At 41.0% G+C, this 115,343-nt stretch carries 114 protein-coding genes, 1 rRNA gene and 2 riboswitches (1 of these 117 running past the window's edge); of the genes, 28 read left to right on the top strand and 87 right to left on the bottom strand.

The features are described from left to right. From H9648_RS14265 to H9648_RS14255, 3 genes are all read right to left on the bottom strand, one after another. Nucleotides 1-1,084: the 5' portion of a toxic anion resistance protein gene (locus H9648_RS14265; protein ID WP_191754469.1), read on the bottom strand. 89 nt of this gene lie to the left of the window's left edge; only the first 1,084 of its 1,173 coding nucleotides appear in the window; it begins with the start codon at nt 1,082-1,084; its stop codon lies beyond the left edge, outside the window. Beyond that, nucleotides 1,071-1,736 carry a 5-bromo-4-chloroindolyl phosphate hydrolysis family protein gene (locus H9648_RS14260; RefSeq protein ID WP_144704219.1) on the bottom strand — a complete coding sequence of 222 codons (666 nt, stop codon included), beginning with the start codon at nt 1,734-1,736 and terminating at the stop codon, nt 1,071-1,073. Before H9648_RS14260 ends, H9648_RS14265 begins: the two co-directional genes overlap by 14 nt. Before the next feature lie 434 nt (nt 1,737-2,170). Further along, entirely contained in the window at nt 2,171-3,790 is a 1,620-nt protein-coding gene (locus tag H9648_RS14255; RefSeq protein WP_191754468.1) for an SWIM zinc finger family protein, read from the bottom strand. 758 nt (nt 3,791-4,548) lie between these two features. Here H9648_RS14255 and H9648_RS14250 point away from each other — a divergent pair. Beyond that, nucleotides 4,549-5,652, top strand: coding sequence for a PRK06851 family protein (locus H9648_RS14250; RefSeq protein ID WP_191754467.1), 1,104 nt, complete (start codon nt 4,549-4,551; stop codon nt 5,650-5,652). A gap of 88 nt (nt 5,653-5,740) precedes the next feature. Next, entirely contained in the window at nt 5,741-6,193 is a 453-nt protein-coding gene (locus H9648_RS14245) for an SgcJ/EcaC family oxidoreductase (RefSeq protein ID WP_191754609.1), read from the top strand. Nucleotides 6,194-6,238: 45 nt separating this feature from the next. Here the strand turns inward: H9648_RS14245 and H9648_RS14240 are convergent, their stop codons facing one another. The 5 genes from H9648_RS14240 to recQ form a co-directional block, all read right to left on the bottom strand. After that, nucleotides 6,239-6,427, bottom strand: coding sequence for a hypothetical protein (locus tag H9648_RS14240; protein WP_191754466.1), 189 nt, complete (start codon nt 6,425-6,427; stop codon nt 6,239-6,241). A 199-nt stretch (nt 6,428-6,626) separates the two neighbouring features. Beyond that, on the bottom strand, nt 6,627-7,466 hold the full coding sequence (locus H9648_RS14235) for a 1,4-dihydroxy-6-naphtoate synthase (protein WP_191754608.1): 840 nt from the start codon (nt 7,464-7,466) through the stop codon (nt 6,627-6,629). Nucleotides 7,467-7,471: 5 nt separating this feature from the next. Continuing rightward, a complete protein-coding gene (locus tag H9648_RS14230) occupies nt 7,472-8,134 on the bottom strand; it encodes a futalosine hydrolase (protein ID WP_191754465.1) in 663 nt (220 codons plus the stop codon). Nucleotides 8,135-8,153: 19 nt separating this feature from the next. Further along, the gene (locus H9648_RS14225; protein WP_191754464.1) at nt 8,154-9,350 is read right to left on the bottom strand and encodes a class I SAM-dependent rRNA methyltransferase; all 1,197 of its coding nucleotides are present in this window, start codon (nt 9,348-9,350) and stop codon (nt 8,154-8,156) included. Then, nucleotides 9,347-11,488 carry a DNA helicase RecQ gene (gene recQ, locus H9648_RS14220; RefSeq protein WP_191754463.1) on the bottom strand — a complete coding sequence of 714 codons (2,142 nt, stop codon included), beginning with the start codon at nt 11,486-11,488 and terminating at the stop codon, nt 9,347-9,349. Before recQ ends, H9648_RS14225 begins: the two co-directional genes overlap by 4 nt. A gap of 165 nt (nt 11,489-11,653) precedes the next feature. Between recQ and H9648_RS14215 the strand changes: the two genes are divergently transcribed. The 3 genes from H9648_RS14215 to H9648_RS14205 all read left to right on the top strand — a co-directional run bounded on the left by H9648_RS14215 (nt 11,654) and on the right by H9648_RS14205 (nt 13,194). Continuing rightward, on the top strand, nt 11,654-12,001 hold the full coding sequence (locus tag H9648_RS14215; protein ID WP_191754462.1) for an ASCH domain-containing protein: 348 nt from the start codon (nt 11,654-11,656) through the stop codon (nt 11,999-12,001). 11 nt (nt 12,002-12,012) lie between these two features. Further along, nucleotides 12,013-12,456 (top strand): hypothetical protein, encoded by a 444-nt coding sequence (locus tag H9648_RS14210; RefSeq protein WP_191754607.1) that lies wholly within the window; start codon nt 12,013-12,015, stop codon nt 12,454-12,456. Nucleotides 12,457-12,765: 309 nt separating this feature from the next. Further along, entirely contained in the window at nt 12,766-13,194 is a 429-nt protein-coding gene (locus H9648_RS14205; protein ID WP_191754461.1) for a hypothetical protein, read from the top strand. A 38-nt stretch (nt 13,195-13,232) separates the two neighbouring features. On the opposite strand, the gene H9648_RS14200 is transcribed toward H9648_RS14205, so the two are convergent. Next, nucleotides 13,233-13,940, bottom strand: a complete 708-nt coding sequence (locus H9648_RS14200; protein WP_191754460.1) for a proprotein convertase P-domain-containing protein — start codon at nt 13,938-13,940, stop codon at nt 13,233-13,235. A 225-nt stretch (nt 13,941-14,165) separates the two neighbouring features. On the opposite strand from H9648_RS14200, the gene H9648_RS14195 reads away from it, so the two are divergent. Both H9648_RS14195 and H9648_RS14190 read left to right on the top strand, forming a co-directional pair. Next, nucleotides 14,166-14,366 carry a DUF3311 domain-containing protein gene (locus tag H9648_RS14195; protein WP_137791444.1) on the top strand — a complete coding sequence of 67 codons (201 nt, stop codon included), beginning with the start codon at nt 14,166-14,168 and terminating at the stop codon, nt 14,364-14,366. Then, entirely contained in the window at nt 14,367-15,869 is a 1,503-nt protein-coding gene (locus H9648_RS14190; RefSeq protein WP_191754459.1) for a sodium:solute symporter family protein, read from the top strand. A 68-nt stretch (nt 15,870-15,937) separates the two neighbouring features. On the opposite strand, the gene H9648_RS14185 is transcribed toward H9648_RS14190, so the two are convergent. From H9648_RS14185 to H9648_RS14155, 7 genes are all read right to left on the bottom strand, one after another. After that, entirely contained in the window at nt 15,938-16,279 is a 342-nt protein-coding gene (locus H9648_RS14185; protein WP_191754458.1) for a DUF1801 domain-containing protein, read from the bottom strand. 254 nt (nt 16,280-16,533) lie between these two features. Continuing rightward, the gene (locus H9648_RS14180; RefSeq protein ID WP_225218917.1) at nt 16,534-17,742 is read right to left on the bottom strand and encodes an RNA polymerase sigma factor; all 1,209 of its coding nucleotides are present in this window, start codon (nt 17,740-17,742) and stop codon (nt 16,534-16,536) included. Nucleotides 17,743-17,783: 41 nt separating this feature from the next. Continuing rightward, the gene (locus H9648_RS14175) at nt 17,784-18,218 is read right to left on the bottom strand and encodes a YciI family protein (protein WP_191754456.1); all 435 of its coding nucleotides are present in this window, start codon (nt 18,216-18,218) and stop codon (nt 17,784-17,786) included. Between the two features lie 108 nt (nt 18,219-18,326). Further along, the gene (locus tag H9648_RS14170; protein ID WP_191754455.1) at nt 18,327-19,136 is read right to left on the bottom strand and encodes an alpha/beta fold hydrolase; all 810 of its coding nucleotides are present in this window, start codon (nt 19,134-19,136) and stop codon (nt 18,327-18,329) included. A 194-nt stretch (nt 19,137-19,330) separates the two neighbouring features. Continuing rightward, nucleotides 19,331-19,774, bottom strand: coding sequence for a hypothetical protein (locus tag H9648_RS14165; protein WP_191754454.1), 444 nt, complete (start codon nt 19,772-19,774; stop codon nt 19,331-19,333). 18 nt (nt 19,775-19,792) lie between these two features. Continuing rightward, entirely contained in the window at nt 19,793-20,230 is a 438-nt protein-coding gene (locus tag H9648_RS14160; protein ID WP_191754453.1) for a LytTR family DNA-binding domain-containing protein, read from the bottom strand. A 230-nt stretch (nt 20,231-20,460) separates the two neighbouring features. After that, nucleotides 20,461-21,441 carry a spermidine synthase gene (locus H9648_RS14155; protein WP_191754452.1) on the bottom strand — a complete coding sequence of 327 codons (981 nt, stop codon included), beginning with the start codon at nt 21,439-21,441 and terminating at the stop codon, nt 20,461-20,463. A gap of 141 nt (nt 21,442-21,582) precedes the next feature. On the opposite strand from H9648_RS14155, the gene H9648_RS14150 reads away from it, so the two are divergent. Both H9648_RS14150 and H9648_RS14145 read left to right on the top strand, forming a co-directional pair. Continuing rightward, nucleotides 21,583-22,344 carry a ferritin-like domain-containing protein gene (locus H9648_RS14150; protein WP_225218907.1) on the top strand — a complete coding sequence of 254 codons (762 nt, stop codon included), beginning with the start codon at nt 21,583-21,585 and terminating at the stop codon, nt 22,342-22,344. Nucleotides 22,345-22,356: 12 nt separating this feature from the next. Next, nucleotides 22,357-23,034 (top strand): peroxiredoxin, encoded by a 678-nt coding sequence (locus H9648_RS14145; RefSeq protein ID WP_191754451.1) that lies wholly within the window; start codon nt 22,357-22,359, stop codon nt 23,032-23,034. 44 nt (nt 23,035-23,078) lie between these two features. Here H9648_RS14145 and H9648_RS14140 read toward each other — a convergent pair whose 3' ends face one another. From H9648_RS14140 to H9648_RS14125, 4 genes are all read right to left on the bottom strand, one after another. Beyond that, nucleotides 23,079-23,444: a YbaN family protein gene (locus tag H9648_RS14140; RefSeq protein ID WP_191754450.1), complete on the bottom strand. Its 366-nt coding sequence runs from the start codon at nt 23,442-23,444 to the stop codon at nt 23,079-23,081. Between the two features lie 30 nt (nt 23,445-23,474). Continuing rightward, entirely contained in the window at nt 23,475-23,957 is a 483-nt protein-coding gene (locus H9648_RS14135; RefSeq protein WP_191754449.1) for an acyl-CoA thioesterase, read from the bottom strand. A gap of 159 nt (nt 23,958-24,116) precedes the next feature. After that, nucleotides 24,117-24,296, bottom strand: a riboswitch (cobalamin riboswitch). Nucleotides 24,297-24,338: 42 nt separating this feature from the next. Beyond that, nucleotides 24,339-25,142, bottom strand: coding sequence for a cytochrome c oxidase assembly protein (locus H9648_RS14130; RefSeq protein ID WP_318243537.1), 804 nt, complete (start codon nt 25,140-25,142; stop codon nt 24,339-24,341). Further along, nucleotides 25,135-25,632: a DUF2243 domain-containing protein gene (locus tag H9648_RS14125; RefSeq protein WP_191754447.1), complete on the bottom strand. Its 498-nt coding sequence runs from the start codon at nt 25,630-25,632 to the stop codon at nt 25,135-25,137. The genes H9648_RS14130 and H9648_RS14125 overlap by 8 nt, the downstream gene beginning before the upstream one ends. Nucleotides 25,633-25,801: 169 nt before the next feature. Between H9648_RS14125 and H9648_RS14120 the strand changes: the two genes are divergently transcribed. Continuing rightward, nucleotides 25,802-26,929 (top strand): MGDG synthase family glycosyltransferase, encoded by a 1,128-nt coding sequence (locus H9648_RS14120; protein ID WP_191754446.1) that lies wholly within the window; start codon nt 25,802-25,804, stop codon nt 26,927-26,929. Nucleotides 26,930-27,236: 307 nt separating this feature from the next. Here the strand turns inward: H9648_RS14120 and H9648_RS14115 are convergent, their stop codons facing one another. From H9648_RS14115 to H9648_RS14080, 8 genes are all read right to left on the bottom strand, one after another. After that, complete coding sequence (locus H9648_RS14115; protein WP_191754445.1) at nt 27,237-27,449, bottom strand: hypothetical protein; 213 nt, start codon at nt 27,447-27,449, stop codon at nt 27,237-27,239. A 113-nt stretch (nt 27,450-27,562) separates the two neighbouring features. Continuing rightward, nucleotides 27,563-28,930, bottom strand: coding sequence for a GH1 family beta-glucosidase (locus H9648_RS14110; RefSeq protein ID WP_191754444.1), 1,368 nt, complete (start codon nt 28,928-28,930; stop codon nt 27,563-27,565). Between the two features lie 15 nt (nt 28,931-28,945). Continuing rightward, a complete protein-coding gene (locus tag H9648_RS14105; RefSeq protein ID WP_225218915.1) occupies nt 28,946-29,722 on the bottom strand; it encodes a carbohydrate ABC transporter permease in 777 nt (258 codons plus the stop codon). Between the two features lie 129 nt (nt 29,723-29,851). Next, nucleotides 29,852-30,751, bottom strand: a complete 900-nt coding sequence (locus H9648_RS14100; protein WP_191754442.1) for a carbohydrate ABC transporter permease — start codon at nt 30,749-30,751, stop codon at nt 29,852-29,854. A gap of 66 nt (nt 30,752-30,817) precedes the next feature. Continuing rightward, nucleotides 30,818-32,128, bottom strand: a complete 1,311-nt coding sequence (locus H9648_RS14095; RefSeq protein ID WP_191754441.1) for an ABC transporter substrate-binding protein — start codon at nt 32,126-32,128, stop codon at nt 30,818-30,820. 103 nt (nt 32,129-32,231) lie between these two features. Continuing rightward, nucleotides 32,232-33,242, bottom strand: coding sequence for a LacI family DNA-binding transcriptional regulator (locus tag H9648_RS14090; protein ID WP_191754440.1), 1,011 nt, complete (start codon nt 33,240-33,242; stop codon nt 32,232-32,234). A gap of 142 nt (nt 33,243-33,384) precedes the next feature. Further along, nucleotides 33,385-34,626 carry a helix-turn-helix domain-containing protein gene (locus H9648_RS14085; RefSeq protein ID WP_191754439.1) on the bottom strand — a complete coding sequence of 414 codons (1,242 nt, stop codon included), beginning with the start codon at nt 34,624-34,626 and terminating at the stop codon, nt 33,385-33,387. 149 nt (nt 34,627-34,775) lie between these two features. After that, nucleotides 34,776-36,590, bottom strand: coding sequence for a M4 family metallopeptidase (locus H9648_RS14080; RefSeq protein WP_318243536.1), 1,815 nt, complete (start codon nt 36,588-36,590; stop codon nt 34,776-34,778). A 154-nt stretch (nt 36,591-36,744) separates the two neighbouring features. On the opposite strand from H9648_RS14080, the gene H9648_RS14075 reads away from it, so the two are divergent. The 3 genes from H9648_RS14075 (at nt 36,745) to H9648_RS14065 (ending at nt 38,618) form a co-directional block, all read left to right on the top strand. Beyond that, a complete protein-coding gene (locus tag H9648_RS14075) occupies nt 36,745-37,407 on the top strand; it encodes a DUF4047 domain-containing protein (protein ID WP_191754438.1) in 663 nt (220 codons plus the stop codon). Further along, nucleotides 37,376-37,921 (top strand): signal peptidase I SipW, encoded by a 546-nt coding sequence (gene sipW / locus H9648_RS14070; RefSeq protein ID WP_191754437.1) that lies wholly within the window; start codon nt 37,376-37,378, stop codon nt 37,919-37,921. Before H9648_RS14075 ends, sipW begins: the two co-directional genes overlap by 32 nt. 82 nt (nt 37,922-38,003) lie before the next feature. Further along, complete coding sequence (locus H9648_RS14065; RefSeq protein WP_191754436.1) at nt 38,004-38,618, top strand: TasA family protein; 615 nt, start codon at nt 38,004-38,006, stop codon at nt 38,616-38,618. A gap of 72 nt (nt 38,619-38,690) precedes the next feature. Here H9648_RS14065 and H9648_RS14060 read toward each other — a convergent pair whose 3' ends face one another. From H9648_RS14060 to H9648_RS14035, 6 genes are all read right to left on the bottom strand, one after another. Next, nucleotides 38,691-39,791 carry a threonine aldolase family protein gene (locus H9648_RS14060; protein WP_191754604.1) on the bottom strand — a complete coding sequence of 367 codons (1,101 nt, stop codon included), beginning with the start codon at nt 39,789-39,791 and terminating at the stop codon, nt 38,691-38,693. A gap of 16 nt (nt 39,792-39,807) precedes the next feature. Further along, nucleotides 39,808-40,515, bottom strand: coding sequence for a hypothetical protein (locus H9648_RS14055; protein ID WP_191754435.1), 708 nt, complete (start codon nt 40,513-40,515; stop codon nt 39,808-39,810). Beyond that, nucleotides 40,512-41,258 (bottom strand): hypothetical protein, encoded by a 747-nt coding sequence (locus H9648_RS14050; protein ID WP_191754434.1) that lies wholly within the window; start codon nt 41,256-41,258, stop codon nt 40,512-40,514. Before H9648_RS14050 ends, H9648_RS14055 begins: the two co-directional genes overlap by 4 nt. Then, entirely contained in the window at nt 41,236-42,138 is a 903-nt protein-coding gene (locus H9648_RS14045; RefSeq protein WP_191754433.1) for an ATP-binding cassette domain-containing protein, read from the bottom strand. Before H9648_RS14045 ends, H9648_RS14050 begins: the two co-directional genes overlap by 23 nt. Further along, nucleotides 42,135-42,521 (bottom strand): GntR family transcriptional regulator, encoded by a 387-nt coding sequence (locus H9648_RS14040; RefSeq protein ID WP_191754432.1) that lies wholly within the window; start codon nt 42,519-42,521, stop codon nt 42,135-42,137. Before H9648_RS14040 ends, H9648_RS14045 begins: the two co-directional genes overlap by 4 nt. Before the next feature lie 138 nt (nt 42,522-42,659). Continuing rightward, the gene (locus H9648_RS14035) at nt 42,660-43,244 is read right to left on the bottom strand and encodes a vWA domain-containing protein (protein ID WP_191754431.1); all 585 of its coding nucleotides are present in this window, start codon (nt 43,242-43,244) and stop codon (nt 42,660-42,662) included. Nucleotides 43,245-43,341: 97 nt separating this feature from the next. Between H9648_RS14035 and H9648_RS14030 the strand changes: the two genes are divergently transcribed. Beyond that, the gene (locus tag H9648_RS14030) at nt 43,342-43,842 is read left to right on the top strand and encodes a hypothetical protein (RefSeq protein ID WP_191754430.1); all 501 of its coding nucleotides are present in this window, start codon (nt 43,342-43,344) and stop codon (nt 43,840-43,842) included. A gap of 43 nt (nt 43,843-43,885) precedes the next feature. Here H9648_RS14030 and H9648_RS14025 read toward each other — a convergent pair whose 3' ends face one another. The 3 genes from H9648_RS14025 to H9648_RS14015 all read right to left on the bottom strand — a co-directional run bounded on the left by H9648_RS14025 (nt 43,886) and on the right by H9648_RS14015 (nt 47,135). Beyond that, nucleotides 43,886-44,998, bottom strand: a complete 1,113-nt coding sequence (locus H9648_RS14025) for an NAD(P)/FAD-dependent oxidoreductase (protein WP_191754429.1) — start codon at nt 44,996-44,998, stop codon at nt 43,886-43,888. Between the two features lie 112 nt (nt 44,999-45,110). Next, nucleotides 45,111-45,896 carry an SDR family oxidoreductase gene (locus tag H9648_RS14020; RefSeq protein ID WP_191754428.1) on the bottom strand — a complete coding sequence of 262 codons (786 nt, stop codon included), beginning with the start codon at nt 45,894-45,896 and terminating at the stop codon, nt 45,111-45,113. Nucleotides 45,897-46,013: 117 nt separating this feature from the next. Continuing rightward, complete coding sequence (locus H9648_RS14015) at nt 46,014-47,135, bottom strand: NADH-dependent flavin oxidoreductase (RefSeq protein ID WP_191754427.1); 1,122 nt, start codon at nt 47,133-47,135, stop codon at nt 46,014-46,016. 412 nt (nt 47,136-47,547) lie between these two features. Between H9648_RS14015 and H9648_RS14010 the strand changes: the two genes are divergently transcribed. Continuing rightward, the gene (locus tag H9648_RS14010; RefSeq protein ID WP_191754426.1) at nt 47,548-48,006 is read left to right on the top strand and encodes a TspO/MBR family protein; all 459 of its coding nucleotides are present in this window, start codon (nt 47,548-47,550) and stop codon (nt 48,004-48,006) included. A gap of 44 nt (nt 48,007-48,050) precedes the next feature. Here H9648_RS14010 and H9648_RS14005 read toward each other — a convergent pair whose 3' ends face one another. The 17 genes from H9648_RS14005 to H9648_RS13925 form a co-directional block, all read right to left on the bottom strand. Then, nucleotides 48,051-48,764: a VCBS repeat-containing protein gene (locus tag H9648_RS14005; protein WP_191754425.1), complete on the bottom strand. Its 714-nt coding sequence runs from the start codon at nt 48,762-48,764 to the stop codon at nt 48,051-48,053. Between the two features lie 116 nt (nt 48,765-48,880). Further along, the gene (gene xylF, locus H9648_RS14000; protein ID WP_404825755.1) at nt 48,881-49,924 is read right to left on the bottom strand and encodes a D-xylose ABC transporter substrate-binding protein; all 1,044 of its coding nucleotides are present in this window, start codon (nt 49,922-49,924) and stop codon (nt 48,881-48,883) included. Between the two features lie 71 nt (nt 49,925-49,995). Further along, nucleotides 49,996-51,516, bottom strand: coding sequence for a response regulator (locus H9648_RS13995; protein WP_191754423.1), 1,521 nt, complete (start codon nt 51,514-51,516; stop codon nt 49,996-49,998). Further along, the gene (locus tag H9648_RS13990) at nt 51,494-52,957 is read right to left on the bottom strand and encodes a sensor histidine kinase (protein ID WP_191754422.1); all 1,464 of its coding nucleotides are present in this window, start codon (nt 52,955-52,957) and stop codon (nt 51,494-51,496) included. The genes H9648_RS13995 and H9648_RS13990 overlap by 23 nt, the downstream gene beginning before the upstream one ends. Next, a complete protein-coding gene (locus H9648_RS13985; RefSeq protein ID WP_318243535.1) occupies nt 52,954-53,892 on the bottom strand; it encodes a sugar ABC transporter substrate-binding protein in 939 nt (312 codons plus the stop codon). Before H9648_RS13985 ends, H9648_RS13990 begins: the two co-directional genes overlap by 4 nt. A gap of 216 nt (nt 53,893-54,108) precedes the next feature. Then, nucleotides 54,109-55,284: a sugar ABC transporter permease gene (locus H9648_RS13980; RefSeq protein WP_191754421.1), complete on the bottom strand. Its 1,176-nt coding sequence runs from the start codon at nt 55,282-55,284 to the stop codon at nt 54,109-54,111. Between the two features lie 12 nt (nt 55,285-55,296). Beyond that, nucleotides 55,297-56,817, bottom strand: coding sequence for a sugar ABC transporter ATP-binding protein (locus H9648_RS13975; RefSeq protein WP_191754420.1), 1,521 nt, complete (start codon nt 56,815-56,817; stop codon nt 55,297-55,299). 92 nt (nt 56,818-56,909) lie between these two features. Beyond that, on the bottom strand, nt 56,910-58,013 hold the full coding sequence (locus tag H9648_RS13970) for a sugar ABC transporter substrate-binding protein (protein ID WP_191754419.1): 1,104 nt from the start codon (nt 58,011-58,013) through the stop codon (nt 56,910-56,912). A 377-nt stretch (nt 58,014-58,390) separates the two neighbouring features. Next, entirely contained in the window at nt 58,391-58,786 is a 396-nt protein-coding gene (locus H9648_RS13965; protein ID WP_191754418.1) for a VOC family protein, read from the bottom strand. A gap of 136 nt (nt 58,787-58,922) precedes the next feature. Then, nucleotides 58,923-60,161 (bottom strand): serine/threonine transporter SstT, encoded by a 1,239-nt coding sequence (sstT, locus tag H9648_RS13960; RefSeq protein WP_191754417.1) that lies wholly within the window; start codon nt 60,159-60,161, stop codon nt 58,923-58,925. Between the two features lie 304 nt (nt 60,162-60,465). After that, a complete protein-coding gene (locus H9648_RS13955) occupies nt 60,466-62,130 on the bottom strand; it encodes a M4 family metallopeptidase (RefSeq protein WP_191754416.1) in 1,665 nt (554 codons plus the stop codon). Nucleotides 62,131-62,437: 307 nt separating this feature from the next. Next, on the bottom strand, nt 62,438-62,635 hold the full coding sequence (locus H9648_RS13950) for a hypothetical protein (RefSeq protein WP_191754415.1): 198 nt from the start codon (nt 62,633-62,635) through the stop codon (nt 62,438-62,440). An 81-nt stretch (nt 62,636-62,716) separates the two neighbouring features. After that, nucleotides 62,717-63,379: a Type 1 glutamine amidotransferase-like domain-containing protein gene (locus tag H9648_RS13945; protein ID WP_191754414.1), complete on the bottom strand. Its 663-nt coding sequence runs from the start codon at nt 63,377-63,379 to the stop codon at nt 62,717-62,719. A 102-nt stretch (nt 63,380-63,481) separates the two neighbouring features. Then, nucleotides 63,482-64,084 (bottom strand): lysozyme inhibitor LprI family protein, encoded by a 603-nt coding sequence (locus tag H9648_RS13940; RefSeq protein ID WP_191754413.1) that lies wholly within the window; start codon nt 64,082-64,084, stop codon nt 63,482-63,484. Between the two features lie 160 nt (nt 64,085-64,244). Then, nucleotides 64,245-65,201 (bottom strand): tRNA dihydrouridine synthase, encoded by a 957-nt coding sequence (locus H9648_RS13935; RefSeq protein WP_191754412.1) that lies wholly within the window; start codon nt 65,199-65,201, stop codon nt 64,245-64,247. A gap of 162 nt (nt 65,202-65,363) precedes the next feature. Further along, nucleotides 65,364-66,740, bottom strand: a complete 1,377-nt coding sequence (gene rlmD, locus H9648_RS13930; protein WP_191754411.1) for a 23S rRNA (uracil(1939)-C(5))-methyltransferase RlmD — start codon at nt 66,738-66,740, stop codon at nt 65,364-65,366. A gap of 136 nt (nt 66,741-66,876) precedes the next feature. Next, a complete protein-coding gene (locus tag H9648_RS13925) occupies nt 66,877-67,782 on the bottom strand; it encodes a diacylglycerol kinase (protein WP_191754410.1) in 906 nt (301 codons plus the stop codon). Nucleotides 67,783-68,151: 369 nt separating this feature from the next. Between H9648_RS13925 and H9648_RS13920 the strand changes: the two genes are divergently transcribed. The 5 genes from H9648_RS13920 (at nt 68,152) to H9648_RS13900 (ending at nt 72,416) form a co-directional block, all read left to right on the top strand. Beyond that, nucleotides 68,152-68,370, top strand: a complete 219-nt coding sequence (locus H9648_RS13920) for a hypothetical protein (protein WP_191754409.1) — start codon at nt 68,152-68,154, stop codon at nt 68,368-68,370. A 359-nt stretch (nt 68,371-68,729) separates the two neighbouring features. After that, complete coding sequence (locus H9648_RS13915; protein ID WP_191754408.1) at nt 68,730-69,557, top strand: ABC transporter permease subunit; 828 nt, start codon at nt 68,730-68,732, stop codon at nt 69,555-69,557. Beyond that, nucleotides 69,554-70,492 (top strand): ABC transporter permease subunit, encoded by a 939-nt coding sequence (locus H9648_RS13910; protein WP_191754407.1) that lies wholly within the window; start codon nt 69,554-69,556, stop codon nt 70,490-70,492. The genes H9648_RS13915 and H9648_RS13910 overlap by 4 nt, the downstream gene beginning before the upstream one ends. Before the next feature lie 15 nt (nt 70,493-70,507). Continuing rightward, nucleotides 70,508-71,488 (top strand): ABC transporter ATP-binding protein, encoded by a 981-nt coding sequence (locus H9648_RS13905; RefSeq protein WP_191754406.1) that lies wholly within the window; start codon nt 70,508-70,510, stop codon nt 71,486-71,488. Further along, on the top strand, nt 71,481-72,416 hold the full coding sequence (locus tag H9648_RS13900; protein WP_191754405.1) for an ABC transporter ATP-binding protein: 936 nt from the start codon (nt 71,481-71,483) through the stop codon (nt 72,414-72,416). Before H9648_RS13905 ends, H9648_RS13900 begins: the two co-directional genes overlap by 8 nt. Nucleotides 72,417-72,464: 48 nt before the next feature. Here H9648_RS13900 and H9648_RS13895 read toward each other — a convergent pair whose 3' ends face one another. Then, on the bottom strand, nt 72,465-72,962 hold the full coding sequence (locus H9648_RS13895) for a hypothetical protein (protein WP_191754404.1): 498 nt from the start codon (nt 72,960-72,962) through the stop codon (nt 72,465-72,467). A 102-nt stretch (nt 72,963-73,064) separates the two neighbouring features. Between H9648_RS13895 and H9648_RS13890 the strand changes: the two genes are divergently transcribed. Continuing rightward, nucleotides 73,065-74,027: a glycine-rich domain-containing protein gene (locus tag H9648_RS13890; protein ID WP_191754403.1), complete on the top strand. Its 963-nt coding sequence runs from the start codon at nt 73,065-73,067 to the stop codon at nt 74,025-74,027. A 298-nt stretch (nt 74,028-74,325) separates the two neighbouring features. Here the strand turns inward: H9648_RS13890 and H9648_RS13885 are convergent, their stop codons facing one another. Then, a complete protein-coding gene (locus H9648_RS13885; RefSeq protein WP_191754402.1) occupies nt 74,326-77,409 on the bottom strand; it encodes an efflux RND transporter permease subunit in 3,084 nt (1,027 codons plus the stop codon). Between the two features lie 93 nt (nt 77,410-77,502). Here H9648_RS13885 and H9648_RS13880 point away from each other — a divergent pair, with 93 nt between their 5' ends. After that, nucleotides 77,503-78,336 (top strand): TetR/AcrR family transcriptional regulator, encoded by an 834-nt coding sequence (locus tag H9648_RS13880; RefSeq protein WP_191754401.1) that lies wholly within the window; start codon nt 77,503-77,505, stop codon nt 78,334-78,336. A 127-nt stretch (nt 78,337-78,463) separates the two neighbouring features. Further along, entirely contained in the window at nt 78,464-79,834 is a 1,371-nt protein-coding gene (locus H9648_RS13875; RefSeq protein ID WP_191754400.1) for a short-chain fatty acid transporter, read from the top strand. 229 nt (nt 79,835-80,063) lie between these two features. Here H9648_RS13875 and gatB read toward each other — a convergent pair whose 3' ends face one another. The 7 genes from gatB to pruA form a co-directional block, all read right to left on the bottom strand. After that, nucleotides 80,064-81,494 (bottom strand): Asp-tRNA(Asn)/Glu-tRNA(Gln) amidotransferase subunit GatB, encoded by a 1,431-nt coding sequence (gene gatB / locus H9648_RS13870; protein ID WP_191754399.1) that lies wholly within the window; start codon nt 81,492-81,494, stop codon nt 80,064-80,066. 12 nt (nt 81,495-81,506) lie between these two features. Then, a complete protein-coding gene (gatA, locus tag H9648_RS13865; RefSeq protein ID WP_191754398.1) occupies nt 81,507-82,964 on the bottom strand; it encodes an Asp-tRNA(Asn)/Glu-tRNA(Gln) amidotransferase subunit GatA in 1,458 nt (485 codons plus the stop codon). 15 nt (nt 82,965-82,979) lie between these two features. Further along, nucleotides 82,980-83,270, bottom strand: coding sequence for an Asp-tRNA(Asn)/Glu-tRNA(Gln) amidotransferase subunit GatC (gene gatC, locus H9648_RS13860; RefSeq protein WP_066390841.1), 291 nt, complete (start codon nt 83,268-83,270; stop codon nt 82,980-82,982). A 108-nt stretch (nt 83,271-83,378) separates the two neighbouring features. Next, nucleotides 83,379-83,606: a hypothetical protein gene (locus H9648_RS13855; RefSeq protein ID WP_191754397.1), complete on the bottom strand. Its 228-nt coding sequence runs from the start codon at nt 83,604-83,606 to the stop codon at nt 83,379-83,381. A 55-nt stretch (nt 83,607-83,661) separates the two neighbouring features. Beyond that, nucleotides 83,662-83,916, bottom strand: coding sequence for a YciI family protein (locus H9648_RS13850; protein WP_191754396.1), 255 nt, complete (start codon nt 83,914-83,916; stop codon nt 83,662-83,664). A gap of 86 nt (nt 83,917-84,002) precedes the next feature. Beyond that, nucleotides 84,003-84,359, bottom strand: coding sequence for a DUF3905 domain-containing protein (locus H9648_RS13845; protein WP_191754395.1), 357 nt, complete (start codon nt 84,357-84,359; stop codon nt 84,003-84,005). A 195-nt stretch (nt 84,360-84,554) separates the two neighbouring features. Next, nucleotides 84,555-86,102, bottom strand: coding sequence for an L-glutamate gamma-semialdehyde dehydrogenase (gene pruA / locus H9648_RS13840; protein ID WP_191754394.1), 1,548 nt, complete (start codon nt 86,100-86,102; stop codon nt 84,555-84,557). A 355-nt stretch (nt 86,103-86,457) separates the two neighbouring features. Here pruA and H9648_RS20720 point away from each other — a divergent pair, with 355 nt between their 5' ends. After that, nucleotides 86,458-86,637: a hypothetical protein gene (locus H9648_RS20720; RefSeq protein WP_225218906.1), complete on the top strand. Its 180-nt coding sequence runs from the start codon at nt 86,458-86,460 to the stop codon at nt 86,635-86,637. A 29-nt stretch (nt 86,638-86,666) separates the two neighbouring features. Here the strand turns inward: H9648_RS20720 and H9648_RS13835 are convergent, their stop codons facing one another. The 4 genes from H9648_RS13835 to pcrB all read right to left on the bottom strand — a co-directional run bounded on the left by H9648_RS13835 (nt 86,667) and on the right by pcrB (nt 92,949). Beyond that, a complete protein-coding gene (locus tag H9648_RS13835; protein WP_191754393.1) occupies nt 86,667-87,878 on the bottom strand; it encodes a CamS family sex pheromone protein in 1,212 nt (403 codons plus the stop codon). 42 nt (nt 87,879-87,920) lie between these two features. Then, a complete protein-coding gene (gene ligA / locus H9648_RS13830; protein ID WP_191754392.1) occupies nt 87,921-89,927 on the bottom strand; it encodes an NAD-dependent DNA ligase LigA in 2,007 nt (668 codons plus the stop codon). Between the two features lie 21 nt (nt 89,928-89,948). Beyond that, nucleotides 89,949-92,189: a DNA helicase PcrA gene (gene pcrA / locus H9648_RS13825; protein WP_191754603.1), complete on the bottom strand. Its 2,241-nt coding sequence runs from the start codon at nt 92,187-92,189 to the stop codon at nt 89,949-89,951. Nucleotides 92,190-92,256: 67 nt separating this feature from the next. Then, a complete protein-coding gene (pcrB, locus tag H9648_RS13820; RefSeq protein ID WP_191754391.1) occupies nt 92,257-92,949 on the bottom strand; it encodes a heptaprenylglyceryl phosphate synthase in 693 nt (230 codons plus the stop codon). A 154-nt stretch (nt 92,950-93,103) separates the two neighbouring features. On the opposite strand from pcrB, the gene H9648_RS13815 reads away from it, so the two are divergent. Next, a complete protein-coding gene (locus H9648_RS13815; protein WP_191754390.1) occupies nt 93,104-93,643 on the top strand; it encodes a GNAT family N-acetyltransferase in 540 nt (179 codons plus the stop codon). On the opposite strand, the gene H9648_RS13810 is transcribed toward H9648_RS13815, so the two are convergent. The 5 genes from H9648_RS13810 to H9648_RS13790 all read right to left on the bottom strand — a co-directional run bounded on the left by H9648_RS13810 (nt 93,640) and on the right by H9648_RS13790 (nt 98,146). After that, nucleotides 93,640-94,170: an NAD(P)H-dependent oxidoreductase gene (locus H9648_RS13810; protein WP_191754389.1), complete on the bottom strand. Its 531-nt coding sequence runs from the start codon at nt 94,168-94,170 to the stop codon at nt 93,640-93,642. The genes H9648_RS13815 and H9648_RS13810 overlap by 4 nt on opposite strands. Before the next feature lie 76 nt (nt 94,171-94,246). Beyond that, entirely contained in the window at nt 94,247-94,669 is a 423-nt protein-coding gene (locus H9648_RS13805) for a MarR family winged helix-turn-helix transcriptional regulator (protein WP_191754388.1), read from the bottom strand. A 339-nt stretch (nt 94,670-95,008) separates the two neighbouring features. Next, the gene (locus tag H9648_RS13800) at nt 95,009-95,314 is read right to left on the bottom strand and encodes a YerC/YecD family TrpR-related protein (RefSeq protein ID WP_066242834.1); all 306 of its coding nucleotides are present in this window, start codon (nt 95,312-95,314) and stop codon (nt 95,009-95,011) included. Between the two features lie 17 nt (nt 95,315-95,331). After that, complete coding sequence (locus tag H9648_RS13795) at nt 95,332-96,348, bottom strand: DUF3048 domain-containing protein (RefSeq protein ID WP_191754387.1); 1,017 nt, start codon at nt 96,346-96,348, stop codon at nt 95,332-95,334. A gap of 49 nt (nt 96,349-96,397) precedes the next feature. Then, nucleotides 96,398-98,146, bottom strand: a complete 1,749-nt coding sequence (locus H9648_RS13790; RefSeq protein WP_191754386.1) for an adenine deaminase C-terminal domain-containing protein — start codon at nt 98,144-98,146, stop codon at nt 96,398-96,400. Between the two features lie 92 nt (nt 98,147-98,238). Between H9648_RS13790 and H9648_RS13785 the strand changes: the two genes are divergently transcribed. The 3 genes from H9648_RS13785 (at nt 98,239) to H9648_RS21080 (ending at nt 99,958) form a co-directional block, all read left to right on the top strand. Then, nucleotides 98,239-98,499 carry a YgaP family membrane protein gene (locus H9648_RS13785; RefSeq protein WP_066242825.1) on the top strand — a complete coding sequence of 87 codons (261 nt, stop codon included), beginning with the start codon at nt 98,239-98,241 and terminating at the stop codon, nt 98,497-98,499. 18 nt (nt 98,500-98,517) lie between these two features. Beyond that, nucleotides 98,518-99,789 carry an MFS transporter gene (locus H9648_RS13780; RefSeq protein ID WP_191754385.1) on the top strand — a complete coding sequence of 424 codons (1,272 nt, stop codon included), beginning with the start codon at nt 98,518-98,520 and terminating at the stop codon, nt 99,787-99,789. Nucleotides 99,790-99,853: 64 nt separating this feature from the next. Continuing rightward, on the top strand, nt 99,854-99,958 hold the full coding sequence (locus H9648_RS21080) for an EYxxD motif small membrane protein (RefSeq protein WP_328086095.1): 105 nt from the start codon (nt 99,854-99,856) through the stop codon (nt 99,956-99,958). Here the strand turns inward: H9648_RS21080 and purD are convergent. The 15 genes from purD to rrf all read right to left on the bottom strand — a co-directional run bounded on the left by purD (nt 99,936) and on the right by rrf (nt 115,183). Then, entirely contained in the window at nt 99,936-101,204 is a 1,269-nt protein-coding gene (purD, locus tag H9648_RS13775) for a phosphoribosylamine--glycine ligase (RefSeq protein WP_191754384.1), read from the bottom strand. The genes H9648_RS21080 and purD overlap by 23 nt on opposite strands. A 488-nt stretch (nt 101,205-101,692) precedes the next feature. After that, the gene (purH, locus tag H9648_RS13770) at nt 101,693-103,231 is read right to left on the bottom strand and encodes a bifunctional phosphoribosylaminoimidazolecarboxamide formyltransferase/IMP cyclohydrolase (RefSeq protein ID WP_191754383.1); all 1,539 of its coding nucleotides are present in this window, start codon (nt 103,229-103,231) and stop codon (nt 101,693-101,695) included. Continuing rightward, on the bottom strand, nt 103,228-103,818 hold the full coding sequence (gene purN / locus H9648_RS13765) for a phosphoribosylglycinamide formyltransferase (protein ID WP_191754382.1): 591 nt from the start codon (nt 103,816-103,818) through the stop codon (nt 103,228-103,230). Before purN ends, purH begins: the two co-directional genes overlap by 4 nt. Further along, a complete protein-coding gene (gene purM, locus H9648_RS13760) occupies nt 103,815-104,855 on the bottom strand; it encodes a phosphoribosylformylglycinamidine cyclo-ligase (protein WP_191754381.1) in 1,041 nt (346 codons plus the stop codon). The genes purN and purM overlap by 4 nt, the downstream gene beginning before the upstream one ends. Nucleotides 104,856-104,869: 14 nt before the next feature. Then, on the bottom strand, nt 104,870-106,288 hold the full coding sequence (gene purF, locus H9648_RS13755; RefSeq protein ID WP_191754380.1) for an amidophosphoribosyltransferase: 1,419 nt from the start codon (nt 106,286-106,288) through the stop codon (nt 104,870-104,872). Next, the gene (purL, locus tag H9648_RS13750; protein ID WP_191754379.1) at nt 106,264-108,495 is read right to left on the bottom strand and encodes a phosphoribosylformylglycinamidine synthase subunit PurL; all 2,232 of its coding nucleotides are present in this window, start codon (nt 108,493-108,495) and stop codon (nt 106,264-106,266) included. The genes purF and purL overlap by 25 nt, the downstream gene beginning before the upstream one ends. After that, nucleotides 108,479-109,162: a phosphoribosylformylglycinamidine synthase subunit PurQ gene (purQ, locus tag H9648_RS13745; protein WP_191754378.1), complete on the bottom strand. Its 684-nt coding sequence runs from the start codon at nt 109,160-109,162 to the stop codon at nt 108,479-108,481. The genes purL and purQ overlap by 17 nt, the downstream gene beginning before the upstream one ends. Beyond that, entirely contained in the window at nt 109,159-109,413 is a 255-nt protein-coding gene (gene purS / locus H9648_RS13740; protein ID WP_191754377.1) for a phosphoribosylformylglycinamidine synthase subunit PurS, read from the bottom strand. The genes purQ and purS overlap by 4 nt, the downstream gene beginning before the upstream one ends. After that, the gene (purC, locus tag H9648_RS13735; RefSeq protein WP_191754602.1) at nt 109,401-110,123 is read right to left on the bottom strand and encodes a phosphoribosylaminoimidazolesuccinocarboxamide synthase; all 723 of its coding nucleotides are present in this window, start codon (nt 110,121-110,123) and stop codon (nt 109,401-109,403) included. The genes purS and purC overlap by 13 nt, the downstream gene beginning before the upstream one ends. 327 nt (nt 110,124-110,450) lie before the next feature. Beyond that, entirely contained in the window at nt 110,451-111,743 is a 1,293-nt protein-coding gene (gene purB / locus H9648_RS13730; RefSeq protein WP_066390818.1) for an adenylosuccinate lyase, read from the bottom strand. Continuing rightward, nucleotides 111,740-112,894 carry a 5-(carboxyamino)imidazole ribonucleotide synthase gene (gene purK, locus H9648_RS13725; protein WP_191754376.1) on the bottom strand — a complete coding sequence of 385 codons (1,155 nt, stop codon included), beginning with the start codon at nt 112,892-112,894 and terminating at the stop codon, nt 111,740-111,742. The genes purB and purK overlap by 4 nt, the downstream gene beginning before the upstream one ends. Further along, nucleotides 112,887-113,372 (bottom strand): 5-(carboxyamino)imidazole ribonucleotide mutase, encoded by a 486-nt coding sequence (purE, locus tag H9648_RS13720; RefSeq protein WP_191754375.1) that lies wholly within the window; start codon nt 113,370-113,372, stop codon nt 112,887-112,889. The genes purK and purE overlap by 8 nt, the downstream gene beginning before the upstream one ends. Nucleotides 113,373-113,477: 105 nt before the next feature. Further along, a riboswitch (purine riboswitch) is annotated at nt 113,478-113,580 on the bottom strand. Nucleotides 113,581-113,663: 83 nt separating this feature from the next. Beyond that, nucleotides 113,664-113,867, bottom strand: a complete 204-nt coding sequence (locus tag H9648_RS13715) for an NETI motif-containing protein (protein WP_191754374.1) — start codon at nt 113,865-113,867, stop codon at nt 113,664-113,666. 3 nt (nt 113,868-113,870) lie between these two features. Next, nucleotides 113,871-114,398: a DUF2179 domain-containing protein gene (locus H9648_RS13710; RefSeq protein WP_191754373.1), complete on the bottom strand. Its 528-nt coding sequence runs from the start codon at nt 114,396-114,398 to the stop codon at nt 113,871-113,873. 669 nt (nt 114,399-115,067) lie between these two features. Continuing rightward, nucleotides 115,068-115,183 (bottom strand): 5S ribosomal RNA (gene rrf / locus H9648_RS13705). Between the last annotated feature and the right edge of the window lie 160 nt (nt 115,184-115,343).

Below are 115,343 nucleotides of genomic sequence, written 5' to 3'. Positions count from 1 at the left end.
CTTCTTCTTGAATACGCAGTGTCTCTTCTAGCGTTGAAAGAAGATTCTCTTGCGTTTTCTTTAACGTTTCAATATCAATCAAGCCGCGTTCGTTTTCTTTTGCGGTCTCGATCGTATTGGTTTTTAGCATCTCAGCATTTTTTAGTAAAAGCTCATTCGTCGTTTTGGAAACTTGTTTTTGAGCCTCTACTGCATTACGCTGTCTGATCAACGTCAGTGCAATAGCGACTTGGTTCTTCCACAAGGGAATAGCCGTCATGATAGAAGATTGAATTTTTTCTACTAGTGCTTGGTTCGTGTTTTGAATAAGTCGAATTTGTGGTGCACTCTGGATCGTGATCTCACGACTTAGTTTTAAGTCATGTACTCGTTTATCGAGTCGATCGGCAAACTGAACCATATCATTTACTTCTTGGAACTTCATCTGATCGTTCGTCTGTTCAGCAACTCTTCTCATCTCAGGAATTGTCACTTGGTTTAGCTCATCCAGCTTAAGTTCTCCTGCTGCTATATATACATTCAACGCTTGAAAGTACTCTTTGTTGTTTTCGTACAATTTTTCAAGCATGACGATATCGGACATGAGAACATTCTTGCTACCATCTAGCTTTACGGAAATACGATCAATCTGCGCTCCCGTTTTTTGATATTTCGATAGGACCTCCTGAACAGAGCCTGAGATCTTTCCGAACATGCGACCGATCAACGTTGGTTTGTTCGACTTTAATTCTTCAGGATTCACATCTTGAAGCTTTCTCATCAAATCACCAATGATCTCACCGATCTGTCCGGTGTCTTTCTTTTTCACATGATCAAGCATAGTGTTCGAAAAGGAATGAAGCTTTGCCTGTGCAGGTGCTCCGTACGTGATCATCGTCTGGTGATTCGTAGGATCGATCTGTTTCGCCAGCTGATACGCTTTTTCTTTATTTTCTTCTGGCAGAACATCTATTAATCGTACCTGCTTATTTTCGTTCGAAGGCACAGTTGCTTCTTGCTGTTCGCCAAAAGGGTTAGCCAACAAGTCATCCATTAGATTTGTCGGTTCATCTGAATGGTTAAGGGGTGCATTATTTTCTTTCATTTATATCGCCTGCCTTTTTTATGGATTGGGAGTCATTCTGGGATTTAATCGAGTACTTCGCTACATCGATCTCATAATGTAGGTCATCTATATCATTTGACAGTACTTGGTATAAATCCTTTTCGATCTGATCGATCAGTTCGTCGAGTGTCCTTTTCGTTTCTACCAACGATTGCGTCAATTCTTTTGATTTTCTTGGCTGCGAGGATAGAAACATATATTTCTCGGTCAGCTCAACAGCTGAATCTAAATGAGAAAAATAGAATTGTTCTGCTTGATAAAAACGTCTTGGCTCTTTTTGGGTTAAACTCTGGATTTTTCTTACTACACGAACAAGGTCTGCTCTTTGTTTTAAAGTCGGTAGATCACGTACTGAAAACATTGCCTTTTGCAGTCTATAGATCTTAGGCTTTGCTTCATCTAAATTTTTTCTAATGTATTTATACTCTCTTCTAGATAAGTGATGTTCACTGAGAAATCTCTGTTTTTGAAGAAGTCCTGTTGCTGTGTATGCGGCAGCTCCTCCAGCTACTGCAATGCCAGACGACAAAAGGTAGGTCTGGTCATACCCAATAATACTTGCCAGCCATACTCCTACTGAAGCTGGGATAGCAACAAACATGCGGATAAAAAAAGCTAAAAATCCGTTCATTGTAATCGACTCCTGACATAAACTCTTTACTATTCATACGGATGTAGTGGTTTCTGAGTTTCGTTTTCGTTAAAAAAGTTCTTCTATACTATGTTTCTATTATTACCTTATCGAAACCTTCCTAAAATAACCATGGCTTTAAGAAGTAATGTGTTCTAAGACTTGAGGCGTATATTAAAAATGGCTATGTTTGTATGAATAGTTGTACTTGTTAGTAGTTGATTTCCGTTCCTGATGCTCGCTTTCCACGGGGCAGGCGGTGAGCACCTTGCAACTTTGTGGATTTAAGGGTCTCACCTGACCGCTTGTCCTAACCTTTGTCTCGCATAATTCACTCCAATCAACCTATTAATGAAGAGAGAAACGTACTTTTTAGCAATATTCTTTTAGAAGAAAATAAAACTCACCCCGCTCAAAAGCTAGGTGAGTTAAATTCACTTTACTTTATTCAGTTCATCTATAAATGCTGGACGTTTTTTGTACGTTTCCTTCAGTTCTTTAGTTAAATAATTAACTTTTTCTAATCCACAAGCTTTTTTATATACCTTTAATAAACCACTGACTTTTCTGTATCCACTGCGGTTTGAAACATATTTAACTTCATTTTTTATAAAAACAGTAAATAGTCGGGACACCTCATTCGGATAATCTTTAATAAGATATGGATATAGCTCAAAAAACTTATAGGAGTGAATCGAGCAATAATCTAATAGTAATTCCATCTGATTTTCCTCGATAAGTATATCCGTATAAATATAGGATTCTTTTAATTTAGGCAATATTTGATAAAAATCTCTTTCCCATTCTTTTTTAGGTGTTAATTTTTTCAAAATATTAAAGTATTTATATTCTCCTTGCAGCAGTAGTTCATAGGCAATATCTTTCTGCTTTTTAAAATCATTCATTTTTTCATAGACAACATATCTGTAATTTTTCCACTGTGATAATAAACCACGTTTATCGTGGTCTTTCTTCTCACCTTCTAAGCATATTTCTAACGCCTTCTTATATTGAGATTTTTGAATGCAACTATTAATAGCCTTGTCTCTAATATCACTCCATGCCAAGTTGTTAAAAATAAATCTTTCAACATCCTCCGCTTCATCATTTAATTCAATAATATCCAGTTGAATAGATTTTATAGAAGAAAAGTTCCAACTATCTTGAGAAGCATCTAGCATATTAGTTAAGGTCCTTTCAATGGCAACTCGTTGTTCAGGAATATCACTAAACGGAATGCAAGCCCTAATTAAATCATGACTCCATTCGTCATTTATTTCTATATATCTTGAGTGAAGTGCTTCTTTTAGAATTATACTCAATAACTGATTCCGCTCATCAAAAGTAAGAATATCTACCCCTTCTTCTACAGCATCCTTTATTGTAAAAATAGCTTCATTTATTATTTGTCCAACTGTTCCAGATGAATCATCACAAAATTGAGTCATCTCAACGATATGAGATAGAACAAGAATACTGAGTTTTACAGCAGTCTCTATTTCATTTGCCGTTAGCTTTTTTTGAGCTTTATGCAATACTTGTTCAGCACCTGCTACTGCAAAATCCGTCTGGTCATAGTGAATAAAACCATCGATTTTAGCTTTATTTATATATTCTTTTATAAGTATTTCAGATGACTCTAGTTCATCTGCTGACTTTGATAGCAAGAATAATAATTGTTGTTTAACATTTGTTTTCTCATTTGCTAAATCTAATAGTAGTTCTATCAGTTCATCCTTCCTTAATTGCTTAAGTAGTGCAGGTAACTCCTGCTTTTTATGCACTCTATCATTTTCATTTTTAATTGCAAAAAACACTGCAGTTTGATGCTTACAAATGTGACTATAATCATAAGGGCAGTTACAATAGCTATCTACAATCTTATTTTCTTCTATTCTAACTTCCACGAAATATTCTTCTGTCCCACTCACTGTTGCTTCATATTGACCAGGAACTATCTCATCAAGATCTTCTACACGGCCACTCTCATAGTATTGATAACCTCGCTTCAGTATTGTATGGTCTATGTATTTTTCAATATTTGAAAGCAGCATTTTAAATTCTCCTAACTAATTGTTTAATGTTATAGAGCCATTGTAACTTATGTATATTTTAAACAAAACAAAGACGCTGAATATGCATACATCACATAAACAGCGCCTTTAGCTTAAAATCACTTTATTCACTTAAACGTTCTTTCCTTTCTTACTAATACACAAATGCTAGTTATTGTCCCTAACTAGACTTCAATTAATTGTTCGTTCAATCAATTGCCTTGCATTAGATCTTATTTTTCCTCTACTTCTGGTAAATTCCCACACGCCCACATGCTGCGAAAATAGTTTTCACCGGCTATTTCCATCTGCAACACGATCTTAGCATGCTTCGCTCACATACGTCATTGGAATCATCCTCTTTCGTTATGTGTATTTGCGCGTTCCCACATACCCACACATCTCGAAATCAGTTTTCACTGGCCGATCTCTAACTGGATGTGATTTGATATGCTTCGCTTGCTTATTTCATTGGAATCACGCCTTCCTTTATTTGAAGTAGTGTTTCTTTGTTAACTACATATTAACCCATTCTAAATTTTATTTAAATATTCAGAATAGTCAATATTATGTGATTTAGGGTGTATTTATTCCTCTTTTTTTAGCCATACTCCTTCATTCGTAAAATTTCTTTTTATTTCATCATATTTCAACAATTTAAATAATAAATGTGTTTTTTTAGGCAATCACCTATTCCATCATCCTTACATAACATGCATGTAGAAACACAACTACAAAAAAGAGGAGTGTTTTGAACCTTGACTGGAAAAATTCTAAATTATTATGCTGGCGGCAATACAGCAAGAGGTTTTCACAACCTATTCACATCAAATCTTAATGGTCTTGATCGCCTCTTTATTTTAAAAGGCGGACCTGGCACTGGTAAGTCGACACTTATGAAAGCGGTCGGGGAAAAGTGGAACAACGAAGGCTACGATATAGAATACATCCATTGCGCTTCAGACAACGGATCCATTGATGGCGTGATTATCCGGGAACTAGGAATTGGAATAGTTGATGGCACTTCTCCACATGTTATTGAACCCAAAGCACCCGGGGCTATCGAGGAATACGTGAATTTAGGTGAGGCGTGGGATTCTAAAAAACTAGCGAACAAAAAGGCGGAAATTTTAAAGATTACAGATTCCATTTCTGCTGATTATCAAAAAGCGTATGCGACTTTCCATGATGCGCTCCTCATCCATGATGAATGGGAAGAAATTTATATTATGAACATGAATTATGAAAAAGCAAACGAAATTACGGATGAACTGATGCATCAATTTTTTTCTAAGAAAGTAAATAAAGCCGCGAACGTTTATCACCGTTTTTTAGGAGCAGCTACCCCAAAAGGTGCAGTCGATTTTGTTCCAAACTTAACGGAAGGTCTGGAAAAGAGATATTTTATTAAGGGAAGACCAGGGTCTGGAAAATCAACTTTATTAAAAAAGTTGGCCGCAAATGCCGAGGCTTCTGGTTATGATGTTGAAATTTATCATTGTGGGTTCGATCCAAACAGTTTGGATATGGTGATCGTAAGAGAGCTCGGTTTTGCGATTTTTGATAGTACAGCACCTCATGAGTATTTTCCTGAACGTGAAGGTGACTCCATCATAGATATGTATGAAAAGACGATTAAAAAAGGAACGGATGAAAAATTCTTTGATAATCTAAAAGAAATCAGCGGCCGCTATTCAAAAAAGATGAAAGAAGCTATCGGATATTTAGCAGATGCAAAAAGTAAACACGATGATTTAGAAAAGATCTATATAGCTGCGATGAATTTTTCAACGATCGACAAAATTCACAAGAAAATTGATCTAGAAATCGAAAAACTAACCGCTGCACAACAACAAAAATAATATTTGATGCAGCCACTATTTTGAGGATGGTGGCTGTTTTGTTATGATGATCATATGACAATCTTACATATGGAGGACAGGTTAAGTGATGGAAACAGAAAATACAAAAGCTGTTGAAGATCTATATTTTAACTTCTTACATGCTTGGAACGAGCGGAATTCACGTCTTATGGCTGATTATTTTACTGAAGACGGTGAGATGGTTGGATATGATGGGAGTCAGGCATTCGGTCCTGAAGAGATTCATGCTCATCTCGAACCAATTTTCAACAGCTTCCCAACCCCACCTTATTATGCAAAGGTGAAGAACATTTCCTTGCTAAATGATGATGCTGTTATTGTTCGCGCTATTGCTGGCATGGTACCAGTAGGAAAAACAGAACTATCTCAAGAACTGAACACGCATCATACGGTGGTTGCAGTAAAAAATGATGAAAAATGGTTCATTAAACTTTTTCAAAACACACCTGCTCAATTTCACGGACGTCCTGAACTTCTGGATCAGATGACTGAGGAGCTTCGTGGTTTGCTTCCTGAATAAAAACAAGGAAACCCGCTTAAGTTACAGCGGGTTTCTTCATGTCTATTATTTTCTTAATATGTCCTTGAGCCCTTTATAAATCAATACGGCTCCAAAAACGAGAACAGTTAAAATAGCGATAATTTTAACAGCTGGACCAAATGCGGCTAAAAACGTGCCGCCTAGTGGAAGTGCAAGTAGAAAATAACCAGCTAACAAAGCCCCAATCAGTGTTAATACGTTTGTATTAGACATATTGCGCCTCCTTATAACAGATTTTCTTCTCGTTATAAGGTATGCGCGGATGTGGAGAGTGGTTAATTCTTGATAAAATCAGTTTACTGTCGACTTTTTATCATTTACTGTCCACTTTTCTATATTTACTGTCCACTTTCGAACTTTTACTGTCCACTTATTACAATTTACTGTCTACTTTCTGGCTTTTACTGTCCACTTACATTTTCAATAGATTCGTATAATCTCTCTTCGGCACGATGCCCTCTTCTCCGGCACGGTTGAGTAGTGTCGTAATAGCCTCAAAGCCCTTACCTCCAAGATCCGCGGTAAAATCATTCACGTACAGATCGATGTGAGATTTCGCAACGTCTTCTGAGAGTTCGCTCGCGTGCTGCATCACATACTCTCTTGATGCATCAGGATTTCGCCATGCGTACTCTACTGATTCACGTATCCAGGCTGTAATAGACTCTAAATCTAGCGTACGGCGCGCGATGATCGCTCCAAGTGGAATGGGCAGTCCCGTATCTTCTTCCCACCAGCTTCCCATATCCGCCAACAGGTTTAACCCGTAATTTTGATACGTAAAGCGAGCTTCATGAATCACAAGACCTGCATCAATCTTGCCGTCTTTTACAGCAGGCATGATCTCATTAAACGGCATAACGATGATCTCGCCCACTCCGCCTGGTACATTTTGAGCCGCCCATAAACGGAACAGCATGTAGGCTGTAGAGCGCTCACTTGGAACGGCCACCTTTGCTCCTGATAGCATGTCTGGTGTAACTTCACCTGGTTGATTCACGAGTACTAACGGACCACATCCACGACCGAGTGCACCTCCACATGGAAGCAGAGCATATTTATCCAAAACATAAGGAAGCGCTGCGTATGAGATCTTCAAGATATCAAGTTCATCTGACTCAGCGGCTAATCCGTTTGTGATATCTATATCTGCATATGTAACATCAAATTCAGGAGAACCAGGAACAAGACCATGAACCAATGCATGAAAAACAAATGTGTCATTGGGACAAGGTGAAAACGCAATACTCATTTTACTCATAACAAAACCTCCGCGATAACTTTACTAGCTCTCTCTAGTGTATCGAACGCTTCCTTCATACGCCAAGCAGAACGATCTCGCGGACCAATCGGATTTGATATGGAACGTATCTCAAGTACCGGCTTTCCAAATTCTTGTGCCGCAAGCGCTACACCATAGCCTTCCATCGCCTCTGCTACAGCATCAGGCTCACGATCCTGAAGATTCTTCGTCGTTTCAGAAGTTCCTGTCACAGTAGACAGTGTTAGGACGTGGCCGAGTTGAACCGGTACCCCTGCAAGCTTTAATGATGTTAAACAGTGCATGACCAGTTCGCTATCTGCTTTTATGCGCGTTGAAGCACCAAAACCAAGCTCATCTAATGTGATGAATCCCTCAGGAGATTCTGCCCCAAGATCTCCTGAAATCATCTCATCTGCAATAACAAGTGTTCCTACATCTGCTTTATCCCGAAATCCTCCTGCAATCCCCATGTTAATGACAACGTCATAGTCTTTCGTTAAAAGTGCTTTTGTTGTTTGGATACCCGCTGAGATCGGACCTACTCCAGCTAAGACCACATCTACGGATGACACTGGGCCAACTCCTCTTGTTATCGCCTCTTTTTCAGCAGCTACGGAAGTCATGATTAAAATACGGCGTTCGTTATTCATCGACATGAAGATCCCCTTTCGCCGGTTAGCTTAATTTTTCAATGAACACTACTTTTAAATAGTTACCCTCTTTGAACTCTTTGTGTGTTTTAAAATCTTGTGGAAGCTTAAACTCTTCTAAAATGTTATACGTGCCGCCTGTTTGTTTAAATGCTGATGATATCATCTCTTTAAACTTTTTCATCCCAAACGTTGAACAGTTAGAAGAAGCTACGATTACCCCATTTTTTTCTGTAATCTGTATCGCTTGTGCTAATAAATCAGGATAATCTTTCCCTGCACTGAACGTATGTTTCTTAGAACGCGCAAAGCTCGGTGGATCTAGAATCACAAGGTCGAATGACAGCCCTTTTCGGACAGCATATTTAAAATAGTTGAACACATCTTCTACAATGATGTCGTGGTCCTCATAGTTCAGACCGTTCACACTGAACTGTTCTTGCGTCTTGCTCCGGCTTCTATTCGCTAAATCAACGCTTGTCGTTTTCGCAGCACCACCAAGAGCAGCCGCAACTGAAAACGCACCAGTATAAGAGAACGTGTTCAGAACGGTTTTCCCTTTTGCATATTGATCACGGATGGTCTTTCGCACGTCACGCTGATCTAAGAACACACCAACCATCGCACCATCATTCAGATAAACGGCAAAGTGGATGCCGTTCTCTCTCACGATCAGTGGACTTGGTGCTTGTTCACCTTCAACAAAATCGTTATCATCAATATATTTTCCTTTTACTGCAAAACGCTTCTTCTCATAGATGCCTTTTACCTTAACAAGCTCTTTAAGAGAAGCGATCACTTCATCCTTAAAAGAGTAGATGCCTTCACTATACCAAGTTAGAACGTAGTAGCCGTTATAGTGGTCGATCGTCAGGCCACCGATTCCGTCTCCCTCACCGTTAAAAACGCGGAAAGCTGTCGTTTCATAATTGTTAAAAAGATCTTGTCGATGGTTGATCGCTTTTTTCAGCTTCTTCTCAAAGAATTCTTGATCGATAAGTTCTTGTGAATTTTGCGTTAATACCCACCCGCGGCCTTTATTTTGTTTGCCATAATACCCCTTACCAAGGAATACATTCTTTTCGTCAAACAGTTCAATAATCGTTCCTTCTTCTTTTACGTTGCTTATATTTTGTACAGTATCCTCCGTAATCAATGGAAAACCTGTTTTTAACCCCTTCACATAAGAAGGTTTTACTTTTAATTGGACATTCTTCTTCATCTTGTCACCCGTTTCTTATTTTCGTTTTGAAGCAAGTAAACTTTAATCATAAAGTAACTTACTTCTTCAGGAAGTAATTCTTTGATCGGCTTTAACTTTTCTCCGCCAGCTTGTTGAATGGCATCTTCAATCTTAGGTACATATCTCTCTGGAATAAGGTCCTCCATCTGAACATCCATTCCTTCTTGCATGCATTGAATAAGATGATTCTCGACCGTACTTAAAGCTAGTTTCCGATGACCAGCGATCTCATCGACTGACATCTTCTCTTTATAGAGAGTGTATGTTTCAAGATGAGAATCAGGCGTTGTCTTTTTGGAAGGTTCTTTTGTAACGATACTCTGATCCGCACTCTCTCTTCGCTCTGGATGCTCAGCCAAATAAGCAGAAATGGCAGAGATAAATCGCTCACCATATTTCTCTAGCTTATTCTGACCCACACCCGTCACACTCAAAAATTCGGTTCTTGACTCAGGCAGTTTCACGCACATATCTTTTAACGCGGTATCTGCGAAAATAACGAACGGTGGAACGTTCTCTTGTTCAGCTATCGTCTTACGCACAATTCGAAGCTCTTCGAATAACGGGTCATCTGCAGCCACTTGTTTGGTTACGACCGCTTCTTTACGCATGATCTGTTCTTTTCCGAGCAGGATGTCTTTCCCTTTTTCTTTTATATAAAGAGTTGGGAACGTACCATGCTCAACGGCGATGATCTCTTGTGAGATAAAAAACTCAATAAGGTCTGTTATTTCTTTCGTGCTTTTATCTTTCATCATGCCGTAAGTTGGCAGCTTATTAAATCGCATCTCTAACACTTTTTTATTTTTAGAGCCTGTCAGTACTTGTGCGATCAATGTCTTTCCGAAACGCTTCTGCCCCATTCGCACGATACAGGACAATACGATCTGCGCTTCTCTTGTCACATCGATGCTATCGCGATTATCCGTACAGTTGCCGCACCGGCCGCATGGTGGTATTTCTTCATCACTAAAATAGCGGACGATCGATTGCTGCAAACAGCTTTCTGTGTAGCAATAGTCCACCATGAGCTGAAGCTTCTCCAGCTCTTGCGCCATACGATCCTGCTCACTAGACTGATCGATCAGAAAACGCTGTACTTGAACGTCTTGTGATGAATATAGCAGGATACATTCACTCGGAAGTCCATCACGGCCAGCACGGCCCGCTTCTTGATAATAACTCTCCATGTTTTTAGGCAGCTGAAAATGGATAACATATCTAATATTCGATTTATCGATACCCATCCCAAACGCAGAAGTAGCCACCATAACCGATGACTCATCTTGAAGAAATTGTTCTTGTTGTTCCATGCGCTCATTGTCATTCATTCCTGCATGATAACGAGATACGTTGATGCCGCTTTTTAGGAGTGTTTCATAAAGCTGATCAACCGTCTTACGTGTTGCTGCGTATATGATCCCCGCTTCTTTCTCGTTCTTTTTGAGAAAGTCTTTTAAGTAAGAAAGACGGTCTTGTCCCTTAATCACAGAAAAAGATAAGTTTTCACGTTCAAATCCTGTTAATACCGTCTTGTTCTCATCAATATCAAGCGACCAGCAGATGTCCTGGCGAACACGCGGTGTAGCTGTTGCCGTTAACGCGAGAACTACCGGACGATTCGGCAGATTTCCGATCATTCTTTGAATACGTTGGTAGCTCGGTCTGAAGTCGTGTCCCCATTGCGAGATACAGTGTGCTTCATCTACCGCGATCAATTGAATATCAATTTGTCTCAAATGATCCATAAAGTCATAAGATTCTAGACGTTCTGGTGCAATATATAAAAGTTTATACTCACCGCTTTTCGCCTTTTCAATTCGTTCTCTCGCCTCTGCTGCTGTAAGTGAAGAATTGATGAAAGCCGCGGAAATACCTAACTGCAATAATGTATCAACCTGATCTTTCATTAATGAAATTAAAGGAGAAATAACAATTGTTGTTCCTTCAAAAACAAGGGCAGGTATTTGATAACAGATCGATTTTCCGCCACCTGTAGGCATAACACAGAGTGTATCGTCACCCGCTAAAACCGATTGTATCGCTTGCTCTTGTCCATTTCGGAATGAAGAATAACCGTAATGCAAATTCAGCATTTGCTTTGCTTTTTCTATCAAAACTTAAATTAGCCTCCCTCAGGTAGAGTCATCTCTTGATTATAAAGGTACTGACTCAACATAGCAAAGACACATCTTACCGTTTTCTTCCGATAAAAATAGACAGACTACTTAATAAAATGTGATACATTAGGAATTGGAGAAATGAAAAAGGAGTTTTTACATATGACAAATCATGAAAATAACAATTTACCACCAAAAACGTGTTCGATTGAAAGACTCGTAACGATGCCAGCTGATGTTGCTAAAGTTCTAGAAGGCAAAAAAACGGCTACCCGCCGTAACGGACGCTATGCAGATATCGGGGAAATCATGGAGTTAGATGGCCATTCGTTCGTAGTGAACAATGTATATCGACAATCTCTTGGTGAACTAACCGATCAACACGCTCAAGACGAAGGTTTTGCAACGGTCGAAGAATATAAGAACGCCATTCTTTCTTACCACCCTGGTATGCCGTGGCTTCCTCATATGCAAGTATGGGTTCACGAATTCAGTCCTGCTAAAGGCTAAATCATAACTTGATGGATAATTTGTATCGCATTTTTTTGTATATCCATATTTTAAGCGTGATCATTTCTGTCGGCCCGTTCTTTATTCTGTTCCCACTGATCAAAAAACTGAGAACCGCTAGTGGAGATGAGATGCAGGCCCACCTTGGCACATTTCGGTTTGTCGTTTGGCTCGCCAAGCACGCGGGTCACGTTCTGGTGTTTTCAGGTACATTGCTTGTTTTTACTGGACCATGGACGTGGGATACGCCGTGGATTCTCATGACTTTAATCGTCTTATTTTGCTCGCTGTTCTTTTTAGCGCGTGCCTTTTCACCGACGCTTCGTAAGTTTGATGATGAAGCGTGTGATAAAGTGGAGCTCGCTCGGAAATTACAGCGTGCCGTTTGGATCTATCTCGGATTGCTGATGATCATGCTTTGGTTTATGGTCGGAAAGCCATATTTGTGGTTTTAAATTGCATGATAGGTTGGAAAAAGCTGCTCCCTTTTATGGGTGCGGCTTTTTTCCTTGGCGTCCATTTGGAGTGGACAAATTTAGCTTGGCAAACTAAAAATGTGGATTGGAGCCTAAAACTCGTGGATTAAACGGCTAAACTTTTGGATTCAACATGCATATTTCTGGATTCAGAAGCGATTTTTGTGGATTCATTATGTTGGTGTCTAGCTAGCAAAGAAATAGGTGTCTATGTAAGAAGATATTTACCTTTCTATATAGAATAAACTATGTATTAAACTCCATTTTCAGAAGAGGAGGCACATATTCATGGATTTACATCCGATCACAGTCATCGAAATTATGTTCACCGTAACTTTGATCTGCACACTTTTCATCATTGCTTTTTTCATCCCCAAAACAAAACGAAAAACCGGCTTATACACAGCTAGTATCATGACAACTCTCGTTTTACTACTTTTCATCATACATCCCTTTTGGATTAACTATCACGTTTCCGTAAAAAAAGAACAGCTCACCTTATATTTAGAAAAGCAATTTCCTAATGAAAAGTGGCAGATTACACAAAACATCGGACGGCAATACAATCCTTATATCTTTTTAGTAGAGTTTCATAACGAAAAGGGTTGGAAGTATCACTATTTTGTAAAGAACGCAGACCACATTAAGCAGCACGGTCTTAGCATGCCAGATGATTCTAAGAAAATAGAAGGTAAACATAAGCGAAATGATTGGTAGTAAAAAAAGAAAACCTCCTTTACTTGGAGGTCTTACAGTTAAAATGACTCTCGTGTTGTTATAGTCAGCTCCCAGCCCCTATTGATGGCTCCTTGGTCTTGAGCAAATTGATCATATACATATAATCGCCATGCACCATTCGGATTCGTTCCATTAAAAACACTAAGAACCGTTCCATAAGGAAGTCCTGGCGCACCTGGTAATGCTGTAACTGGAAGAGTAGTACTTGGTTTATAAATGCCTGATGGAGGAATAGCATCTTCTGTCATAGAATTTACTGCAGCATCACTGAACGTATACGTAGCATTCACAACACCAGGACTAAAGCCTCCAACTGTAGACATTAAGATGACATTCTGTCCTTGAGGACCTACAAGCAATATTTGCAGATCAGCTAAATATGAATGTGTGAGGTTACGGAGAGTTACCGTCACATTTGCAACTGTCCCACTTAAACCTGACACATTAATAGTCGATGGATAAGGTGTTGCAGCTCCGCTATCAGGAATTGTAATAACATTAGGATTAGAAAATCTATTTATGTTTACAGCCGTTCTGCTACAGATAACCGCCGTTATGCATCTACAGTCTAAAGCAAGTACTTGGTTACCACTCGTTATACCCACTACACAATTTCCGTTGATTCCTTGAAAAATAAAAGGAATCTGCCTGTTACCTATTAACAGAACTACAGCTTGCCCGTATTTCAAACATTTTAACGTGTGACAAACACATGAATGAATCATCGTTTCCCACCTCCCTTTATACGGTTACTTCCATAATATGTATGTATCCTATTTTTGCTTAGGTCGTACAGTATTTATTTTTATATAATATGTAAACCCTTTCATTTTCTAATAATATTAAATATTTTAAAAATTTATATAATTCCCCTTGTCCCTCACTTTCTAAGCTGTTATGATTGTGAACATTATATTTCTAAAAAACACCACAGAAGGGACACATGCAGCATGAAGAAATTATTATTGATTGTATTGATTTCCGCTCCATTTATCGCACAACTGGTCGTTCTACCGTTCGTAAACAGGATCGATCCTATCATTTTCGGACTACCGTTTCTTCAGTTTTGGTTGTTTTTGTGGATTGTGCTAACTCCTTTTTGCACATTAGGAATCTATCAACTTCAGAAATCAGAAGGGAGTCTGGACTAAATGCAGCAAGGTAATCTTACAGCACTATCTATCACGATTTTTATTATCTTAACAGTTGTTCTGATCGGCTTTCTTGCCGGTAGGGACAAAGCTACCCGAAGTTCTGTTGAAGAATGGTCTGTTGGCGGAAGACGCTTTGGCGGCCTACTCGTCTGGTTTCTAGTCGGTGCAGACCTTTACACAGCTTATACGTTCCTAGGGTTAACGAGTACCGCTTACACAGCAGGAAGTCTCGCATTCTTCGCGATTCCCTACTCGGTTCTGGCCTATTTTATCTCTTATTTTTTCCTTCCGAAGTTATGGAAAGTGGCTAATGAGCATAAGTTAACCACTCTAGCAGACTATGCTCGCGAACGTTTTGACTCTAAGCTATTATCTTCACTCATCGCCATCGTCGGCGTACTTATGCTGATTCCGTATATCTGTTTGCAGCTGAGTGGTATTCAAGATACGCTCCAGGTTGCTGGGACAGGCTTTATCAATGTAAAAGTGGTCGTGATCACCTCTTTCTTGCTTGTTGCACTGTATACATTTTTCAGTGGGATCAAAGGACCGACATATACAGCAATCATTAAGGATGTTCTAGTATGGGCAATCATGTTATTCATGGTCGTGTCTCTTCCAATCATGCACTTTGGCGGCTGGAATCCTATGGTTGATAAAATCGTAACGGAAGCTCCTCACCTCTTAACGATTCCAGAGTCTGGACCAAAAGGTATTACATGGTTCATTACAGCAGCTTTTGTATCATCACTTGCTCTTTTTATGTGGGCACATGCGGCAACAGGCGTTTTCACAGCGAAAAGTGCAGATGCCATTCGAAAAAATGCACTGTTTCTGCCGCTTTATAATATCGTTTTAATTCTTGTTGTTTTCCTTGGATTCATTGCTTTTCTTGTTTTACCAGATGGGACTGATCCTAGGTTTGCTCTTCTTGCATTGATCCAAACGTCTTATGGTGGAATCGGTCAGGGATTAGCGTACTCTACGATCGCACTTGCTTCCCTCATTCCATGCTCTATCATGGCGATTGGTGCATCAAACCTATTTGCAAACAACATCTATCGTGACCTCATCAATCCGAGAGTAAAAGGACCGAAACTAACGATGATCACTCGCGGCATGGTTTTCGTTGTTATCGGACTTGCCTTATTGTTCGGTCTTGTGTTTCCACAAGCGCTCGTTTCCCTACAGTTGCTTGGTGTATCAGGAATGGTGCAGATTTTTCCTGCAATCGTTATCAGCTTATTCTGGAGAAATCAATCTAGAGAAGCTACCATTATCGGCCTGATCGTAGGACTTGTCGTTACCTTCACAGTCTATTCAACAGGTACAAGTCTTGGAATCTATGAAGGTTTCTGGGGATTGATGGCTAACTTTGCGACGGTAGTTGTGTTGAATCCATTCTTCGGTAAAAAAGCGAAACATTCATCAAACGCTGTAAAAAAATACTTGTTTGATCAGTCATCAAAAGAAGAACAACTTGTACGAAAAGGTGCATAACTGACTCCACAAAAAAAGCTTGAGTCCAGAATCTCTCGGACTCAAGCTTTTTTTAATGAATAGATCAATCATAAAGAATTCGAAGCTTCTCTGACAAAAGAAATAAGTTGTTTGGAATCAACCGTGTCACCTTTACGCAACTTTATGGTTTTACGTTCTGGTGGACCACTGAATAGATCTTCTGGAAGTTCTAATGAATTTGCATTGAAAATTGTAAAGCTTACGGCATCTTTGGATGTTGAGATCACAGCAGCATATTTTCCGTTTTTTAAGAAGTGAGGTTTTTTATACTGAATACGCTCATTAACATTAGGTATCGCCTGGTGAACAACTCCGCGTAGATTCGTTGACAAGTCTACCTGCCAGGACTCTTTTAATTCCTCAATAAAATGGGTCACATCTTGATTCATCGTTTACTGTCTCCTTTATTTTTGTCCTATCGCCCTTTTGCAACATATATATATGTTCTTCTAAGTCTTTTTTCAAACTTTCTTTACTTGGACTCGAAAGTGGTGGCTTTCGACGTAATGAATGATGTCCCTTGCTTTCTACTTTACCTCTCTGAAATCGCATCCATCGTTTCCTCCTTTGGATTGTGATCAGCTTTCCTACCTTTACTACGAAACTGAACATCTATAATCTACTAGGCTTAAAAGTAGTTTGTTCAAGACTCACATTCTTTTGCTCTGGACATCAGAAGGCTTTTCTCTTTTTCATTCTTAGTCATAGATGCAGCGTGTTCAAATTCTATACGAGCGTCATCCATTCTTCCTAACTTAAAAAGAAGATCTCCACGCACGCTATATAGAAGGTGATACTCCTGTAAAGAAGGCTCTCTACCTAATTCATCTACAAGTTGAAGTCCTATAGACGGACCAAATGCCATTGAGACGGCAACAGCGTGGTTTAATTCAACGATAGGTGAAGGAGATATTCTGTATAACGCCTCATAAAGCGCCGCTATTCTTATCCAATTCGTTTCTTCAACGGAATGAGCTTCTGCATGACAAGCAGAGATTTTCGCTTGAATCGCATATTGCCCGAGTGGTACACCTATCCTTTCACACCGCTCGAGTGCCGCTAATCCACGACGAATAAGTAACCGATCCCATTGTGCTCGATTTTGGTCCATGAGTAAAATTGGTTCCCCTTTTGCATTTACTCTAGTCTTCAACCGTGAAGATTGTATTTCCATTAATGCGACTAGCCCGTGTACTTCTGATTCACTTTGGGCAATCTCAGCCAGGACCCGCCCTAATCTCAATGCCTCCTGACACAGCAAAGGACGAACCCATTGATCGCCTGATGTTGCTGCATACCCTTCGTTAAACATCAGGTAAATAACTTCAAGCACTGTTGATAGCCGCTCTTTTCGATCCTCTGTTGCTGGAACTTCAAAAGGAACATTTTCAGATCTAAGTGTCCTTTTGGCACGTACAATTCGTTGCGCTACAGTAGATTCTGACAGAAGAAAAGAACGGGCAATCTCATCAGTAGTTAAACCACATAACAAACGAAGCGTAAGTGCAACCCTTGCCTCTTGCGATAATACGGGATGACAGGTCATGAAAATCAAACGAAGAAGTTCATCTCCAATCTCTTCGTTTACTACTAGACCAACATCTTCTTCCGTATACAAATCTGTTCCTCTAGCATGTTCAGTATATTTTTGATCACGTTTTTTTGTACGCCTTATTAAATCAATCGCACGACGTTTGGCCACAGTCATCAGCCATGCCCCTGGATTATCTGGGATACCGATATTCGGCCATTTTTCTAATGCGACGATTAATGCATCATGAGCAATATCTTCAGCGATACCAACATCTCGCAGCAAATGCGTTAAGCATGCGATCAACTTCGCAGATTCCATTCTCCATATCTCTTCGATCGCTCGATTTACATCGACCACTGTCACGCTTTTTGTTGCTCCTCAGCTTTTTTTCGAAGTTCTCTTTCTTTCATTAAATGAATGGGATTTTCCATAATTTCCTCCGCCTCAAAAACCTGCCGCAGTTCAATCTCACCATGTCCAAATCCATGTGGATCCGGCATACGCAGAGCCCACTGAATTGCTTCTTCTCTTGACTTCACTTCAATAAGTGTATAGCCTGCAATCAGTTCTTTTACTTCTGTAAACGGACCGTCAACCACTTTGGCCTTACCGCCCCGCTCCGGGTAAGAAATTCGCAACCCACTTGAACTAGGTTGTAGGCCGTCTGCAGCAAGAAGCACACCTGCCTTTACTAATTCCTCGTTATATTTTTGCATGGCATCTATTAATTCCTGACTCGGCATGACCCCCGCTTCTGAATCTGCAGTCGCTTTAACGATCATCATAAATCTCATGTTTAGTTGCCTCCTCATTTTTAACTCTTCATTTTTATAATCTGCACAATAAATCTATAAAAAGGTTTCGGTATTTGTTAAATAAATCCTTTAGTGATTTCCTCTAGTTTATACAGCCGAAAAAAATGAGACGAGCTCTGAAGAAATACTTTTAACATTAAGTTGTTTCGTATGTCCAAGTCCCTTCTTACTTATTAGTTCAGCATTAGGAAGCACTTTTACTAAAGCATCTGATCCGTCACGAAGCATTAAAGGACTTTCTGTACCTTTAAGTACAAGTGTTGGTACTGTAACGTTATTCCAACGATCTTCAGGCAATGACTTTCCTTCCATATACCCCTCTAATAATGCTGCATCGTACGGAAGGGTATGTGCAACCGCCATAAGATTAGACCAAACACCAGGCATCATACGCATCATAGTTACAATGAATGAAGGAGCCCCCATGCCCTTCGTCATGAAATATTTAATCGTATCCGCACTGCGGTCATCAACAATAAGTTCACTAACCTTTTTTGAAAAATCACTTGGTGGTACATGATCTGTGTCATTGACGATAAATGGTGGTTCGTGGAGCGCTAATTTTGTAATGCTTGCTCCATGAGCAGCAGCTTGTAAAGCAAGAACGGCTCCTGATGATAACCCCCAAACGAATGCTGTTCCTCCTGCTTTTGAGATAATTGCATCCAGATCTTCATACTCTCGTGCGGGTTCATACTTTTCTGCGTCACCGCTATCCCCACGGCCACGTCGATCGTATGTGTAAACGGTAAATTGGTCTGCTAATAATTTCGCAAGTTTAACAAAGCCAGGGAACTTTCGATAACTGAATGCGCCTCCGATTAAGATGAGTGAAGGCCCATTTCCTACCTTGTCATAAACAATTTTTGTTCCATCTTTTGAAATTACAGTATTCATATGAATCTCTCCTTAGCATTTTTAGTTGTTTTTAAGTTGATTTACTTATACGACGAAGAAGAGACGATAATATCGACACACTTTTTTAATTTTTTTCAGTTTTTTTACAGGGGGTTTATATAAGAATAATCGCAACGAAATCGTTGCGATTATAATTGTTACCACACTATACTCTTTTTACAACTTCTTAAAAGCTAGCGAGCTTGATTCTGCTCCCGATAATGCTGCATCTTCTGATTGAATTGAAATCCTAGCACTTTAAAATAGATGGTGAACCCAAGTATGCCGCCCAAATAAAGAATGTGAAACAGAACCAACATCATATAAAATGTTTTACTTCCCCACTCGAACCAGTTAAATACTTGAGACATGCCCATTAAAACGAAGCCGAGAATAAAATATTGTATAACCAGTTTCCAACTATTTGTTAACTTCACTTTAGTGTCCTCAGTCCAAAATAAGTAATGCAAACCAGTAACCAAAATACTGATAAAAAAGATTTGAACGATCATCTCGAAGGAGATCTCCCTCGTTCCGAGCATATAGCCGAACACAACATAAATGATGATTCCTGCCGAAAAGAATAAACTCATAATCGTTTTAAATGCTACCGTATACGCCATTACTTTTTTAAACATATCATCGCCTCCTTCATTTTAAAAACCTAACTTTTCCTTTAAGACAGGCACATACTGCCGGGACACTAACATGCTCTCTCCGTTCTCCATCTTCACTTCTAACCTGCCCCCGATTCGTGGGGAAATAGATTGTAATCGATCGAGATTCAATATACTTGCTTTTGTAGCACGAAAAAAATTTACATCACCGAACAGCTCTTCAATTTGATACAACCTTAATGACACCTCATAGACCGATTTTTCGGTATAAGCAAATGTCTTTTTATCAACTGACTCAAAATAATAAATATCATTGGGTAAAAGAAGATAGACCTTCCCATCCTTTGTACCCAATACTTTTCTTTCAAGAGACCTCAATGAAGTTAGAACTTTAATAACTTCATCATTTAACATTTTGCATTTCACAATGATCTCCAAACCTTCATGATCATCACTTTCAAGTATTGTAAGCTTCATCTCACGCCCCCTTTTATGTGGTTCATATTATTTTCATACAGTATATGTCATGATCTTCTCATCGTAAATCCACTTCTGACCAACCTGTCACAGACCTTTACCAAGTTGCACTCTCGGCTTCATAAATAACAAAATAAATACCCTTCTGTTATAAGAAGACGTTACTTACACCTATTCCATAATTGAAAACACTAAAAAAACACTTGTAAGTTACACAAGTGCTATCTATGTCAATTATTCAATTCTCTTCTTACAATATCTAAGAGGACGGTGTTCTGATCCGTCTGGATATCACCTTTGTTTTCAAGGTTTTTCAAGTAGTACGGTAGTTCCAACACATCCTTCAGTCTTCCTTCTGTTAAGAATGGAACAGTAACTTTTAATCGGATGTCATCTCGCTGTATGGGTAATGTCGAAGCGAGGACATAACCCCAATCCACACCCGTCTTGTTAGAGAAATTATGAAAAGGAATTGTGAAAAGTCCACATTCTTTTAACGTCTTTTCTATGCTCCACATATATTCTGGCATCAGGTTGACGGTTGAACAAGCAATGGATACAACACCACCCGGGTTTAAGTGTTCTTTTAATTGATGATAAAACTCTATAGAAAACAATCGGGATAAACTTGGACATCTTTCAGTCGGTTCTGGTATGTCTACAATGATTACGTCCCAGGTTTCTAGGCTTTGTTCTACAAAACTTCTGCCATCTTCAATCCTCGTTCTCACTTTGTGATGATTTAAAGCACCCTCATTGAATATCACCAAACGATCGAAGTTCTTTCCAAGGTCCATCATCTCAGCATCAATATCGACAGCGATAGTTTCCTCCACTTCGTCATAGCGCAAAACCTCACGCGCACTAATCCCGCCAGCTCCACCGATGATTAAGATGCGTTTAATCTCTTTCGCTGCGGCCATCGGAACATGTACGATCACTTCGGCATACTCATTCTCATCTTGTTTCGTGCCAAACATGATCTCACCGTTGCTATATACCCATACTTCTTCTCCGACTTCGACTAGTGCGATTTTTTGTGTAGATGTTTTAAACGTTTGAAGCACTTTGAAATTTCGTTGAGGTCTCTGGCCATCATTTATAAATGTTATAAAAGAGCCGTTTCCCCATTTCACCCAATAAAAATACACACTTGCTTCCACTATAAAAACTGCGGCTGCACCAATCGCTAGCCACATGAGCTCATCCACTATGAACACTCCTTATTTTGAACAAGTTATATTCACATTTCTATTCATTCATAGAACATGTGGTGTTGAAAAACTTGTACATAAGCAAAATTTAGGCGTCTGCATAGAATAATGCGACAATCAATTTTTGGAGGTTATCTTATGAGCTATATGAATCCACAACAGCAGCAACAAGACAGCGGACAGCAACAGAGTGATGGGCAGCAGCAAGCACTTCAACTGTCTCTGCAACTCATCAGGGAAGCTGTTGCTGGCGAAAGAGAAGATGAATTATTTTACGATTACTTAATTTCTGAAGCACCAACGAACGAGCAAAAGTTAATTATCGCATCTATTCGAGATGATGAGAAAAGACACAACAAGCTTTTCAGAATGATATACAGAGATCTTACAGGCCAAGAAGTTCCACCAATGAACGGGGAAGAGTTTCAAAAACCAAAATCCTATAAAGACGGCCTTGTAAAAGCGCTGTTTGGGGAACTTGCTGCTGTAGAAAAATATCGTGTTATTCGCCAAGGACTTCCTAATACGTATTATCGAGACATTCTGTTCAACATTATTACAGATGAGATCAAGCACAGCGCAAAGTACAACTATTTGTACACTTTAAACAGTCAGCCTAGTTCCCCACGTTCTTTTCAGCAAGAACATAGAATGCCTCAAAGAGAGAGCTTAGCTGATCAATGGGTTTCGTACATTGACCCCTTGGTGAAAAGAGCATTAAAAGAAACTGAAGAAGGCATTAACCTTACACATCTTTATCAGGAATTTATTTTATCTGGTGTTCTTGTTGGTCAAGGATTCACACCTGAACAAGCCATTGAACAAGTAGAAGAGTGGGAAAAAACAGGAGAATCCCAACTGTTAAAAAAGAGCAAGATGATGGGAAACCAACAAAGATAGGAGAAGAGAGGGATGGATTCTACACAAATATATTCAAAGCCTTTTATTGGCGATCAATTTCCCGAGATGACTGTTCATACAACCCTTGGGGAACTTGTCCTCCCAACAAGCTATCAAGGACATTGGTTTGTCCTCTTTAGCCATCCAGGTGACTTTACACCCGTATGCACAACAGAATTTGTCGCTTTTCAGAAGCTCATGCCTGAGTTCACAAAGCTCAACACTTACTTAATCGGATTATCTGTAGAACAAGTATACTCACACTTAAAGTGGATCGAATGGATACAACAGAATTTAAAAGTAGAGATTACTTTTCCGATCATTGCGGATAGTTTAGGCCGGATAGCTACTAGACTCGGAATGATCCATCCTACGATGGGAACAAGAACGGTGCGAAGTGTTTATATCGTAGATCCGACAGGCAAGATTCGTCTTATCCTTACGTATCCTGAAAATGTTGGTCGGAATATTAACGAAATTCTAAGAGCGGTTAAGGCGTTGCAAACAGCAGATAGAAATAAAGCAGCAACACCTGCAAACTGGCCTGAAAACGAGCTAGTTGGAGACCGTCTGATCGTTCCTCCCGCTGCCACAGTACAAGAAGCGAAAAAACGGGCAGAACAGGCACAAGCAGGAGAGATTGAATGCTACGATTGGTGGTTATGTACAAAGCCTCTTCATGATAGATAAAGAGCAGCCTTGTGTAAGGCTGCTCTTTTTTTGCTGCACATTCACTATGCGGTTTTAATTTTAACGATAAAATAATAATACTTATACATCACAACAAGAATTAAGATCACTCTTGCAATCATACTGTCAGTAAGGATAAAAGTAATCAAGATCATCGAGTCTGAAAACAGGCTGATCATGATCTTTTTCTTTTTTGTCAGCGAACGATTCCTAACAAAATCATCTAGATGCTTTTTATAAATGTCGGTTCCTTTAAACCACACTTCAAACTTTTTGGACCCTTTTACGAAAAAATAAGATGCCAGTAATAAGAGAGGTGTGGTAGGAAGCAACGGCAACACAATTCCGATCACGCCTAAACCAAGGAAAAAGAACCCCAATACTACAAATATGATATTTTTAATTTTCATTGGGTTTCTCACTTCCTTTATTCTTCAAACTTAAATTGTTCCGTTCACATTTTTATATAGCATACGTCGTTCTTTCCTTAGTGGAGCACCTTTAAAAAGGGCTTCCTCCTCTTCTGTCTCAGGAATGACACTTGGTACAGGAAATGGCTTTCCGTCTTGATCGATGGCGACCATCGTTAAGATTGACGTAGTGTTCAGCGTCCTGTTCCCCGTCTCTAAATTTTGACACTCTACTTTTACGTATACTTCCATCGACGTTCTTCCCGTTGAGGTCACTACACCTTCTAATATGAGGATGTCTCCCACTTTAGCTGACGATAAGAAGTTTACATTATCAATGGATGCGGTGACAACCACTTTCTTACTGTGCTTCATGGCGGCAATCGCTGCGATCTCATCAATGTACGATAAAACCGTACCACCGAATATCGTTCCCATGTGATTCGTATCAGGGGGCAATACCAACTTTGTTTGAATCGTCCTTGAGATGTTTGCTGATAACTGCTGTTCCATACCATACCCTCTTTTCTGAAGCTCGAAAGCTCCTCTTTTTTGAGGGAGTTAGTGAACAAAGAAAAATACCCATCACTAAAGACGGGTACGTAAGAATACATAACAGAAGGAATGATCTATTAAATATCCCTCGTCCTATCTTCCCAACTCCCGAAGAAGATCAACGCTATAAAGATGGCAGGTCTCCTGACTCGTGCATCAGCCTACTTTAAGCCCTTCCCGTCAGATAGACAGTGGTTTTGCTTATTTCGTCAGCACTTACAGTTGCGGGTACAGTTCTGGCCTCACACCAGATTCCCTATTAAGTCTGTAACAGACACCATAATTATCGGATCTTATGAAATTTTGAATCTATCTTATTGTACCATTCAACGGATCTGTTCACAGATTCATTTTATGAGGTACAGGTAACGGACGCGGTCGTGCTGCCTTATACCATTGCAAACATAGTATAAATATTAGAACAAGATCTACAAGATCTCCTCCATAATACATGAGCATACTTCCATCTTCAGCTTGTTTAAGTGGCACCCCTGCAGGAGGATTAACATATATAAATTTTGATAACATCCCATGACCTGCTAAGGCAATTACGAGTATGAAAGAACGATACCCATAAGAATGTTTAGGAGCAGTCGGGTCAATAGATAGAATAGAAGCTGTAAAAAGATAGCCCGCTATAAATAGATGAAGGTGAATAAAGACGAACACCCAAAGATATTGGTGCATAAGCATATAAAGGTCAGTCGTATATAGAAGCCATAACCCTCCTATATTCAAGGTGGCCGCTATGAAAGGATTCATAAGAACATGTATAAATTTCATTTTCAATAAAGAAGTAAGCATTCTAGCTTTTGAAACTGATAAAGTACGCAAAAGTAGAGTAAGAGGATGAGCCATTACTATTAATAAAGGTGCAATCATACCAAGTAACAAATGACTGAGCATATGAGCTATGAAACTAACATGTGCCTCTTCTGCTAAAGGCCCTACCACAGAAACAGCTATGCAAATCATACCTAAAGCCATACATAATGTTCGATACATTGGCCATTTTTTTCTATGAATATTGCTTCTCATAACCGCACCAACATAAAGCATAAAGATTATAATTGGGAATAAGATCAGCCCAGCTCTTACAGATTCAGAATTCATCACATCGGTTACAAGATGGTGATCATGCATGTTTCGCATCCTTAGTTCTTCGATTCGTGCGAAGTGTAATCATGAGACCTGCTATAATCATGATGACAGCAGTTATATTCCAGATCCAATCATATATATAAACATTGTCCACATAGCGAATCTGGTGAATACGCCAAACCTTGTGCTGAATCGTGCCATCGAAGAATTGAAAAATACCGGCTCCCAGCAATACGCCTCCCCACCATCTCGTAAGCCACAGCGCACTTCTTCTACGAAGATCTGCAAAAAGGAAAAGACCACCTATTGTCGCAAACCAGCTAAAAGCATGAAAAAGCCCATCTGAGACTAATCCTATACTTGTTGTAGACTTGTCATAAAAATGATGCCAGTGCAGCAACTGATGAAATACAACCTCATCAAAAAAAGCAACAAAACCAAGACCAAACAAATAACCTGAAATTGTATTTCTCATTTTAAAGTGATATCGAGTTTCAGAGGTGACTGAACGTTTTGTAATATTGGTTTCCATTACACCCCTCCTAGTTTTTCATTCTATTTGTATGTATTACCTATCTGAGACGGGGTCAACCATATTACAAGAAATTTATTTTTCACTTTTACAAAACCTTTTAATCTTCTTCATATCACGTTTAAAATCTCCTGCTATGCTTATTTCAAAAGACTGGGGAGGTTTTCTAATGATACGTCCAACAGCATTAATCCTTACAGCTAACTATGGCAGCGGTCACGTTCAAGTCGCTAATGTCCTCGCTGAAGAACTGAAGAGTAAGGGATTTCAGCCTGTCATATCTGATTTATTTGGTGAAGCTCACCCCATCATGTCCCAAGTTACGCAATCAATATTTATGAAAAGCTTTTCACACGGCTCTTCTTTTTATAAATGGTTCTATTATGGAACTAACAAATTGAATGCTAACACGATTACACAATTTTCTCGGTATTTAGGAAGAAAAAGATTCTTAGAATTGATCAAAGAACACCAACCCCGTTTTGTAATAACAACCTTTCCCCTTCACGCTGCTCCATTTCTTATTAAAAAATCACGGTTTAACATCCCCATCTATACCGTGATCACTGATTATTTTGCTCATCCTTTTTGGATCAATCCATCGATTGATCATTATTTTGTTGCATCGCCTTCAGTCAAAAACGGACTGATCAAACATGGTGTGGCTGAAAATAGAATCACAGTTAGCGGTATTCCGATCCGTACAGAATTTTATCATTCCGTTGATAAAATAGACGTGTTCGCTAAATATGGTATTACCCCAAGTAATCGCGTTGTGACAATTTTAGCAGGTGCTCAAGGTGTACTGAAAAATGTTAAGGTTCTCGCACAGCGTCTTTTAAAGGATCCTTCTCTACGGGTGATTGTAGTATGTGGAAAGAATAAAACGTTGTATGAGAAGTTAACACCACTAGCCGAACAACATCCAGGTTCATTCCGATTATTCGGTTACGTAGACGAACTTCATGAAGTCTTAAAGATTTCACATTGCGTAGTAACCAAGCCAGGCGGCATCTCTATTACTGAAGCTGCTGCTGTAAACGTCCCACTTATTCTATATAAGCCTGTTCCTGGCCAAGAAGGAGAAAATGCTAAGTATTTTGAAGAAAAAGGCGGGGCATTAATTGCTCGCTCTGCAGATGAAATCGCGGAAAACGTACAGAGGTTATTTGATAACAAAGCTTTGTTGAGTGGTATGCAGAGAAGTTTACAATTCATTCACAAGGCTCACTCTTCTACATTAATTGCTGATTATGCTATTGAAGATGTACAAGAGCTGTCTCAAGTTACACGATAGATGGTTATTGATGGATATCACTCAACTCTGAATTTCATATATACTGGGCGGGGTATCACGACTATTTTTCCGAGAACTTTTTGGAATAATCCTAGAAATTTCCGATTTATTCCGGCGAGTTTTTGTGATATTCCGGCGAGTTTCACCCATAAATCGGCGAGTCGACATACCTCGACAAGTATACACTAGCCCTATACCCCTACCTCAACATCGCAAAGCAAAGTTTAATCATTCACGCACCCATGAATCCAAACAAATAAACGGGCAGATTCGCTATCATCAGCGATTCTGCCCGTTCTATAAAACTTCAATCTTCCTTAGCACCATCTTCCGCCATCGCTCGAAGGTCCGCATAGAAAAAATCATCATTGCATAAAGGAGAGTGTTCCTTTTTGTTATCATAGCTCTCAACGATTTTCTTTAGTTCACCCGTATCACCTTTTGCATTAATGATCTCAACGAGCTCGTTCATTCCATCCGTTGTTTCTTCGTCTATTCGTTCCTCATTCTTATCCTTCATGTCTATCCCTCCTATACGTATTTAGCTTCCCCACTCAAGAAAATTTTACACAAAACAAAAAAGCCCCGAACATAGGTCAGGACTTCAATGGTTATTATTATCTTAAAAATAAATTAGCTTACGGAAATAGCATCTGTTTCTTTGTTGCTGTTATTGGTTCCTCTGTTCTTCACGATTTCTGCATAACGGTAGGCGCTATCTTTCCAGATTCGCTCTTGCGAATCAAAGTCCACATAGATGATTCCAAATCGTTTGTCATAGCCGAAGCTCCACTCAAAGTTATCCATCAGAGACCATAGGTAGTAGCCTTCAATATTCATACCTTCATCATTCAGATCAGAAACCGCTTGAAGATGCTTTTCGATATAATCAACACGGCCATGATCGTGAACGCGACCGTTCTCTAGCACATCATCAAACGCTGCACCATTCTCTGTAATATAGATAGGAAGATCCGTATACTCTTGTCTCAACCTTCTGATCAGATCTTTAAACTCTTCTGGCGCAATATCCCATCCCATGCCAGTTTTCTCATAATCAGAATGAGCCCCTCTATGTAAGAAGTCATTTGCTGCAGAGAACTCAACAATCCCTCGGCTATAATAATTGATGCCAAAGAAATCACAAGGAGTTGAGATGATCTCCATATCTCCTGCTTCAATAAAATCATATGAATGAACATATTTTGAGAACAGGTTCATCATATCAACAGGGTACTGTCCTTTAAAGACAGGATCTAAGAACCAGCGATTGGAATAACCGTCAGCATTATTCGCTGCGAGCTGATCGTTCGCAGAATCTGTTTTTGCATAGATCGGTGATAAGTTTAACGTAATACCGATCGGCGTTTTTGATTGAAGCTCGTTCTTTAAATATTGTACAGCTTTTCCGTGAGAAAGAAGCATGTGGTGTACGGCTTTAACGGCTTCGTCCATGTTCGTATGTCCTGGCGCATGAAAGCCTTGATGGTAGCCTAAGAAACCGGCACACCATGGCTCGTTATGTGTAATCCAAGAATCCACCTCTGCATCAAGCTCTTGAAAGCAAACTTTCGCTAAATCCATAAACCAATCTACTGATTCACGGTTCACCCATCCGCCTTCCTCATGCGCCCATAGTGGAAGATCCCAGTGATAAAGCGTGATCGCAGGTTTGATTCCTTCCTCACGTAAACGCTGCGTCAATTTTTTGTAGAAGTCCATTCCCTCTGCATTCAACACGCCTTTTTCAGGAAAAATACGTGGCCAGGAAACTGAGAAGCGATACGTTTCTACGCCAAGCTTCTTAATCTGCTGAATATCTTCTTCAAAACGGTAATAATGATCACACGCTACGCTTCCATTATGCTGTTGATATACTTTTCCTGGCGTATCACAGAACGTATCCCAGATTGAAAGTGTTCTTCCGCCTTCAAGACGAGCTCCCTCAATTTGATAAGAAGATGTTGCCGTACCAAACACGAATGACTTATTAAAATGCATAACTGTTTCTCTCCTCTATTCTTTGATAGAACCTGCTGAAATGCTGTTGACGATATACTTTGATAAAAATAGGAAAGCTACCATGATCGGTACCACAGAGATCGCGATCCCTAAGTACATGGAACCTAAGTTTTGAGCTACTTGTGAACCTTTTAAGAAGCCCATCAACACAGGAAGCGTGAACTTTTCAGGTGAGAATAATACAACTAATGGCATAATGTAGTTGTTCCATGACCCGATAAAAGTAAAGATAGACATGGTCGCGATTGCTGGCATCATGATTGGAATCGCGATCGTATGAAAGATTTTAAATTCACTTGCGCCATCGATCCTTGCCGCCTCAATCAAACTTGGATGCAGCGTTGTTAAAATGTATTGGCGCAAGAAGAACACCACGAAAGGACTCGCTGCTGCCGGAATGATTAACGGAATATACGTATCCAATATCCCTAAGTTCTTACATAGCTCATAAAATCCAATTAACCCTAACTGGCCAGGAACCATCATCATCACTAACATGAAAACGAACATCGCATTCTTGCCCTTAAACACGTAGAACGCAAAACCATAAGCCGTTAATGCTGAAAAGTAACCCGACAATAACGTCACAAGAACGGAAATGATTAAGCTGTTCTTAAAACCAGCCCAAATATTGATATAGCTCATCATCGTTTGATAGTTTTCAACGATTGCACTACCGGGAAGCAGGGTGAAGCCTGAAAGGATTGCTTCATTTGAGCGTGTAGCGTTAACAAGCATCATTAAGAACGGAATGAAACACACGATTGCCATAACGATCAATACGGTATAGATCAGAAGTTTTGGTATACTGATTTTCCGCTTCGGTTTTGTTTCTATAACACTTTTCTTTTGAACAGAATTTGAAAGGCTATTATCTACGGCTGTTTTTCCTATCATGCTTTACACCTGCCTTGGTTGTTTACGTTCTTTCCCATACATCCCCTTGAAAATAAAAGCAGAGAAGATGAGCGTTATAACAAATAGCCCGTATGCTACTGCAGCAGCGTACCCGTAATTGTTATACTTGAAGGCTTGATTGTATAAATAGAGCACCATCGTATTCAATGAGCCATCTGGTGATCCTATTCCATCTGTTAAAAGCATCGGTAGATCAAACAATTGAAGACCTCCAATGAGCGAGGTAATCATGATATAAAGCAGGATAGGCTTTAAGAGCGGAATCGTTATCTTAGAAAACGTCTGCCAGCGATTTGCACCATCGATCAATGCTGCTTCGTAGTAGTCTTTCGATATACCTGATACACCTGCCATTACAACGATAAAGGAGTGACCAAACCACATCCACGTTAAGATCAATGAGATCGATAACTGTGCACTCGTTGGTTCGTTCAGCCAGTTGATCGGATCTGAAATGAGTCCTAGCTTCATTAACATCATGTTTAATGATCCGTGCTGCCAATCTAGTAAAATCCCGAATAATAGAGCAACTGAACTGATCGTAATTAAATTCGGAAGATAAAAGATTGCTCGAAAAAATGCGATTCCTTTTAACTTGACTCTCATATCTGAAAAAATCATAGCCAGAATAAGAGCAAGTCCCATTTGAAGAACAAAGTTCACACCCCATATTTTCCATGTGTTAAAAAAAGCTTCAACAAAATACGTGTCTGTAAGGAGTCGTTTATAGTTTGCCAGACCTACTAACTGTGCTTCACCACTGCCTGTGTAATTTGTAAAGCTATAATAAAAGGTTAGGGCGACGGGATATATACTGAACACTAAGAAGACGAGCCAAAACGGAGCAATAAAAAAATAGCCATAACGGTTTAAATTTTTCATCTCTCCTCCCCCTTTCAATAGATAGGCCAGTGGCGAGGAAATGTTTCCCGCCACCGTCCTTAAAACTTATTTTTTCGGTACTTTTATGTCTGGATAAGCATTTTGTGCTTTTTGATAGAATTCTTTAATCGCTTCTTTTTTAGATTTCTTACCTGTTACATATTGCTGCACGGCATTTCCGTAGAGCGTATCTAGCTGCTGATCGTACTTCGTTACGATTCCAGGTGTGATCTTAGTAGATTGATCTAGGAAGAATTGATAGTTGTTCTGTCCACCCAAAAACTTGTCGCTAAAGTCGTCTTTAATCGTTTCTGTTACAGGTAGATAAGAAAGGACATCTCCTGTTTCTTTACTCCAAGATGTTAAGAACTCATCGTCTTGTGTCATCATTTTCACAAATTTATAAGCAAGTTCTTTATTATCCGATTTGTTGTATACACCAAGCCATGTTCCACCCCAGAAATAAGGACTCGGACCACTCGTTACCGCCCAGTCACCAACAGATTCCTTAACATTGGTTTTTAGGACGCTATGTAACCCCCATGTAGGAAGAACATATGAAAACACTTGTGTTTCTTTTTCCTTGCCGCCTTCTTTTACCTTGATCGGCTTATCCATGCCTTCGAACCAAGATGGTGACCATTCAGGTGCTAGAGCTGTGTATTGATTATCACGAAGCTTTTTCGAGTAATCCATGTACTCCATTTTTTCATCCGTAAGCTGAAGCTCATTCTTATCGTTTACCCAAGGCTGTGGATTGTCACCTTGTGTGAACCAGCGGATCGCTCCTTCATCTGGGAACATGCTATAGCCTTTTTCTTTCATCTTATCTGCTACTTCAAACACCTTATCCATCGAGCTCATCATTTCACCAACTTGAGTTGGATCGTCCGTTCCTAATACTTCTTTTGCAATGCTTCGCTTATAATAGATGCCTCCAGGCGTCGTTTGCCAAGAAAGAGCGCGTACATCGCCATTTTTATCTTTACCAAGGTCAAATACGTAAGGTACATACTTATCAGAAAGCTTATCTGCGTTATAAGGCTTTTCAGATAAGTTCTCCCAATAACCTGCATCTACCCATTGTTTTAAGAATGCGATCTCACCCGTGAAAACGTCAGGAGCTCCAACACCACTCTCAAGTACAGGCTTTAACTTTGTCGGGTAGTCAGCGATCGGAACAATCGTTAACTCCACTTTTACGCCATTCTTTTCCTCGAATGTTTTGATCGGTTTCTTCAATTCATCTGTAAACGACCAGATTCTTAAATCAACATCTTTCTTGCCATTACCAGATGTTTTCGAATCGCTTGAACAACCTGCAAATAATCCCACCAACAGAATAGATACCAAAAAGATACTTAACTTCCTTTTCATGTATAAACCCCTTCCTTCTTTAAAATTTATAGAGCGAAAGCGGTTTCGTTTTGTTTCAAAATAAATATTCGAAACCGCTTTCGAATTATACTAAAAAAAATTTTTATTTTTTTTGTGCGCATGATTCACGAATGATTAATTCAACTGGTATGCGCTTCGATGTGATCAGTTTTTTCTTTTGAATAATCTGTTTCATCAATAACTTTGCTGCTTGGTATCCAATCATATCCGTATCTTGCTTAATCGTCGTTAACTTCGGTGTAATGTATGCCGCCATTTCAATATCATCATAACCGATGATTGAAATATCTTCGGGTACGCTTAAACCCTTCTCTTTTATGGCCTCAATTGCACCGATAGCCATATGATCTCCTGCAACAAATACCGCTGTAGGTACATCATCAAGCATCAACAATTTTTCCATGGCCGCTTTGCCTTCACCGATTGAGAACAATCCACCATTGATAAGATAGCCATCATGAATCGGCAGGTTTAACTCATTCATCGCTTTTTTAAATCCTTTAATTCTTTCTGCACCTGCATCCGTTAAAGGATCGCCAGCGATATTAGCGATCTTTGTATGACCAAGTGAATGCAAGTAGTTAACTGCGAGCTTTCCACCTTCAATATTATCCGAGAACACAAGACTGCAGTTCTGTTTGTTCATATCTATAACAACGATAGGAATCGTGCTGTTTATCATCTCTTGTACTTGCGGATCTTGTGGATCAGAACAGATTACCACAATGCCATCAACGGCACGGTAAGAAAAATGTTCCAAATAGCTGATATCCCTATTACGCAGATTTCTTGAAGCGAAAATGAGATCATATCCTTCTCGTTCTGCATTCTTTCTGAAACTTTCTATTATGGCACTAAAGAAAGGATGTTTCATTCCTACTTCATTCGATTCAGAAAACATCACACCAATCGTCCAAGACTTTTTTGTAGAAAGAGATTGGGCATGTGCATTAGGCAGATATCCCATTTCTTCGACTGCTTGTAGAATCTTCTGCTTCGTTTTTTCACTCACATCAGAATAGTTATTGAGTGCCTTTGAGACGGTAGTCGTTGAAAAACCCGTCTTTTTTGCAATATCATAAATTGTAGCCATTGTTATCTCCTCTTTACCGAAAGCGCTTTCGTTAATTGAAATTATAACTGACGCGAAAATAACTTTCAATATAAATTTTCTAACTTTTTTGAACAAAAAAAGACAGGGGACTTTTTATCCAACCTATCTTGCATGATATTATTTAATCTCTAGCTAGAAACAAAGAGGAAATTTCAACTGCTTTCTCGTACTGCTTCGTGTCCGAATAATAGTGGTATAGCTGCTTTCCAAACTTTTCGATCCTGCTAAATTGATTATGAGATTGAAAAAATGGCATTGCTATATTTTCTAAGTAACTGAAATAAGCATCCATCTCGCTCTTTAAGATATACAGGTGAAGTTGAAACAAATGCAAATATAACCGGTGCTTTAACATTTTGGCTGCTGTTAATCCTTCTTCTGCGCTTTTTAAATTCTGCTTTTGAGACTGCAGTTTACCATCGATACTATTGTCCAAAAAATTATACAATCGGTTTAAATAAATCGCTGTTTTTTTATCAGCCATCTTTAACGCTTTCTGGTAATAGATGTGAGCATTCTCATAATCTTTCCTCTTGAAAAATTCAAGCCCTAGATTATGCAGAAGCATTCCAATAATACCAATTTCGTTTAGCGTTTCACTATCCTGGATCAACTGAAGGTAACGGTTAACTTTTTGTTCAAATTCATGCTGTGTTGCACATTCTATTTGAAGCAGCATGACTGATTCTGCTTGGATGGCTCTTGAGAAATTGTTGTTTTTCTTAAAAAAGTCCACTGCTTTTTTAGCATTGATATAAGCCATCGTTTTGGATTCAACCCATTGATAAGCCATCGCTAAATGATAACAGTATTCTTCATTTCCATAGGCGATCTTATCAATCGTACTCAAGAGCTCGATCGCTTTCTTGCGATTCTCAACATGAAAATTGTTGTACTTCTGCAAATAATAGATTCCTTTTACATGCTTATACATGTTGTATTCATAAGGAGTCAGGTGCTCAGTTTTTATTCGGTTTAAAATCTCTGCTGTTTTTTGTGGCTCTTTTTTCAAAAGATAATAACGAGCAAGCACTAGCTGATAAAGTGCTGCATGTTTAGAGGATTGAACAATCGGAAATTGATCTAATTCACTTTTTGTTTTCTCTACTTCTTTCATTCTTTGCATGATAATAGAGTTATGCCATTGATGGAGTTTCTTCTCCATATCTTGAAAGAACTGCATCTCCTTCTGTATGTCGATATCTAGCCGTTTTGAGAATAAAGCAATAATCTCCGTTGAGTACTTCGTCTGTCCCCGCTCAATTTTACTAACATGTGTTGTCGTACAAATATCTTTGCCCAGTTGCTCTTGAGAAAGTCCTCTTCTTTTACGATAAAATTTGATAATTTCTCCCTCGATCATACGTGTCTCTCCTCATGAACAAATGTTTAATGATAAAAGTTTCTTTCTAAATTGTTTTTTTCCTTCTAAAGTCATGTTTTTAAGTCTTAGTGCCCATTGTTTTTCCATAAAAAATCCACGAAAGAACACTCTCTCGTGGATCACACTGCTTATTGAGCCGGTACACCAATCGCATCGTATGCTGCAATTACAGCTTTTGTTTCGGCAGATGGTGCTCCATTACGGTCTGGATAAAGATCTCGAGCGGATTGGATCGCTGCCGCACGCATCTCTTTGAATCCTGATGACGGTACAAGATAGTTCGTTAAAGAACGGTAAAAGATTTTCTCTGTTTTCGAACGTGTGATACCCGTGACTTTAACTCCGTGGTGCTCTCCTCCTTCAGAGATAAGATAAGCTGCTTTATTGTTGATGGAGCTGTTAATATGAACACCACCCTTATCCAGCTCACCTAAGTATCGATCTTCATAGTGATCAGGATATGCATTATCCTTCAATCCATAAGCTGCAGAAAGCTTCTTGGACTTTGGATTACTCATGGAACGAAGTCCGCCATCACCAGGTACGTTTGGTGTGTAAATGTCTTCACCCATCTCCCATTCAGATGGACTTGTTAATCCGTGTGAATGCATCTCAGACAACGCACCGAAGATATCAGCTAGTGATTCATTAATCGCACCTGATTCTCCTTGATAGGTTAGGTTTGCTGTTTTCGAGATTACACCATGTGTCATCTCATGACCTGCAACATCCATCGCACCTGCTAATGAACTGAACAGAATACCGTCACCATCTCCATATAGCATCTGCTTTCCGTTCCATGCCGCATTGTTCCATTTAGATCCAATGTGAACCGTGCTTATGATTGGCATTCCGTTTCCATCGATACTATTACGTTTGTGAATATTTTGGTAATACGTATTTACTTTGATAGAGTTCGTATGAGCTGAAACCGCTGCTGGATCCGCAAAGAAGGACGTACCTGTTTCTACTTCAAAACCGGAGAACCCAAAAAGTCCGGATAGTAGGATGAAAGGTGTTTCACCCATGCGGTTCGCTTTGTACGTATGAACCGGGACGATGTTCGGATTCGTCGTTGTTCCTCCTCCTATTGCCGCACCATGCAGATAGCTTTTCCCGGATGTACTATCTTTTACAGCGATAAAGTTTTGAACTTTACCGAATAAATCTAGTCCTCTTCCTGTGATCGGAGTTACTGCTGGAGCATCTGCTTCATGTACCGCGTTAAACTGATCAACGATCTCACCCGTCGTTGCATCTATAAAATAATGATAAAACCCAGGTGCAGGAACGGAAGTCGAAACTTTAACTAAATACGTTAAGTAGTTTCTGCCTTCATGCGGATAGATCGTTAATTCTGTTTCTACTCCGTCATACTGCTTAACTTCTCCAATCTCAGCAACTACTTGCTCTTTAGCTGTTCTTTCCGCAGCTTCCTTCGTGATGGACGGATCTGTAGAAATGATGGATCGACCTAGTTTCTGAGTCACCTTTCCAAACGATGCATACACATTGTTGTTTGCATCCAACGCAACGGTTTGTCCACTGCCGTAGATCGGAATCCCGTTGTATTGCTCAATAGTACGCACGTGGTATGTATTTGTGCTACTATCTGCAACCTCTTTTACGATCTTAAACTGCTCTCCTATTGATGCTGATTTCGCTCCAACCTCGGAAACGACCTGTGATTGAAGATACGCTTTAACGATTTCAGCTTTACTCAACCCTTCAGGAGCTTGGAATAAAACAGTTGTAGGATTCGCGTGTGCATTAGATCCAGGTAATGAAAATCCTCCAAGTGTAACGGACAATGCTAGAACTGCTGGGATTACCACTTTTTTGTTCAATCTTTTTTTTCTTTTCTTTTTCAACCCATTCACCTCTTCATCAAATTGTGCTTCCGGAATAATTCCAATTATTAAGAACATTACAAATGTGGTCAATTGGGTTAATTTATCCTTAGTTTTGCAAGGGTTAATGGCTTTTGAGGACTGTATTCGACAAAAAATGTCTATATTTCTTGAATAATTAACCCAATAACAATCTCGAACACATTCTGTAATAATAGGGTCAAATCACTAGACGAGGAGGGCTGATATGAAAGGCAAGCTTCATAAAGGAACTGTTCTATTGGGGCTATGCTCTCTATCTTTTTATTGTGGGGCTCAAATTACCGGTCAAACTGAAGCAGCCTTTTCAAGCCAAGCTCAAATAAAACCGGTTGAACTTTCAGCTGCGATTGTTTTTCCAGACACAGTGGGAGATCTTAACGGAAAAGCAAAGATCATTTATTCGGACATACTCTCTCTATACAATACCGTTCCGAACGCCGCTGATGATGCAAGTTTACAGGAGCTGAAACAAACGATTGAGGAGATTACAGGATTAGAACTAACACTTCACTCACTTCTCCATGACTTTGAAGACATACATAATGAGCTCTTGAACTATGAGAAACGGGTAAGGAATCTGGATTCAAAGACATACCAATTTGTCTATGAAGGGTGTAATGAGGCAAACGAATTGAGCAAAAAAATAAAAGAAACAGTGAAGCTACAATCTATTAAACAATTACACCATTCTATTGAAGTTCGTATTAACAAGTTAGAAGATGCCGAGAAGAAGATTGAAGACCCCGTTAAATCAGCAGAGATGAAGAACACGACTGATCATATAGAACAAAACGAATTGGCTGATCATTCTATTCAAAGTGAAGGAGAAACAAAACATGACGAAAAGACTGTTGAAATTCACAACTAAACTAGCAAGTACCTCTTTTATTGTGTTGCTCTGCTTGCTTGCTTTTATCATCCTATCGTCACGTATTTCAGGATCAGAACCTTCCGTTTTTGGCTATCAGATTAAAGCGGTATTATCTGGATCGATGGAGCCTATCTTTCAAACAGGATCTATCATCTCTATTAAACAGGCAGATGATAGCACTACCTTTAAAAAAGGCGACATTATCACTTTTCAAATGGAAGATAAGCTAATTACTCATAGAATTATTGATGTTGAAAATAAAAACGGACAAGTTTCCTATCACACAAAAGGGGATCACAATGACGGACCTGATATGTGGTCAGTTCCTTCAAATGATGTGATTGGAAGCTACACAGGATTTACGATTCCATATGCCGGATATGCATTAAATGTGACTCAATCTAAGGAAGCATCTGCACTTTTGTTATTTATTCCAGGGTTCTTATTATTTAGTTCAGCTGTCTTTTCTATCGTGAAAGCAGCTAGAAAACTAGATGTCGAAAAAGCATGAAATCAGGTTAGATCTCTATGTATTTAAATCATACATACGAGTTTAATAAATTTATATTACATATCTATGGAGGTTGAGAAGAATGGGGTTTACGAAGACAATTAGCAAAGGCGTTATGACAGCTGCACTAGGTTTATCTTTAATGGGAGGAGGAACGTTCGCTTACTTTAGTGACACGTTTGAAACGAAGAACACCTTCGCTGCAGGTACGTTAGATCTTTCCATCAATCCAAACGCTGTGGTTAACATTGATAACATTAAACCTGGCGATGAAGTGTACCGTGAATTTACGTTTGAGAATAAGGGTTCTCTAGACATCTATCAAGTACTACTGGATACGAAATATACGGTTGAAGATGCAAAATCAGATAATACAGATGATCTAGCAAACCACATTAAGATCACAATAATGTACAACACGAGCAGTGCAACTGTTCCTGTTGTTGAGACAACATTAGCCCAACTTAAAGAACAACAACCTGATCTAACGGCAATTGATGAATTCGTTGGTACTGTTCAGCGCCCTGATGGTATTCCTCCAGGGGAGAAAGAAAAAATGTTCGTATTGTTCCAGTTCGTAGATAATGGCGAAGATCAAAACCAGTTCCAAGGAGACAAGCTTAAAGTGGATTGGACGTTCAACGCGAAACAAGCACCAGGTGCTTATAACGACGATACAGATCCTGAGAATAACTAAATTTTAGAACAAGCTAGAACTGCTAAGATTAGCAGTTCTTTGCTGTTTTATCCTAAATTACTCCATTATTATTTATACTAAAGTTCTTGTCTTCAGCTTCTTATTCAGCAGTGTGAACGTCTGTTTTAAATGACTATTAGGTACTGTCAAATAATTGTCCCCTATACTCACTTCAAAGAAACAACAATTCTCACCATTCTCGCGAAGATGTCCTGTTAATCCAACTCCACTTTCACCATAAGTGTCTGCCAATATGCGTTCCATTTCATCCTTTGGTGCTTGAACATGGACATGGAACATGTTTGAAACGGGCGTTATCGGAAGGGTGCGTACACCTTCACACTCGTTATAGAGTGCTGCTAATTCCTTTGCAGCCTCATAATACTCTTCCATTTTTTTAACTCGCTGATCAAAATAGAAATCTGCGCTTAAGATATATGGATAAAGACTGATCAAATCACCGCCATGACGTCTTTTCCAAACCTTTGATTTCTCAGTAAAGTCTTTTCGCCCTGCTAGGATTGCACCAGCAACTCCGCCAATTCCCTTGTAGAAAGAAACATAAACACTATCAAAAAGAGCACAAACTTCCGCTGTTGTCTTTTTATAAAAGGGGAGAACTTCAAACAATCTTGCTCCATCCAGATGAAGTTTAATCCCTTTTTCTCTGCAGTAATCAGAAATTCCCTGTAATTCTTCAAAAGTTGGCAGCTGTCCGCCGATCTCTCGCTGAGGAAGTTCCAATAATAAACAAGAAACGTCCTCCATCATGTTCACCACGTCATCGAGCTTGATGATCTCATTAGCATCAGCAAGCAGTACGGGTTCAATATGGTGAAGTTCTTTCAAACCATCTTCTTCGTGAATTTCCAAGTGACATAGGGGATGATACGCAACTTTCCGTACTCCCTTTTCATCACACCAAATGCGCATGGCGATCTGTTGGGCCATCGTCCCACTCGGGAAAAATACAGCAGATTCTTTTCCTAAATAAGCTGCCATCTTTTCTTGAAAGCTATCAATGATGTGACCGCTGCCATACATATCACTTTCTTCCTGCCCTGTTTGATTTGAAAGAGAATCTAACAGAACAGACACATCTCTTTTTCCGTGCCCGGTTACTTGATATTTTGCATTTTTGTATGCATCGATTAAAGTGTTTTTGTTTTCCAACATAACAAGCTCCCCTCTATTCGTTTATCCAAATAATATCTCCATTAATTTCCATATCATTAGGTACTTTTAATAGAATAAAATCAAGCCCGATCACAGAGCTGCGATTTTCTTGAGTAACGTGTCCTCCTTTAGAGAACTGACTGTATGCAAAGCCTGGTGAAAACCTGGAGAAACTAACTGTCACTAAAGGTGGGTTATTTACGGTAAGCTTTTGTCCATTCAATAAAAGCTCTGGCGAATGTAATTTGTCTGTGAAATCTACGCCATCAATATAAGATTTTCCTATATAGTAAGACGCTTCAATTTCACCATCATTTTCGGTCTTTCGTTCTGCAAGAACACTCATGATACCTGTTTCTCCCTCTTTTAAAACAATGTCTAACGACTTTTTATCAGTAGAGAAAGACCACTTCTTCTTTTCAAAAAATTCTTTATCAAGGTCATCTAGATTTCCTGAATACAAATTGTTTACTGCCCTGTTTTGAGCGTTTTCTATTTTGTTCATTTCAGCTGCTGTAGCTACCTTTTGATCATTCTTGTAGTTGGGAAGGATGCTTAGTGAAATAACTGTAGCAATCGCTAGAATAAATGTATATCCCCCGAGGATCCAGCGAATTTTTCTTGTTCCTAAGCTTACTTTAGTGTTAGATCTCATGATTCCAATTCCAAAAGCGACGATAATAAACACAATTAAAATTGGCAAGAAAGATATAATTATCATTTTCTTACCTCCATTCTATTAGAAATTCCTAGGCTAGCCAGCAGCAACATGGACGAGACGAGAGCAATTTTACAAAAGAACAGAATAAATGATGTTTCTTCTCCAAAAAACATAGTTATATTTACAAAGAACCTAGGATCGCCACCGATTCCATCCAAAATTAAGCCGCCAAACAAGACGGTCGGAATAATTAACAAGAAACCTTTATGCAGCTGAATTAAAATACCAACAAGATACCCTGCACAAGCAAACAGAAAAATATAAAGAATGGAAGTAATCATTCCCATTACGAATTCAGTAACCGTTAATGAATCAACGATGATTGAATAATTATCTTTGAAGTAAAACGCCAAGATTTGAAAGAGATGAGTAGAAAGATAAACCGTTATGCCTGCAAAAATACTAGCCGTTAAAAGAAATAGAATGTTTGAAACTTGGCTGATGGTACGATTCGTCACCAAAGAAAAATCATCATAACGATACGCTCTCGTTGTTATGATAATGGCTGTTATGAACGCCCAAATCATCATAAAAATGAGGATGATATCACTTGTGTAATAGTAAAAATCATATTGTAGTGAATTAGAGGAGCCACTTCCCGACCCGGTACCATTAAAAGAAAAAAGAATCGCTAGCAGCTGGATCACGATTAACGATGTAAAAACACCAAAGTATGATTTTAGCTTATAACGGTATTGTTTCTTTACGATGTCCCAAGCCTTAACCTCTGCTAAATACATCATCAATCCCACCTTTTGTTTTACTTGTTAGATAACTGCAAATATCTTCTGCAGAAACTGACGTGACTTCTAACCCTAACTGTCTAGCATCCTCTAACTCTTTTATCGAACGATCGTTTCTTATGACCGCGTATGACATATTTGCGCCGATCTCTTGCATAGAAATGAGTTCCATCTTCTCTGTCCACGTCTCCACGTTAACCGTCTTTCCTCTCACGCCAATCGCGTACTCCTTTAACTGATCGATGGATAAGTGAAGACACTTTTCACCAGACTTAATGAGTAGTACCTCTTCTAACAGATCTTCTACTTCATCTAATAGATGGCTAGAAAGGATGATCGTTCTCGGATAGGCGATGTATTCTTTTAATAACGCTCGGTAAAAATCCTTACGTGTCGCAGAATCCATTCCGCTTGTCGGTTCATCCATGATTGTGAGCGGGCAGCGTGCAGCTAAACCAACGATCATATTAAATGTACTCTTCATCCCCTTTGAGAGATTTCCATGATATTGATTAGGGTTAAAAGAAAAATAATCAAATAATTTTAAAGCTAAATCGTGGTTCCAATTTGGGTAAAAACTCCCTGCTGTTTCAAGCAGTTCATTTAATGTTAACCCTTGCGAGAAACTCATCTCGTTATCGATGAAGATTGTATTGGCCGATATCTTTAAATTATTGAACGGATTTTCAGAGAAAACCTGTATGTCACCCGAAGAATGATGAAGGTAACCAGCAATTATTTTTAATAATGTTGTTTTTCCTGCTCCGTTCCTTCCGATCAAACCGGTAATCTTGTTTTCTGCTATTTGGCAGTTCATATTTTGAATTGCTTTGGATCGTCCGTATTGTTTAGTCAGGTCATGACAAACCACTACATTCATGATTGCTCCTCCTTTATTCTTTGGTGCATATCCCTGATCATCGTTACTAGTTCTTCTTCTTCGACTTGCAGCTGTACAGCTTCTTGCGCTAACTCGGTTACAAGTGAATGCAGCTTAGAACTTTTTCTTTTACCGAGGATAATTTTTCTTGCATCCGCCGCAACAAACATTCCCAATCCCCTTTTCTTATAAAGAACGTTATCATCAGCCAGCAAATTGATGCCTTTACCGGCAGTAGCTGGATTTACATTAAACATCTCAGCTAGTTGGTATTGCGAATATATTTTTTCATCTGCTGAAATCGATTCGTTCAAAATCTCGTTCTCAAGCCATTCTGAAATCTGAACATAAATCGGTTTCATACTATCAGCATTTAGCAGCAAATGTACCTCACCTCCAACTTACCACTATAGTGCGTTACATATGTAATGTACTATATATTTCCAATATATGCAATATGTTGTTTATGATGACATAAAAAAAGACACTCTCCTGTATAAGGAAACTGTCTGAGAGTTATGTTATTTATTTCTTCGCTGTAAGATCTCTTCGCTCATCATGGCGTATAAATTTTCTACACCATCCTGGGTAGCATCAAAACTAAACGCGTCTTCTTCTTTAATACCGAGATTTTGCGCTTCAGCTATAACGTCAATATTTGCACCCATAAAAATAAATTCCCAATTGTATTTCTCTTGCTGATGTTCAATGAGCTTCTTTACCTTTTCGTGTGTGAATTCAGAACTCGCGTTTTCCATCCCATCTGTCGTAATAACAAAGATCACTTTACCTGGTCTATCGTTTTCTTCAGTGCGTGATAGCTTGTAACCCACATCCAATATGGTTTTGCCTACAGCATCCAAAAGCGCTGTAGTTCCGCGTACATAATAGTCCTTCCTCGTTAACTGGACTTGTTCTGCAGGGACACCGCTCCATAGAATTTCATACTGATCATCAAATAAAACGGTCGTAAGAAGTGTTTTTCCCTTCCGCTCAACTTGCCTTTTTACGAACGAGTTAAACCCTCCAATAGTGTCCTTCTCCAGCCCTGACATCGAACCACTTCGATCAAGCAAAAATACGATTTCTGTTACGTTTTTGTTCACCTTTAACCATCTCCTAACATTTGTCATGCTATAATCATAGCTAGAAAGATTCAGCAATTGGTCGCCTGTGAAGCGACATTTTAGGAGGTGATCGGATATGCTTGATCAAAAGCTTTTATTAGAATTAGAAACCTACCTGAATGATTATTTCATAATGGAATTAGAAGTTTGTCAATCTCCTAAAATGATGGAGGAATGTTTAGAAGAAAACAGTCTCCGCTTTGAGTTAGATGCGTTTATTCATCACAACAAAAAGCCAACGCTGCAGGAAAAACTTTTTCAATTGATTGATGAAAAAGGTGTAACCGACGCAGATGTTTATAAGAAAGCCGGCTTAGATCGAAAGCACTTCTCTAAGATTCGCTCTAAATCAGATTATCGACCAAGAAAAAATACGATTCTTGCGCTGGCTCTTGGCTTGGAATTGGACGAAGATGATACAGAAGAACTTCTGGAAAGTGCAGGATATTCACTATCTCACAGCGATACAAACGACTTAATCTTTAAATTCTTCATTAACAAAAAAATCTATGATATAGATGCTGTCAATGAGTACTTGGAGTATTTCAGCTTAAAGCCAATTGGGAGTACCATATAAAAAGACAACTCACTTATGTGGAAGTTGTCTTTTTTCATAGCGATTATTCAATAGCACCAGATACATCATAGTGGGATATATCTAGTTCTGTAGATTTTCCTAATGCAAGCTTCGCAAGTTCAGCTCCTAAATAGGGCCCACTTGTTAGCCCTGACGCACCAAGGCCATTGGCGATCAAGATGTTAGGAAAATTAGGAAGCGGTCCGATCACCGGTAAAAAACCTGGCGTGAACGGTCGGAAGCCTACTCTCGTCTCAAGAATTGATCCTTCTGACAGGCCAGGTGCGACAGCTAAGGCTTTTGTAAGTATGTCATGAATACCGCCTGCCGTTACTCGGTTATCAAAACCCGCCTCATCCTCATGTGTTGCTCCTACAACTACGCGATCATCAAAAGTGAGAATGTACTGGTTTGTAGGCGGCATCACCACGGGCCAATCAGCTGTATCCATTTTTGGCAACTCCAAGTGTATGATCTGTGCTTTTTGTGGAGTTACTTTAAAATTGATCCCAAGTGGCTTTAAAATCTCATTCGACCATGCTCCTGCTGTTATGATGATTTGATCAGCGAGAATGGTTTGACCACTAACGGAAACACCAGAAACCTTGCTTCCCTCAAGAAGCAGGTCAGCATTTCCACAAAGGATCTTCACTCCGCTTTTCTTAGCTCCTTTCAACAGAGCGTCACGCATCGCTCTTCCGTTTACACGAGCACCGCCACTTACAAAGACCGAACCGAATTCGTCGGATAATGGCGGGAAGCGTTTCTTCGTTTCTTCCGGAGAAAGAATCGTGATCTCTCCAATTTCCGGAGCTTCTTCTCTACGTTTCAGAGCTCGTTCTGCCATTTTCTCAAGTTTCTCAGAATCTGCATGTAAGCTCAGTGTACCTACACGTTTGTAACCCGTATCGGTTTCACCGTCTTCCTCGAGCATCTTGATGAGTTCAGGATAATACCGCGCTCCGCCTTTTGCTAACTGATACCAAGCTTTGTTACGGCGTTGGGATAACCACGGACACACGATGCCAGCTGCTGCATCTGTCGCTTGTCCTCTATCTTTTCTATCAATTAATAGAACCTCTGCGTCAGATTTACTAAGATGATAAGCGGTAGAAGCTCCTAAGATTCCGGATCCGATAACAATTATTTTTTTCATTTTCAAACATCCCTACTATCCCATTTATATATGTATCTAACTATAGTATTTTCTTAAACAAAACTCAAAAAACCCTGACTTTTCATCAGGGTCTCGGAAGTTGTGGATTGCTTTATATTTTCAGTTCCCAACGTTCTTTCTCCGTTTTCTTCAACTGTTCTTCTACTTCCTGTGGATGAACAGTACGGAAATGGTGTTGCTCGGCCGGGATGATTTCAATCATTTTCTCGATCATGTCCTCTGGATCAAATTGATTCTTCAGCTGCTCTTCTTGCTTCTTCATATCTTCTTTTCTTGTAAAGTTCTTTTCGGGATCATACCATTTGTATTTTTCTTCTGCACTTCGATCATTGAAACCTGTTGCATAAGCACCTGGATTGATGGTTGCCACTTTTACACCGAACTTTTGAAGTTCAGCCTGCATCGTTTGAGCAATTCCTTCAATCGCATGCTTTGTTGCCGTATACGGGCCAACATACGGTGTTGCTGATATACCTGCCATTGAACTTAAAAAGATAATTTTCCCGCTTCGCTTCTCGACGAATTTTTTCGCTGCTAGCTGAACGGATTCTAGCGTGGCAAATACGTTAACCTCAAATAGTGCACGAACGCGGTCCATCGGAACTTCGGCTAATGGGCCACCCTCATTGATCGCTGCATTTGCTACAAATATATCAAAGTCATATTTCTCTATTTGTTCCAAATCTCGTTCATTTGTAATATCAAGTTTGAACACCTCTATATCAAGACCTAGATCCTTAGATTCTTCTAAAAGCGCTGTTTTTTGTGATGTCGTTTCAGTTGTGGCGATGATTGCGTGCCCTTTTTTAGCGAGTCCGATTGCAGTACCTTTTCCTAATCCACTTCCTGCGCCTGTTATAAAAATAGTTTTACTCATTCAATCTGCCTCCCAGTCGTATGTCTACTCTATCTCTTCCCACACCTGCTGAAAGTAAACTTTGTTGTGTTTACAAACAAAAAAGCAGGATCAGCTCCTGCTTTTTCTTATCTTTTATTAAACTCCCGGAAACCATCCTGGTGCGTTCAAGACTGCGTTCCACAACGGATCTGGTACGACAAGTTCATCTTGCTTCTTTTTATCAAGTTTCGTTACGATCTCAGACTCTTTGCCTTGTTCGATCTTTTGTACCCAGTCTGGATCAATGATCAGTTCACGCCCTAAAGCAATAAATGGAACTCCTGTTTCTAAAGCTTTGATCGCATCATCTGCTGTATAGATGGAACCTACTCCCATAACAGGTACACGGTCGCCTACTCTTTCGTTAATAATCTCAATGCGTGAACGTGTATCTTCAACTCCTCGTCTAGGTTCAGACCAGAAATCCATTACCGAGACGTGAAGATAGTCTAATTTCTTAGCACTAAGTGCATCGACGAGTGCTAACGTATCAGCCATCGTAATTCCTGGTGTTTCAGGTTCTTCTGGTGAGAAGCGGTAGCCTACGATGAATGAGTCATCTGCATATTCAGCAACTGCTTTTTTCACTGAATCTACAACCGCTAAAGGAAACGCCATACGTTTTTCTAATGAGCCGCCCCATTGATCTTCACGGCGATTCGCGTGTGGAGAAAAGAACTGCTGAATCAGATAGCCGTTCGCACCGTGGATCTCAACACCGTCAAAACCTGCTTCAATCGCTCGTCGAGTGGTCTCACCAAAATCACGAACGATAGAAGATACTTCTTCTGAAGTCAGTTCGCGTGGCACAGGTTTCCCCTCACCTGAAGGGATATCGCTCGCACTCACAACATCTCCGTTTGGAACAAGTTCAGGTGGCACTTCGCGACCACCATGGAAAATTTGTAGAATCGCTTTTGATCCTTTTGCTTTTATGGCAGAAGCTAAGCGGCGAAGACTTGGAATCATGTCATCCGAATCTCCAGCGAACTCTCCTGGGAATCCTTTGCCGTTAGCCGTAACATTCGTACAAGCTGTAATAACCATTCCAACACCTTCAGAACGACGCTCGTAATAGTGAATTTCTTCATCTGTTACAGTTCCATCTTCGTTTGACGAAAAATTCGTCATCGGTGCCATAACAACACGGTTCTTAAGTTCAACACCGTTCTGAAAACGATAAGATTCAAACAATGGTGCATATTTTTTATTCATCATGTTTGTCTTCCACCTCTTTATTTTATTTAGCTTTTTTGTTTTTTTTTACAAGATAATTCTGTTATTACTATTTTCCTTCTCCTTGCAAGTTGATTGGAGTGAAAGGTGTGAGACTCCTGCGGGACGAGTGGGCAGGTGAGACACTCAATGGCGCGTAGCGCAGAGAGGCTCACCGTCCGCCCCGCGGAAAGCGAGCAGCCTGAAGCGGAAATCAACCACTTATAAGAACATCCTAAGGAAAAACTAAGTAATAACTTTCTTTTTTAAAGTAACTATTATAATAATACCCTCTGTTTTCAAATGCAAAAAATACGCTTATGGTTTTAAGAATAATTTAAAAAGGGAACAGTATACTTCTAAGAAATATAGACAATTGCTTGCACGATTTCCACTACAACCCAGGAGGTAACGCATGAAAAAATCCAGTATTGCCGTCTTTATCATTATCTTTGCCCTGTTCTATGTTTCCAGTTTTCTCTTTCCAATCGACCGTGAGTGGTATGATGCACTGAACAAGCCATCATGGACTCCATCAGGACAAACAATCGGTATTATTTGGGCAGTTTTGTTCTTTTTAATTGCTCTATCCGCAACTCTTATCTACAATCAATATGGTTTTAAACCCATTGGCTTTTGGATTCTTTTTGCGATCAACTATGTATTCAACCAAGCTTTCGGTTATTTTCAATTTACACAAAAAGATTTATTCGCAGCGAGCATCGACGCACTATTGATTGCGGTAACGACTTTACTTTTAGTCATCTATGCCGGTCGTTTAAGAAAAGTTTCAGGATGGCTGCTCATCCCTTATCTTCTCTGGAGTTCGTTTGCTACCTACTTATCATGGACCATCTATAGCATGAACGCATAAGCAAAAAGAGATCTAGCCTTATAGAGAAGGCTAGACCTCTTTTTTTATGTTCCAGAAATCGCTACGTATTGATTCTGAAGAACAAATCCATTATTCTTCCATCCTAGCGTGTTCACCACATACCCTAAAGTATCTGCGTTATATAACCCTGCGATCTTTTGATAAGCAGAAAGCTCGTAAACTCCGTCGGAATCAAAATCGATTGGATATAGACCGCTTAATGGATTCACAAAGCCGGTAATTGGTTTCTTCAGCTTTCCGTTCACATCATATATTTCATTTAAATACTCTTTGTCTCGTTTTGATAGATCAATGATATACGTTTTCTTATTACGCTTACTTACAACTCGAACTTTGTAGTTATCCTCATAAATCACATCATATTCATAAGCAGCATTGTAAGCGTTGAAATTAAACATCTCTTGCGGTGTATTCCCTATAAACGAATACACATAATGATACATGAATCCTCCGCTGCCTCCAGAATTGATGCTGACCAACACGTCTGAAACCCCGTTACCTGTAAAATCTCCTAAAAACAAAGTGGGGTTGTAGCCAGCATTGTCAGAAAGAGGCACTCTTGTCTGCGCACCTGTTCTCCCATTCTTCACAAAAAGCGTAATGTTCTCAATAAATGGGCTATCCTGACTCTTCGTACCCGTTAGATATACATCGTCAGGTACACGGTCTCCAGTCACATCTCCCTTAGCGAACGCAACAACACTCGGGGTTACTCTATAATTGTAATGGTTATACATAACATGCTCCTTGTTAGATACAGTTTTCTACCATGTTATGGGCACCTATCGGAAATGACACAATCATTTCTTTAACAAAAAAAGCCCCGCGTCAGATGGTGATCACGGAGACTGGTTTATTGCTGATTCTGATACACATCACTTTTAGAATGGAATCCGTCTTTGATAATTGTTTTGTCTATATTTCCCTTATCAACCGCGATCGGAGACAACAAAACAGAAGGAACCTCTATTTTACCGTTGTTTATCTTTCGTTCTGTTTTTACTGTTTTACCTTTTGCCATCTTCACTGCCAATTCTGCTGCTTTTTCTGATAAAGCCTGAATCGGTTTATACACCGTCATCACTTGAGTTCCCCGCACGATCCGCTGCACGCCAGCAAGCTCCGCATCTTGTCCGGCTACCGGAATCTTTCCTGCGAGCCCTTTTGCTTCAAGCGCTTGTATGACACCACCCGCAGTAGCATCGTTCGCTGCAATTACAGCATGTATCTCATTGTTGTTAGCTTTCAGTGCCGACTCCATATTTATAAACGCATTAGCAGGCGTCCAGTCTTTGGACCATTGATCGTATACGACCGTGATAACCCCTTTATCAATGAATGGCTGAAGAACTCGGAACACACCTTTTTTAAACAGGTGAGCATTGTTATCTGTTTCAGCTCCTCCTATATACACGTATTTTCCATTCGGAACGAGCTTTGTTATCGCTCGAGCTTGTAGCTCGCCTACCTTTTCGTTGTCAAACGATACGTACATGTCGAGGTCAGCATTTTTGACTAGACGGTCGTATGCCATCACTTTAATGCCTGCTGAATGGGCTTTCTTGACGATCGCCGCCATAGCTTCAGCATTATGAGGAACAACGACAAGAAGGTCGACCTTGTTCTGAATGAGCGTTTCAGCTTGTGCAATCTGCAGAGAGTCATCACCGTTAGCAGCAAGAATTTCTACTTCCGCCCCTAAATTCTCTACAGCTTTTTTGAAGAGCTCTTTGTCTTTAAGCCAACGTTCTTCTAACAAAGTATCCATGGAAAAGCCAATCTTAATCTTTTCCTCGTTTACTGACCCGCTGCCCGTCTTTTCACTTTTAGAAGGAATCGCTTTTCCAAGTGTCTCATCGCTCGTAATGTCTTTATCGCACCCTGAAGCACATATCATGGCTATGAATAACAGGACAAAGCATAAACGATTTAAGAATCTTCTCATGAATGATGCTCCTTTACGTACCTTCATCCTTTTTTACCAAGAACAGTCCTGCGATATTCTGTAGGTGAAAGCGCAACCATTTTTTTGAACACTTTGCTGAAATAGTTAGGTTCGTGATATCCGACCTCAAACGTGATTTCTTTTAAGCTTTTTTCTGGATCTGCCATCAGTTTCTTCGCCTTTTCGATTCTGCATTCTGTCAGAAAATCAATATAGTTGATTCCCAGCTTTTCTTTAAACATCTTACTAATATAGATCGGACTTAAACCTACTTTTCTTCCTAACGCCTCAAGAGAGATGTCTTCATGAGAATGCTTAACGATATATTGTTTAATCTGATGAATCGTATCGGCTTCAAGCTTGTCATAATGTTCTTCATATGAAGTCCGCATCTGTTTGAATAGATGTTCAGATTCAGAACGAAGCTGACGGTAGTCTTGAGTTTGATAAGAAAAGAAAGGCGTTTCAGTCTCCATTCCCATTTCGTTCATCACTCTTGCAGCGACCCAGAGCAGTTCAAGAACACGCTGCTGCGTTTGGAGTGGATCTGTCCCTTCGTTCTCGCAACGTTGGATGAGACTCAATACATTCTTTAGAACTTCATCCCACTTTCCTAACCTGATCTCATCTAAAAACTGTTTTTCTCGCTGTTTGGATTTAGGTCTGTCCTCTGTACTCCCAAGCACTGGAACATCATGATAAAAGCGATATTTAACAGGCAAGGAGGAATCCATCGTGGCAATAAGTGATTCTTGATAGGACTGCCGAACTTGATCTAAAGAATGACACACATTTCCGATCCCTATAAACCACCCATCATCAGACCTTGCTTTTCTCAGTGAGAGAATATCTTTTGCGAGAGAAATCGCTTGAGAACGAAACGAAGAACCAGGTTTACGAAAGACGATAATAGGAAGCTGCCGACCATACAAGGCACCAACCCATCCACTCGCCGATTTCCTGACCTTTTCTTTGATCAACGAATAAAGGTTTTCTTCTCCTTGTGGAAGTAGAATACTCATCACGAATGGTTCATGAGTGGAAGAGATATCGAGCATATCAACAAGCATATCCAGATGGCCGTCATGTACATGATCAAACAACAGCTGCGTGACAACATCTGTTTCCACGAGCGGTAACGTACTTTCCAAAACCTTGAGAGATCTGCGCTCTTCTGCAATTTCCATTAAGACTTTCCCGACCGTCTCCTCAATCTCACTCACTCTGCTCGGCTTTAATAAGTAATCCTTCACTCCTAATTTGATCGCCTGACGAGCATAATCAAACATATCAAAAGCCGTAATCATCACAAACTTAATAAAAGGATCTGTAGATGTAATCTGCTGAATCGCTTCTAGTCCGTTCATTCCTGGCATCTGAATATCCATCATCACTAAGTCAGGCTTTACTTCCGCCGCAACTTGAACTGCGACTTTCCCATTTCTCGCTTGATGAATCTCGAGATCAGGAAATGCCTTCTGCAGAATAACTTGCAGCCCATCTCGTTCAATCTGCTCGTCATCAACGATCAAGAGTTTGAGCATGCTGTTCACTCCCCCTCGTCTTAGGAATTCTTATTACCACCGTCGTACCTATTCCAATATCACTTTGAATATCCATCAAGTTTTCCATTCCATAAAAAAGCTGTAGCCGCTTCACAACATTGGTAAACCCGATACCTGTTGAAGTACTGTTTGTCTCAACTAGTTCTCCGTCTAAGATCTGCAACCTGATATTCTCAGGTATTCCAGGTCCGTCGTCTTCCACTTCTATTCTCACCATGTTATCGTCATCTTTAATTCGTAGCCAGATCTGTCCGCCATCTTCTCTTGGCTCAACCGCATAGATCACGGCGTTCTCAATAATCGGCTGCAGAGTTAAGCCAGGAATCTGAACATCTAAACAGGACTGATCCATTTCGAGGTTCAACGTCAGCCGGTCAGTAAACCTTGCTTTTTGAATGTTCATATATTGCTGAATCACCATCACTTCATCTTGAAGCGTAACGGATTTGTCTAACCACTTTAAGTTGTATCTCAATAGACCAGCCACACTTACAAGTAGATCACTCGTTTCTTCTGATCCTTCCAAATAAGCCTTTTTCGATAGGGTATTAAGCGTATTAAATAGAAAGTGCGGGTTGATCTGGCTTTGCAGATTCTTAAGCTGACTCTCTTGCAATAGAAGCTTGCTTTGCTGAAGTTCATGCTCTAGCTGCGCATTCTGCTGTATTTCCTGAAACAAATTATTGATATTGATGCGCATTCGGTTAAAGGTTTGAGCTAGAAATGAGATCTCATCATTTGAATCAACTTTGATCTCTTTGTCAAACTTTCCTGCAGACAGCTCGTTCGCTGCACGTGTTAACTGCTGCACCGGTCTTGTGATACTTAAACTAAACCAATACGTAATCACGAGTAACAGCAGTGTGATCAGAAGCATCAGCCAGATTCCTAGTTTCTTAAATTCAGCAGACTGATCGATGATGCCTCGATAAAAAACGTCGTAAGTCTTCAGCTCTGTGTCGATCAATGTAAGCGTCATTTCTGATATATATTTGGAAAGACGCGTCGCTTCTGTAAATTCTTTGTTTGATGTCTCGGTGTCAGATTCCGCATAGAACATCAGAGAACGATCTGTTGTTTCAATTAAACTATCAATAAGATTCATATAATTCATGAGTGCAAATTCATTTTCTGAGTTTCTTAGTTTTCCGATTTCCAATTTCGCCATGTTAAGTTTATCTTTGCTTTTATCAAGGTTATCCAAATGTTTCTCTGACGGTTCAAGCAAGTAGTTATTAAGGTCTGTAACCACTTTTTGACTCGTACTCGTCACTTCATTCATGCTTAAATAACGTTGTAAGATGTCATTGTATTGATTTTGCGTTTTCTGATTATAGTATGTAAGCGCTATCCAAATAATGGCCATGATGATCAGAACGACTGATGCAAGCATCCATATTTTTTTCTGTATTCTGTTCATCTCTCGTCCATCGCCTTTATCATTCGAATTTCACTGGAATAACCATCCGCATCAAGAGGAACGGTTTCGTTCTTCAGCCATTGCATCAAAACATCCACGCTTTTTCTTCCCATCATCTCGGGTGACTGCTCAATCACACCATCCAACTTTTTTTGGTTAAGCAAGGTCATCGATTCTGATCCATCATCAAAAGAATAAATAAAATAAGGCTCTACCTGTCCGCGTCTACCAATCTCCTGAATCATAGCTCCTGCCGTATTGGCGTTCACGGCAATAAATCCATCCGCATCGGGATACTGATTCAAAAGGTCTCTTGTTTTTGCAATAACTTGCTCTCTCGTCTCAGGTGTTTCTGCATAAATCGTCTTTATGTTCGGGAAGCTTTGAAGCACCTCTTTAATGCCTGAAAGCCGCTCTTCCTGATAGTACTCTTTTTGGCTATCACTTAATAAAATAACTTGCCCAACTTGTCCCATGTCAGACAACATGAGTTTAGCGATCATCATTCCTGCTAAGTGCTGATTTGACCCAACATATGTTTTCCGAAGACTTTCTGTTTTAGGTACGTCATTTCCAACCGTAACGATAGGAATGCCATAAAAGGCCGCTTTTACTTTCGTCAATTCTTTAAAACGATCTGTATCAAGTCCTTGCACGATGATGCCATCTACTTTTGACTGAATAGCAACCTCGAGCTTCTTTAAAAAATCATCTTGGTTCTTGCCGTAGCTTCCCCATACTTCAAGGCTTGCCCCGCTTTTTTGAGCTTGTTGTTCCGCACCATTTCCAACCTTATCCCAGGGGTATCCAATTCTTGCGTGATAAGAACAATACGAAAAGAATCTGCTTTCTGAGTAGAAGCTGCAGGCAGTTTCCAGTCGGTTCGAAACGCTTTTTGTGCCGTTAAAAATGTGAAATAACTTAGGAAGATACATATAAAACTTAGAAAGATTATCCCAGCTTTGCGCAAGTGAAGTATCCCCTTTTTTTTCCGAAAATTTACTAATCTTATTTTATCATAAGAAACTTGATGCAGACGCTAACCTCATTACCAATTATAGGTATATGTTAGGCGTTTAAGAGTTAAAAAAGTGAAGACACCTTTTAGCACGATGTCTCCACTTTTTTTACAAACTTTGTTCCGATTTTGGCTATCCTCTCTTTTTACGCGTCATCACATCAAACAATACAGCGGCAACCAACACGCCACCTCTAATCATGTACTGCATGGAAACCCCAACACCAAGAAGGTTCATCCCGCTTGATAAAGAAGCCATAACAATGGCACCGATGATGGCACCCGTTACTTTTCCAACACCACCCGCGGAAGAAACACCACCCACATAGGCTGCTGCGATGGCATCAAGCTCAAAAAGCGTTCCTGCTGTTGTCGTAGCCGATTGAAGACGCGAAGTAAATAGAATACCAGAGAGTGCAGCAAGCATTCCCATAGAACCAAACACCATGTACGTAATCTTATTTACATTGATTCCGCTTAGATGTGCAGCTTCTGGGTTACTTCCTACTGCATAAATGTGACGGCCAAGTACCGTTTTCGTCGTTAAGAAATGGTACGCCACAACGACAAGAAGCATGATCACAACCGTCCAAGAAAAGCCGTTATAACCTGCTAGAATCCAAGTTACATAGGCGATGATCGCTGAAACAAAAACGAGTTTGAACGTAAAGATTCCTTTAGATACAACTTCGAACTGATATTTAATCTTGTTGCGGCGCGTAGAGATCTCGCTATAAATATAAATTAAGATAGATAGTAGACCTAGGATTAGAGATAAAAGATGCAAACCGTTTACGATCATAAGGGATGGAATAAATCCGTTGCCGATCGCGTTGAACGCATCGTCTTTGATAATAATCGTTCCCGTTTTCTCCGTTACTTGTAATAGCGCACCGCGGAAGATCAACATCCCTGCAAGCGTAGCAACGAACGATGGGATTGCGTATTTTGCGATCAACAAACCGTTAAACAGACCAATAACGATTCCAAGCAGCAGGATCACCGGAATCGTCACATAAATAGGCAGCCCCATCTTTGTTAAAAGGATGGCCGTGATCGCACCAAGAAATCCTGCTGCGAACCCTATTGATAGATCGATATGACGAATAACGATGACGAGTGTCATTCCTACTGCTAATACAGCGATATAACCAGTAGAATCTAATAGATTACTAATATTACGAGATGACATGAACAGCCCATCCGTCATGATGGAGAAGGTAAGCATAATCACAAACAAAGCGATATACATCCCATAATCACGGATATTCTCTTTCACTAACGTTCTTGCTTCATTGATAAATTCCATGGCATTAACCCCCTATTGCGTTGCAAGCTTCATGATGTTTTCTTGATTGGCTTCTTCAATCGGCAGCTCACCTTTCATTCTTCCTTCAGCCATAATGTAGACACGATCACTCATTCCGAGTACTTCACCAAGTTCAGAAGAAATCATGATGATACTCATGCCCTCGCTGATTAATTTGTTCATAATCGTATAGATCTCAAACTTGGCACCTACATCGATACCACGAGTTGGTTCATCCAGAATTAATAGCTTCGGCCCAACGAACAACCACTTTCCGAGCGATACCTTCTGCTGATTTCCTCCACTCAAGTTACCGACCGTTTGCTCTAGTGAGGATGCTTTAATATACATGGACCGCTTGTATTCTGTTGCTCTTTTTACCTCTTCATTCTCGTTGATGATGCCTTTATCAGCGACTTCGTTAAGATTGGCAGCTGTTATGTTGTTCTTAATATCTTGAATGAGAAACAGCCCGTCACCTTTTCGGTCTTCTGTTACGTAAGCAATGCCTGACTTAATCGCGTCACTTGTATGTTTGAACGTTTTTTTCACACCTGAGACTTTAAGCTGTCCTTCTAGTTTGTAATTTTTCGGATTACCAAACACACTCAGTGCAAGCTCGGTTCGTCCAGAGCCCATAAGTCCAGCAATTCCGACGATTTCTCCTTTTTTTACATGAAAATCGATATCTTTTAAAACATGTCTAGCAAGCTCAGAACTATACGCAGACCAATTGTTCAGTTCTAGTATCGTTTCACCGATCTTCTTATGGGGTCTTTTCGGATAAATATCATCAATATCCCGTCCGACCATATTTTTGATGATCATGTTTTCAGAGATTTCACCGTTGTAACCATCGAGCGTACAGATTGTTTTGCCATCACGCAGGACCGTCGCTTGGTCGGCAATGGATATGACTTCTTTCAGTTTGTGGGAAATCATAATACTCGTGATGCCCTGTTTCTTCAGCTCACCTAGAAGTTTCAACAAGTTCTCACTGTCATCTTCATTCAGTGCAGCGGTCGGTTCATCTAAAATAAGCAGCTTAACGTCTTTACTTAACGCTTTGGCGATTTCCACCAACTGCTGCTTTCCTACACTCAAGTCCTTTACGAGTGTTTCAGGATTCACGTCGAGCCCCACCCGCTTCAGCATTTTCTTAGCCTCGGCAATTGTCTGGTTCCAATCCACCAAGTTTCCACGTTTAACCTCGTTACCGACAAAAATATTTTCATAAACCGTGAGATCCGGAAACAAAGCTAGCTCCTGATAGATGATAACGATACCGGTTTGAACACTGTCACTGATCTTATTGAACTGCTGAACACTTCCTTCAAACACGATGTCTCCTTCATACGTTCCATAAGGATAAACACCACTCAGTACTTTCATAAGCGTGGATTTCCCTGCTCCGTTCTCTCCGATCAAGCAGTGTATCTCGCCTTTTCTTACTTTAAAATTTACATTGCTGAGCGCTTTCACTCCGGTAAACGATTTGGAGATCTCGTTCATCTCCAAAATATATCCGCTCATCATGATCCCTCCAATTAGCCACTCCACTGACTTCATTGTGAAAAATAGTGATAGACGTAGAATCTATCACTATTTCTCGTCCTGCTATTTTCTTATTCAAGCCCTGTAAAATCGTCGGCTTTATAATAATCAGAATCGATAAGTTCTTTCTTCACGTTGTCTTTGTTTACAACGATTACGTTCGTTTGTTTTGCTTTTACTTCAACGTGTCCATTGTCATAAGAACCTGTTGTTTCTGGCTTCTTCTCATCAAGGATCTCAACTGCCATTCCCATTGCATCCTTAACAAGTGTACGAACATCCTTAAAGACAGTCATCGATTGTTTGCCATCAATGACATATTGAATAGAAGCTTTCTCTGCATCCTGACCTGTTACGAGGTAGCTAGAAACCGCGCTGTCTGAACCAAACACATCTGCGATCGAACGAGCTGTTCCATCGTTTGGAGCAAGAATTGCAACATCACCTTTTAAGTCTGCCTTAGCAGCCGTCAAATGAGTTTGAGCTTTGTTCTTCGCTTCGTTTGCATCCCAGTTCGTTGTAACTTGGCCGATAATCTTGCTCAGCTCATCGCGAGAAAGTTCAGCTTTGTCTTTTAAAGCTTCAGCTTCACTAGAGTTAGCGATCTTAAATGTACCGTCAGCAATCTTAGGTTGAAGAACTTTCCAAGCTCCTTCAAAGAATAGAAATGCGTTGTTGTCAGAAGCCGCTCCAGCATAAAGGTAAAGCGGTGTGTTAGATCCTTTAGCGTTGTCGATCAAGTATTGCCCTTGCGCGGCACCAACTGCCAAGCTGTCAAACGTTACATAATAATCAACTGCGTCTGTATTCGTGATCAAACGATCATACGCGATAACCGTGATGTCATCCTTTTTCGCTGCTTCTACTGCTGCAGCTGCTGCATCCCCATCTTGCGGACAGATGATAAGAACATCGATTCCTTTGTTGATCAATGTTTCAACGTTTTCTTTTTCCTTTGCAGAAGATCCTTGGCTGAATAAGATCTCAGTCGTGTAATCTGTCCCTTTTAAAGCATCCTTAAATCTTTGCTCGTCCTGCACCCATCTTGGCTCATCTTTCGTAGGTAAGACGATCCCCACGCTTACCTCGCTATTGCTGTCACTGCAACCAGCTGCAACAAGCATAAGCATGACAACAGCCAGCATCAGAGATAGAAATTTACTTTTCTTCATCATTAGTTCCCCCTTTAAAAGTACTTACAAGGTAATTATAGCTACGAAAAAAGAAGGTTTGAAAGCGCTATCATTAGCACTTTTTTAACATCGTCTATACTTTTTTAACTAAGGGTATGTAGTTTGGATATTAATTCGGGAAAAAAGAGCTTATCTACCAGAGGAGATGTAGTGAAGGAGGGGTGTTCCTAAGAAAGACATTTTTATGTGAATGTGCGTTTGGGGAAAACGCTCAAATATATATTCACGTTAATTTCAATAATTTCACATTAGCCATGTTTTCAAGTGACTAACAGCAATCACTCACCACTAACATGATTTCCGACAAACAAGAAAAGACAGCACCATATTTAATGATGCTGTCTTTATCGTGTTTTTCATTATTTGGCATTCTCATCAGGCTGATGAATGCCGAAAATATTACCTTCTGTATCTATGTAGTATCCTTGCCAAGCCATACCTGGCAGTGCGTACTTTGGCATCGCCACTTTTCCGCCTTGCTCCAAAATCTTTGCTTCTGTTTCATCATAGCTTTCAACACCCATCGTACAAGTAAATCCATTTAATGCTTGATTCGGTTCAGGCGGCGGGCTCTGACGCTGCATGAGTGCCCCATTGATTCCCATATCTTTGTCGTCCCCAGTCACTGCACCATAATAAGGCATTCCGGCAAATTCACTCCAATCTTGAAATGACCAGCCAAACACCTCACCGTAAAACTTCATTGCCCGCTCCATATCATCCACATGAATTTCAAAATGCACTAATCTGCCCATGAGTAACCTCCTGATTTTTTATAATAAAACCACTTATGTCATTCCATACACTTCGTCAAAATACCTTTAAACCAAAAAACTAAGTCAAGAAAAAAAGGCACCGTCAACGCTTAAACAACGCTTCAGGTGCCTTTTATTATGCTGCTTTTTGAATGTTAATTTCTTTTCCTTCTTTACGCCATTCTTTATACTCTGCTGCTGCTGTAAAGAGTACGTCAGTTGATGAATTTAATGCTGTTTCGAAAGAATCTTGTAAAACACCGATGATAAAGCCGACACCAACTACTTGCATCGCCACATCACCTGGGATACCGAACAAACTACAAGCAAGAGGAATTAACAACAACGATCCGCCAGCAACCCCTGAAGCGCCACACGCACATACAGCGGATAGAACACTTAGAAGAATAGCCGTTCCTAGATCAACCTGAATGTTTAGGGTATGAACCGCTGCAAGCGTTAAAACAGAAATCGTAACCGCTGCACCTGCCATATTGATCGTTGCTCCTAATGGGATAGATACAGAGTAATTATCCTTGTCCAAACCAAGTTTCTCACATAACTTCATGTTAACAGGAATGTTGGAAGCGGAGCTACGTGTAAAGAATGCTGTAATTCCACTTTCTTTCAAGCATTTGAATACAAGCGGATAAGGATTTTGTCTGATTGCTGCGAAAACAATAAGTGGATTCACAACCAACGCAACAAATAACATACAACCAATTAAAAGTCCTAGCAATTTGCTATAACCCAATAATGATTCAATACCGTTTGACGTAATCGATTCAACGACTAACCCCATGATTCCTAGCGGTGCTAACTTAATAACCCATGTCACCAATTTAGCTACAGCATCAGAAACATTTGAAATCATCGTTTTTGTCGTTTCCTGTGCACTTCTTAAAGCAAGTCCTAAAAGCACTGCCCATGCCAAGATTCCGATATAGTTCGCGTTAACTAAAGCATTGAATGGATTATCAACAACGTTCATCAGCAACGTTTTAAGTACTTCGACAACACCACCCGGAGGGGTTACACCTTCTGCTCCCTTTCCAAGTGTAAGACCTACTGGGAAGATAAAACTTGCTATAACAGCTGTTAATCCAGCCAAGAATGTACCTAAAAGATAAAATAAAATAATGGCTTTCATGTTCGTCTGATGGCCCGCTTTATGTTGAGCGATCGCCGACATAACCAAGAATAATACCAAAACAGGTGCGATTGCTTTTAAAGCACCTACAAATAATGAGCCAAAAATAACAACAGGTTTTGCTGCTTGCGGAATCGTTACAGCTAGGATAATACCAACAATCAATCCTATAAAGATCTGTTTAACAAGACTTAACTGATTCCACTTTTTCAGTATACGTTTCATAGATGTCATCACCAATCTAGTTAGAATTGTAAAGCTGTTTATCTGAATAAACCTGTAGCAAAATACGTCTTTTTAACAGATAGGAATAGGGAAGTAAATAAAATTTAATCCACCTGGAAAAGACAATTGTCCTTCTATTAAGTAGTATTATAGTGAGTATTTCGACTTAATACAATGTATTTATAAAAGTTGTAATTATTAGAATATTTTGATAATATTTGCGAGTTTGTTTTACTAGAATAAAACCTCAGGATATTATTCCTGAGGTCGGTCGTTCACATTTGAATTGCTTTGAAAAGCGTCATTAAATACCAACAGCATCAAAGCCTTCGTTTACTGCTGTTACTTCTGAACTTCCTGTTCCATAAAGATCTGTTGCAGCTTGTACAATCGCTTGCCGCGCTTCGCTAAAATTAGAATTCGATGTTAAATAAACTGATAAAGCGCGATAATAAATTTTACCTAATTTTTCTCTTCCAAGTTCCTGACCAATCAGATAGGCAGCATGATTCGTAATAGAAGAGTTCACATGTACACCGCCATTATCTACTGAAAGCGGCATGTTATAATATTCATCCATATGAGCAGGATAGACACCACTGCCATAAGCTGCTCTTTGCGGATTGCTTACGACCACACTGTTCGGGTCGCTTAAGCTACGCAATCTTGTCACACCATCTGCTTTTGCTGCTGGTGCCATGATGTCCTCGCCCATTTCCCAATCACTATCATCAACGAGTGCACCAAAAACGTCAGCGAACGATTCATTGAGTGCTCCAGATTGGTTACGGTATGCTAGATTCGCTGTATGCGTGATCACACCATGTGTCATTTCATTGGCCGCAACATCAAGGCCTGCGGATAATGGGATGAAAAATTCACCGTCACCATCTCCATAAGCCATATAACTTCCATTCCAGAATGCATTGTTGTAATCGACTCCCATGTGTACATATGAATTAATCGCCATGCCCTCTCCATCTAAAGAATTCCGGCCATGCTCATTCAAATAATACTCATAAACTTTTTCAGAATTATAGTGTGCGTCAACAGCCGCTCGATCATAGTCACTCCTAAAGGATGCAGAATTCCCCGTATAAATTTTATCATTACTAGAGTCCCAATCACTTGTAGCATCATACGTAAAGATTCCTTCAAGATTCTCATGAGAGTAATCTGCTAAAGCAAACCTCGTTCCAGATTTCGGCTCTTTCACTCGGGTAATATGTAGTTTTCTGTGTTCACCATTAACGCCAAGCCCAGATCCTGTTTGTGTCTTATGTTCCTCAGCATGCATGAGCCCATTATATTGGTCGATAACTTTTCCTGTCTTAGCATCTACAAATACAAACCAGTTCCCAGGTTCTTCACCCATGAAGTTAACGTTTATTTTATAAGCGGTATGATTTTTCTTTTCAAAAGGATAAATAACAAGCTCAGTTGTTGGTTCATACGTTAGTTCTTGTGGGGCATTAACCGACGATAAGGCAGCTTGAAGCGCATCATTTTGGCTTATGGTAGGAGTGATGTCTACAAGTTTGTCCACAAGAGTCTGATTGGTTTTTCCATTTACCGATACGATCTCATGATTTTTGTTAAAATGGGCAATGACTTCAGATCCTTCTACAGGAATCCCATTGACTGCCTGATTAAAGCGGACATGAGTCATGCCTAGTTCATCTTTTTGTACATCTTTTACTTTTAGATTCTTCTCCGGACTTTGAATTCCAGTTTTATCTTGATTTTCCTTTAAATAATTTAGTGCGTTTGAAGAACTGCTGGAGGAAAACTTCTCTGCATTTCGTTCCTTTACAAAGAAAGGTACACTCGCTTTCTCATTCCATTCCTTAGATGCTTGTACACTGTTAACCTTGCTAGAATCTACCGGCTGAGCCAAAACATTCATTGGAATAGAACCTACCAGTAAGGCAGATGACAGAATGACAGGAGCAATAAGCTTTTTCTTCACAATTTGTTACCTCCTATTAATTGGATAACTTCATTATAAAGAATAGAGGGTCTATTTAAATGAATAATAAGAATTATTTTAATATTCATACTAATAGGCTTATTTAAACGTTAGATATAATCTACCAAACGGAAATTGTTATAAATCCCCTCGCTTAATTCATATAAAAAGAAGGAATAATGGGGACTTTTCCCGCATACTCCTTCTGGATTCAAAAATATTTATTCTGATTTTAATCTTAGTAAATGTATATGGGCTACAATACTTTAGCCCTAACTTTGTAAAAATTCTATTAGTTCATTTAGTGCTAATCAGATTCAATAACCCGTGCCACTTCATGTCCGCATTTCTTACACTTGCCTTTTAGAACAATTCCAAATGAAGCATCTTCAATCGTAAAACTTTCAATCGTTGTGACACCTGAACAATTCGTACAAAAGACATTATTAATAAGCCGACTTCTAATCTCTTTAGGAATAGAAAGCCATCTTTTATTGGCCTCCATATTAAAACCTCTTCATTTATTTAATAAAAAAACAGATATGCAAATGATTTTCTACAAGCTAGCAAGATAGTACATTCAAAACTAAAACTGTTTCCAATGTCCTTCTGAGATCACTTCGACCTCTCCATCGATCACTTTGATGGCGGTATCATCGTTGATAGCATACGCTGGTCCCTGTATCTCTGATGCCCATCGTTCCGCTGCTGCCATGGTGTTTCCCGGTAGCATCTCGTGATCAACATGTGGGAAGATAGAAAAATCGACAAACCCAAGTGTTTGATCCTCACCGCTCGGTGGAGTCCAGCCAACGAAGAATTCTCCAATACTAGGTGCCATCACCATGCTTCCTGCGCTCATTCCTACATACACCGCGCGAAGCGACGGCAAGAGCTCTGCCAGCCCTGATTGCTGCATCCAGTGGTACAGGTAAAGAGCATCACCGCCCGACACCAACAGAACGTCCGTCTCCTGTACGAGCGGCACCCAGCGCTCTTCATCGATGCTTGGCAGCGCTGTGAGCTCCAACACACCTACTGACTTCCATCCTAGGTTAACCATAGGATTCTCTTCTTTCCCGCTGATGAATTCCCACGCTTTCACGCCTGGTCCCACCCATGGATGTCCGTACATTGCGGTAGGTATACACAGAGCATTGCAGTCAGCAATCGGCTTGTCCAACATATCAACGAGCGCCTCATGTATGCTTTTGTTATTCACGCCTCCCGATGTGAGCAGTAATTTCATAACGTAACTCCTCCTTACTTTTACCATGAATGTATCTATAATTCTACAAAAGCTGTCACCTTCCTCTTATAGACCGTGTGGAGTTGCTTTTTGACTCAGGTATTACTTCATATAATTCTCAACTAATTCAAAGCATCTCTTCTCTGTAAGATTGTTTATCGTTCTTACATATTCGTATGGCTCCAATGTACCGCCTTCATATTTAAGAGATTCCTTTTTAGCTATATTTTCTCTATTGATTAGCCATTCACGTTGTTCTTTTCTTAATTGGTTCATCTCTTCTTTATTGAGTTGCTTCTCTAGTACTCCATAAATTTCGTTTAACATGTCATCTAATAGTTCGTATGCATCCCCTTCTACTTTCTTCAAAGCGAATGTTGTATCATCTACTGGATTTTTTCTCATCTCTTCTACTTTATTCTTCGTCTCTTCCCATTTTTGAAGATATTTTTCTTTTGTACTTTCCTTAGTTTCAGAAGCATCTCTCTGAGACATATCTACCTTTTCAGTAGTATGATCACTTCCTGAAGCTTTTTCGATATCATCTTTATTTGAAGAATCTGCACCTGATTTTTGAGTTGATTTATCATTTTTTGATTCTTTATCCGTTGATTCATTTAACGGATTGATCAAATTTCCGCATGCAGCTACGATAACGAGCAGAACGGTTACAACAATGATTAACAACTTCCGATTATTTTTCATAATAAGCTACCTCCTTATGTAGTAAACTAGCAGTTGTTAGCTTCACCTTAACATAAATTACCTCTTAATGAATTTCATGGACTCAAATCAAAAAAAACAGCATGTACCGATAAGGTCTCATACTGTTTTTCACTCTATCTCTTTATTCTTTTAAAAATTATTAATGATCTATTTGATCTAGCAATGCTCTCACTTCATCAGTTGATTTCGTGTTCATCAACTGATTTCGCAATTCAGCAGCTCCAGGGAACCCTTTTACGTAGATTTTGAAAAAGCGATGAAGCCCTGTGATAGAACGAGGCACTTCTTCCGCGTATTGATCCTGAAGATCCAGCTGCAGTCTTAACAGATCAAGATATTCTTGACTGCTGTGCTCTCTTGGCTCTTTTTCAAAAGCAAAAGGATTTTTAAAGATCCCACGTCCGATCATTACGCCATCAATACCGTATTTTTCAGCAAGCTCCAGCCCGACTTGACGGTCTGGAATGTCTCCATTGATCGTTAACAGCGTATCTGGTGCAATTCGGTCACGCAGCTTTTTAATTTCAGGAATGAGCTCCCAATGAGCATCTACAAGACTCATTTCCTCTCTTGTGCGTAGATGAATTGAGAGGTTTGCAATATCCTGCTCTAAGATATGCGTAAGCCACGCTTCCCACTCGTCGATTTCTTTAAAACCAAGTCGTGTTTTCACGCTAACAGGCAGTCCGCCAGCTTTAGCCGCCTGAATTAATTCTGCAGCTACGTCTGGACGCAGAATAAGGCCACTTCCTTTTCCTCTTTGTGCGACATTCGGTACAGGGCAGCCCATATTAATGTCGATTCCTTTAAAGCCCATTTCTTTCATGCCAATACTCATTTGTCGGAAGTATTCAGGGTTATCTCCCCATATATGTGCCACCATCGGCTGTTCGTCTTCTGTAAACGTCAAACGACCGCGGACACTTTTTAAGCCCTCTGGATGACAATAGCTATCCGAGTTTGTAAACTCTGTAAAAAACACATCCGGTCGCCCAGCTTTACTTACGACATGACGAAAAACAACATCTGTCACATCCTCCATTGGAGCAAGTACAAAAAATGGACGCGGTAGATCTCGCCAAAAATTATCTATCATTGATGCTCAAATCCTCTCACTATAATGCAACTTCAAAATCCCGGTAAAATAAATATTCTTTTACACTTATATCATGACTGCTAACTGAATTTCAATCTCTGTACAATTTATAATTTATGGAAAATGAAGAGCCTCATTCAACAAGGAATAAGGCTCTTCACGTTAAAAACGTTCAAGTTTCGCCACTGCTTCAACATGTGTCGTCTGAGGAAACATATCAACAGGCTGAACTTCTACTGTTTTGAATCCGCCATCTGCTAATATGCGCAGATCACGTGCTAGTGTGGCTGGATTACAGCTCACATAGACAACACGCTTCGGTTTCATTTCAATAATGGTCTTCAATAACTCCTCGTCGCAGCCTTTTCGTGGTGGATCGACAACGATCACATCTGGCGTGACGCCTTGCTTCTTCCACTCTGGAATCACATCTTCTGATTTACCAACAGCAAACTCAGCGTTATGAATGTTATTTAACTCAGCATTGCGGCGCGCGTCTTCAATCGCTTCTGGTACGATTTCTACACCGTACACTTTTTTTGCTTTTTGAGCGAGGAACAGGGAGATCGTCCCGATTCCGCAATACGCATCGATGACCGTCTCATCCCCGTTCAGTTCAGCATATTGTAACGCTTGATCATAAAGCACCTTCGTCTGGTCCGGATTGATCTGATAAAACGAACGAGCTGAGATGGCAAACTTGATGTCGCCGATAAAATCGTAAATATATTCAGCACCCCACAGCACTCGTGTTTCTTCACCAAAAATCACGTTCGTACGTTTTGAGTTCACATTTTGTACGATCGATTTGATCTCAGGCAGTGCGTTATGAATATCTTCTACTATCTTCTTACGCTGCGGCAGTTCTTGTCCGTTCGTTACGAGTACAATCATCAAATCGCCTGTCGTTTTCCCGTATCGCGCAATGATATGACGCAGGATGCCTTTATGTTTTTCTTCATTATAAGCACTGATGTTGTACTGATTCACGATTTCTTTCACCGCTTGTACCGCGTCGTCGTTCGTACCCCCCGTGATAATACAGCTATCCATCTCTACGATCTCATGACTGCGTTTTTGGTAAAAACCTGTGATGATGCGGCCGTTGCGTTCACCTACAGGTACTTGCGCTTTGTTTCGATAACGCCACGGTTCTTCTCCCATGCCAAGTGTCGAGAGTACTGGTACGTCTTCTAACTTTCCGATTCTCGTTAGCACGTCTTCTACTAACTTGCGTTTATACTCCAGCTGTCCTTCATAAGATAGATGCTGAAGCTGACAGCCTCCACACCATTTATAGATTGGACAAGGCGGATCAACACGTTCAGGGCTCTCTTCGATCAGTTCTTCTAAACGTCCAAAACCGAATCCCTTTTTCACACCAATAACCTTAATCTTCGCACGCTCGCCAGGCAATGTATTCGGCACAAACAAAGTAAACCCATTCACACGAGCAACTCCTGCTCCCTCATGGGTTAAATCCACTATATCTACTTCATAACTCTCATTCTTATGAACAGGCAAATCAGCCTTTGTCATTGTCATCGTCCCTTTTTGTCACATATGCTTTTCTGATTGTAGCATAACTGTTAGTGGACACCAAATGCTTACAAGGATAAAAAACTAAAAAAGAACACCAAGCAAATTTGCTTAAAGTGTTCTTAGAATGATTGGTTTATGGTTTGAGTCGCTCTTTTGGTACAAGCAATTCAAAATGATGGTGTAGATTTTCAAACTCACCTGGCAGGATTCCGCCAAGCTCTCCATCTAAGTTGATCTGCATCTTTTCGCGTGGCGTTACTTTTACACGCTTTGCCTTCTTATAGATCACATGGTCATCATGGATGTGTTCGCCGCGGATTGCAAGAGATGCAATACGTACAAACTCTGCAAGGTTTGTTTTCTTCAAGATGATCACATCAAAAAGACCGTCATGAAACTCTGATGATGGAGCAAGCTTCTCAAATCCTCCAACAGAATTTGTGTTAGCCACTAGGAAGAGCATGATTTCGCCTTCGTATTTTTCTTTATCATCGAATTCAATCTCTACGTACGTAGGACGAATCGATGGCAGCATCTCTATTCCTTTTAAGAAATACGCCAGCTGTCCGATCATCGTCTTAAGCTTGCTTGGCACTTCATACGTTAGCTCTGTTATACGACCGCCACCTGCGATGTTGATGAAGAACCTGTCGTTAACTTTACCGATATCAACAGGCATATGTACACCACCGCATAGAACGTCGCAAGCTCCTTCAATCGTACGCGGCACACCTACTGCACGTGCAAAGTCATTCGTTGTTCCCGCTGGAATAATTCCTAGCATTGGGCGATCTTCGAGTCCTGCTAATCCATTAACAACTTCATAGATCGTTCCGTCTCCACCAGCTGCGATAACGAGGTCGAAGCCTCTTTCCCCTGCTGCACGTGCAGCGCGAGTCGCGCAACCTTCTTCCGGTGTTGTGGCATGACAAGACGTTTCATAACCTGCATTTTCAAGTCTGTCTAAAATATAAGGAAGTTGTTTTTTTACCGTTTCTCTTCCCGAACTTGGATTATATATTAGTCGAGCTCGTTTCATATCTTTCACCTTCATTGTTTGACTTCTTTTAAAAGTTTTAACCTAAATTTGTTTGTTGTATAACTGCAAAAAACAGCCCACTGCCGGACTGCTTCTGTCGATTCCTCTTATATTATAGTGATACCTGTCTTAAATTGCAAAGCTGTTATCTGCCAGTATGTGTTAAAATTGTGTCCAAATTGTAGGGGGTCTGTCCCGGGGTCAGACCCCGGGACAGACCCCCTAAAGGATTTCTTTACCATTTTATAGAATTATACATTTAGCACAACTTAAGAGATGAACAAGCTTCATCTCTTTCTTGATTCGCATATATAAGGAATAACAACATACGGTTAACGAGTAACATCACTACTTTAAGGAGGTGCTTCTATGTTTTGGCTATACATTTTAGGACCTGTAGCCGCGGTATTCTTACTAGCCGCAATCGTAAACTGGAGAACAAGGCTAAAGTACAGAAGGCATAACTACAAATACGAGCTTGAAGAGCATGTTAGTGATCAGAACAAAATCAATAATGCAGCTGCCTGGAACGCTTCCCAACATAATCACCATTCTGGCGGTGGCAACGGTGGTGGTGGCGGATTTTAAAAGACGGAATTTCACTTCCGTCTTTTTTTATTGGCTGTCTTCTTAAAGATTGTTTCTTCTGAACCTTAAATATTTAATTCTTTGACCGTTAATTGAATTGTAAGATGCAAGACTCTCAACTGGGACAGGTAGGCAGTTTAGGCACTTAAAAGCGAAACGTACAAATATGGCTCACCGCTTGCCCGCGTAAAGCGAGCATCTGGAACAAAGGTTACGAAAACAACCTGTTTATTTTATAGTAATCTTTTTTCCAATAAATGACTTAAATTTAAAAAAGTAAAATAAATTATTTCAAAATTATGACATTTAGTTTACAATTATTTCTAGGTGTGATGAATTTATTGAATTGAGGTGTAAACATGTATTTTTCGATTAACAGTTATCTCAGGCGATTAAGGTCTACGATTCTAGGTATTTTAATCATTAGCATTCTACCGGCTGTTTTGTTTGGCATTAATACACAGCTATCAGAGCAAGTTTACGTATATTCATTAAAAGGCTTAAATGTAACAAGAAACATCTTTCCTGAAATATACAGTCAGTTTTTTTACTCCATGACGATCTTCTTTACTGCCCTTCTTATCGGTCTGCTTGTTTCACTCACTTTAACGTTTATTACTACTTTGCTGCCCAGATTTCTACAACGAATGATCTATGGTCTCTTGACCCTATTTGAATCACTACCTGATCTATTTATTGTCGTGCTTTTGCAAGTATGTATAGTAGCTCTTTATAAAAAAACAGGTCTTCTGATACCTTTTTATAACGATTATAACAATCCCATTTATTTGCTGCCTATCTTGGTACTTTCAATCGTTCCAACGATTCAATTGTATAAGATCACACTTCTATTAATGAGAGAAGAGCAACATAAGCCATATGTAACGGTAGCGAGAGCAATGGGATTGAGCCGCTTCTACATAACATTAAAGCATGTGTTCAGAAACATTTTGACGAGTTTATTACAGTATGCAAAAACTATTTTTGTATTTATGCTTTCTAACCTATTTATTGTCGAATATGTTTATAACCTCAATGGAATTATGAGCTTATTGATGATTACGCGGGGAGCTGCTTTCTTGGTAACCGCATTATTCATCGCAGTTCCATTTTCCATCTTGTTTGAGCTCGCTGATAACTACAACGCATCAGTAAATAAACAACTAAAGGAGAAAAACGCAGCATGATTTTAAAATTAGCTAAACAGCCACAATTAATTATTGGTCTGACGTTTATCTCGAGTATCCTCGTCTTTAGTTTTTTTTGGACTGATATTTTACAAGTAGAAAAAACTGAAGCTTTAAAACTCATGGATTTTATGTATGACGATGAAGGAAAAATCATCGATCATATACCCTATTCTCCATCCGAAGTTCCCCCATTCGGTACAGATTTATATGGAAAACAACTTTTTTATCAAATAATCGATGGAGCGAAATATACCATATTAATCGCTTTTGTTATTGCGTTCCTTCGAATAGTAGTTTCAGTAGGGATCACACTTATTAATCCAAGAGCTAATTATGCGTTTTTGGATGATCTTATTTCAGCAACACTAACGATACCTACTACAATCATAGCTTATATCTTTATGAACACCTTATTGATTAAATCGTCAATGGACGGAAAAAGTACCAACGAACTAATATTTCTTCAATGTCTCGTTTTAATAGGGATTGGCATACCTCCATTAATCTCAACTTTCACTAGGGAGATCAGAGGGATTCTAGACAAAGACTATATTAATAACACGTTTGCAATTGGAGCACGGAAATCTTATGTGTATTACAAACATGTACTTCCCGAGTTATCCACTCGCCTTATCCTTATATTCGCACAACAGATGATTCAAGTATTAATTCTACTGGCACATTTAGGTGTTTTAGCCATTTTTATTGGAGGCGCACAAACACTAGTTTTGGGGGATCCAATGAATACTGTGCTACAAGATATCCCAATAGCTGGTGAATGGGCAGGAATAATCGGCATGTCATTTACCAAACTTCAGGCAGCGCCATGGATTATATTGATTCCGCTTTCTTGTTTTGCTGTTACAATACTCGCGTTAAACTTAATTATTCAAGGCATTCAAAATAGTGTAGAAGAAACTCAAAAACTCTAAAAGGAGGCGTACGAAATGAATCAGCATGTTTTACAGATAAAAAATTTACATGTTTCTTTTAACAAGAAGAAAAACAAGAGTATTGCTGTCAATGATGTAAGCCTTCAAGTAGAAAAAGGGCAAACCGTTGCTTTAATCGGAGAATCTGGTTCAGGAAAGAGTATGACATCCTTGTCTGTTCTTAATCTATTACCGGTTAACGGTAAAGCTGAAAGAGGATCCATTACATTCAATGGAATAGACTTGCTAAAGCTTACCGAAAAACAGATGCGAAAGATAAGAGGAAATGAGATCTCAATGATTTTCCAGGACGCTATCGCTTCACTCAACCCTGGCATGAAAGTAGGTGTTCAGATCACAGAAGGTCTGAAGAATCATAATATCATAACCAAGAATGAGCGTAAGTCAGTAGCACTTGATCTGTTAGATAAGGTCGGTTTTAAAAATCCTGAACAAGTATATCACCAATATCCTGAACAGCTTTCCGGCGGTATGAAGCAACGCATCCTCATTGCAATGGCAGTCTCATGCAAACCAAAGCTCATTATTGCAGATGAACCAACCACTTCACTTGATGTGACCATTCAAAGACAGGTGCTTGATCTAATTGATTACTACAAATCAGATATGGACGCATCTGTTCTTCTAATCACGCATGATTTCGGAATCGTTGCAGAATACGCTGATTGGGTTTATGTCATGTTAGGTGGTCATATCGTAGAGTCTGCAGATGTTTATACCATTTTCCAAAACCCTGTTCATCCTTATACAAAAGCACTTATCGGAAGTATTCCTCGTCCAGAAATGGAACAAGAACGTTTAAAGAGTATACAGGACTATACGTTTGAGAAAGATTATGAAGGCCGACAATTTGCACCGGAAACATACACATATGAAAGTAGTTCTTTCCAAGCCCCTTCATCACTTGTTGAAATAGAGCCATTGTATTATGTTCGTTTCTATGACGAGAAAAGGATGGTAACTACTATTGGATAACTTATTGATTAAAGCGCAGAATCTATCAAAATATTTTACTGATAGCTCTGGTGTTCATAAAGCCGTTGATGGTGTTTCCTTGAATATCCATAAGGGAGAAACACTTGGAATTGTGGGAGAGTCAGGTTCAGGCAAAACAACACTCGGACGAACAATTATGCGATTGTACCAGCCCAATCACGGACAAATTTGGTTTGAAGGAAAAGAGATAACAGGATTGAAAGATAGTAAGTTACGACCTTATCAAAAAGACATTCAAATGATTTTTCAAAATCCTTATGATTCTTTAAGTCCTCGTATGACCGTTGGTGATATTTTAGAAGAACCCTTATATATTCAAAAGATGGGAACGAAGAGTGAACGAACTGAAAAAGCAATGAAGATGTTAGAAAAGGTAGGTTTGCCAAAAACTTCTTATAAAAAAAGAATACATGAGTTTTCTGGTGGTCAACGCCAACGGATTGGCATTGCTCGGGCGCTTATAGTAGAGCCAAAGTTTGTAATTGCAGACGAACCTGTCTCCGCACTGGACGTCTCCGTTCAAGCTCAAGTCTTGAATCTGCTAAAAGATCTGCAAACAGACATGAATCTAACTTGTCTTTTTATCTCACATGACTTGAGTGTCGTCCATTATATGAGTGATCGAGTTGCTGTTATGTATTTAGGCCATTTAATAGAGATGGCACCGAAAGAGGAGCTGTATCACAATCCGATCCATCCTTATACACAGTCATTATTATCTTCTATTCCCGTACCTGATCCGGAAAGGCGCAGACATCAAAAAGAACCGGTAATATTGCCACCAAAACCATTATATCCACCTCAACTCGTACATGTAGGAAACAATCATTATGTATCGGCCGATATGATACAAATTAAAGATTTTGAAATTGAAAACCAACAACGAGTCATTAGTAATAATAAATAAGCAAGAGTAGACTGCTGGTCTACTCTTCTTTATTTATAAATTACACTCTTAACATTTTCGCAAAATCACAAACATACTCACACTCATCGCACCTAATGTAAAAATAGACGCAATGATGACGCCGATCCATGCCATGAATAGGTCGTCTCCTGGATAAGCGGGTTCAAGCGTTGCATAATACCAAAAAATCCACCCTAAGAAAAAGAGGAAAAAGGAGCTCCCGATGAACGCCATCTTCGCTTTATCCTTCCATGATCCCCTCCACACTCCGGCGAATATTACCCAAATAAATAGACTGAGCGGTATACACATTAACAATCCTGCCACAGCACCATAAGGCAAAAAGAAGAGAATCACAAAAGCTAGTGCGAATAATGCAGCGTTCGCAGCAAATAGAGCTATACCCGCTTGCCAATAATTTGTACTTAAAGAATGCCCCTTCAATTTATGAGATATGTTTCTCACAACAACTACAGAAGCCAAATCCCTTTGTCCCATTATGAGAATTAACGTAAAAACAATTCCAGCCAACAATAAAACCGCCAAAAAAACACCCACTTTTTTACAATGAATTCATCTTATATTATCATTAAAGTAGAGAACTAGAATATAGCTATTTGGCAGGAGACGTAAAAGGAGGCGCCATCGATGTTTGAACTATTTTTATTATTTTTTGCGATTGCTGTAATTGCTCCCCTTGTTATTAAATACACGACTAAACCGAACTATCAAAAGGTGGCAGAAAAAACTGAACTGCCACCGAACTTGGGGATTCGTGAAGACTTGCATTTACAAAAAAGTGTAAGAAACATGGAGAAAGCTCTCCCTCGTGAGTTCAAAGAAAAAATCAAACGCAGATATCTTTCAGAACACCCGAAGGCAACAGATGCGTACTTTGAGGTTGTATATTATGAGCTTCAACGCTTCTTTATCATGTGTTCACTCTTAAATAATGTACCGATGTTCAGTAAAAAGGTGGATGAGATCTGGCACGAGATGCTGATGTATACGAAGGAGTACGAAAAGTTTTCTGCTGAACTATGCGGTGAGCACATTCATCATGCTCCGAATGATGTTGTAGAACCCGATCCGCACGGGAGAGCTTGGTTTGATCTTTTGTATTCCAACCTTTTCACCTTTACCGATTTTACACCTATTGCTTGGGGTACATTTTTTCAAAATCCGTTACATCAAGGTCTTTTACATGAGCTTCAAACTCTTTCAACAGAAGAACTCGGAAACCGATACTTTAGACCGAATGCTGATAAAGAGACCGTTCACGCTTTACTAACAAAAATCAAAGTAGATTTGAACCGAATATCGAATGATAAGGATCCATACAAGGGGTTAAAGCTATCACCGAATTCAATTGATAGCGCACCGATCTTAGCCGGCGCGATGCTTTATTATTCCTATCATCATTTTGATGAATATGATATGTATATGGCGAAGTTAAATCCTGCAACAAACTATAATTCTGGTAACACAACCGCTTGCGGAAGCGCATGTGGAAACCACCGTGACGACAATGGCGGACATGACAGCAGCTGCAGCAGTGATAGCGGGAGCAGCTGTGGAAGCAGTTGTGGCAGTGGATGCGGAAGTAGTTGATGCAATAAGTAATCCGCTTTAAATAAACGACTGTTTTCTAAAAGATTGTTGCTTTTTAATTTTTAGTATTTACTTCTTTGACTCTTGATTGAAGTGTAAGATGGGAGACTCCTGGGGGATCAGCGGGACAGGTGAGACAACTAAGGACGCATTGCGTCGAGGTGGCTCACCGCACGCCCCCCGGAAAGCGAGCATCTGGAACGGAAATCAACTACTTCCAAAAGCAACAAAGGGTAAGACAACAGCCAAATAAAAAAGCCCTGCAAGTGACTCAACATCACTATGCAGGGCTTTCTTCTTAATTCTCTTCTACTTCTTTACGATTCTTTTTAAAGATTTTGGAGAGGACTTCATACACGATCGGCACGATGATCAGTGTCAATAGTGTAGAACTCGCTAAACCACCGATTACCGTAACGCCAAGACCTTTAGAGATCAGCCCGCCACCACCTGAGCCGACTGCCAACGGAATCAATGCTCCGATCGTTGCGATAGCTGTCATCAGGATCGGACGAAGACGTGTAGCACCAGCTTCTAGAATCGCATCACGCATACTCATTCCTTCACGTTCCATATGAATGATTCGGTCTACGAGTACGATGGCATTCGTTACAACGATACCGATCAACATCAACAGCCCCATCATAACCGATACGGAGATGGTCTCATCTGCAATCAATAGACCTACAAATGAACCAATCACAGCAAATGGAAGTGAGAACAGGATCGCAAACGGTGCGACACCTTCACGGAATGTTACGACAAGTATGAAATACACGATCGCGATTGCCGCAAGCATTGCCGCTCCAAGCTGTGTAAAGGTTTCGTTCATATCAGCCTGAACACCCGCCACTCCAACTGTAACTCCTTTTGGCATATCCAGTTTATCGATGTCTTTTTGGACTTCCGAAGTTGCTTTTGACATATCATCGCCAATTGCCTTACCAGAGACGGTAGCATAATACTCCCCTTTACTTCGGGCAAGGGTATTCAGTGTTGTTCCTTTTTCAACCGTAACAAGCTCAGATAACGGCATTGTCGTGCCTAGAGCTGTTGGTACCTGTCTTGCTAAAATATCATCAACGGATTTAGGTTGTTTCGTTTGCTCCTGCTGAACGATAACGTCTAGTGTATCTCCGTCTTTTTCAATCGTCGTTAAGACTTGGTCCGCTTTCATCGGATTCAGCATCATCACGATCTGACCTGTTGTTAGTCCATATTTTAGAATCTCATTTTGATCGACGTTAAACGTATGCTCGACGAACGCATCCTTCGCGCTTGAAGTAACATCCTCTAACTGATCGTTCTTCTTCATGGCTTCTTCTGCCATCTTCACCGCTTTATTGAGTTTATTCAGATCTTCACTGTAGAACGTATAGCTGACTTCATTTTCAGCTCCTGTTGGCGCAGCGAAGTTCTGACTCTTCCATTCGCCTGATTGACCAAGGTCAGCGACATAGTCTTCTATTTCATCTCGCACTTCTGGGAAGTTCTCCATTTCTGGATCAAAGATGAGGTACATGAGTGCCCCGCCTTCTCCTCCACCGGCCATAGCCATCATCGGATCTGCGTTATCTGAAACAGAAATTTGAACGATATCGATATAATCACGTTTTAACATCTTTTCTTCTAATGCTTCAACGTTTTTCAATGTTTCTTCTTTAAGCTCTCCAGCTTTCGGTGTATATGTTAAATACATAACTTTGTCTTCTTCACTGCCCATGAAACTGAAACCGATAATAGGCGTTAATGCTAAACTACCTGCAAGTAAAAGGACGGCCAAGATAGAAGTAATAATTTTATGATTAAGAGATTTATTAAGAATCCCTTTATACCATTTTGCTAATTTACCAGTTTCCTTATGGCTGCTTTCTGTCTTTTCGCTATACAGCTTCTTTTTAAACAAAAAGTGTGATAATGCTGGAACGATTGTTATGGCAACAATTAATGATGCACCCAGCGCAAATGTCATCGTCAACGCGAAAGGCGCAAACAGTTCGCCTACCATACCACCCACAAAGATAAGCGGAGCGAACACCGCAACCGTTACGAGTGTAGAAGAAAGGATCGGTTTGAACATCTCAATCGTCGCTTCTCTTATTAACGCACGTCCGTTCAATTTTTCTTCTTTCAAATGCAAACGTCGATATATATTTTCTACGACAACGATAGAGTCATCGATTACACGACCAATCGCAACCGTAATCGCACCTAGTGTCATAATGTTCAGTGTGATATCCATCCAGTTAAGGACCAATAACGCCATGAAGATTGAAACTGGGATAGAGATGATTGAAATGATCGTCGATTTAAAATCACGCAAGAATAAAAGAATGATCAGTACGGCAATCAATCCGCCAAATAATGCTTTTTCAATCATGGTTGCTACTGAATCTTCTATCGGCTTTCCTTGGTCGAGTGACACATCAATGACAAGACCATCTACTTTTGATTTTTCTTCTTTTATCAGCTCTTTAACACCATTCACGACATCAACCGTGTTAGCTTCCTGCTCTTTCACGATTTGAACAGCGATCGCTTCATCTCCGTTTGTTCTTGAGACGGATTCCACTTTACCTACCGTTTTGATATCAGCGATCTCACTAAGCTTTACAAACGGTGTTGGGTTTGTTGCAGATGGTGTTACCGGAATCATCATGTTCTTCAGTTCATCTGAAGTCATGAACTTTCCATCAACGGCAACTGCTTCTTCCCCTTTTTCAAACTCATACAGTCCTAATGAAACAGCCATGTTGCTTGCTTGAACCATTTCTTTTACTTTATCTTCTGTTAGTTCATACTGTTTCAGCTTATCTTTTTTATATGTAAGATCTACCTCTTCGATATGCTGACCCGTAATCTTTGCGGATGCCACACCATCAATTTTCTCAATCTTAGGAAGAATAATTTCTTCAACCGTTGATGTTAATTCAACGATATCCTCTTTCGTACTACTTACACTTAGTGCAGCAACTGGCATCATATTCATGCTGATCGCTGTTACAGTTGGCTCCTCAGCTGTTTCTGGCAATTCAACTGCATCCAGTGCAGATTGGAGCTCACGTTTTGCCTCGTCCATGTCTATCCCGTATTCGTACTCCACTTGGAGATTAGACATGTTCGAATAAGAATTTGAATAAACGGCTTTAACATCCTCAAGTCCTTCTACCGCTTTCTCGATCGGCATCGACACATCTTCCATTACTTTCTCTGGAGTAGCTCCAGGATAAACGTCCATCACCATCAAGTAAGGAATCGAAACATCCGGAATCGTTTCCATATTCATTCGTGTCCCTGAATAGATACCTGAGACTGTTATAATAATGGTAAGCAGCCATACAGCTAATTTATTCATCAAGACAAAATTAACTAAACCTTTCATTCATCCACCAACCCCTAATTGACTTATCCAACTCAATTATTTATACTAATGACTGATTGGTCATTTGTCAATGAATTACTTAGGAGCGATACAATGAGTAAGAAACAATTAATTATGGAAAGTGCCTTAGAACTTTTTGCGCAGCAAGGGTTTGACGCCACATCTGTACAACAGATCACAGAACACGCAGGTATCTCGAAAGGTGCATTCTATTTATCTTTTAAATCAAAAGACGAATTGATCAACGGTCTGATCGACCACTTTATGCTTAGTCTCATCTCAGATATTGACCAAGTAGTCAAAAATCACGAAAAAGATGCTGATCTTTTATACGAATTCTACCAAGCTGCGTTTCATTCATTTCAAAAACATTCTGATTTTGCCAAGATCTTTATTAAAGAACAGTCAAAAACCTTAAACGAAGAGCTTATCTCAAAAATACATCAATACGATAAACTCATTGATAATATCATTTTAGGTATGTTAGATCGCATATATGGGGAAGAAATCTCACAGACTCGTTATGATTTAATTTATTGTGTTAAGGGCTTTATTCATACATATTCACACCTGATCCTGTTCTTTGACGTTCCACTGGATCTTCATACATTGAGTCGCTCACTTGCAGAGAAAACAGCACTGCTTGCGGAGCATTCAGAGACGACGTTTATTACAGAAGAGCTTTACCATACAATTAATGAGCCTTTTCATGTTCATGTCACTAAGGATCAGCTGTTAGAAATGATGGAGCAAAAGATAGAGGAAGTGGATGATTCCACGTTAAAAGAATCATTGAATCTTCTGAAACAGCAGATAATAGAACCGAATCTCAGCCCTGCTATTGTAAAAGGCTTGATCTTAAACCTGAATAATCATCCAGCATGTAAGCAGATTGGTTATTTGATTCAGGATTGTTTGGATCTATAGCATAAGTTTCAAATTAATTTATTATAATTTTGAATCGTAGCAATTACGCTACGATTTTTTATTTTTAAAAGGTTAATTTTGTAAAAAGAAGAAGTATATACATAAAATAGGAAGGAGACTACTGATTATGAATAATACTGAGCTCAATTTTAAGAAAGAAAATCCTCAGAAAGGCGAAACACTTCTTACTAAAAGTGCTAGCTATTTATCTACTTGGTCTCACAAGTATGTACCTGACGCTTTTGTTATTGCGGTATTACTTACTTTGTTCGTATTCATTATTGCCTTTTTTATGAACCCTACTAAACCCCAAGAAATTATTAAATCTTGGGGAGATGGATTTTGGACTTATTTAGCGTTTACCATGCAAATGGTTTTATTAATGGTTACTGGCATGACTCTAGCAAGTGTTCCTTTTATGAATAGAGCTTTACAATCAATTGCTAAGTTAGCAAACTCCCCACAAAAGGCCTATATTTTAACATTTTTGATTAGTGCACTTGCCTATTATATAAACTGGGGATTAGCTGTGGTTGTTGGTGCTATTATGGCTAAAGAAGTTGCTTTAAAGAATCCTAAAGCTCATTTTCCTCTTTTAGTAGCTGCAGCCTATGCTCCTACTGCTCTATATAGCGCCGGTCTTTCCAGTTCAATAGGTTTAACAATAGCAACAGAAGATCATTTTCTTGCTGATGTTATGGGGGTTATACCAACCTCTGAAACAATTTTCAGTGCATCTACCATCATTATTTTTCTTTCACTTCTAATCACAATACCTATTATTATCGTACTCATAGCCCCTAAGAAAAACATTATAAGTCTTAATCCAAATCAATTTACAAAAGAAAAGATTGATAAGCCCTCCAAAGAAAACTTAACATTTGCAGAGAAACTTGAATGGACACCTCTTCTCGGTATTATCCTTGGCGCTATTGGCATAATCTATTGTGTCTACGAATTTAGTAATGATCGCAGCCTTGACTTAAATATTATTAACATTTTCTTTTTATCACTCGGTTTACTGTTGCATGGTTCTTTAAATAATTTCGCAAGAGGATTTAAAGAAGCCACTCAATCAATCTCGCCAATCATTCTCCAGTTTCCATTTTATGCAGGGATAATTGCTGTGCTAGGAAGTTCAGGTTTAGGAGCGGGTATAATTGAATGGATGTCATCCATAGCGTCTAAAGATACTTTTGATATTTTCACATATTGGTCAGCTGGATTAGTAAACTTACTTGCTCCTTCTGGTGGTGGTCAATGGGCCCTTCAAGGTCCTCTCCAAGTTCCTGCTGGTCTAAAACTAGGCGTAGACCCTGCTACAATTGCAATGGCTGTTGGCTGGGGAGATGCATGGACAAATTTAATTCAACCATTTTGGGCCCTCCCTCTTTTAGGAGTACTCGGTTTGAAGATAAAAGACATTATGGGATATTGTTTTATCCTTTGTATATGGGTCGGTATAGTTACAAGTGTACTCATGCTCTTTTTGTATTAAAGAAAAAAATCCTCCCGTAGTAACAGGAGGATTTTTTTGTTTTAGACTTTCTTCGTTGCAAGTTGATTGAAGTGTAAGGTGCGAGACTCCTGCGGGACAGGCGGGCGGGTGAGACACTTATACGTGAAACGTACGAATGTGGCTCACCGCCTGCCCCGCGGAAAGCGAGTACCTGGAACGGAAACCAACCACGCTCATAATCAACTGAGCAAACCAAAACAAGTCTTATTTATCTTTTTTTAAGCTCTTCAACAATCAACTTGTTCACAAGTGGAGGGTTTGCTTTCCCTTTTGTTTCTTTCATCACTTGTCCAACAAGGAATCCGACTGCTTTTTCTTTTCCGTCTTTATAATCCGCAACAGATTGCTCGTTCGCATCGAGGATCTTCACGACGATTTCTCGGATTGCTCCTTCGTCTGAGATCTGCACGAGACCTTTTTCTTTTACGATTTTCTCTGCGTCGCCACCGTTCTCGATCAACTCTTTGAAGACCGTCTTCGCGATCTTGTTAGAGATCGTTCCGTCAGCGATTAGCTTGATCATGCCAGCAAGACCTTCAGCAGTTAGAGCAGTCTGGTGAAGCTCCTTATTTTCGTTATTTAAGTACGCACTTACTTCACCCATGATCCAGTTGGATGCTTGCTTCGCATCTGCGCCAGCTGTGATCGTTGCTTCGAAGAAATCAGCCATCTCTTTTGTCATCGTTAATACTTTCGCATCATATTCAGGTAATCCGAAGTCACCAACATAACGCTTTTGACGAGCATCCGGAAGCTCCGGAATGTCTGATTTTACACGATCCATCCACTCTTCATCGATAAAAATGGATACGAGGTCAGGCTCTGGGAAGTAACGATAATCGTCAGATCCTTCTTTTACACGCATCAGGATCGTCGTTTTCGTCGCTTCATCATAACGACGAGTCTCTTGAAGAATCTCTCCTCCCGCTGAAACCACTTCACGTTGGCGTATTTCTTCATGTTCTAACCCTTTTTGTACAAAAGCAAACGAGTTTAAGTTCTTGAGCTCTGCTTTTGTTCCGAACTTCTCTTGACCAACCGGACGGATCGAGATGTTCGCGTCACAGCGCAACGAACCTTCTTCCATCTTACAGTCAGATACACCCGTGTATTGAATGATCGCTTTAAGCTTTTCTAAATACGCGTAAGCTTCTTCAGGCGTACGAATATCTGGCTCAGAGACGATCTCAACAAGAGGGGTTCCTTGACGGTTTAAATCGACAAGTGATCCGTCTGCTGTATGAGTCAACTTACCTGCATCCTCTTCCATATGGATACGCGTAATACCGATTTTCTTTTTCTTTCCGCCAACTTCGATCTCAATCCAGCCGTGTTCACCGATCGGCTTATCAAACTGTGACACTTGATAAGCTTTCGGATTGTCTGGATAAAAGTAGTTTTTGCGGTCAAATTTTGTTTCTTTATTGATTTCACAGTTAAGAGCAAGTGCAGCACGCATCGAAAAATCTACAGCTTGATGGTTCACAACAGGCAATACGCCAGGATGTCCTAAGCAGATCGGACACACATTCGTGTTTGGCGGAGCACCAAAGTTTGTAGAACAGCCGCAGAAAATCTTAGTGTTCGTTTTTAACTCCACGTGTACTTCTAATCCAATTATCGTTTCAAATTCGCTCATTTTCTGCACCCCCTACAGCTTCGGCTTTTCTTTGTGATGATCTGTTGCTTGTTCAAACGCATGCGCTACGCGATAAATCGTGCTCTCGTCAAAATGCTTTCCGATGATCTGAAGTCCGATCGGCAGTCCATCTGAGAACCCACAAGGTACAGAGATAGCAGGCACACCCGCTAAGTTAACCGGAATTGTTAAGATATCGTTCATGTACATCGTTAACGGATCTTTCGTCATCGATCCACATTTAAACGATGCAGATGGTGTTGTCGGCCCGATGATTACATCGTATTTTTCAAAAATGTTCGTAAAGTCTTCTTTAATCAGCGTACGAACTTTTTGTGCTTTTTTATAATAAGCATCGTAGTATCCAGAGCTTAACGCGAACGTTCCAAGCATGATGCGGCGTTTTACTTCCTCACCAAATCCTTCGCTTCTAGACTGCTTGTACATCTCGATCAAGTTCTCACTGTTATCTGAACGCAGTCCGTAACGAACGCCATCAAAGCGTGAAAGGTTAGCAGAAGCTTCAGATGATGACAGCAAATAGTACGTTGCAAGAGCATAACGAGAATGCGGCAGAGATACTTCCTCCCATGTCGCTCCAAGTCCTTCAAGTACTTTTAGAGCTTCCATCACGCGCTCTTTTACGCCAGGCTCTACACCTTCACCTAAGTATTCTTTTGGAACCGCGATCTTAAGTCCTTTTACATCACCTGTAAAAGAAGCCAGGTAATCTGGGATGTCCACTTTTGCAGAAGTAGAATCCATCGGATCGTTTCCTGCAATGGCTTGCAGCAAATATGCGTTGTCTTCAACGTTACGGGTTACAGGACCGATCTGGTCGAGTGAGGACGCAAACGCGACTAGGCCGTAACGAGAAACAAGTCCGTACGTCGGCTTCAATCCAACAACACCACAGAAAGCAGCAGGCTGACGGATCGAGCCACCTGTATCAGAGCCCAGTGAGAAAAGAACTTCTCCAGCTGATACGGATGCCGCAGACGCACCGGATGAACCTCCTGGTACACAAGAAAGATCCCATGGGTTATGTGTTGGGTGGAACCCTGAGTTCTCGTTTGATGAACCCATCGCAAATTCATCCATGTTCAATTTTCCGATCGTGATCGTGTCCGCTTGATTCAAGCGTTCCACAACGGTTGCATCATAGATCGGTTCAAAGTTTTCTAAAATGCGGGACGCACATGTTGTACGAATCCCTTTTGTTACGATGTTATCCTTGATTCCAATCGGCATACCAAAGAGCAGTCCTCTATCAGCACCGGAAACGAGCTTTTCATCTAATTGTTTAGCCTTAATGCGGCTGTATTCTTCATTTAGGGTTAAAAACGCCTTTACTTTACCATCTACTTGATGAATGCGGTCAAAGGTCGCATCGACAATGTCAGTTACACTCAAATCTTTTGTATGTAATAACTGATGCAGTTCTGAGATCTTTTTATCTAAAATCGACATACGTGGTCTTTCCTCCTACTCCAAAATGTTCGGAACTTTAAACTGGCCATCTCTTTCTGAAGGCGCATTTTTCATCGCCTCATCCACTGATACAGAATTTCTCACTTCGTCTTTGCGAAGGATATTCTTCAGTTCCAGAACGTGTGTAGTCGGCTCCACGTTATCTGTATCGAGTTCGTTCAGTTCTTCAGCAAACCCGATGATCTTATCTAATTGTTCAGTCAGCAATTCGGCTTCTTCCTCCGTAACCGCTAACCTGGCTAAATGCGCCACGTGCTTCACTTGATCTTTCGAAATTCGAGACAAGCATGCCACCTCCAAGACTTTCTATACGAAAAGTATTATTCTGATGATAACAAAAAGCTTGCCCTGTAAGCAACTTGAGGAGGGAAGATTCACGGAATTGAGTTATTTTTATGGGGTTTGTGTGGTCTGCAGATTTGTTTGCGGGATTTTAGCTTGTTTTACGGTACGTGTTTTTATATTTTTTACGCGTTCGCCGGTAATTTGGTTCTTTCCACCTGTAATCGCTTTGTTTTCGCCGGTAAAAGGGTTGTGAGCACCGCTAAGACGAGCGTGACCACCTGAGATTGCTCTGCCACCACCTGAGGACGGCGTTCGTGCAGTCCGAACAGCCCTCAAAATAGAAAAAAGAATCTACTTTTATGTAGATTCTTCCATATTGGTAGTGAAATCTTTAAATTCCCCACTCATGAAGCTCTAAGCGGCGCACACCTTCTTTTACGTAAGGGTCTTCTTCTGCTAATTGTTTCGCTTCATCTAATGACTCCGCTGTATAAACGACCATGCCGCCTGCTCCGTCTAAGAATGGTCCTTTTAGATGAACTTTATCTTGTGCCACAAGCTCCGCTAGGTAATCTAAGTGAGCCTGACGAAACTCTTGATTGAGCTCTGGTTTTTCCATATGTAAAATTGCTGCGAAATATGCCATGTGTGTTACCTCCCTCATTATTATTCTCATCTTACTATAGTCCGCTCTTAGCACAAAAGAAAAACATCTGATGAGGACCAGATGTCTTAATCTTTTCCGTAGCTCGAGTCTTTCGTTGGATGGCGAAGCATACCTTCTTTGGGCGGTGCTTTCTTTTCGATGAGGTCGCGGTTCATGTTCGTGTTCCAACCGATATCATTGGTCGGATGCACCCACTCATCTCCTGCCATAATTTCAGGATCCGTGTCCGTACTCCAATTGTTGAGAGGAGAATTCTCTGAATCGTAAAAACTGTCTCCGATCACGACACCATGCTCGTTTACAAACGGCGCTTCCATCTTCATCCCTGTACCTTTAAAATCAGGAGAACTGATCTGATGAGGCAGCGTTTCATCCAAATTGACATCAGGAACACTCTTCTTTTGCTCTTTATCTTTTGACATCTTCACACCTGCTTCCATATCGTTATACGATTAACTTCTCCTGAAGCGGCGTGTACAATCCATTTTTTTGTTTGCAGATTGTGTGAAGACTTATAAATTTTTTTGAGGACTTATAAATTCTGAAGAAGACTTATAAATGGAAATTCTCACAGAAAAAAACCCTTTCTCAGGCGAGAAAGGGCACAATTTTAAAGATTAAAGTGTTTCGGAAGTTGTTTTTGCTTGCATGTGAAGTGTTAGGTAGTCTGGGCCACCCGCTTTTGAGTCAGTACCAGACATGTTGAATCCGCCGAACGGCTGGTATCCAACGATTGCGCCTGTACATCCGCGGTTGATGTAGAAGTTACCAACATGGAACTCTTCACGCGCGCGCTCGATGTGCTCACGAGTATTAGAAAGAAGTGCACCTGTTAGACCGTAATCTGTGTTGTTTGCGATTTCCATCATGTGATCGAAGTCACGTGCTTTACATACAGCTACAACTGGTCCGAAGATCTCTTCTTGCATCAAGCGAGCTTTTTCATCTACATCAGCAAAGATTGTAGGCTGGATGAAGTAACCTTTAGAGTCGTCGCCTTCTCCACCAGTCATCAGACGGCCTTCTTCTTTTCCGATCTCGATGTACTTCATGATTTTGTTGAAAGAAGCTTGGTCGATTACTGGTCCCATGTATGTGCCAACTTCTTCAGGGCTACCCATCGTTAATGTTTTCGTAAGAGCTACTGCTTTTTCTAAAACTTCGTCGTAAACGTCTTGGTGGATAACTGCACGAGATCCAGCAGAACATTTTTGTCCAGAGAATCCGAACGCTGAATAAACGATTGAGCTTGCTGCTAATTCAAGATCAGCATCACGGTCAACAACTACTGTGTCTTTTCCGCCCATTTCAGCGATTACACGCTTCAGCCAGATTTGGCCTGGGTGTACTTTTGCTGCGCGCTCATAAATACGGCAACCAACTTCACGAGAACCTGTGAACGATACGAAGCGAGTTTTCGGGTGGTCTACTAAGTAGTCACCGATCTCAGCACCGCTGCCAGGAACAAAGTTAAGTACGCCTGCTGGAAGTCCTGCTTCTTCCATCACTTGTACGAACATTGCTGCAATAATTGGCGTTGAGTTCGCAGGCTTTAACAATACTGTGTTACCTGTAACAAACGCCGCTGCTGCAGTACCTGCCATGATCGCAAACGGGAAGTTGAATGGAGAGATTACGATACCTACTCCAAGTGGAATATAGTTAAATTTATTAATTTCGCCGTCACGGCTTACAACTGGTTGTCCAGCTTTAAGCTTGATCGCTTGGCGTGCATAGTATTCTAAAAAGTCGATCGCTTCCGCTGTATCAGCGTCAGCTTCTTTCCATGGCTTACCTGCTTCTTTTGTAAGCATAGCGGAGAATTCATATTTACGGCGGCGGATGATCGCTGCTGCACGGAACAAGATGTTCGCGCGGTGTTCAGGATCCCACTTTTTCCAAGATTCAAAAGCTGTTAATGCAGCTTGCATCGCTTGCTCAGCGTGATCTTGAGTCGCTTTGGAAACAGATCCAATCACTTCTTCTTTGTTAGCTGGATTTATAGAAACAATCTTTTCGTCTGTCGTGATCTTTTCACTGCCGATAACAAGCGGAAACTCTGTACCAAGCTTTGAGTTAATTACCTTTAACCCTGCTTCGTAAGCTTCCTTGTTCGCAGGAACTGAAAAATCCATAAATGGTTCATGACGGTATTCACGTGTCATAATAAATTCCCCTCCTATTAAAGCGTTTTCATTATTCGGTTTCCCACGTTCATTCTACATGAACATAGCGGTTTGTTCAAACAAACTGATAATAGTCAGAATTCTTTATTTTCAAGGGATATCGTACATTTTTGTATCTTTTTTCTTTGTAGTGAATGATTAGTGAATTTTTCCTTGATTTGCTTAGAAGATTTAGGTGTTATACGAATAAATATGAGCTTTGTTCGTTTTGAAGTATATTTTTCCATGATCTACAAAAATGTCATTGTAAGTGGTTCACTTTGTTCAATTTAGTTCCGTTTTGTATTGCGGAGAGCTGTCTTCAGGTGGTAGCAATACAATCTCAGGTGGTCACATGCGTGGTAGCAGTGCTCACAACCACTTTACAGGTGAAAATAAAGCATTTTCAGGTGGAAACAACTCATTTAGCGGTGAACACGTAACAAATATAAAAACACGTACCGTAAAATCGCAAAACTATAGTACGGGCTGCATACCAAAGAACCTCTCACCTTGTCAGTTAAAAACCCACTAACCATAACGGTAGTGGGCTTTCAAACATCATTATTTACGATAAATATGCACAAAAGGTTCTTCTTGTGTTGTTTCGTCCTTCACGATAAGCGCCTCTGGCTGATCAACTGCTGAGCCGATGTATACTTCTACCGGCACGTTCGGCAACTCTCCTAGTGCGGATGTTGCTACGAACTGGGTAAAGGAGATGATCTCTGCTTTACCGCGGAACTGAACAGGAATCTCAATCGTCAATCGCTCAAGGTTACCGTCTTTATAATAGCCTTTCCCAATTACTCCGATATAGTTAGGGAAATACTCCTGAACCTTAGATTTAAAGGTAGTGAATTTTTCGTAGTCACTTCGTTTCTTTTTTGAAGCTGCATCAGATGGGAACAGCACATAATCTTCATCTACATCTTCCCATGAACTTACTGAATTGCTTCCTTTTTTCACTACGCCTGAAGCAAAGAAGTTTCCTGGCGTTACAGAATCGCGCTCTTCTTCTTGATAAAGAGCAAAGACGATCGGCACATCCTTAAGTTTTGGATCTGTGCGCAAACGGCTTGCGACTTGTCCAGCAATCTTTTGTGCTTCTTGTTTCACTTTTTCACGCTGGAGCTTCACTTCACCAGGATAGATCAAGCCTTGTTGATTAACGTCATAGTAGTACGTGGAGTTAAAGGATAAACCGACTACCACACCACCAAGCTTTACTTTTCCATCACCACTTTGAACAAGATAGTTATGTTCAAGAACATATGAAAGATACTTAGGGTTGTTCTTGTTTGCTTCTAGCATCTTATCTTTAAACCCTGGATCACCTTCGTCTACTTTAACACCCAGCTTAGGGTTCAATCCTGTTTGATCAAGCTTGCTCTTGCTTTTTCCAGGTTCTTCATCTGCTCTTTTCAGCCAGTTCGTAACCGTGGGCTCATTTAAGATCTGTCCTTCTTGGAAAAAGTACTTGTCTGTACTGAATGTATCTTGAGCGATGCGCATTAAGCCCATCTCGAACTCGTTGATATCAAGCCGATTATCAACGCCATAACGGATTACACCGCGGGCACCACCTGGTTCGAACGGAAAAATACTTCGATAGTACTTTTCACCAGTGTTAATCTCCCCTGTTATAATCGCTTTCTCATCTTTTTTGCCCTTTTCTTGCACGATCTTTTCTTCTTTTTCCAGCTCGTCGCCACCTAAGCAGCCTGTCAAAAGAAGTAAAGTACTTAAGAAAAGGAGCCCAACCCGTTTCATCATCACGGACACTCCTCTAGTATTGTTGGTTAGCTCTCGCCAATCTTATTTGTTAAGCTCGTCCACCAATTTCTGCTCATCCCAAACCTCAATACCAAGGGTCTTCGCTTTATCAAGCTTAGATCCGGCATCTTCTCCTGCGATCAGCATATCTGTATTCTTACTCACGCTTCCAGTCACTTTCGCTCCTAGGCGCTCCAATTTTTCTTTTGCATCATTACGAGTCAGAATCGAAAGTTTACCTGTTAACACCACCGTTTTTCCTGCAAACGGTGTATCCAGATCTTCAACTTTCACGAGTTTCGGACCTTTGTAATCCATGTTCATGCCTAAAGTTTTAAGCTCTGCTACGAGCTCGTGTACTTCTGGCTTCGAAAAATAAAGCAGGATAGAGTCAGCCATCTTTTCACCGATCTCTTCAACAGCTAACAGCTCTTCTTTAGAAGCACTCATCAAACCATCCATCGATTCAAAACGCTGTGCGATCGTCTTTGCCGCTTTCGCTCCGACATGACGAATGCCAAGCCCGAACAAAAGGCGCTCTAAAGAATTCTCTTTCGACTTCTCGATCGCTGCGAGCAGATTATCTACCGACTTCTCACCCATACGCTCTAATTCTAACAGTTTCTCGCGCTCTAGCTTAAACAAATCGGCAAAGTTTTGTATTAATTTTTCCTTGAACAGCTGTGCGACTACCTTTTCACCAAGCCCATCAATGTTCATGGCGTTTCGCGATACAAAGTGAATGAATCCTTCTCGAATCTGTGCCGGACATTGCGGATTTAAACAGCGTAATGCTACTTCCCCGTCTAAACGCTCTAGCTTGCTGTCGCACTCTGGGCATTCGGTCGGCATATTAAAGTCAATTTCATCACCAGTTCGGCGCTCCGTGATCACATTCACGACTTCCGGAATGATGTCCCCGGCTTTTTTTACCACAACATAATCGCCGAGCTTGATATCTTTTTCACGGATCAAGTCTTCATTATGTAACGAAGCACGCTTTACAGTCGTTCCCGCGACTAATACAGGCTGCAGCAGTGCAGTCGGAGTAACGACACCCGTACGTCCGACGTTCAACTCGATGCCTTCTAGCTTTGTTACAACCTCTTCAGCAGGAAACTTGTACGCGATCGCCCAGCGCGGGTTCTTCGCCGTGAATCCTAGTTCCTCTTGCTGATAAAGAGAGTTTACCTTGATTACGATCCCATCGATCTCATACGGAAGGTCTGGTCGCTTCTCCTGCCAGCTGTTCACATATTCAATGACTTCTTCGATGTTTGCGCATTTCTTCCACTCAGGGTTCGTTTTAAAACCTAAGTGGTTTAAGTACGTTAAGCTTTCGTCGTGCGAATCAACTGAATGACCCTCAAGCTTTCCTACACCATAAACAAAAATATCGAGGTTACGGCTCGCCGCAATCTTTGGATCGAGCTGACGCAGGGAACCCGCTGCTGCATTCCGTGGATTCGCAAAGAGCTCTTGTCCTTCTTCTTCTCGATGTGCATTCAGCTTTTGGAAAGATTTTTTCGGCATGAACGCCTCGCCTCGTACTTCGAGCATCACATCTTCTTTTAACTTAAATGGAATAGAACGGATCGTTTTTAAATTATTCGTTATATCCTCACCGATTGTGCCGTCTCCGCGTGTAGCGCCACGAACGAAACGACCATCTTGATATGTGAGGGATACGGCTAGACCGTCGATTTTAAGCTCAGCTACATACGATACGTTGGAACCTACACCATCTCTTACACGACGGTCAAAATCACGAAGATCTTGATCATTGAAAGCATTGCCGAGGCTCAGCATCGGTACGGTATGTTCCACTTTTTCAAAAAAGTCCAAAACAGCACCGCCTACACGTGATGTAGGCGAGTGCTCGTCATGAAGTTCTGGATGATTGTTCTCAAGTTCGATCAGCTCTTTCATAAGCTGATCATATTCAGCATCAGGTACAGACGGCTTGTCTAGTACATGATATTCATAATTATATTTTTCTAGCATTTCCCGGAGTTCCAGGATGCGTTCCTTTGCTTGTTCTTCGTTCAACCCGTTCCACTCCTTCTTTTCTTACGCTTTTTCAATCGGGGCAAATTTAGCAAGCAGTCTTTTCACACCTACAGGCTGCGGAAATGCGATGTCGAGTTCCATTGAATCTCCTGAACCGCGCATACTTACAACCGTTCCTGTTTCCCATTTGCGGTGTTTGACTTTGTCGCCTACTCTCCATTCCAGTTTTTCCCCACCAGAAGATTGATAGACAGGTGTAACCATTTTCTTTTTCGGTGACATGAACGATGGCGTTGAGCCTCCACCTGAACGAGCACTTGCTCCCCACGGAACAGATGGTTTTTCTTTTACTTCTGTCTCGATAAGATCTTCAGGGACCTCAGCGATAAAACGAGATTCTGGATTTGTCGTCGTACGTCCATAAAGGGTACGCATTCTAGCATTTGTTAAGAATAATTCTTCTTCCGCACGCGTGATTCCAACGTATGCAAGACGACGTTCTTCTTCCATTTCATTCTCTTCAAAAAGTGCACGACTATGCGGGAATACCCCTTCTTCAAGTCCCATCAAGAAGACCATCGGAAACTCCAGACCTTTAGCAGAGTGAAGGGTCATCAGTACGACTGATTCTTTCGGCTTGTCATCTGCTGCATCTTCATCGAGCTTATCAATATCTGCAACAAGTGCCAGATCAGTTAAGAAGGCGATCAATGATTTATCATCTTGTTTCTTTTCAAAGTCTTGCGTAACAGAAATAAACTCATCGATATTTTCTAACCGGCTTTGTGCTTCGATCGTTTTCTCTGCTTTTAGCGCATCACGATAGCCCGTCTTGCTAAGCACTTCTTCTGTTAGTTCGGTCACAGAAAGAAATTCCTGCTGACGCGTCCAGTTCGTAACAAACTCAGAGAATTCTCTTAAAGAGTTTGTTGCACGCGCACTTAGACCGATCTGCTCCACTTCTTGAAGCGCTTGATACATGGAGAGATCATTGTTTGCTGCATACTGTGCCACTTTATCCATAGAAGACGCACCGATTCCGCGCTTCGGTACATTTACGATGCGCTGCAGAGAAATATCATCGTCTGGATTCGAAATCAATCGAAGGTACGCCAAGATGTCTTTGATCTCTTTTCTGTCATAGAACTTTGTCCCGCCGACGATATTGTACGGAATGTTGGATTTGATCAAAACTTCCTCAATCACACGAGATTGAGCATTCGTTCGGTACAGAATCGCGATGTCATTATACGAACGTTTGCCTGATGATACAGCTTCACGGATCTTACCTGTTACGTAATAGCTCTCACCCTGCTCATCATCACCTTGGTAGTAAGTGATACTAGCTCCATCCGTATTATCTGTCCAAAGATTCTTTGGCTTACGGTTCATGTTGTTTTCAATTACTTTATTAGCTGCTTGAAGAATTTTTTTCGTAGAACGATAGTTTTGTTCTAATAGAATAACTTCAGTATCGTTATAGTCTTTTTCAAACGATAGAATGTTCGCGATATCCGCGCCACGCCAGCCATAGATCGACTGATCCGAGTCCCCTACAACACAAAGGTTGCGGAATCGATCAGCTAGCATCTTCACGAGCATATACTGCGCCCTGTTCGTATCTTGATACTCATCAACATGAATATATTGAAACTTGCGTTGATAAAACTCGAGTACTTCAGGTACTTTTGCGAAAAGCTGGATCGTCGTCATGATCAGATCGTCAAAATCTAACGCCTGATTCTTGCGCAGTCGCTTTTCATAGCCTTCATAAACTTCTTGGACAACACCTTCAAAGTGCCCGTTCGCCACTTTTGCAAAATCCGCTGCAGTTTTTAGTTCGTTCTTTAAAGAAGAAATCGCGCTTAATATTCCGCGAGGTTCGTATTTTTTGGGATCATAGTTCAGATCTTTCAATACCGCTTTTACAACAGACAATTGATCTGTCGCATCTAAAATCGTAAAGTTACGGTTAATTCCGATTCGATCAATATCACGGCGTAAAATTCTTACGCACATCGAGTGGAACGTAGAAATCCAGATTTCTTCTGCTACAGGTCCTGTAATCTTTGCAACCCTTTCCTTCATCTCTCGTGCTGCTTTATTTGTAAACGTGATCGCAAGAATGTTCCATGGCGCCACTTCTTTTTCCATCATTAAATAAGCGATACGATGTGTTAACACTCTTGTCTTACCGCTTCCCGCTCCAGCCATCAATAACAACGGCCCGTCTGTATGTTTTACTGCAGCTCTCTGCTCAGGATTCAATCCTGATAAAAGCTTTTCAATCATTTGATGCATACTCATTCTTCATTCACCGCCCGAACATATATTCTTATTTTTATTCTCACTCATTTTCGAGATTTTATCAACTTTTACCCTTAACCGCTTCAACTGTTTCAATCGCAGCATTTAAATTGTCATAAATAACGTTTCCAACCACTACTGTATCCGCAAACTCTGCCATCGCTCTTGCTTGTTCAGCCGAATAAATGCCGCCTCCATAATAGAGAGTCGTGTTTTCAAGTACGTTTTTTACTTGGCGAACGATATCAACATCACCATATGTGCCGCTGTATTCTAAATAAAAAACCGGAAGCTTAAACATTTTTTCGGCCAAGCGGGCATATGCTACAACATCATCCGCCGAGAGTTCTGTGTCGGCACTCGACCGTTTTGCCGCCTCACAATCTGGATTTAAGATGCAATACCCTTCAGTCAGAATCTCGTCCCAATTCATGATATCGCCAAATTCTTTCAATGCTTCTGTATGGAGCCTCGTAATGAAGTTAGCATCCTTTGCATTTAATACGGTAGGAATATAGTAAAAATCGAATCCTGGTGTAAGTGATTCGATATTAGATACTTCGAGCACACAAGGAACCGCATATCTGCGGATTCGTGACATAAGGTCTAACGTATTATCCAACGTAACGCCACTAGATCCCCCAACGATAACAGCATCCGTTCCACTCTCACAGATCAGCTCAAGGTCACTGTCACTGATCTCTTTATCTGGGTCTAGCTTAAACACATGCTTCCATTTTCGATAATCAAACATTGTGTTCTTCCTTTCATGTTTAGAAACACCCGTGCTTGCTATTTTAACAAGCCAGTTCTGTACTTCTGCATTATAACAAAAATAAGGTTCTCACTCTATGATTCATCATGTGGAAAGATTGTGAAGTTCATACTGCTTTTTGGGAGGAATAGCTATGCTTATGTGGCATATCGACGACGAAATCATGCTAAAGCAAGCAGACGTTAAAGAATCCGACATCATCTATGGAATGTTAGAAAAATCACGTCATCATCTTGGACCGTGGATCAGCTGGGTCGATTATACCCAATCAAGCGGCGAGATGCGTCAGTTTATTAAAACGGTAAACAAAAAAATGAAAGAACAAACAGATGTTGTTCTTTTTATATGGTATCGCGGACAAGTAGCAGGCTCTGTTGCTTTATATGATATTAAGTGGCACAACCAGTCTGGTATGCTTGGTTATTGGGTAGGATCAGGATTCGAAGGTCATGGTATTGCACAGCGAGCGGTAAAAGGAATGCTTACGTATGCCTATTACACGCTGATGCTGAATCGCGTGGAGCTTCGTGCTGCGGTTCAAAATGAAAAAAGCATCAAGCTCGCCCGCCGACTAGGCTTCCAAGCAGAAGGCGTTGTCAGGCAGGCAGAATGGATACGCGGAAACTGCCGCGACCAAGTCCAGATGAGCTTGATGAAGAATGAGTTTCATTAGATTTCAGGATTCAAAACATATGAGATATAGTTCTTAGCGCTTTGTTCAATCGCTTCCTCTGACGCGCGAATTGCACTATGGAAGACGAACGGCGTGATATAACGTGTTCCGATTAAATTAGAGGTCGCTTGGAACGGACGCAATAATTCGCTGATCGTATAGTTGTTGTAACCGCCAGCTTGATAGGAGAAGTCTGGTCCGCCCGTTGAAATTGCCAGTACTAACTCTTTTCCATGAAGTGCATCGCCACCTGGCCCGTAAGCCCAACCGAACGCTAGCACTTTATCTTGCCATTCTTTTAAAAGGGAAGGTGAGCTGTACCAATAGAACGGAAATTGAAGAACGATACGATCGTGCTGCAACAGCATACGTTGTTCTTCCTCAACGTTCACTTTTCCGTCGTGATACAGTTGGTAAAGTTTTCGAACCGTAACATGATCCCGTTTCTCTATTTCTTCAGCCCATCTTTTATTTACTGTAGAGTTTTGTAGATTAGGATGTGCGACTATTACTAATGTACTTTTCATGAATGAATCTCCTTTATGAAAAAATATTAAATTTCATTTGCTTGTACAAACAACTTAAACAGTAAGAAGCGAGCTCTTATGATTCGAGCTGCCCTGCTGCAAGATGTGTTGCTTTTGTGAGCGCTTTTCCTTCTTCTTCTCCTAAAAGACTGGAATACGTTCGATAAAGAGCTTTCCAAGCTTTTTCGAGATCTGTTTGAATTTCCGTTCCTGCTTGTGTCGGATGGATGTGCGACATCTTGCCTTGCACTTTACGCTCTGCAAGTCCCTTTACAACAAGCTTGTCCACGAATCTTGTGATCGTACTTGGTGTCATGTGAAGTTCTTCTGCTAACTCCGATTGAGAGATTCCAGGTTTGTCGTTCACAAGCATCATCATAAAGCCATGAGTAGGCGTAATTCCTGTCGGTCGAAAAGATTCCTCAGCCATTTTGGAAATAACGCGAGAAAGCTTGTTCACAGTAAAATATAAGCAGTTTTCTAGATACTTTTCGGGCATTATAGCACCTCTTTGCAATCGTTAATGTTGTTTGTACATACAACTATAATAAGTGAATAACATTTTGTCAATAAAGTAGGCTTTTGCAGTTGAAGATGTTTTGAATCACAACGATCAATATACTTAATAAACATAATTCTAGAAATTTTGGCATTATTACGGCGAGATTCGGCTAGAATCCGGCGAGTTTTTGAGTTAATACGGCGAGTTCTGGCCATATATCGGCGAATCTACAAATTTCGTCACATTACGACTGGCGCACAGTACAGCAGCCACTCCACTCTTATGACTCCAAACAAAAAAACAAAAAACCCGCCACTCAGGCAGGTTTTCTTCTCATTATTTCGCTTCTTCCTCTTCATGAACGCGGTCGAGTACCATTGCATACGCGTCGTTTCCAAAGTTCAGGCAACGTTTTACACGTGAGATCGTTGCGGTACTTGCTCCCGTTTCGCTCTCGATCTTGTGATACGTTTTTCCTTCACGAAGCATGCGCGCTACTTCAAGTCGTTGCGCCAAAGATTGAATCTCGTTCATCGTACAAAGGTCATCAAAGAATCGATAACATTCTTCCATATCCTTCAGCGACAAAACCGATTCGAAAAGCTGATCTAATGCTTTTCCTCGTAATTTATCAATTTGCATGAAACATGCACTCCTTTTTATTGCATCTTAACCGAATCTGTCATTCCACTCGGTACAATGTTAATCCATATCTTTCCCGGAACAAACGCTCCACCGTCCGGAACGATTCTTCCGTTTTCGTTTTTCCACGAAATGTTTTGTGCGACACCATTCTGAATCAGAATTGCATCTCCGCCTGACGTTAAGTTGATCTCTCGTCTGCCGGCATCATCGATTACCCGGTGTGCCGCTTCAACAATGAATACATTGCCTACCGTAATGGGTGTTTCGGTCTCACGATCTATCGTTGGTTCATTGTTGCTGCTTCTAGCGTACGTCTTCATCTTAGCAGAGTACGAGTAACCTACTGTTTCTCCGCCTGGGTAAGAGATCTGAACCTCGTTTGCAGGCGCACCTTCTATTGCTTTAGCACTTTTAGAAGTTAAGAACGCAAGCATATCGAGATCATCTGATTGCTCGGCACCGATCTTCTCCATCCCTTTTTCGATATTTTCATAGGTGATGTAAGAGTTGTGAGGCGCTTTTCTAAAATCAGCTCGATTGAAAAGAATTCCATCGTAATCCATTCCGTTCAGGTGATCGACCGTCCCGCTATCGAGGATCTCTTTCGCTTCAGGACTGAATCCATGTGCCACGAATAGTGCATCGTAGCCACGTGAGAGTTCGATGTAATAATCTCTCGCGCTGCGAACCGGTCCTACTACTTCTGGCATCTCACTTTGGAAGATCGCCAAAAAGCGTGTAAGTTCTCCCTCAGCTAATACTTCGTATACGATATCAGCTTTATGAAGTCCAGATTGCGGGCGTGCTTTTGGGTGGTTGTTCACCATGACCGAAACCGCGCGATGATCTACCTCTTCATTCGTTTCCAAGCCAGTGAGTGGATAAACAGAAGAAAATTCCTCTTTTTTTGAATCCGTAGCTTCAGCTTTATCTACTTTACCTTCTTCTAATACTTTATCTCTTGCGTCCTTGCATGCAGACAGCGTTAATACCGTAATCATCGCCATCAAGATGATGTACCACTTTTTCATTGGGCTCACTACCTTTGTATCGTATTATTTTGCCCAATCCTTTTCTATATTAACGCATAATCGAAGGAAAGAGTAACCCTTTCTTTTTAACATCGTAAATGCCTCTTTGCGTAATGCGGATGTATGGCAAGTGTGTGGAAGAGAAAAACAATAGAGAATAGATTGGATCTTCATATTGATAGCCTCGTTCTCTTAGTGCATTCGTTAATCTTTTCTCTTCTACCACTAGTTCTTCTATACTAAGATTCGACATTCCTCCCGCTAAAGGAAGTTTTATCTCAGCAACGATTTCGCCTCTCTCCGCAAGAACGATGCCTCCGCCGACTTCTTTCAAGCGTTCGAACGCCAAAGCCATATCTTTTTTGTTTTTTCCGATGATCAGAAGATCTCCCGTATTGGAATACGAGCTCGCAAAGCCATACAGATTTTTCGCAAAACCTTTTACGATCGTGTTCGTTCTCCACTTTCCTTCTTTGTCGATCAGCATTAAGAAACACTCGTCTGATTCTTCGTTAATCTCTTCAGAAAAAGGATTGATCGATACATTATATGGCCGTGTGATGACACTATTGTACATTTCTATTCCAACGAGACCAGAAAACTGAAAATCCTCGTCTTGAAGGTCCCATGTGATCTCTCTTTTTCGGATGCCATGACCTTCCCAATCAAAATCAAAATCTTTGTCTTCACTAACATCCTTACCATTACGCTTCATCCATTTTCCTTTTGCCAAAACAGATTCAGGAAGAGGATTTGTTACATCATCTAAAATATTCAAATGTGCGACTCGCCCTGCGGCAACCATGCCGAAGAGGTGATCTAGACCGTAATATCTAGCCACGTTATAAGAGACCATCATATACGCATCCACTGGATCGAGCCCTGCTTCGAGCGCAATCTGCAGCATCTTATCGGTAACACCTTCTTCATAAAAAGCAGGTGTGGATCCGTCAGTCGTCATAAAGATTCGTTCATAATTCGTTATGCCTTCTTCTTTCATCTGACGCAATAATTTCGGCAGATCAGGACGAATCGAAGAATAACGAAGGGACACTTGCAGACCAGCATTCAATCGGTCCATCACTTCTGTACCTGTCATCGCTTCATGATCGCAGTCCACACCGAGCAACGTCATTGCAGTTAAGGTCTTTTCAGAAGCTCCTGGCAGATGTCCCTCGATCTTTTTACCCGCTTTCTTCGTCTTCAGCATCCAATGCAACAGCGTATCATCACCATGAAGCACTCGCGGCCAGCTCGTTAACTCGCCACCTTGAAGAACATACGGGCTCTCGAGCAGCTGTCTCACACTTTTTTCCGAAAAATAATTCTCTTCTTCTAAAAGCTCTGTTTGTGCGTCATAACGGCACCACCAAAAGAAATTAGAAGGCAGATCGTTCACGTCCTCCATAAAAGAAAGCGCTTTCGAAATATTCATTTCAAAAAGCAGCATAAAGTTGTCGGCTAAAAATACGGACGTTCCACGCTGCAATGCATATCGCGAGAGCGACTGGGGATTATAAAGTTGAAACGGATGACAATGAGGTTCAATATACCCCGGCACAACAAACTTACCTTCTAGATCAGTGATTTCCGTTCCGGATCTATGGTCAGGCATCTTTTCGCCTACATAGACGATGCGGTCTTCAAGGATCCAGATGTTTGCTTTTACCCATTTTTTAAGAGCTGTGTTCAAATAAGTAGCGTTTGTTAAGACAAGCGACGGTGCCAATTCACCTTGAATGACGGCCACTTGTTTGCGCATTTGCGCTTTTGTCCAAAAAGCAATGTGTTGGTTCATGTTGGATCACCTGTCTTCTCTCTGAAAATTTCGTTTTTTCAAGAATACCATATTCATCAAGCAAATTGGTGAAAATTGAAAGGAGTATCACAATGAGACAAAATATTGGTTTAGTTAATAGCATGATTCGTATTATTGCAGGTCTAACACTGCTTTCTGTTTATACAGCAAAGCTGACAAGAAAGCCCTACAAAGAGTCATACATTCTTATGATTTTAATGGCAGCGATGAAGGTAGCAGAAGGGATCGTTCGCTACTGCCCGATGACTGACCTACTTCACAAGAGTAAAGAAATGAACGACATGGATTTAGGTAATATCGCTAAAGAAGGTTCGCCGTTTAACCCTTCATAATAAGAAGGAGGCAACACTATGCCAACTCATTCCCTATTAAAAGGCAACAGACCTCTTTTCAGTCTATTGGTCGTTGTCTTTATTACCCATCTTGGCTCATATCTTGTCTTGCCTGTCCTTCCTATCCTCTTAAAAGTCGAAACTGGATTAACAGCAGCACAGATTGGTTTTACTCTCGCTGTTATCTCGATCTTCATGCAAGTAGGAAGTGTGGTCGGAGGCGTATTCGCTGACCGTACAGGCAGACGTTTTATCATCGCACTTGGTGCTTTAATACGGGCAGGCGGGCTGATAGGTTTCGCTTATTTTTCAACTTATTCACTAGTTTTGGTAACTGCTGCGATCAGCGGGCTCGGTCTTGGGCTTAATGCGCCGTCCACAAAAGCATTTATTTCTTCGCTCGTAAAAGCAGACATGAGATCTACTGCTTTTTCATTGCGTGGAATCTTTGCCAATATTGGGATGGCGATCGCTGGATTAACCGTCTTCGCTTTATTTACAGGAAGCTCAAAACTAATCTTTATAACCGCTGCTGTTATATATTTAGGCGCAAGCGTGATCAGCTGGTTCTTCTTGCCTGCAGGCTGTGGAGACGAAAACTGCCGAGAAGTAAAATGGAGTGAATATCGACAAGCGTTAAAAAACATTCCCTTCCTCGTTTTTGTGATCGCCACAATCTTTGTTTGGGCTCTTTATGTACAGTTTGCACTCGTGCTCCCGCTTCGAGCTGAAAGTGTACTATCTAACGGAAAAGACATAAGCATCATCTGGACCATCAACAGCATCACGGTCATAGTAGCTCAAACGCTCATAACAAAAAATATCATACGAAACATTCATCCGCTGACTTCTGTTGGTATAGGTGCGATCTGTATCGGAACTGCTCTCGGAAGTTTATATTTTGCAAACACTTTATTTTTCTTTGTTTTTACCGGAATCATCTTTATCACAGGTGAGATGCTGATCATGCCCACGTTGGATACGTCGATCTCACAGCTTGCCGCTGCCCGGTTTCTTGGCATGTTCTTTGGATTAGCCAGTGTTTTTACAGGGATTGGGGAAGCGATAGGAAATTCAATCGGAGGACGATTGTTTGAAGTGGCCGATGGCGGACAAAGTACTGTTCCTTATGTAACGTATGTGATAGCAGGTTTTGTCATCTTCATTGGGATGCAGCTGTTGCGTCAGTGGAATCCGTTGTCCATCATACAGCCTCCTAAACTCATGCCAACCGCAGCTCCGAACACAGAATCATCTACATCTCATCCGAATCCAATTAATGAAGGCTGATGAACAAGGTCTTATCAACCATGTCCGTCAGCCCTCAACTTCAGTATAGGAGGTTAGCACCAATATGAGTTACGAATATTTAATGGATACTGCTTTTCTTTATATATTGCTTATCGGCGGAATCATCGCCATCTCGTTTGTGTTTATTAAGAAGAGACGTGCGAAATAGCTCGAAACCCGATATCTTTACGATAGAATGAGCCTTCGCACGTGATCTTCTTCATTTCTCTATATACGTTTTCCTGAGCTTCACTTAGTGAACGTCCTTTAGAGGCTACCAATAACACCCGGCCGCCATCTGTTAAAAGAGATTCATCTTCCCTTTTCGTACCCGCGTGAAACACGTTAGAATCACCTTCAATGTTTTCTAGCCCCTTGATCACTTTAGCTTCTGAAGAAGAAACAGGGTAACCATCGGATGCAAGTACAACACCAAGTACGGATTCTTCAGACCATTGAAGTTCCGGCTTTTTGCCGTTTAAAAGAGATAAAAGCAGATCAGCCAGATCATTTTGTAAGCGAGGCAGAATCACTTGTGTTTCCGGGTCACCGAAGCGTGCATTAAACTCGATCACTTTCGGACCATTCTTCGTTAAGATTAAGCCCGCATAAAGAATTCCTGTAAAAGGAGTGCCTTCGTGTTTCATCGCAGAAACGGTTGGTTGAACGATCTCTTTTATCGCTTTTTGGATGTCTGCGTCAGAAATTTGAGGTACTGGTGAGTAAGCCCCCATACCACCTGTGTTCGGACCTTTATCCCCGTCATACGCACGTTTATGATCTTGAGCAATTTCCATCGGAAGGAAAATCTCGTCATGTACGAAAGACATTAACGAAAATTCTTCTCCTTCCAAAAATTCTTCAACAACTACCGTTTCGCTCGCAGAACCGAAGCGTTTGTCTACCATCAGCTCATGTAGACCCTCTTCCGCTTCTTCTAAAGTCATTGCCACAATGACACCTTTACCTGCCGCAAGACCGTCCGCTTTCAACACGATCGGTGCTCCTTTTTCTTGAACGTAAGCTAGAGCTTCATCATGATTCGTAAACGTTTCAGAAGCCGCCGTCGGAATGTCGTACTTCTTCATAAGATCCTTCGCGAACGATTTTGATCCTTCAATCTCTGCTGCTGCTTTAGACGGACCGAAGATAACAAGACCTTCTTCTGTGAAACGATCTACGATGCCTTCTAGTAACGGTACTTCAGGTCCAACGAATGTTAATCCGATTTCGTTTGTTTTTGCAAAAGTGACCAGCTCATCGATGTTGGTTTCTTTGATGGAAATGCATGTCGCTTGCTGTGCCATGCCTGGGTTTCCTGGTGCAGCAAACACTTGTGTGACACTCGGGCTGTTCGCAAACTTCCACACGAGCGCATGTTCACGTCCACCTTTGCCGATTACAAGAACGTTCATGGTTGCTACCTCCTTATTTGTAATGAAGAAACGGCAATGAGGAGGCCGTTTCAGCTAACCTAAAATGTGGTACGTACCCTTACTGAGTAGGTGGAGCCAGAGCTAGAATTTTACGGTACGTGTTCTTTATTTTTTTACACTTTCGCTCAAACGGTTTATGTTTCGCTCCAATCGAACCTCGTTCCGCCCCGAAATTGCTTCGTTTCGCTCATACCAACCCCCGTTTCGCCCCGAACGTGAATAGTTTCGCTCATACACCTAAAAAACAGATTTTATTGTTCAAAAAGCAATCTACTATTCATAAAAAAACTTACTCACTTTAGGCATAACAAGTAGCTCTTTGAGAAAAACAACTAAATCTACTTATTTTAAAGCAAAATTTAAACATTTTTACAGATGCATTGATTCATGCGTTCACAGCACGCCCCCCGGAAAGAGAGCACCTGGAACGGAAATCAACCCTTCCACACACTACTGAGTCAACATGATTAATGCTTAAAGTGCCTAACGCCTGTGAACACCATCGTGATCCCGTGCTCGTCTGCTTTTTTTATCGAATCTTCATCCTTAATCGATCCACCTGGCTGGATGATTGCTGTTACACCAGCGCGTGCCGCTGCTTCTACGGTATCGTCCATCGGGAAGAACGCATCTGATCCAAGAGCTGAACCTTGTGCACGTTCACCAGCTTGCTCGATTGCGATTTTCGCTGCGCCAACGCGGTTCATCTGACCCGCACCAACCCCTACTGTCATTTCGTCTTTCGCTAAGACAATCGCGTTAGATTTCACATGCTTTACCACTTTCCAAGCAAGCTTCAGATCTTTCCACTCTTGCTCAGTCGGCTGGCGTTTTGTAGGAATCGTCACGTTCGCATCATCCAACCCGTAAACGTCTTCCTCTTGAACGAGCATTCCGCCAGAAACGGTAGTGATTTTTTTGGCGATTCCTGTACCTTCTGTAAAATCTAATTTTAATAAACGGATGTTCTTCTTTTTCGTTAAAATCTCTAACGCTTTCTCTGTAAATGAAGGAGCGATGATGATCTCAAGGAAAATCTCACTCAGCTTTTGAGCCGTTTCTTCATCTATTTCTGTGTTAGCAGCGATGATGCCGCCGAAGATCGATACAGGGTCTGCTTCAAACGCACGGGTGTACGCTTCAAGAATCGTTGAGCCTGTTCCAACGCCACATGGATTCATGTGCTTAACCGCAACAACAGCTGGATCAACGAACTCTTTTACGATTGAAAGTGCAGCATCTGCGTCGTTGATGTTGTTGTACGAAAGCTCTTTTCCATGTAGCTGTTCAGCGTCTGTTAAAGAGAGCGTGTTCTTCAGTGGCGTCGAATAAAACGCGGCTTTTTGATGCGGGTTCTCACCATAACGAAGGTCCTGTTTCTTTTCATATGTTACCGTGTAGGATTCTGGGTGCTCCTCTTCTACAGCTGCTGTTAAGTATTCAGCGATTAATGCATCATAAGCCGCTGTATGACGGAACGTCTTCGCAGCAAGTCTTCGGCGCGTCTCTTCACTTACAGCTCCTGCACCATCAAGCTCACCCGCAACTGATTCATAGTCTGCCGGATCGACAACGACCGTGACGTAGGCATGATTTTTTGCAGCTGAACGAAGCATGCTCGGTCCGCCGATATCGATATTTTCGATCGCATCAGCGAATGTTGTGCCTTCTTTGGCGATCGTCTCTTTGAACGGATAAAGGTTTACAACTACAAGATCGATTGGTGATATCTCATTTTCATGCATTGCTGTTCGATGTGTCTCATTATCTCGAACAGCGAGTAAACCGCCATGAATTTTTGGATGAAGCGTTTTGACACGTCCGTCCATGATCTCAGGAAAACCAGTCACTTCAGAGATACCGATTACAGGAATCCCAGCGTCTTGTAACGCTTTTTTTGTTCCGCCCGTAGAGATGATCTCTACGCCGTGATGAGCTAGTTTTTCTGCAAAGTGAAGTAATCCTTCTTTATTTGATACGCTTATGAGTGCACGTTTGATCGTCAATGTAAGATGCCTCCTACGGTGTCTTTTTGTAATAGTTTGTTGATGATGGCTGGGTACAATTGGTGTTCTGCTTTTTGGATACGCTGCTGCAGGGTATCCTCTGTATCGCCTGGCAATACAGGAATGCGAACTTGTTCGATGATCGGCCCTGTATCCATTCCACTGTCTACATAATGAACCGTTACACCTGTTTCGGCAACGTTTGCTTTCAGTGCTTGCCCTACCGCATCCTTACCAGGAAATGCCGGCAGATAAGACGGATGGATATTGATGATACGGCCTTCATACGCTTTCAATAATACCTCACCAACCAACCTCATATATCCTGCGAGAACGATAAATTCTACTCCATAGGATTGAAGTTCAGAAACGATTTCTTTTTCAAAATCAGCTTTTGATGCAAACGTTTGAGGCATGAACGAGTACGTTGGAATGTCAAAATGGCGCGCACGATCGACCACCTTCGCCCCTGGTTTATCACATACTAAAAGCTCGATATCCGCTTGAAGCTCACCTGCTTCAACTGCGTCTACGATGGCTTGAAAGTTACTTCCGCTTCCAGAAGCAAATACAGCTATTTTTCTCATTCGATGTTTCCTCCACCAAAGATCACGCCTTCACCTTGCTTCACGCGACCGATGATGTAAGGCTTTTCGCCTGTTTCTTCTAAAAGGCGGATGATTGGAAGCATATTTTCTTCTGAAACCGAGAGCACCATTCCAATTCCCATGTTAAACGTTGTGAACATCTCTTTCCGTGTCAGGTTTCCTTTTTCTTCGATCAGATCAAAAATCGCAGGAACCGGCCATGAACCATAATCTACTTCTGCCGCAAGACCTTCTGGCAGCATGCGTGGAATGTTTTCAATGAACCCGCCGCCTGTAATATGAGCAACACCGTTCACATCAAACTGATTGAACACTTCAAGCAACGGTTTTACATAGATGCGAGTCGGTGTTAACAGCTCTTCACCTAATGGTTTAGATAAACTATCAATGTGTTCGTTCAGATCAAGACCTGCGTTTTCTAATAAAACTTTGCGAACGAGCGAAAAGCCGTTGGAATGAAGACCGTTTGAAGCAAGGCCTATCAATACATCGTTCTCGGAGATAGCAGCGCCGTTGATCAGCTTCGATTTCTCGGCGATTCCAACCGTAAACCCAGCTAAATCATACTCTTCACTGTCATACATGCCAGGCATCTCTGCCGTTTCTCCGCCGATGAGCGCACACCCTGCTTGTTCACAGCCATCCGCGATCCCACTAACGATCTCTTCGATCTTTTCAGGGTGAAGCGTGCCGCAAGCAATATAGTCCAGGAAATAAAGCGGCTCAGCGCCTTGCGCTACGATATCGTTCACGCACATCGCAACTGCATCTACACCGATCGTGTCATGCTTATCCGCCAAGAACGCAAGCATCAGCTTCGTACCTACTCCATCTGTTCCGGAAATCAGGACGGGCTCTTTATGTGAGAATCCCGATAGATCGAACATCGCACCAAATCCACCAAGTCCTGCTAATACTTCCGGACGCTTCGTTCTAAGTGCATGCTTCTTGATGCGATCGACCGCTTCATATCCTGCTTCGATGTTCACGCCTGCTTGCTTATATGCTTCTGCCATCGTCTTCTCCCCCTTTAAACAAGCTCTTTTTCATATGGTAAAACAGTATCTGGATAAATTTCTGTTGGATATCGTCCTGTAAAACAAGCTAAACATTGTCCGCAGTTCGGCTCGTCATTCGAACGTCCTATACCTTCCATCAGTCCTTCGACGGAAATAAACGATAATGAATCAGCACCAATAATTTCACGGATCTCATCAACAGAATGCTTAGATGCGATCAGTTCCGCACGTTCTGATGTATCTATGCCGTAATAGCATGGATGGGCGATGGGTGGAGCTGTAATTCGCACATGAACTTCTGTAGCGCCCGCAGCACGCAGCATCTTCACGATTCGGCGGCTCGTCGTACCGCGTACGATTGAGTCATCTACCATCACGACACGCTTGCCTTCTACGATTCCTCGAACCGGAGAAAGCTTCATCTTTACGCCAAGTTCACGAAGCTCTTGAGAAGGCTGAATGAACGTACGTCCGACATAGCGATTTTTAATAAGGCCGATCTCATACGGAATACCGGATGCTTCCGCATAACCGATCGCAGCAGAGATACTAGAATCAGGCACACCTGTTACAACATCCGCTTCAATCGGAGCTTCTTCATACATCTTTTTCCCAAGACTTTTACGAGCCGCATGAACGTTGATTCCTTCGATGTTGCTGTCTGGTCGTGAAAAATAAATATATTCCATCGAACACATAGAGCGCTGAACAGAAGTCGAGAACGTATCGACCGTTAGTCCGTCTTCGTTAATGATCAAAAGTTCTCCCGGCTGCACGTCACGCACGTACGTTGCCCCAACCACATCGAACGCACACGTTTCAGATGCGACAACATACGCATCACCAAGCATACCGAGTGACAAAGGGCGCAATCCGTTCGGATCTAGTGCTACCATCATCTCGTTTTCTGTCATGACTAAGAACGCATATGCACCTTTTAGCATCGTTAAAGCGTTCTGTACTTTTTCTTTTAGTGTAAAATAACCGCTGCGCTTGATCAGATGAGCAAGCACTTCTGTATCCGATGTTGTCTGAAAGATGCTTCCTTGTGATTCCAGCTGATGCTTTAGCGCGTTGGCATTTACGAGATTCCCGTTATGAGCAAGAGCAAGTGAACTTGTTTGTGAACGAAACAATAAGGGCTGAACGTTCGCAAGCTCATTGCCTCCTGCTGTGGAATACCGGACATGGCCGATTGCACCATGTCCGATCAATCCTTCTAGTTCACCTTTGCTGAACACGTCATTTACTAAGCCACTTCCTTTATGAATGCGTAAACGCTCTCCGTCCGTTACAACGATTCCTGCTCCTTCTTGTCCGCGATGCTGCAGACTATGCAGCCCGTAATACGTTAATTGCGCGGCATCCGGGTGACCCCAGATCCCAAACACACCACATTCTTCGTTTAAGCCTTTGATGTCAGCAAGCATGGAATAGCTCCTTTCCAGGCGTCTTGCATCTCCTGGAGCGTGCAGGATAACAACTCTTCACCCTGCTCATTATCGATCGCTAGACCGCTCTCAGAACGTACAAAACCTATGATTTTTGCGTCTTTTACAAGCTGTTGGAACTCATCTTGATGTTCAGGTTTTACTGTGACTAAGAAACGGGATTGAGATTCTCCGAAAAGACTTCCAATCGGCTCATCTGTTAACGTCACGCTCGCTCCTATTTTTCCGTCCATCACAGACTCAGCAAGTGCAACAGATAGTCCGCCTTCTGCAACGTCATGCGCAGATTGGATCAAGCCTTTTTGAATCGCTGCTAAAATCTCACGCTGTCTTGTTTCTTCCACTTCTAGATCGATGTGAGGCGCTTTACCAAAAATGCGTCCTTCTTTCATCTTCTGAAGCTCACTTCCGCCAAATTCAGCTTTGCTCTCACCGATCAGATAGATGATGTCGCCCGCTTCTTTAAAGCTTTGAGTCACGATGTGCTTCGTGTCTTCGATAAGCCCGACCATACCGATGACTGGCGTCGGGTAAACGGCTACACCGTTCGTTTCGTTATAAAGAGATACGTTACCGCCGATTACTGGCGTTGCGAGTTTGTTGCATGCCGCACTCATACCGTCAGCTGATTTCTCTAGCTGCCAGAAGATCTCTGGCTTTTCAGGATTTCCGTAGTTCAAGCAATCTGTCACCGCAAGAGGCTGCGCTCCTGAACATACAAGATTACGAGCTGCTTCGGCAACAGCGATCATGCCGCCCACTTCTGGGTCTAAATACAGATAGCGAGAATTACAGTCTGTTGTCATCGCTAGCGCTTTTTTCGTTCCTCGGATTCGAACAACTGCTGCATCTGATCCAGGTGCTACGACCGTATTCGTGCGCACCATGTAGTCGTACTGGTTGTAAACCCACTCTTTGCTCGCGATCGTTGGCTGCTTCAAAAGAGAGAGCAACGTAGATTTGAAGCTAGTAATCTCTGGTAAGTAATCTGCTTGCGCTTGGAACTCGCCATAATAAGCAGGTTCTTTGGATGGCTTATGATAAACTGGAGCATCTTCTGCAAGAGCATCTACCGGTACATCTGCTACGATCTCCCCTTGGTGAGTAAGACGCAGTACTTGTTCTTCGATAACCGTTCCAACTGTTACGCAATCAAGATCCCATTTTGCAAAGATCTTTTCCACTTCATGCTCACGGCCTTTTTCAACGACTAACAACATGCGCTCTTGAGATTCTGAAAGCATCATCTCATATGCCGTCATACCTGTTTCACGCTGTGGAATAAGATCAAGGTTCATCTCGATTCCCATACCCGCTTTACTTGCCATCTCAGCGGATGAACTTGTAAGACCTGCCGCACCCATATCTTGAATTCCGACAAGCGCATCACAGTTATGAATGAGCTCGAGGCACGCTTCCATAACGAGTTTCTCCATAAAAGGATCTCCAACTTGAACCGCTGGACGCTTTTCTTCTGACGCTTCAGAAAGCTCTTCCGATGCAAACGTTGCACCGTGGATTCCATCACGGCCTGTTTTCGCCCCAACGTACATCACAGAGTTTCCAGCACCCTTCGCTTGTCCCTTTTTAATGTCTTTATGATCGATCAGACCGACGCACATCGCATTCACAAGTGGATTGCCTTCATACGATGGATCGAATTGAACTTCTCCACCAACCGTCGGAATTCCGATACAGTTGCCGTAGCCTGCGATCCCCGCTACCACTTGTTCGAACAAATACTTCACACGCGGTGACTCTAGCTCTCCAAAACGAAGTGAGTTCAGCATCGCGATCGGACGCGCTCCCATTGAGAAAACGTCACGGATGATTCCACCGACACCTGTTGCAGCTCCTTGATAAGGCTCGATCGCTGAAGGGTGGTTATGAGATTCGATCTTGAAAACAACCGCTTGACCGTCACCGATATCCACGATCCCAGCACCTTCACCAGGACCTTGAAGTACGCGCTCACCTTTTGTAGGGAACTTGCTTAGAACAGGCTTTGAATTTTTATAAGAACAGTGCTCACTCCACATAACGGAGAACAGTCCTGTTTCTGTCCAGTTAGGAGATCTGCCGATAATCTTTTCTACGAGTTCAAACTCTGAATCACTTAAACCCATCTCACGGTATAATTTTTGCTCTTTAATTTGTGAACTTGTTGGTTCATTTTGCAGCGACATAACGTTCCCTCCAGCTCTTCACAATAGATTGAAATAATTTAAGACCATCTTTGCTTCCTAACAGCTCATCGACCGCGCGTTCCGGATGTGGCATCATACCTAGCACGTTGCCTTCTTCGTTCGTGATACCGGCAATGTTTTCAACCGATCCGTTCGGATTGTTCCTATACGTGAATACGATCTGATTGTTCGCCTTTAGCTGTTGCAGCGTGTCTTTATCGCAATAATAGTTGCCTTCACCATGTGCGACTGGAACGGAGATCACTTCTCCTTTTTCATACTGAGTCGTGAAGATCGTCGATGTGTTCTCAACGACTAGCTCTTCTGGCTGGCAGATGAATTTCAATGATTCATTGCGGCGCATCGCTCCTGGCAGAAGTCCTGTTTCTAGTAAAATCTGAAATCCGTTACAAACGCCAAGAACCGGTTTTCCTTCACGTGCTGCTTTAACCACTTCTGTCATCACGTTCGAGAATTGTGCGATAGCGCCAGAGCGGAGGTAGTCTCCATAAGAGAAACCACCAGGCAATAAGATACCGTCAAATTGATTTAAGTTCGTTGCATCGTGCCAGACGTACTCAACTTCTGCGCCGAGCTCATCTTTTACAGCATGATACATGTCAGTGTCACAGTTTGATCCTGGAAAAACGATTACAGCAAACTTCACTGTGCGACAACCTCCTCCACCTCGTAGCGGTAGTCTTCGATCACTGGATTCGATAAAAGTTTCGAGCACATGTTCACGATTTTCTCATCTAGATTGTAGTCGCCTTTTTGAAGCGTTAACTCCAGATACTTACCAATACGTACATCTTCAACCTCTGACTGTCCCATTTTGTGAAGCGAGCTCATTACTGCCTTACCTTGCGGATCTAATACACTCTCTCTTAATGTTACATACACCTTTACTTTGTACATGATAGGCCTCCTAGACGTTGTAGTATTTTTTCATAAGCATCTGTTAAACTTCCTAACCCTCGGCGAAATACATCTTTATCGAGTTTCTCGTTCGTTTCTGCATCCCATAAACGGCATGTATCAGGAGAAATTTCGTCAGCGAGCATAAGGTTTCCGTTAGCATCTGTTCCGAACTCCAGCTTAAAGTCGACGAGCTTTACGTTCTTTTGAACAAAATAAGAAGTGAGCACTTCGTTGATCTGAATCGCATGTTCTGAAATCTGACTGAGTTGCTCTCGCGTTGCCAAGTTCATGATGTCGATATGTTCTTCCGTAATAAGCGGATCGCCGAGGTCATCGTTTTTGTAATAAAATTCGACGATCGTGCGTGGAAGGATCTGACCTTCAGGAATACCGGTACGCTTTGATAACGATCCCGCCGCGATGTTGCGGACAACCACTTCTAAGGGGATGATGGTCACCTTCTTTACGAGCTGTTCGGTTTCGGATACTCGTTTTACGAAGTGGGAGTCGATTCCCTTCTCTTTGAGCAGTTCAAAAAGGATGGATGAGATCTCGTTGTTCAGTCTTCCTTTTCCTGCGATCTCGGCTTTTTTCTCGCCGTTGAACGCCGTTGCTGAATCTTTGTAGCTGACCCAAACGACTTCTTCGTCGGTTGTGCGGTAGATGCGTTTTGCTTTTCCTTCGTATAGCTGCTCTAACTTCTCCATCATGACCCCTCCGTTATATGAAGATTCCCAATATTCAATCTTTTAAAAAAGGCAAAGAGAAAGAGAGCTCAATAGATCACTCTCTTTTTAGTTGAAGTACTTCTTAAAAGCTTTTTAGTATGACAATGTTGCCGTTGAGAGAGAGGTTGATTTCCGTTTCAGATACTCGCTTTCCGCGGGGCGTGCGGTGAGCCCCTCGCCGCTTTGCGCCATTGAGGGTCTCACCTGCCCACTCGTCCCGCAGGAGTCTCGCATCTTACACTTCAATCAACTTTCAATGAAGTCTTTCAAAAACAACTAATTAAAAGATCTTTCTTATAAAACCCTTTAAAGCCCTAATCTGTCGAAGATTGTGTCTACGTGTGACAGATGATAACTGTAGTCAAAGCATTCAGAGATTTCTTCAGGTGTTAATTTTTCAGTAATTTTTTGTTCAGCTTCTACTAATGTTCTGAACTGTACGCCTTCTTCCCATGCTTGCATCGCTTTTGGCTGCACTGTGTCGTATGCTTCTTCACGTGCCATTCCTTTGTCGATCAATTTGAGGAGTACGCGCTGTGAGTAGATCAATCCGTATGTGCGCTCCATGTTGCGTTTCATGTTTTCTGGGAACACGGTTAAGTTCTTGATGATGTTGCCAAAACGGTTCAGCATGTAGTTCAGTGCGATCGTTGCATCTGGTAAGATCACACGCTCAGCTGATGAATGGGAGATATCACGCTCATGCCATAGGGATACGTTCTCATATGCTGTCATCATGTAACCGCGGATCACACGAGCAAGACCTGTCATGTTTTCAGATCCGATCGGATTACGTTTATGCGGCATGGCCGATGATCCTTTTTGACCTTTTGCAAAGAACTCTTCTACTTCACGCGTTTCACTCTTTTGAAGACCGCGTACTTCAGTTGCGAACTTCTCTATGCTCGTCGCGATAAGTGCCAACGTTGACATGTAATGCGCGTGACGGTCACGCTGCAATGTTTGTGTTGAGATCGGTGATGCTTCTAGTCCAAGCTTTTCACACACATATTTTTCAACGAAAGGATCGATGTTCGCATACGTTCCAACCGCTCCAGAAATTTTACCGAAACGAACCGTGTCAGACGCTTGCTTGAAACGTTCGACGTTACGCTTCATCTCTTCGTACCAAAGAGCAAGCTTCAATCCAAACGTTGTAGGCTCAGCATGTACACCGTGCGTACGACCCATCATAACGGTATATTTATGTTCTTTTGCTTTTTCAGCAAGAATCTCAACGAAACGATCTAGATCTTTCGCTAAAATGTCATTTGCTTGTTTAAGTAGATACGATAGAGCTGTATCTACAACATCTGTGGAAGTTAATCCGTAATGTACCCATTTACGCTCTTCACCAAGCGTTTCAGATACCGCTCGTGTAAACGCAACAACATCATGGCGCGTTTCCTCTTCGATCTCTAGGATTCGGTTAATATCGAAAGACGCGTTTTCACGAAGCTTCTTCACGTCTTCTTTCGGAATATCTCCTAGTTCTGCCCAAGCTTCACAAGCTAAGATCTCTACTTCAAGCCACGCTTGATATTTGTTTTCGTCCGTCCAGATCGCTCCCATTTCAGGGCGTGTATAGCGTTCAATCATTGTGTTACCTCCGTTTTGTTATCACTTAAAAATAGTGCGGACACTTTTTCTGCTTTTTCTAGTGCCTGTTCAATCGTATCACCTAAAACCGTGATATGCCCCATCTTTCGTTTCGCTTTCGCTTCTTTCTTTCCGTACAGATGAAGTTTCGCTTCTCCTAAATTTCCTATCTCGCGTAACACAGTCTCATGATGTTCACCTAATATGTTGATCATCACGGCTGGTTTTATTAATTCTGTATTGCCAAGCGGCCAGTTGCATACTGCGCGTACATGCTGATCGAACTGTGAAGTCTCACACGCCTCGATCGTGTAATGCCCCGAGTTATGCGGGCGTGGCGCGAGTTCGTTCACATAAATCGTACCGTCCTTTGCGACGAACATCTCTACGGCAAGCGTACCAACAAGCTCTAATTCCGTTGCGATTGACCCCGCTAGGAGCTTTGCTTTATCCGCTGTTTTGTTCGTGATGCGTGCCGGCGCGATCGTTTGATGCAGGATATTCTCTTTGTGTATATTTTCTGCGATCGGAAACGATTTAACCTCACCGCTCACACTTCTCGTTATGATTACGGATACTTCTTTTTCAAAGTCAACCCAAGCTTCCAGCACACAATCTGTCTCTTTCTCTAAAAGTGTTGCTGCAATCTCAAGATCACTTTCTTGCTTGATCACAAACTGCCCTTTCCCGTCGTAACCGCCTCTGCACGTTTTTACTACAGAAGGGTAACCTAACTCCCCAATCGCGACCTGTAACGAATTCATATCAGAAACCGGTCTATATGGTGCAACAGGAACCCCTGCTTTTTGAAGCGTTTCTTTCTCTTTCAAACGGTGCTGAGTGACGGAAAGAAGACGGCTTCCCTGCGGTAAGTTCGCATTCTCTTCTAACCAGTTCGCACTCTCTGCATCTATGTTTTCAAACTCGTATGTGACGACATCGCTTTGTTCTGCAAGCTTCTTGATGCCTTCTCGGTCATCATAAGCTGTTGTGATCTGTTGATCCGCAACCTGCCCGCATGGTGAATTCTCTCCTGGTTCTAAAACAACAACGTTCAATCCCATCTCACGAGCGCTCAACGCCATCATGCGGCCGAGCTGGCCTCCGCCAAGTATACCAAGTGTTTGCTGTGGTTTTATCGTCTTAAACAAGAAGCTCACTACTTTCGATCGCCAGTTGTTGTGCTGTGGCACGGCGTTGTTTTAAGCGTTGTTTGACTCCTTCATCATGTACAGCCACCATCTGTGCGGCTAAAAGTCCGGCATTCGCTGCACCAGCCCTCCCGATCGCAACCGTCGCGACAGGAACACCTTTTGGCATCTGAACGATGGATAACAGTGAATCCATGCCGTTAAGCGCTTTGGATTGAACCGGAACACCGATAACAGGCAGGATCGTTTTAGCTGCGACCATACCAGGTAAGTGGGCTGCCCCACCAGCTCCAGCAATGATCACTTCAATCCCTCTATATTCTGCTTCTTCTGCGTATTGAAACATGAGATCCGGTGTACGGTGTGCAGAAACTACTTTTTTCTCGTAAGCTACTTCAAGTTCATCTAATAGGTCACACGCTTCTTTCATTGTTTCCCAATCTGAAACACTTCCCATGATCACGCCAACTTTAGCCATGGTAGCCTCCTTATTGTCAGAAAATATAAAAAAGTCCAGTTGGTATGCTTCTCCCTAATATGAGAGAAAGCAGCCAACTGGACATACGTATCCGATAAAAATAGACAGAAAGATGCTTTCCCTCATAGTCTGATGAAATAACGGTCATCAGGTAGAGACTTACGGGCCATATCCCCGAAATTATATGAGGGCTTTATTCTTCTGGTTTTATTGTAGCAATGATTGTTTTGTTTTGTCAACAAAAATCGAACATTAAGTTGTATATTACATTTAATGTTCGTGTTTTGGTCATTATTGAAGGAGTTTGCCTTCAAATACAATTCGTTGTTCCTTTACTTCTGGTTCCATTCTGCCGTTGCGTTTCACTTCATGGAAAACGGGCTCTTCCGTACGTCTTACCGGTGTATAGCCCTCATCGGCCATACGATCCAGACAATCCGAGATCGTTTCTCCTGCTTCAACAGCAAACTTCTTTTTAGAAGGTTTCTTCTCCATCTGTTACCTCCTGATACCCTTAACCCAAAATCCACCATGAAACGCTTTAGGCTCATGTGAAATTATAAACGCCTTCGGATCCAAATCCTTAACCGTATTATATAGGTTCATTTCTGATTTACGTGATGTTAAGATCTCCATCATCAAACGCTGTCCTTCACGACCTTCTGCAAGCCAGTTTGTAACTCCATAGCCTTTGTTGCGAAGCTCGTTCGGCAAGCCGCCTTCAAGATTTGTCGTAATTACGTTAACAGTAGTATATCCAAGTGCTAGCTTTTCTTCAATCTTCATTCCTACTAAAACACCAATTCCATAACCAACCGCATACGCGATCAAGTTTTGAATCTCATTCAAGTTATCAAGAACCAGCCCGAGGCCGACCACATAGATAATAACCTCGAACACACTAATAAAGGCAGCCAAGTACCTTTGTCCTTTTAACGTCAGGATCATCCTGATCGTAAAAAACGATACATATACAATATTGATCAATAAAATGATCCCAACCATGATGAACGCATTATCTAACATGATGGCAAGCCTCCCAAGGTGAAAAATACTTCGTTAAGGATAACACTTTTTGGACAAGTTGGAAACTGGAGAATTGATGCAAAAACAGTTATTGATTTTAGAGGAGTTTAGTAGGAAGTTTGGCGGATGCTTCTTGTATGTATATTGAAAGTTTGGTGGACACCAAACCTCCCTTTTCTTGTGTTTTGATGGTGTTGGTTTTGCGGTTTGTGGTTTGGTCTCTATTACGAGTATCAGCAATCATTTTAATGGATTTTTTGAGCTTTTGCTAAAGAATATCGCGAGGAAGAAGATGGCTCTGGCCATCTTCTTCCTATTTTGAGGATTGTAGGAAGGTTTTGTGGCTGAAACCAATCTTCGAAGCATACGGAGTGGGGTATCTACCACCGCTAATTAAGTCTATGTGCACAAAATTAAGTCGAAATGAGAGTGAATTAAGTCGGAATGAGCCTCCATTAAGTCTAAAATCAAAAATAAAGGCCGTTCGCTAAATTCCGACAATCCTTCCTAGCTCTATATTGAGCATAGATTTAATTTTTTGAGTCAATTTAAATATTTTTGTGTCTGTAAAATTCATTGATTAGATTGTGAGACTATCCTTTGTATCTTGAATCTTAAAAAAAACAAAAAAAAAGATGGAACGAACATAAAGTTCGTCCCACCTTCTTTGCCTAGCGACGTCCTACTCTAACAGGGGGAGACCCCCAACTACCATCGGCGCTAAAGAGCTTAACTTCCGTGTTCGGTATGGGAACGGGTGTGACCTCTTTGCCATCATCACTAGACCTAACCATGACTTTCACCATGATTCTAAATTGTAGAGAGTATGTTCTCTCAAAACTAGATACGACGTTTCCAAACGTTATGCTTTTTAAGGATAAGCCCTCGACCGATTAGTATCTGTCAGCTCCACGTGTCACCACGCTTCCACACCAGACCTATCAA

Origin of the sequence: Fictibacillus norfolkensis (assembly GCF_014836645.1) — a bacterium.
GTDB classification, from domain to species: domain Bacteria; phylum Bacillota; class Bacilli; order Bacillales; family Fictibacillaceae; genus Fictibacillus; species Fictibacillus norfolkensis.
The sequence above is the reverse complement of the archived record's forward strand: the minus strand, read 5'-3'. Positions and strand labels throughout refer to the sequence as shown.

What these genes read in the sequence shown, in the direction of transcription:
- H9648_RS14260 (WP_144704219.1), bottom strand. Translation starts at nt 1,736, where the DNA reads ATGAACGGATTTTTAGCTTTTTTTATCCGCATGTTTGTTGCTATCCCA.
- H9648_RS14255 (WP_191754468.1), bottom strand. Translation starts at nt 3,790, where the DNA reads ATGCTGCTTTCAAATATTGAAAAATACATAGACCATACAATACTGAAG.
- H9648_RS14245 (WP_191754609.1), top strand. Translation starts at nt 5,741, where the DNA reads ATGGAAACAGAAAATACAAAAGCTGTTGAAGATCTATATTTTAACTTC.
- H9648_RS14240 (WP_191754466.1), bottom strand. Translation starts at nt 6,427, where the DNA reads ATGTCTAATACAAACGTATTAACACTGATTGGGGCTTTGTTAGCTGGT.
- H9648_RS14235 (WP_191754608.1), bottom strand. Translation starts at nt 7,466, where the DNA reads ATGAGTATTGCGTTTTCACCTTGTCCCAATGACACATTTGTTTTTCAT.
- H9648_RS14230 (WP_191754465.1), bottom strand. Translation starts at nt 8,134, where the DNA reads ATGTCGATGAATAACGAACGCCGTATTTTAATCATGACTTCCGTAGCT.
- H9648_RS14225 (WP_191754464.1), bottom strand. Translation starts at nt 9,350, where the DNA reads ATGAAGAAGAATGTCCAATTAAAAGTAAAACCTTCTTATGTGAAGGGG.
- H9648_RS14215 (WP_191754462.1), top strand. Translation starts at nt 11,654, where the DNA reads ATGACAAATCATGAAAATAACAATTTACCACCAAAAACGTGTTCGATT.
- H9648_RS14210 (WP_191754607.1), top strand. Translation starts at nt 12,013, where the DNA reads ATGGATAATTTGTATCGCATTTTTTTGTATATCCATATTTTAAGCGTG.
- H9648_RS14205 (WP_191754461.1), top strand. Translation starts at nt 12,766, where the DNA reads ATGGATTTACATCCGATCACAGTCATCGAAATTATGTTCACCGTAACT.
- H9648_RS14200 (WP_191754460.1), bottom strand. Translation starts at nt 13,940, where the DNA reads ATGATTCATTCATGTGTTTGTCACACGTTAAAATGTTTGAAATACGGG.
- H9648_RS14195 (WP_137791444.1), top strand. Translation starts at nt 14,166, where the DNA reads ATGAAGAAATTATTATTGATTGTATTGATTTCCGCTCCATTTATCGCA.
- H9648_RS14190 (WP_191754459.1), top strand. Translation starts at nt 14,367, where the DNA reads ATGCAGCAAGGTAATCTTACAGCACTATCTATCACGATTTTTATTATC.
- H9648_RS14185 (WP_191754458.1), bottom strand. Translation starts at nt 16,279, where the DNA reads ATGAATCAAGATGTGACCCATTTTATTGAGGAATTAAAAGAGTCCTGG.
- H9648_RS14180 (WP_225218917.1), bottom strand. Translation starts at nt 17,742, where the DNA reads ATGGAATCTGCGAAGTTGATCGCATGCTTAACGCATTTGCTGCGAGAT.
- H9648_RS14175 (WP_191754456.1), bottom strand. Translation starts at nt 18,218, where the DNA reads ATGAGATTTATGATGATCGTTAAAGCGACTGCAGATTCAGAAGCGGGG.
- H9648_RS14170 (WP_191754455.1), bottom strand. Translation starts at nt 19,136, where the DNA reads ATGAATACTGTAATTTCAAAAGATGGAACAAAAATTGTTTATGACAAG.
- H9648_RS14165 (WP_191754454.1), bottom strand. Translation starts at nt 19,774, where the DNA reads ATGTTTAAAAAAGTAATGGCGTATACGGTAGCATTTAAAACGATTATG.
- H9648_RS14160 (WP_191754453.1), bottom strand. Translation starts at nt 20,230, where the DNA reads ATGAAGCTTACAATACTTGAAAGTGATGATCATGAAGGTTTGGAGATC.
- H9648_RS14150 (WP_225218907.1), top strand. Translation starts at nt 21,583, where the DNA reads ATGAGCTATATGAATCCACAACAGCAGCAACAAGACAGCGGACAGCAA.
- H9648_RS14145 (WP_191754451.1), top strand. Translation starts at nt 22,357, where the DNA reads ATGGATTCTACACAAATATATTCAAAGCCTTTTATTGGCGATCAATTT.
- H9648_RS14140 (WP_191754450.1), bottom strand. Translation starts at nt 23,444, where the DNA reads ATGAAAATTAAAAATATCATATTTGTAGTATTGGGGTTCTTTTTCCTT.
- H9648_RS14135 (WP_191754449.1), bottom strand. Translation starts at nt 23,957, where the DNA reads ATGGAACAGCAGTTATCAGCAAACATCTCAAGGACGATTCAAACAAAG.
- H9648_RS14130 (WP_318243537.1), bottom strand. Translation starts at nt 25,142, where the DNA reads ATGCATGATCACCATCTTGTAACCGATGTGATGAATTCTGAATCTGTA.
- H9648_RS14125 (WP_191754447.1), bottom strand. Translation starts at nt 25,632, where the DNA reads ATGGAAACCAATATTACAAAACGTTCAGTCACCTCTGAAACTCGATAT.
- H9648_RS14120 (WP_191754446.1), top strand. Translation starts at nt 25,802, where the DNA reads ATGATACGTCCAACAGCATTAATCCTTACAGCTAACTATGGCAGCGGT.
- H9648_RS14115 (WP_191754445.1), bottom strand. Translation starts at nt 27,449, where the DNA reads ATGAAGGATAAGAATGAGGAACGAATAGACGAAGAAACAACGGATGGA.
- H9648_RS14110 (WP_191754444.1), bottom strand. Translation starts at nt 28,930, where the DNA reads ATGCATTTTAATAAGTCATTCGTGTTTGGTACGGCAACATCTTCTTAT.
- H9648_RS14105 (WP_225218915.1), bottom strand. Translation starts at nt 29,722, where the DNA reads ATGGCAATCGTGTGTTTCATTCCGTTCTTAATGATGCTTGTTAACGCT.
- H9648_RS14100 (WP_191754442.1), bottom strand. Translation starts at nt 30,751, where the DNA reads ATGAAAAATTTAAACCGTTATGGCTATTTTTTTATTGCTCCGTTTTGG.
- H9648_RS14095 (WP_191754441.1), bottom strand. Translation starts at nt 32,128, where the DNA reads ATGAAAAGGAAGTTAAGTATCTTTTTGGTATCTATTCTGTTGGTGGGA.
- H9648_RS14090 (WP_191754440.1), bottom strand. Translation starts at nt 33,242, where the DNA reads ATGGCTACAATTTATGATATTGCAAAAAAGACGGGTTTTTCAACGACT.
- H9648_RS14085 (WP_191754439.1), bottom strand. Translation starts at nt 34,626, where the DNA reads ATGATCGAGGGAGAAATTATCAAATTTTATCGTAAAAGAAGAGGACTT.
- H9648_RS14075 (WP_191754438.1), top strand. Translation starts at nt 36,745, where the DNA reads ATGAAAGGCAAGCTTCATAAAGGAACTGTTCTATTGGGGCTATGCTCT.
- sipW (WP_191754437.1), top strand. Translation starts at nt 37,376, where the DNA reads ATGACGAAAAGACTGTTGAAATTCACAACTAAACTAGCAAGTACCTCT.
- H9648_RS14065 (WP_191754436.1), top strand. Translation starts at nt 38,004, where the DNA reads ATGGGGTTTACGAAGACAATTAGCAAAGGCGTTATGACAGCTGCACTA.
- H9648_RS14055 (WP_191754435.1), bottom strand. Translation starts at nt 40,515, where the DNA reads ATGATAATTATATCTTTCTTGCCAATTTTAATTGTGTTTATTATCGTC.
- H9648_RS14050 (WP_191754434.1), bottom strand. Translation starts at nt 41,258, where the DNA reads ATGATGTATTTAGCAGAGGTTAAGGCTTGGGACATCGTAAAGAAACAA.
- H9648_RS14045 (WP_191754433.1), bottom strand. Translation starts at nt 42,138, where the DNA reads ATGAATGTAGTGGTTTGTCATGACCTGACTAAACAATACGGACGATCC.
- H9648_RS14030 (WP_191754430.1), top strand. Translation starts at nt 43,342, where the DNA reads ATGCTTGATCAAAAGCTTTTATTAGAATTAGAAACCTACCTGAATGAT.
- H9648_RS14025 (WP_191754429.1), bottom strand. Translation starts at nt 44,998, where the DNA reads ATGAAAAAAATAATTGTTATCGGATCCGGAATCTTAGGAGCTTCTACC.
- H9648_RS14020 (WP_191754428.1), bottom strand. Translation starts at nt 45,896, where the DNA reads ATGAGTAAAACTATTTTTATAACAGGCGCAGGAAGTGGATTAGGAAAA.
- H9648_RS14015 (WP_191754427.1), bottom strand. Translation starts at nt 47,135, where the DNA reads ATGATGAATAAAAAATATGCACCATTGTTTGAATCTTATCGTTTTCAG.
- H9648_RS14010 (WP_191754426.1), top strand. Translation starts at nt 47,548, where the DNA reads ATGAAAAAATCCAGTATTGCCGTCTTTATCATTATCTTTGCCCTGTTC.
- H9648_RS14005 (WP_191754425.1), bottom strand. Translation starts at nt 48,764, where the DNA reads ATGTATAACCATTACAATTATAGAGTAACCCCGAGTGTTGTTGCGTTC.
- xylF (WP_404825755.1), bottom strand. Translation starts at nt 49,924, where the DNA reads ATGATATGTGCTTCAGGGTGCGATAAAGACATTACGAGCGATGAGACA.
- H9648_RS13995 (WP_191754423.1), bottom strand. Translation starts at nt 51,516, where the DNA reads ATGCTCAAACTCTTGATCGTTGATGACGAGCAGATTGAACGAGATGGG.
- H9648_RS13990 (WP_191754422.1), bottom strand. Translation starts at nt 52,957, where the DNA reads ATGAACAGAATACAGAAAAAAATATGGATGCTTGCATCAGTCGTTCTG.
- H9648_RS13985 (WP_318243535.1), bottom strand. Translation starts at nt 53,892, where the DNA reads ATGTATCTTCCTAAGTTATTTCACATTTTTAACGGCACAAAAAGCGTT.
- H9648_RS13980 (WP_191754421.1), bottom strand. Translation starts at nt 55,284, where the DNA reads ATGGAATTTATCAATGAAGCAAGAACGTTAGTGAAAGAGAATATCCGT.
- H9648_RS13975 (WP_191754420.1), bottom strand. Translation starts at nt 56,817, where the DNA reads ATGAGCGGATATATTTTGGAGATGAACGAGATCTCCAAATCGTTTACC.
- H9648_RS13970 (WP_191754419.1), bottom strand. Translation starts at nt 58,013, where the DNA reads ATGATGAAGAAAAGTAAATTTCTATCTCTGATGCTGGCTGTTGTCATG.
- H9648_RS13965 (WP_191754418.1), bottom strand. Translation starts at nt 58,786, where the DNA reads ATGGGCAGATTAGTGCATTTTGAAATTCATGTGGATGATATGGAGCGG.
- sstT (WP_191754417.1), bottom strand. Translation starts at nt 60,161, where the DNA reads ATGAAACGTATACTGAAAAAGTGGAATCAGTTAAGTCTTGTTAAACAG.
- H9648_RS13950 (WP_191754415.1), bottom strand. Translation starts at nt 62,635, where the DNA reads ATGGAGGCCAATAAAAGATGGCTTTCTATTCCTAAAGAGATTAGAAGT.
- H9648_RS13945 (WP_191754414.1), bottom strand. Translation starts at nt 63,379, where the DNA reads ATGAAATTACTGCTCACATCGGGAGGCGTGAATAACAAAAGCATACAT.
- H9648_RS13940 (WP_191754413.1), bottom strand. Translation starts at nt 64,084, where the DNA reads ATGAAAAATAATCGGAAGTTGTTAATCATTGTTGTAACCGTTCTGCTC.
- H9648_RS13935 (WP_191754412.1), bottom strand. Translation starts at nt 65,201, where the DNA reads ATGATAGATAATTTTTGGCGAGATCTACCGCGTCCATTTTTTGTACTT.
- rlmD (WP_191754411.1), bottom strand. Translation starts at nt 66,740, where the DNA reads ATGACAAAGGCTGATTTGCCTGTTCATAAGAATGAGAGTTATGAAGTA.
- H9648_RS13925 (WP_191754410.1), bottom strand. Translation starts at nt 67,782, where the DNA reads ATGAAACGAGCTCGACTAATATATAATCCAAGTTCGGGAAGAGAAACG.
- H9648_RS13920 (WP_191754409.1), top strand. Translation starts at nt 68,152, where the DNA reads ATGTTTTGGCTATACATTTTAGGACCTGTAGCCGCGGTATTCTTACTA.
- H9648_RS13915 (WP_191754408.1), top strand. Translation starts at nt 68,730, where the DNA reads ATGTATTTTTCGATTAACAGTTATCTCAGGCGATTAAGGTCTACGATT.
- H9648_RS13910 (WP_191754407.1), top strand. Translation starts at nt 69,554, where the DNA reads ATGATTTTAAAATTAGCTAAACAGCCACAATTAATTATTGGTCTGACG.
- H9648_RS13905 (WP_191754406.1), top strand. Translation starts at nt 70,508, where the DNA reads ATGAATCAGCATGTTTTACAGATAAAAAATTTACATGTTTCTTTTAAC.
- H9648_RS13890 (WP_191754403.1), top strand. Translation starts at nt 73,065, where the DNA reads ATGTTTGAACTATTTTTATTATTTTTTGCGATTGCTGTAATTGCTCCC.
- H9648_RS13885 (WP_191754402.1), bottom strand. Translation starts at nt 77,409, where the DNA reads ATGAAAGGTTTAGTTAATTTTGTCTTGATGAATAAATTAGCTGTATGG.
- H9648_RS13880 (WP_191754401.1), top strand. Translation starts at nt 77,503, where the DNA reads ATGAGTAAGAAACAATTAATTATGGAAAGTGCCTTAGAACTTTTTGCG.
- H9648_RS13875 (WP_191754400.1), top strand. Translation starts at nt 78,464, where the DNA reads ATGAATAATACTGAGCTCAATTTTAAGAAAGAAAATCCTCAGAAAGGC.
- gatB (WP_191754399.1), bottom strand. Translation starts at nt 81,494, where the DNA reads ATGAGCGAATTTGAAACGATAATTGGATTAGAAGTACACGTGGAGTTA.
- gatA (WP_191754398.1), bottom strand. Translation starts at nt 82,964, where the DNA reads ATGTCGATTTTAGATAAAAAGATCTCAGAACTGCATCAGTTATTACAT.
- H9648_RS13850 (WP_191754396.1), bottom strand. Translation starts at nt 83,916, where the DNA reads ATGGCATATTTCGCAGCAATTTTACATATGGAAAAACCAGAGCTCAAT.
- H9648_RS13845 (WP_191754395.1), bottom strand. Translation starts at nt 84,359, where the DNA reads ATGTCAAAAGATAAAGAGCAAAAGAAGAGTGTTCCTGATGTCAATTTG.
- pruA (WP_191754394.1), bottom strand. Translation starts at nt 86,102, where the DNA reads ATGACACGTGAATACCGTCATGAACCATTTATGGATTTTTCAGTTCCT.
- H9648_RS20720 (WP_225218906.1), top strand. Translation starts at nt 86,458, where the DNA reads ATGCGTGGTAGCAGTGCTCACAACCACTTTACAGGTGAAAATAAAGCA.
- H9648_RS13835 (WP_191754393.1), bottom strand. Translation starts at nt 87,878, where the DNA reads ATGATGAAACGGGTTGGGCTCCTTTTCTTAAGTACTTTACTTCTTTTG.
- pcrA (WP_191754603.1), bottom strand. Translation starts at nt 92,189, where the DNA reads ATGCATCAAATGATTGAAAAGCTTTTATCAGGATTGAATCCTGAGCAG.
- pcrB (WP_191754391.1), bottom strand. Translation starts at nt 92,949, where the DNA reads ATGTTTGATTATCGAAAATGGAAGCATGTGTTTAAGCTAGACCCAGAT.
- H9648_RS13815 (WP_191754390.1), top strand. Translation starts at nt 93,104, where the DNA reads ATGCTTATGTGGCATATCGACGACGAAATCATGCTAAAGCAAGCAGAC.
- H9648_RS13810 (WP_191754389.1), bottom strand. Translation starts at nt 94,170, where the DNA reads ATGAAAAGTACATTAGTAATAGTCGCACATCCTAATCTACAAAACTCT.
- H9648_RS13805 (WP_191754388.1), bottom strand. Translation starts at nt 94,669, where the DNA reads ATGCCCGAAAAGTATCTAGAAAACTGCTTATATTTTACTGTGAACAAG.
- H9648_RS13800 (WP_066242834.1), bottom strand. Translation starts at nt 95,314, where the DNA reads ATGCAAATTGATAAATTACGAGGAAAAGCATTAGATCAGCTTTTCGAA.
- H9648_RS13795 (WP_191754387.1), bottom strand. Translation starts at nt 96,348, where the DNA reads ATGAAAAAGTGGTACATCATCTTGATGGCGATGATTACGGTATTAACG.
- H9648_RS13790 (WP_191754386.1), bottom strand. Translation starts at nt 98,146, where the DNA reads ATGAACCAACACATTGCTTTTTGGACAAAAGCGCAAATGCGCAAACAA.
- H9648_RS13785 (WP_066242825.1), top strand. Translation starts at nt 98,239, where the DNA reads ATGAGACAAAATATTGGTTTAGTTAATAGCATGATTCGTATTATTGCA.
- H9648_RS13780 (WP_191754385.1), top strand. Translation starts at nt 98,518, where the DNA reads ATGCCAACTCATTCCCTATTAAAAGGCAACAGACCTCTTTTCAGTCTA.
- H9648_RS21080 (WP_328086095.1), top strand. Translation starts at nt 99,854, where the DNA reads ATGAGTTACGAATATTTAATGGATACTGCTTTTCTTTATATATTGCTT.
- purD (WP_191754384.1), bottom strand. Translation starts at nt 101,204, where the DNA reads ATGAACGTTCTTGTAATCGGCAAAGGTGGACGTGAACATGCGCTCGTG.
- purN (WP_191754382.1), bottom strand. Translation starts at nt 103,818, where the DNA reads ATGAGAAAAATAGCTGTATTTGCTTCTGGAAGCGGAAGTAACTTTCAA.
- purM (WP_191754381.1), bottom strand. Translation starts at nt 104,855, where the DNA reads ATGGCAGAAGCATATAAGCAAGCAGGCGTGAACATCGAAGCAGGATAT.
- purF (WP_191754380.1), bottom strand. Translation starts at nt 106,288, where the DNA reads ATGCTTGCTGACATCAAAGGCTTAAACGAAGAATGTGGTGTGTTTGGG.
- purL (WP_191754379.1), bottom strand. Translation starts at nt 108,495, where the DNA reads ATGTCGCTGCAAAATGAACCAACAAGTTCACAAATTAAAGAGCAAAAA.
- purS (WP_191754377.1), bottom strand. Translation starts at nt 109,413, where the DNA reads ATGTACAAAGTAAAGGTGTATGTAACATTAAGAGAGAGTGTATTAGAT.
- purC (WP_191754602.1), bottom strand. Translation starts at nt 110,123, where the DNA reads ATGGAGAAGTTAGAGCAGCTATACGAAGGAAAAGCAAAACGCATCTAC.
- purB (WP_066390818.1), bottom strand. Translation starts at nt 111,743, where the DNA reads ATGATTGAACGCTATACACGCCCTGAAATGGGAGCGATCTGGACGGAC.
- purE (WP_191754375.1), bottom strand. Translation starts at nt 113,372, where the DNA reads ATGGCTAAAGTTGGCGTGATCATGGGAAGTGTTTCAGATTGGGAAACA.
- H9648_RS13715 (WP_191754374.1), bottom strand. Translation starts at nt 113,867, where the DNA reads ATGGAGAAGAAACCTTCTAAAAAGAAGTTTGCTGTTGAAGCAGGAGAA.
- H9648_RS13710 (WP_191754373.1), bottom strand. Translation starts at nt 114,398, where the DNA reads ATGTTAGATAATGCGTTCATCATGGTTGGGATCATTTTATTGATCAAT.